The sequence below is a fragment of the Nocardia aurea genome, from assembly GCF_003123685.1.
GTDB classification, from domain to species: Bacteria; Actinomycetota; Actinomycetes; order Mycobacteriales; family Mycobacteriaceae; genus Nocardia; species Nocardia aurea.
In genome coordinates this window covers 692059-806576 of sequence record NZ_QCYJ01000084.1, presented here as the reverse complement: position 1 = coordinate 806576, position 114518 = coordinate 692059, and the positions used below count along the sequence as shown (strand labels likewise).

The window sequence follows — 114518 nt, the reverse complement described above, 5'->3', positions numbered from 1 at the left end:
CGTCATCCACTGCGCCGTCACCGCGCAGCGGATGCTCGGCGGACAGATCGAAGAACTCGCGATTCCGGCGCACCCGCTCGACATCCTGGCCCAGCAGACCGTCGCGGCCTGCGCGCTGGAACCGATCGATGTCGACGCGTGGTTCGACACCGTGCGCGGCACCGGCAGTTACGCCGCCCTGCCGCGCTCGGCCTACGAATCGGTGCTCGACCTGCTCGCCGGGCGCTATCCGTCCGACGAATTCGCCGAATTGCGGCCGCGGCTGGTCTGGGACCGGGACGCGGGCACCCTCACCGGACGGCCCGGAGCCCAGCGGCTGGCCGTGACCTCGGGCGGCGCCATCCCGGATCGCGGCATGTTCGCGGTGTACATGGTGGGTGAGAAGAATTCGCGGGTGGGCGAACTCGACGAGGAGATGGTCTACGAATCCAGGGTCGGCGACGTTTTCGCGCTCGGCGCGACCAGCTGGCGAATCGAGGAGATCACCTTCGACCGGGTCCTGGTGACACCGGCCTTCGGGCAACCGGGACGGCTGCCGTTCTGGCACGGCGACGGCCTGGGCAGACCCGCCGAACTCGGTGCGGCGCTCGGGGAATTCGTGCGCAAGGCCGGGAAGGCGAACGTCCCCGGCCGCGGAACGGCCTCCGCCCCCGACACTTCCGCGTCACCCGCCGACGGATTCGACGCACTCCGTTCGAGCGGGGCGATATCCGCCACGCTGCTGAATATCGCGCGGTCGGCGGGCCTCGATGTCAACGCCACGACCAATCTCGCCGCCCTGCTGGACGAACAGCGCACCGCGACGGGCACGCTGCCCACAGACAAGACGCTGGTGGTGGAGCGTTTCCGGGACGAACTGGGCGATTGGCGGCTGGTGCTGCACTCCCCGTACGGGCTGCCGGTGCACGCGCCGTGGGCGTTGGCGGTGGGCTCGCGGCTGCGGGAACGTTTCGGTGTCGATGTCGCGCCGAACGCCTCCGACGACGGCATCGTGGTGCGTCTACCCGACACCACCGACGAGCCGCCGGGCGCCGATCTGTTCGTCTTCGAACCCGACGAGATCGACGAGATCGTCACCGAACAGGTCGGCGGCTCCTCGCTTTTCGCGTCCCGATTCCGTGAATGCGCCGCCAGGGCGCTACTGCTGCCCCGGCGCGATCCCGGTAAACGCGCACCGCTGTGGCAGCAGCGGCAGCGGTCGGCGCAACTGCTCGACGTCGCGCGCAAATTCCCCGACTTCCCCATCCTGCTGGAGACCGTGCGCGAATGTCTGCGCGACGTGTACGACCTGCCCGCGCTGCGTGATCTGCTCGGCCGGGTCGCCAGGCGTCAGCTGCGGTTGATCGAGGTCGAGACCGCGACGCCGTCGCCGTTCGCGAGTTCGCTGCTGTTCGACTACATCGGGCAGTTCATGTACGAGGGCGACAGTCCGCTTGCCGAGCGGCGCGCCGCCGCGCTGTCGCTGGATTCGAGCCTGCTCGCCGAACTGCTCGGCCGGGTCGAGCTGCGCGAATTGCTCGACGCGGAGATTCTGGAGCAGACCGAGCGGGAACTACAACGGCTCACCCCCGAGCGCGGCGCCAGGGACGCCGAAGGTCTGGCGGATCTGCTGCGGCTGCTCGGGCCGCTGACCGCGGACGAGGCGGGGCAGCGCTGCGTCCGCGCCGGAGACCGGCGCGAGGACGAGGCGAACGAGACCGGCGCCGACGACGATTCGGCGGCCGCGCCGGACCACCACGCGTGGTTCGCGGAATTGCGGACGAGCAAACGCGCGCTGGAGGTCGGTTTCGCGGGCCGCACCTGGTGGGTCGCGGTCGAGGACGCGGCGCGACTGCGCGACGCCCTGGGTGTTCCGCTTCCCATCGGCACGCCCGCTGCGTTCATCGAACCGGTCGCCGACCCGCTCGGCGACCTGGTCGGGCGCTATGCCCGCACCCACGCGCCGTTCGGCACCGAGGCCGTCGCCCGGCGATTCGGCATCGGCACCGCGGTCGCCGCCACCGCGCTGCACCGGCTGGTCGCCGAGAAACGTGTCGTGGAAGGCGAGTTCACGCCCGCGGCGACCGGTTCGGAATGGTGCGACACCCAGGTGCTGCGCCGTTTGCGGCGACGCTCGCTCGCCGCGGCGCGGCACGAGGTGGAACCGGTCACCACCGCCGCCTTCGGACGTTTCCTCCCGTCCTGGCAACATGTCGGCACCGGGGAACTGCGCGGGGTCGACGGCGTCGCCACGGTGGTGGAACAGCTCGCGGGCGTGCCGATTCCGGCCTCGGCCTGGGAATCGCTGATCCTGCCCGCCCGCGTCGGCGACTACTCGCCCGCGATGCTCGACGAACTCACCGCCACCGGCGAGGTCATCTGGTCCGGGCACGGGGCCATCACCGCGAAGGACGGCTGGATCGCGCTGCACCCGGCCGAACACGCGCCCTTCACCCTCGCACCGCCGGACGAGATCGAACTCTCCGAAACCCACCTGCGGCTGCTGACCACCCTCGGGGCGACGTTCGCGATACCGCCGCCGGTCGAATCGGACGGCGACCACCCGGCTCCGCGCCTACCGCCGGTCCTGCACGGCGGCGGCGCGTATTTCTTCCGCCAGCTCTCCGACGCCACCGGACTGCTCGACGACACCGCGGTCTCGACCGCGCTGTGGGAGCTGGTGTGGGCGGGCGTCGTCTCGGGCGACACCTTCGCGCCGGTGCGGGCGCTGCTCTCCGGCACCACCCGCACCACCACCGCCCATCGCACCCCGCGCCGCGCCCCGCGTGGCCGCGCCTACCTGCCGCGCCCGAGCATGCCGGCCAGGACCGGGCCGCCCGCGGTCGCGGGACGCTGGTCGCTGCTGCCGGAGCGGGTGTCCGACAACACCGTTCGCGCGCACGCGACGGCCGACACCCTGCTGGAACGCTACGGCGTACTGACCCGTGGCTCGGTCCAGAACGAAGGGGTGCCCGGCGGTTTCGCGCTGATGTATCGGGTCCTCACCGAATTCGAGGACCGTGGGCGGTGCCGTCGCGGCTATTTCGTCGACTCGCTGGGCGGCGCGCAATTCTCCACCACCGATGTGGTCGATCGGCTGCGCTCCTTCGACACCGACCGCGTCCGGCCGGGTTCCCGGCGCACCGCGACGGTGGCGGCACTGGCCGCGTGCGATCCCGCCAACCCGTACGGCGCGGCGCTGCCGTGGCCCCAAGGCGACGGCGAGGGCGGGCACCGGCCCGGACGCAAGGCCGGAGCGATCGTGGTGCTCCTCGACGGCGAAGCGGTGCTGTACCTGGAGCGCGGCGGTAAGACGCTGCTCACCTTCACCGAGGACCCGGACGCGCGCCGCGCCGCCGCGTCCGCCCTGGCCGATCTGGTGCGGACCCGTCGGGTCGACGCGCTGGTGATCGATCGGGTCGACGGAGATTCGGTGCACGGCAACACCTTCGCCGAATTCCTGACCGGCGCGGGTTTCTCGGCCACCCCGCGCGGTCTGCGACTGCGAGGGCATTCGTGATCCGGATACGGTCGTGCCATGCCCGAAGGTGACACGGTATTCCTGACCGCGGCCAGACTGCGGCGGGCCCTGGTCGGTAAGACGCTGGTCCGCAGCGATTTCCGGGTGCCGCGCTACGCGACGGTCGACCTGGTGGGCGAACGCGTCGACGAAGTGGGCAGTTACGGAAAGCACCTGTTCATCCGGACGCCGCGGGTGAGCATCCACACCCATCTGAAGATGGAAGGCATCTGGCGGACCTACTGTGTCGGCGAACGCTGGACCCGTCCCCGGGTGACCGCGCGGCTGGTTCTCGCCACCGACGACACCGAAGCCGTCGGCTTCTCCCTCGGCAAGGTCGAGGCCGTGCCGCGCGCTCAGGAGCATCTGGTGATCGACCATCTCGGCCCGGATCTGCTCGGCCCCAACTGGGATCCGGCCGTCGCGGTCGAGCGGCTACAGCGCACTCCGGATCAGGCGATCGGCGTCGCCCTGCTCGACCAGCGCAATCTGGCGGGCATAGGCAATGTCTTCCGCAGCGAAGTCTGTTTCCTGCGCCGGGTCCATCCCGCGACGCCCGTGCGCGATGTCCCCGATCTGCTCGCCCTGGTCAACGAGGCCCACCGCATCCTGTCCGAGGCCGCGCACTCGCCGCCGCGCCGGGAACTCGTCTACGGCCGTCAGCGTCGGCCGTGCCAGCGGTGCGGCACAGCCATCACCGTCCGGCCGCTGGCCGACACCACCCCGGCCTCCGATCGCATCACCCAGCACGAACGCGGGATCTACTTCTGCCCCCGGTGCCAGCCGCCCCCCGGGTGACCGCCGTACTCACCGCTCGAGCAGACTCCGCAGCGCGTCGAGATCGCGGCGCACCCATCCGGCGTCGGTCTCGAACTCGTCGTCGGTCACTCCGGCGCGACGGAACAGGGTCAGCACGACGGTGGTCCCCTCCTCGTTGCCGATCGCGCGCAGCGGGATGTGCAGGGCCGAACCGTCGGGGAATCGCACCCGGTGGTCGGCGATGCCGAAGTCGTTGGGCGGGCTGAAGCGGACGTAGGCGCTGCCCTGGGGAGCGTCGGCGAGCCATTCGCCCGGTTCGGCTCCCTGGTCCTCGCCTCCGGGCGCGAGTCCGCCCGCCAGGCCGGTGGCCCAGGACGGGTAGTTCGCCGGATCGCCGAGGAAGGCGGCGACCGTCGCGAACGGCTGTTCGATATTCACGCTGACATGGCGCACGGGTCTGGTCACCATTCGACCCTACGACGACGGACTCCCGCTCAGCCCTTGACGGCACCTCACCCGACCCATAACTTACAAATTGGAAGTTAGGTGAGGGAGTGTGGCTGTGAGCGATTCGAACGATCCGCGACGGTACGTGGTGATCGGCGGCGGACTGGCGGGGCTCGCGTCGGCGGTGTGGCTGGCCGAGGCGGGTAAGCAGGTCACCCTGCTGGAGCGACGCGGCCGACTCGGCGGACGCGCCCACGCCATGAAAGCCGAAGCGGCCGAGGATCTTCCCGACAACGGTCAACACGTGATCGCCAGCGGCTACCACCACCTGTTCCGGTATCTGACCAGCGTCGGCACCCGACGCTTCGTCGCCTTTCCCGATGGCGGCACCCTGCGCTGGCCGGACGGCCGCTCGGCGACCATGCGGACCACCGGCCTCGGCGCTTGGCGCACACTCGCCGGACCGCATCCCGACGCGACGGCACTGGACCGGGTCCGCACCGCCCTCGCCACCGCGCGGCTCGGCTGGCAGTGCCTGCGGCAACCCGCCGATCTCGCCGACCTCACCACCGCGCAGTGGTTCGACCGCGTCGGCATGCCCGCCACCGCGCGCGAGGCCGTCTGGGATTGGCTGGCGCTCGGGATCGCGGCCGAGCCGGTGCACCAGGAATCGGCCAAGGTGTTCGCCGATGTGCTCGCGACCGGAATCCGACTGGGAATCAAGGATCGCAAAGGTGTCAATATCGGCTACCCCACCACCGATCTCGACACCCTCTATGTCACCGGCGCGCTCGAGGTCTTCGCGCGACACGGGGTCGAGGTGCGCCACCGGGCGGTGGCGCGTCGCGTCCACATCGCCGACGGGAAGGTGACCGGGGTCGCGCTCGCCGACGGTTCCGTCGTCCCCGCCGACGCGGTGATCTGCGCGGTGCCCAACGCGAATATCGGCGGCCTGCTCGACGAACTGCCCGAACACCCCGAGATCTACGCCGCCGCCGACAAACTCGGCTATACCCCCATCGTCAGCACCAACCTCTACCTGGACGGGCCGCTCGGCACCGAGAGCGAATTCGAGGCGCTGATCGGCGGCACCGGCGTCATCGACGAGGTTTTCGACCGGCAGCTGATGACCGGCCGCAGCACCGAACGGGCCTGGCTGTACTGCCTGACCACCAGCGGCGCCTACGAGCAGATCCACAAATCGCACGAGGAGATCGTCGCCGAACAACTGGCCATGCTGCGCCGCTACTACCCCGCCGCCGCGACGCTGAAAGTGGTTCAGGCGCAGGTCGTCCGGATGCCGAAGGCCACCTTCTCCCAGGTGCTCGGCACCCACGGCCTGCGCCCGGCCCAGCGCACCTCGGTACCGACCCTCGCGTTGGCCGGTGACTGGACCGCCACCGACTGGTCGGCGACCATGGAGAGCGCGGTGCAGAGTGCCGCGCGGGCGGTGGATCTGCTGCTCGCGCTACCGTCTGAGTCGTGAGCATCGAGCGTCGCCCCGCCGCACCGCCGCGGACGAGTCCGGCGCCCGTCGATCCACCTCGCGCCGACGCCGATTCGGCGTCGACACCGCGGCGGCGCATGTCCGCCGCCGATCGCCGCGCCCAACTCCTCGACATCGCCCGCGACATCGTCGCCGCCGAAGGTTTCGCCGCGGTGACGATCGAGCGGGTGGCACGGTCGGCGCCCGTCGCGCGAGCCCTCGTCTACCAGCAGTTCGTCGACCTCTCCGGGCTGATGACGGCGCTGCTGGAACGCGAGAGCGAGATCGCGCTCGCGGGGATCAGCACCATCGACCCGCTGGGTGTCGACGATGACGCCGCGAGGTCGAGTACCGACGACCGCGTCGGTACCGGCACCGAACACGGCGCGGGCGACGACCTCGGCGGCCCGACGAGCGCGGGCGACCTCGGCGGCCCGATGGCGAGCGCAGGCAGCACCCCTACATCGGCCGGGCGCGACGACGTCGACCGGGTCGGGCGGGCGATACTCGCCTACCTACACGCCTCGCCGACCAGCTGGCAGATCATGCTCAGCCCACCCGACGGCGGACCGCCCGGCCTGCGCGAGCGGCTCGACATGGGACGCGCCTACGCCAGGGCGATCGGCGCGGGCCACCTGTCCCGCTACGCGGGGGTCACGGTCGATCCGGACGGCCCGACCCAACGCCTGCTGCTGGCCGCCATCGAGGAGATCGCCCGACTACACCTGGCCGACCGGCAGAACTATCCCGACGAACTCGTGCTGAGCTACCTGCGTTCCCTGGTGGACTGGGCCACGGCGATGGAATCTCCGCGCGACCCGACCTGAGAGCAAGCACGGCGCTCGCGAGGCCGTGAATCCGCTCAGCTGTCCAGCGGTACCGGTTCGAGGAGTTGGGGCCGGGGTTCGGGGGCGGCGGCGCGCAGGGCGTCGGCGGAACGGTCGTCGGGCTGGTTCTGCGAGTGGATCTCCGCATCGACCCTGGCCTGATAGGTCTCGACCTCGCGTTCGATATCGGATTCGTCCCAGCCGAGCAGGGGGGCGACCAGTTGGGCGACCTGCTCGGCGCAGTTGGCGCCGCGGTGGGCGTATTCGATGGAGATCCTGGTGCGGCGGGCGAGGATATCGTCGAGGTGCAACGCGCCTTCGGCCGCCACCGCGTAGACCGCCTCCACCTGGAGGTAGGCCGGTGCGTCGGTGATCGGTTGCAGCAGTTCGGGTTTGCCGTCGGCCATGGCGATCACCTCGTCGGCGAGGGAACCGTAGCGATCGAGCAGATGTTTCACCCGGTAGGGATGGACACCGTAGGTCTCGGCCAGATGCAGGGTCTGGTTGACCAGGGCGAAATAGCCGTCGGCGCCCAGCAGCGGCACCTTTTCGGTGATGGAGGGCGAGACGCGCGCCGGAATGTCCTGTGCCGCTTCGTCCACCGCGTCGTAGGCCATCACCCGATAGGTCGTGTACTTGCCACCCGCGATGGCGACCAAACCGGGCGCGACCCGCGCCACCGCGTGTTCGCGTGACAGTTTGGAAGTGGAATCGCTCTCCCCCGCCAGCAACGGCCGCAGACCCGCGTAGACACCGTCGATATCGGCGTGGGTGAGCGGGGTGACCAACACCTCGTTCACCCGGTTGAGCAGGTAGGCGATATCGGCGTTGGTGGCGGCCGGGTGGGCCAGGTCGAGATTCCAATCCGTGTCGGTGGTGCCGACGATCCAGTGCGCGCCCCACGGGATGACGAACAGCACCGAGGTCGCGGTACGCAGGATCATCGCGGCGTCGCTGACGATACGGTCGCGCGGCACCACGATGTGCACGCCCTTGGACGCGCGGACGTGGAACCTGCCCCTGCTGCGCGCCAGCGACTGCACCTCGTCGGTCCAGACGCCCGTCGCGTTGATGACCACGTGCGCGCGCACCTCACCGGCGCGGCCGTCCTCGCTGTCGCGGACCCGCACACCCGTGACCCGGTCGGCTTCGCGCAGGAAGCCGACGACCTGGGTGGAGGTGCGGATCACCGCGCCGTAGTGCGCGGCGGTGCGCGCGACCGTCATGGTGTGCCGCGCGTCGTCCACGACGGTGTCGTAGTAGGTGACGCCGCCGATCAGCGAATCGCTCTTGAGCCCCGGAGCCAGCCGCAGCGCGCCATGGCGGGACAGATGATGCTGTCCCGGAACCGATTTCGACCCACCCATAGTGTCGTAGAGCACCAGGCCCGAGGCGACGTAGGGCCGCTCCCAGAACCGGCGGGTCAGCGGATAGAGGAAGCGCAGCGGTTTCACCAGGTGCGGGGCCAGCGTCGACAACGCCAGTTCGCGCTCGCGCAACGCCTCGCGCACCAGTCCGAATTCCAGCTGTTCCAGATAGCGCAGACCGCCGTGGAACATCTTCGATGAACGACTCGACGTGCCGGAGGCCAGATCGCGGGCCTCGACCAGGGCCACCTTCAGGCCGCGGGTCGCGGCGTCGAGCGCGATGCCGGCACCGACCACGCCGCCGCCGACCACCACCACGTCGAAATGATCCTTGCCGAACCGCTCCCACGCCGTACGGCGCTGCTCGGGCCCGAGAAACTGTGAATCCGGCTTCGTGGTCATGCTCGCCTCCTCGCGCCGACGGCGCAATCGCCGGCTGTCGATGTTGGTGTGGCACGCGCGGTCGGGCTGTTGCACTTCCAGGCTATGCGACTGGGCACACGTCCAGCGGCGGGCCTGACCCGTGTCGCCGAGGGCTACCCACCGGTATCCGAATCCACCCTAGTGCGGGTGACGCGTACGCGCGCGGCGTGCGGAAACCACGGCGGACGCTCCCGACGACCGCCCGGCGGGCGCCGTCACCGACCGGGTACGACCGCCGCATTCGGACATGACACGCCCAGGGTTTAGTAGCCTGCTCGAATGCGTCGCTATGTGGCCGCCATCGATCAGGGCACGACCTCCAGTAGGTGCATCGTCTTCGACCGGCACGGCCGCGTCGTCGGGGTGGCCAAGCGGGAGCACGAACAGATCTTCCCTCGGCCCGGCTGGGTCGAGCACGATCCCGAGACCATCAGGCGCGATACCGAGTACGTCCTCGGCGCGGTACTCGAACAACTCGATCTCACCGCCGCCGATATCGCCGCGGTCGGGGTCACCAACCAGCGTGAGACCACCGTGGTGTGGGACCGCGCCACCGGCGAACCCATCCACAATGCCATCGTCTGGCAGGACACCCGCACCGATCGACTCGTCACCGAATTGGGCGGTGACCTCGGCCCCACCCGCTACCAGGACCGCACCGGCCTGCCGCTGTCGACCTATTTCGCCGGACCGAAACTGCGCTGGATCCTGGACCGGGTCGACGGAGCGCGGGAGCGCGCCGAGGCGGGCGAACTGTGTTTCGGCACCATCGACAGCTGGCTGCTGTGGAATCTCACCGGCAAGCACGTCACCGATGTGACCAATGCCTCGCGCACCATGCTCATGGATCTGCGCACACTGCGATGGGATCCGCAGATCTGCGCGGAATTCGTTGTGCCGGAAGCGATTCTGCCCGAAATCCGCAGTTCGTCGGAGGTCTACGGGGAGATCACCTCCGGTCCGCTGACAGGTGTTCCGATCGCGGGAATCCTCGGCGACCAGCAGGCCGCCACCTTCGGCCAGGCCTGCCTGTCCCCCGGCGAGGCCAAGAACACTTACGGCACAGGCAATTTCATGTTGCTCAACACCGGGACCACCCCGGTCCTCAGCAAACACGGACTGCTCACCACCGTCTGCTATCGCCTCGGCGATCAGCCCGCCGTCTACGCTCTGGAGGGGTCGATCGCGGTGACCGGCTCGCTGGTGCAGTGGTTGCGCGACAATCTCGGCCTCATCTCGAGCGCCGAGGAGATCGAACCGCTGGCCCGCAGCGTCGAGGACAACGGCGGCGCGTACATCGTCCCCGCCTTCTCCGGCCTGTTCGCGCCGCGTTGGCGACCGGACGCCCGCGGTGTCGTCGCCGGACTCACCCGATTCGTCACCAAGGCCCACCTGGCGCGCGCGGTGCTCGAATCCACGGCCTTCCAGACCAGGGAGGTGGTCGACGCGATGCGCGCCGACGCCGAATCCGAGCGTCTCGGACTGGAATTGACGACGCTCAAGGTCGACGGTGGCATGGTCGGCAACGATCTGCTCATGCAGTTCCAGTCCGACATCCTCGATGTCCCCGTGGTGCGCCCGGTGGTCAACGAGACGACCGCGCTCGGCGCCGCGTACGCCGCGGGCCTCGCCGTCGGCTACTGGCCGAGCACCGACGACATCGTGGCGAACTGGACCGCGGACACCACCTGGCGGCCGACCATGTCGGCCGAGGTCCGCGAGGCCCACCTGACGGCGTGGAACAAGGCGGTCGAGCGCACCTACAACTGGGTGGACTGACCGGAAACCACCCGCGCGCGGGCGTGCGCCCGCGCCAGCCGATCGACGGCCCGTTCCAGGACGGGCGCGTCGGAGGTGGTGAAACACATCCGCATCGAGTGCGTGTAGGCGCTGTCGACGGTGAAGGCCGCCCCGGGAACGTAGGCGACACCTTCCTCGAGCGCGCGCGCCAACAGCGCCGAGGTGTCGGTGCCGTCGGTGAACGAGGCCCAGACGAACATGCCGCCCGAGGCGTCGGTACAGGAGAGGCTGTCGCCGAAGGTCGCACGGACAGCGCGGACCAGCGCCTCGGCACGGGTCCGGTAGGTCGCGCGGACCGTGTCGACGTGTGCGGTGAGCCACGCGTCGTCGGCGAGAAGTTCGGCCGCGATCTGCTGGGTGAGCGCCGAACCGCACAGGTCCGCACCCTGTTTGAGGAGTTCGACGGCGCGGCAGACACTTTCGGGCGCTGTCATCCAGCCCACGCGCAGAGTCGGCGCGATGATCTTGGAAGCGCTGGAGAGGCGAATCACCGTGCGGGAGTGGGCCGCCACCGGCTCGGGGGGCGCGGCGTCGAACCACAGTTCGCCGTAGGGGTCGTCCTCGATCACCCAGAACCCGTACGCGTCGGCGAGTTCGGCGAGCTCCCGGCGACGGTGTGAGCTCATGGTGACACCGCCCGGATTGTGGAAATTGCTGACCGTGTGCACCACGGCCGGACGCTCGCCGCGGGCGAGCAGTTCGCGCAGCACGTCGACGCGCATCCCCTCGGCGTCCAGCGGCACCGCGACCAGACGCGCGCCCGCGGCCCGGAAGACTTGCAGCGCACCGACATAGGCCGGATCCTCGACGACCACCAGCGCGCCGGGATCGAGCAGAACCTCGGCGAGCAGCGAAAGCGCCTGCTGAGAGCCGTGTGTCACGAAGACCTCGTCGAGCGCGACCGCGCGGCCGATCCGCGACGACTCGCGCTCGGCCAGCACGGCCCGCAGCGGTGCCCACCCCGGCGATTCGGTGTATTGCAGCACCGCGGTGTCGGTCAGCGCTTTCGCGGCGGCCTCGGCGATCCGCGCGCTCGGCATCAGCGCGGCGTCGGGCAGCCCGCCCGCGAGGCTGATGATCTCGGCGCGCGAGGTCAGTTTCAGCAGGTCGCGAATCGCCGAACTCCGCAACCCGTCCAGTTTCGCGGACAGCGACGGTCGATTCGACGACATGGGAAACCTCCGGGGGACGCCACGGTTCTGGTCATGTCCACCATCGCACAGCGTGACCAGAATATGAAATTCCATTCCCGAAATATGGGATTCGCAGGCTGGGTGCGCTGTCTACCAGCTACGGAACGAAGACGGGCTGCCACCGCGACGTAATGCGCGATGACAGCCCGTCACGGGAGAACGACCGGTCAGCCGCGCTCCCGGATGGCGAAGATCAGGATCCTGCCGTCACGGTCGACGGTGCTGACCGTCTGGCGGTACACCGTGGTCGTGCCGTCGGGCCGGTGTTCGGTCAGATCGACGTCGAAGGTGTCCGAGGCCACCTCGGTGATGCGCAGGCAGTGCGTCGTGCCCGCCGGGATCTGCTCGGTGATCGCGCCCTGGATGATGTCGGCCGACGAGATGTTCTCGGCGTCGGGGGCGACGTACCTGCGCACGCCCGCACCGCTGCGCTCGACGTAGAACGCGTGCTGGAACCCCAGGATCGCCGACGGTCCGCTCGACGTGTCACCGGGGCCGTTGCCGACCGACACCCTGCCGTCGCGGCTGGCCGGGCAACTCAAGGCCGCCGCCGTGGACGGCGGCGACACCGTGGCGGACGCCTCGTCCGCACCGCCGCCCCTGCCCATCGCGACGATCGCCACGATCAGACCGATCAGCACGACGGCGGCAACGGCGACGCCGACCACCACGCCCCGCCCCTTGCCCGCGGACTTGGTGGTCTCGGGCACGGCCCTGGTCGGCGCGAGCCGCTTGGCGATCGGATCGTCGGCCCAGGACAGGCCGGACTCGGCCCCGCGCGGCTCCTTCGGTGGCCTGGGCACCTCGCCGGAATCGGTCGGGCTCCACCAGTTCTCCGGTTCCGGCGCGGAGGCGGGGTTCCGGTGGCGTGTGGTGGCGTCGGGATCGCGATCGGGCGGCGGGGCGACCGGTGCGGGGAAGTCCGTCGTATCGGGAGCGCGATAGCGTGCGTCGGTCGGCGGGCCCGCGGGTTCGGCGGCCGGTCGCCAGCCCAGTTCCGGATGATCACCCGGCGGCCGCGGAACCGACCAGGTGGGAACGGATTCGACGGTCGGCGGACCGCCGTCACGCAGCGGCGGACCGAAACCACCGGTCGGAGGGCCACCGTCACGTAACGGTGGACCGAAATCGCCGGTCGGCGGACCACCCTCGCGCAGCGGCGGACCGAAACCACCGGTCGGAGGGCCACCCTCGCGCAGCGGCGGACCGAAACCACCGGTCGGAGGGCCACCGTCACGCAGCGGTGGACCGAAATCTCCCGTCGGCGGACCGAATCCGCCGGTCGGAGCCTCTCCGCCCTGCGGCGGCCGCCCGAAATCGGTGAGGGGAGGGCCGAAGTCGCCAGTCGGCGGACCACCGTCATGCGGCGGACCACCCACCGGAGGGCCGAAACCGCCCACCGGAGGGCCGAATTCCGACCGGCGCCTGCCGGATTCGTCGTCCTTCGCGTCGCCCTCGGAGACCACGACCCATCCTTTCCCCGTGACATACGAGTGGGGCGGTCGCGAACGACCGCCCCACCGTCGAATCAGCTCATGTCAGTACTGGACCGAGCCACCCCACTGGGTGGTGACGCCGGCGACATTGACCGTCTGCGGGGTGACATCACCCGGTGCGATGATCGCGGGAAGTTTAACCTGCGCGGCGGCTTCCAGCGCGGCGGTTCCGCCCGGCTGCGCGGCGATCCACTGCTCGACGGCCGCCTTGGCCAGATTCACCTGGGTGGTGTCGAGCACCGTGGTGGACTTGTTGTCCGCGAGACCTTCACCACCGGTGTAGCTGGTGATCTGAATGGTGTTGGCGCTGACGAATTCCACCGAGACACCGGCTTCGCCCGCACCGGTCGGCGTGCGGTATCCGACGGTGCCGACGTAACCGGCCGCATTGTTGAAGTGGTGGGTATTGGCCACGAAACCCGGCAGCAGGGTGCCGCCGTCGATGTTGGCGCCGACTTCGGTACGCGGACCGGTCATCTCGACGACCGGCGCGGCGGGCGCCGAATCGATACGCGGGGCCTCCCAGCGCGGCGGCTGCTGGATGAGCGTGTCGCTCTCCGGCTGCGCGGCCGGGGTGTCGGTGCCCGAACGGGGCGCGGTCCCGGGGGTGCCCGGCTGCGTCGCACCGGGCACGGCCGGGGTGGCCTCGGTGCCGGGAGCCTTGGGATCCTCGGCGGTCGCGGGCTGCGCGGGCTGACCCGGTACCGGAAGCGGCGCGACACGCGGGGTGGTGACACCCGGCTGCGTCGGAGCCGCGAGTTTCGGATCCTTCTTCGGATCGGGCATGACCTGATCCGGATCCGGGGTGGTGATACCCGGCTGGCTCGGCGTCGGCTTCGATTCCGGTTTGGCCGGATCGGGTTTCGCGGTCCCCGGCGCGGATTCGGTCGGCGTCTCCGGTGGCGTCTCGGTACCCGGCTGGGCCGGGGCGGGAGTGGTCGGCGTGGTCGGATCGTTCGGAACCGCCCCCGCGGGCGCCGCGAGAAGAGTAGCCACGGCTGCCGCGGCGGCCAGCGGCAACGACGTCCCCGCCATCGTTCGCTGCGCCCGACTCGGCTTACGATGTTTCACTTTTCGCAATTCCCCTTTTCGGGTGCGACCGCACGCGGGCGCACTCAGTTGTCCCTGACGAGACACGCGGCCGTCGTAGCACGACCCTCGGGCTGTTCGCCGTTCCCGTTTGGAAAGAAGCTTCCCCCCACGACAGAACCAGCGACCGCCGCCCGATCGCATCCCTGCCCGGAGTCAACCATATGTTCGGCCGACAGGCAACGCGATGAATCCCAGCCGGTAACAAGCACACTCGGAGCATCGCTACCGAGGGGTCGGCCCCGCGTCAATCCAAGTCGTCATGACGCATCAACTGGCGCGCCGCCTCGATCACCGAACCCGACAGCGACGGATACACCGAGAACGTCTGGGCCAGGTCGTTGACGGTGAGGTTGTTCTGCACCGCGAGCGCGATCGGCAGGATCAACTCCGAGGCGATGGGCGCGACGACGACGCCGCCGATCACCACACCCGTCGCCGGACGACAGAAGATCTTGACGAAACCCCTGCGCAGCCCCGACATCTTCGCGCGCGGATTGGTGTTCAACGGCAGCATCACCGTGCGCGCCGGGGTCTCACCGTTGTCGATGGCGGTCTGGCTCACGCCGACCGTCGCGATCTCCGGACGGGTGAACACCGCGGAGGAGACCGTCTTCAGCCGGATCGGGCTGACGCCCTCGCCCAGCGCGTGATACATCGCGATCCGACCCTGCATCGCGGCCACCGAAGCCAGCGGCAACAGGCCCGTGCAGTCGCCCGCGGCGTAGATACCGGGCACCGAGGTACGCGACACCCGGTCGACCCGCAGATAGCCGCCGCGATCCAATTCGATACCGACCTGGTCCAAGCCGAGATCGTCGGTATTGGGCGTGGAACCGACGGTCATCAGGGCGTGCGTGCCCTTCACGGTGCGACCGTCGGAGAGTTTCACCACAATGCCGTCGGCGGTGCGCACGACCGCGTCCGCCCGCGCGTGTTTGACCAATTCCACACCGCGCTCGGCCAGTGCCTCCTCCAACACCAGAGCCGCGTCCGCGTCCTCACCGGGCAGCACCCGGTCGCGACTGGAGACCAATTTCACCCGCACGCCCAATTCCGTATAGGCGGAGACGAATTCGGCGCCGGTGACGCCGGAACCGACCACCACCAACGTTTCCGGAAGTTCGCGCAGGTCGTAGAGCTGGCGCCAGTTCAGGATCCGCTCACCGTCCGGTTCGGCGCCCGGCAGCACCCGGGGACTGGCACCGGTGGCGATCAACACCACCTCGGCCTCGAGCACCCGCTCGCCGCCCTCGCCACGCGACACGAACACCCGGTGCGTCGTCGACAGTCCGACGGCGGGCTCGGTCATCCGCGCGCGACCGGAGACAACTCTCACACCCGCCGATTGCAATTTGGACCGGATATCGGAGGACTGCGCCAGCGCGAGCGCCTTCACCCGCGAGTTCACCTCCGGCAACTCCACGGCGGCCTGACTCGGATCCAAGGTGATGCCCAGGTCCTTGGCGCGGCGCAGATCGGTGCGCACCCCGGTCGAAGCGATGAACGTCTTCGACGGAACGCAATCCCACAGCACGCACGCACCGCCGATGCCATCGCGGTCGACGAGCGTCACATCGGCGCCGTGCTTGGCCGCGACCAGCGCCGCTTCGTAACCGGCGGGACCGCCACCGATGATGGCAATGCGGGTCATGAACACCTCCGCTTGGGCTGTCGACCGGGATCTCCGGCGCACAGACAACGTTATCGGGCGAGCACCCGGCAACCATTGCCGACTCGACCTCATGAGACGCGCGCGACCATCGAACGCGGCAACAGATGACACTCGCACAGGGCACTCTGGGCGGGATATGAGCGATCCGCCAATCTTATTGGCTACCCTTTCACCGTGCCGATCTACGCCGCCTACGGGTCGAACATGGACTCGTCCCAGATGCTCGAGCGCTGTCCGCACTCCCCCATGTCCGGAACGGGCTGGTTGGAGGGCTGGCGACTCACCTTCGCCGGCGACGACATCGGGTGGGAAGGACCGCTGGCGACGGTCGTCGAGGAACCAGGATCCCGGGTTTTCGTCGTGCTCTACGACGTCTCGCCGGAGGACGAGGACAGGCTGGACCGTTGGGAAGGTTCGGACTTCGGAATCCACAAGAAGATCCGGCTACGCGTCACCCCGAGCCCGGGCAGCGGGACCGAACCGCGCCTGGCGTGGTTGTACGTCCTCGACGCCTACGAAGGCGGGCTACCCTCCGCCCGGTACATCGGCGTGATGGCCGACGCGGCCGAAAAAGCAGGCGCGCCAGCGGAGTACGTGCACGCGCTGCGAACCAGGAACAGCCGCAACGTAGGCCCGGGAAACTTCAGCTGAAATTTTGGCGGCCGGGGCCGCGGGTTCGCGGCCCCGTTTGTCTCGCGTCCGAGCGGTCGAGACTGGCGACTGCGTCGCATGCGCTTCGACCGCTCGGACGCGAGACGGCCGCGAACGGTCGCTCGTATGACTCGCTCCGGGCGGGGGACGGGTGGGGCGGGCCCGCTCCCGGGGTGCTGTTCAGGTGTTGTTCAGCCCGCTTGCAGGATGATGTTGCTCAGGGCTCGGACGCCGACGGCGAGGGCGCGTTCGTCGAGGTCGAAGGTGGCCTGGTGCAGGTCGAGTTGTTCGCCCTCGCCGGACCAGACGCCGAGACGGGCCATGGCGCCCGGCACCTCTTCGAGGTACCAGGAGAAATCCTCGCCGCCGCCGGATTGGGGGGTGTCGGCGAGGGCGTCGGGGCCGAGGGCGCGGATGGCGTCCTCGAACATCCGGGTGGAGTGCTCGTCGTTGACCACCGGGGGAACGCCACGGCGGTAGTTGAGCTGGTAGCGCACGCCGGTGGGGGCGAGCAGGCCGTCGACGATCTCGTTGACCATCGGCTCCAGCAGCGACCACGTGGCGTGATCTCCGGTGCGGACGGTGCCGGTGAGCATGCCGGTCTGCGGGATGGCGTTGGGGGCTTTACCCGCTGAGACCGCGCCCCAGACCATCACGGTGCTGGTGCGGGGGTCTATGCGGCGGCTCAGCAGGCCGGGCAGGCCGGTGATGACGGTGCCGATGGCGTAGACCAGGTCGCTGGTCAGGTGCGGGCGCGAGGTGTGGCCGCCGGGGGAATCGAGTACCAACTCCACGGTGTCGGCGGCGGAGGTGATCGCGCCGACCCGGATGCCGACCCTGCCGACCTCGAGACGAGGATCACAGTGCAGGGCGAAGATCCGGTCGACGCCTTCCATCGCGCCCGCCGCGACCATGTCGATGGCTCCGCCGGGCATGACCTCCTCGGCGGGCTGGAAGACGAACCGGACGCCGACCGGCAGATCGATCTCGGCCAACGCGAGCGCGGTGCCGAGCAGGATCGCGGTGTGGGCGTCGTGACCGCAGGCGTGCGAGACGCCGGGCACCGTCGACGCGAAGCCGAGGCCGGTGAACTCCTGGAGCGGTAGCGCGTCCATATCGGCGCGCAGACCGATGCGCGGGGCGTCGACGGGGCCGATGTCACAGATCAGACCGGTGCCGCCCGGCATTTTCTGGGGTGTCAACCCGGCCTTGGTCAGCCACGTCGAGATGAACTCGGTCGTGGCGAATTCGGTGCGGGACAGTTCGGGATTGGCGTGGATGTGCCGCCGCCACTGGATCAGATCGACCGTGTGCTCGGCCAGCCACGCGTCGACCACCTCCGACCCGCTCATATCCGCCACTCCCGCGCCCCCCGGGCCCTCCGTGGTCGCACACGCGCTCCCCTCCGCATGCGCCGACGATCGGCCGGTTGTGCTCACCGAACTTCCTCCTGTCGTCGAACCAGACGTTCCAACAACCTGTCTCTCTGTACTTCATCGCGCGCGATCGCGATAGCGGTACGCGCGAGCGCGAGCGCGCCATCGGTGACCGCGCGATCCGCCGAGGCGTTGATACTGGCCGCGGCGAAGCCTGGCTGATGTGTCACCGCCCCACCGGCATCGATGCCGATCACCGGATGGATGCCGGGGATGACGTTGGTGACATTGCCCATATCGGTACTGCCCAGCGGGCGCCGCGCCTCGAGTTCCGGTGCGATCGGCACCCGACCCAGTTCGGCGATCTGCTCACGATAGGCACACAGTAGTGCCGCATCGGGCGTCAGCTCGGTATATGTCGGGGCGAGCGTCCGGATTTCGTGGGTGCAGCCGGTTGCCAGTGCGCCCGCCTCGAAACAAGCCGATGCGCGTCGCATCAGTTCATCGAGGGATGCGGAATCCGCTGCGCGTAGGTAGTACAGCAGTTCCGCACGTCCAGGCACGATATTGGGGGCTACGCCACCGTCGCCGACTATACCGTGAAGTTGCTGGCCAGGCTGGATATGTTGACGTAGCAAGCCCAGAGCTACCTGCGCGATGGTGACCGCGTCCCCCGCGTTGCGGCCCAGTTCGGGCGACGCGCTGGCATGGGCTTCGCGGCCGTGGAAGACCACCCCGATATCGGCGAGAGCCAGCGATCTGGCGCCCGCGATGTCGACCGGACCGGGGTGAACCATCATCGCCATCGCCACGTCGTCGAAGACGCCGCGCTCCAGCATCAGCACTTTGCCGCCGCCGCTCTCCTCGGCGGGCGTGCCGAGCACGATCACCGTGATACCGAGTTCGTCGGCCACCTCGGCGAGGCCCAGACCCGCCCCCACCGCCGACGCGGCGATGATGTTGTGCCCGCAGGCGTGGCCGATCTCGGGCAGCGCGTCGTATTCGGCGCAGAGGCCGATCGTCAGATCGCCGCTGCCGTAGGTCGCGCGGAAGGCTGTCGGCAGATCGGCGACGCCGAGGTCGACCTGGAAACCGCGCTCGATCAGCGGGGCCACCGTCTTGGCGACACTGCGCGTCTCCTCGAACGCCAACTCCGGCTCGGCGTGGATGGCGTGCGACAGCTCGACCAGACGTCCGGTGGCGGCGGCGATCGCGGCGTCCGATGCGTTCGAAGCACTCGTCGCCGCCCCGGTCCCGTCGGCGCGCTCGGCCACAGCCCTGTCCGCGCGCGCGAGATCGGCGCGCGTCTCCTCGTGCCCGCTACGCGGTGGTGGCATGCGACACAGTCTCGCACTACGGGTCGCGCCGGGTTGACGCTGCGCCCGTCTCGTCGCGTTTGACCCGTGTCGACCCGCTACCGGTCTACCCCGCGGCGAAGGCCAGGTTCTCCCCGGTGTTGGGCACGGCGAGCCCGGCCAATGACCCGGCGTGCAGCGCGCGCTTGATCACCGGCAGATTCGGCTTGCGGTTGCTCGCGAGTGCCGCCGCGCGCGCGACCGCGGTCTCCAGCAACACCTCGGGCGCGGCGAGGTCGTCGACGATGCCCGCGGCCGCGGCCTGATCGGCGGGGTAGCGATGCCCGGTGGTCATCGCCTGCACGCAGACCTGGTTGCTCAGCCGGTTGGTCAGCAGCGCGTTCATCCCGACGGTGAAGGGCATGCCGAGATGCACCTCGGGCAGGCACCAGAAACCGCGATCGGCGCGCATCACCCGGAAATCGTGCGAGGTGGCCAGCATCGCGCCCGCCCCGAAGGCGTGACCGTTGATCGCGGCCACGGTCGGCAGCGCGAAAGTGAGCAATCGGGCGAAGATGCCGTGCACGCGGTCGAGGTAGCCGTGCATGTGGTCGAGGTTGCCGAAGAGCCAATCGGTATCGAGGCCGTTGCTGTAGAACTTGCCGGTGGCGACGGTGACCAGCGCCGCGGGCCCCTCGCTCGCCTCGACCTCGTCGAGCAGCCCGTGGAACTCATCGATCCAATCGGGGTGGAAGCGGTTCTCGCTGTCGGTCTGTCCCTCGTTCCCGAGGTACAGGACGAACACATCTGCCTCGCGCTCCAGATACGGCATGCGGCGCAGCCTATCGGGGTGCCGCGGCGAGTCCTACTCGCGGGTAGCCGGTCCGCGCGACACGATGCGGCCCGTCCGCGCGCCGGGACGCTCCCGGTGGCGGTGACTACGTCGCTCGCGTTCGGGGGCCGTCGAATAGAGTGAGTTCATGCTTGCCGAACAGGCCGCCCAGGCGATCGCCGAACATACCGGAGTCGAACGCCACCGGGTCGCGGTGGTTCTCGGGTCGGGCTGGCAGGACGCCGCCGCGGAGATCGGAACGCCACGTGCCTCGGTCGCCATGCCGGAACTGCCCGGATTCGGAGTGCCGAGCGCACAGGGACACGTCGGCATGGTGCATTCGCTCGCCGTCGACAACACGCCCGTGCTGCTGCTCATGGGACGCCAGCACCTGTACGAGGGTTACGCACCCGCGCAGGTCGTGCACCCCGTCACGGCGGCCATCGCCGCGGGCGCGGACACCGTGGTGCTCACCAACGCCGCGGGCGGAATCCGCGACGGCCTCCGGGTCGGCGAACCGGTCCTGATCGGCGATCACCTCAATCTCACCGGACGGACACCGCTCGAGGGCGCCTCTTTCGTCGACCTGGTCGACGCGTGGGACCCCGAACTGCGGGCGCTGGCACGCGAGATGGACCCCGACCTGACCGAAGGCGTCTACGCGGGCCTGACCGGTCCGCAGTACGAGACACCCGCCGAGATACGGATGTTGCGCACCATGGGCGCGGATTTGGTCGGCATGTCGACGGTGCTGGAGGCCATCGCGTGCCGGGCGCTGGGAGCCCGCGTGCTCGGCATCTCCCTCGTCACCAATCTGGCCGCGGGCGTGACCGGTGAGCACCTGTCGCACGCCGAGGTGCTCGCCGAAGGGCACGCGGCGGCCCCGCGCCTGGGCAAACTGCTGCGCGGCATCCTCGAGCAACTGTGACGGTGAGCGTGACGACGTCGGCGAGGATCGACTGATGTTGCGTTTCGGCACGGCGGGCCTGCGCGGTCCGCTCCGGGACGGCCCCGACGGCATGAACGTCGACACCGTCGCCAGGGCGACCGCCGGGTTGGCCGACTGGCTGCGCGGACGGTGCCTCGGAGGCGGGATCGTGGTCGTCGGCCGCGACGCGCGTCACGGTTCCGCCGAATTCGCGCAGGTCACCGCCGAGGTTTTCGCCGCCGCCGGTTTCACGGTGCTGATGCTGCCGCGCCCGCTGCCGACACCGCTGGTGGCATTCGCGGTGCGGGAGTCACGGGCGGTCGCGGGTGTGCAGATCACCGCGTCGCACAATCCGGCGACCGACAACGGCTACAAGGTCTTCCTCGACGGCGGCGCGCAGTTGATCCCGCCCGCCGACGCCGAGATCGAGGCGGCGATCGACGCGGTGCGCGAGCCGATCCCGCGCGCGGATCCCGTCTCGGGCTCGACGGACACGCGTGTGCGCGCCGCGCTCGGTGACGATCCGGGCGAGGAGGTCGTGCGGCGCTATCTCGCGCGCGCCGCGCAGGTGCCCGCCACGATCGGCGGACCGGGCGAGCGCGCCGACATCAGAATCGCGTTGACCGCGTTGCACGGTGTCGGCGGCGCGACCGCGGTCGCCGCGCTCGGTGCGGCCGGATTCACCGATGTGCACGTCGTGCCGGAGCAATTCGAACCCGACCCGGACTTCCCGACCGTCGCCTTTCCGAACCCGGAGGAGCCGGGCGCGGCCGATCTGCTGCTCGCCCTCGCCGCGCGTGTCGACGCCGACGTGGCGATCGCACTCGACCCCGACGCCGACCGCTGCGCGGTGGGTATCCGCGGACCGCGCGGTTGGCGGATGCTGCGCGGCGACGAGACCGGCGTGCTGCTCGGCGACGACGTGTTGCGCACCGCGCCACCCGGCTCCCTGGTGGCGACCACCATCGTCTCCTCGCGACTGCTCTCGGAACTGGCCGAGGCCAGGGGCGGCCGCTATGCGGAGACGCTGACCGGTTTCAAATGGCTGGCTCGCGCGGGTGACGGACTCGTCTACGCCTACGAGGAGGCCATCGGCCACTGCGTCGACCCGGCGGCGGTGCGCGACAAGGACGGAATCACCGCCGCCGTGCTCACCGCCGACCTGGTGGCCCGCCTCGGGGCCGTGGGACGCACCCTGACCGACGAACTGGACGACTACGCCGTCGAATTCGGCGTGCACGCCGGCGATCAGGTCTCGCTGCGACTGCCCGACATCTCGGCGGCGGCCGCCGTGGTCGACCGTCTGCGCGCAGCCCCTCCCGACGAGATCGCGGGCGAGCCGGTGAAATACACCGACCAACTCCGGGTGCGTGGCCGGATGCGGACCGACGCGTTGATCTTCGACGGCAGTGGCATCCGGGTCGTGATCCGGCCGTCGGGGACCGAGCCGAAACTCAAATGCTATCTGGAAGTGGTCGAACCGGTGTCCGGGCGAGCGGGGCTGGGAGCGGCGCGAGATCGTGCGGACGCGCGCCTTTCGCGACTGCGGGAATTCTGCGAAAGTCTCTGACACCCGGCCGTCGGCGCGCGCCCCCGGGAAGTTCGGAACGACTCGGCTCAGCGTGGACCGAACTGCCGATCACCCGCGTCACCGAGGCCGGGAACGATATAGGCGTTCTCGTTCAGGCCCGCGTCGACAACGGCGGTGACCAGCCGTACCGGCATCCCCGAATCGGCGAGCGCGGCAATGCCTTCGGGGGCGGCGACCACGCAGACCGCGGTGATGTCGGTGGCGCCGCGGGCGACGAGCAGTTCGAGGGTGTGGCGCATGGAACCGCCGGTGGCCAGCATCGGATCCAGTACGTAGACCGGGATCTCGGCGAGATCGGCGGGCAGCGATTCCATGTAGGGAACGGGTTGGTGACTGTCCTCGTCACGGGCGATGCCGACGAATCCGACCCTGGAGTCGGGGATCAGCGCCGACGCCGCGTCGATCATGCCGAGCCCCGCGCGCAGCACCGGCACCAGCAGCGGCGGCGCGGCCAGGCGCACGCCCTCGGCGACGGCGACGGGTGTGGTGACGTCGAAGCGGGTGACCGGAGCCTCACGCAATGCCTCGTAGATCAGGATTCCGGTGAGATCGCGCAGTGCCGCGCGGAACCCGGGATTGGGTGTACGCGCGTCGCGCATGGTCGTGAGCAGGGCGGCGGCGAGTGGGTGGTCCACGGTGTGCGTGCGCATGAGGGAACGATAAGGTCGTCGGCAGCGGGGTGGAGTACATCGCGAGGAGTGCACCGCGACACGGCGATACAACGACATAGGGATCGGCGCGCATCCGGTCCGATCGCCGACCCGAAATTTTCCGAACGAGCGGGAACCGATCGGGAACGCAGCGCGTCGAACTAGGTGAATGACGTACTCTGCCTGGGAACAACGGATGGGGGAAGCACTATGCGAAAGATGTCGGCGGACGCCGAAGGCATTGCGGCTTATAGCGCGACCGCCGAGGTGATGTCGGGTGAGATGGCGGGGGCCGCGGCCAGTGCGGCGGCCGCGAACCCGGCGCTGCTCGGACCGATCATGGGCCTCATCGGCGGTGATTTCATGACCGCCTACGCGGCCGCCCACGCGGGGCATATCGCCTCCATCGGCCAGCTCTCGGCGGTGCTGTCGAGCCTGGGCGGCGCCACGGCGGGTGCGGCGACCGTGCTCACCGAAACGGACCTGAACAACGCCGCCGCGCTGAAGACAACAGATCTGGACGGATGAGCCGGTGATAGATATCAACGTGCTGGCCAAGCCGCTGTTGGATCTGCTCTCCAGCTTCGGCTCCGGCGTACTGCCGACGGGCGGGCCATCGGACGCGCTGAACTCCACCTCGACGGTGCTGGATCAGCTACATCAGTTGAGCCGCAACAGCATCAACCAGATGAACGTCGCCTGGGACGGCGTCGCCGCCGACGCCGCGACGTCGAAGGCGCTGCGGGTGCAGACCTCGACCGCGACCATCTCCGACCGCGGCACGGAGATGGCCACCGTGGTCGATCAGGCCGCCGCGCAGGTCGAGACGGGCCAGAAGGATCTCAACGGCATCGTCCAGTCCTTCCTCACCCAGGCGTCGAGCCTCGGCCCCGCCATCGCGACCCCGCAGGGTTTCACGGTGCTGGTCGGCTCCGCGATCGACCACCTGAATCAGGGGCTGAGCGTGGTCAACCGCACTCAGACCGAACTCAACACCCAGACCCAGTCGATGAACTCGCTGACACCGCCGCCGTCGACCTCCCTGGCCTCGATGCCGAGCAATCTGACCTCCGGTCTCACCTCCGGTGTGAACTCGGGCGTCAGCGGGCTGCTCGGTCTCGCGAGCGGCGCGGGCAGCATGGTGAGCACCGTCGGCCAGTCCCTGAACACCGCCTCGTCGGCGAAGACAACGCCCGCCGCGAGCAAATCCAGCACCGGCACCTCGGCCACGCCGAGCAATACCGACACGGCCAAATCGACGTCGTCCGACGGCACCGGCGTGAAGATCACCCTGCCCGACGGCAGCACGGTCGAAGCGCCGAACGAGAAGGCGGCGACGGCGGTCAAATCGGCGCTCGGCGCGGTCGGCACCCCGTACGTCTGGGGCGGTAACAGCCCCGGATCGGGTATCGACTGCAGCGGCCTGACGAAATACGCCTACGGCGAGGCGGGCGTCGAACTGCCGCGTCTGGCCCAGGAACAGCACATCGGACACCCGCAGGTGTCACCCGGCGATCTGATGCCGGGCGATCTGGCCGTGTGGGACGGCCACGTCGCCATGGTGGTCGGCAACGGGCAACTCGTCGAGGCCGGCGACCCGGTCTCGGTCAGTTCGATTCGAACGGAGAACATTGGTATGGAGTTCTACGGCTTCTACAGGCCCACCGAATGAGTACGCCGGTGGATCCGCAGCAGTCGCAGCCGGTGCCGAATGTCACGGTCGCGGGCAGCACCAACAGGTCGGGCACCATCGCGGTGCGGGCGACCGATCAGGGCATGCCCGTCGAGATCAAATTCGAGCGCAGTGAATACCGTTACGGCGCACAGGCTCTCGCCGGCGAGATCCTGCGCCTGACGCAGCGGTCCACCGTCGCCGCGCGGGCCAGGCGCCGCGAGGTGCTCACCGAGGCCGGAATGCCCGCCGACATCCTGGACCGGCTCGGGTTGCCGACCAGACAGCAGGCGGTGGACGAACTGGATCGCATCGACGACGCCGACACCGGGCCGACGAGCTGGATGAGGCCGGTATGACCGAGCCGGAGGCAGGGGCGGTCCGTCCGGAATCGAGTGGCAGGCGGGCACGGGTATGAGTGCGGAAATGGACGCGCTGGTCGCGAACGCGACATCGAAACTGGAGGCGCTCGAGGCCGCGCTGTACGGCCTCAAGCAGGTACGCGGCCAGTTCACCACCGACGACGGGGCGGTCAGCGTCGAGGTGAACAGCGACGGCGCGCTGGTCGGACTCTCGCTGTCGGAGGCCGTCACATCGATGGCTCCCAGCGATGTCGGTCAGCTGATCATCTGGGCCTGTAGGCAGGCTTCCGAGGACGCGGGCGCACAGCGCTCGAAGGTCGTTGCGACACTGAACGAGTCGTTCGCACCCGCCACATCCGACGCGAACGGCAGCGTTGGGGGCGGGCCGGATAGTGCCTGACACGGAAGGTCGATAGGCTTCCGCACATGGCTTCTGGAGACATCGTCCCGATCGAGCTCGGCCTGACCGACGGCGATCTCGTCACACTGTGGGCACCGCGCTGGCGGGACGGCGACGACGAGTGGGAGGCGTTCCTCGGACACGAGGATGCGCTGTACGGTTTCGAGTCCGTGGCGGAGCTCGCCGCGTTCATACGAACCGACTCCGATAACGACCTCGTCGATCATCCGGCCTGGAAGATCGTGGTGGCGTTGTCGGCGGCCGAACTGGAGCCGGAGGACAATCATTCCTTCGACCTCGTCGCGGTTCCCGAACTTGCCGCAGGTGACCCGGAGGTGGAATCCATCGCCGAACTCGAGGACACCCTCGAGATGGTTCGCAATATCGGCGAGGTCTGCGAGCTGGAGGTCGTCACCAAATTCTTCAGCTCCCACCCGGTGCTCGGCGCACTGCCCGCCGGCGTGAGTTCCTTCGTCGGTCGTGACGGCGAGGAATTGTGGATCCAGATCGGCGCGGCCATCGCCAAGGACTGGGACGCAGTACTGGACGCCATCGACTCGGTGGTCTCCACCCCCGAGGTCGACGCGGCGGCCGTCTCGGTCGCCGAGGCGGAACTGCTGGCGGCCGAGGAGAACGTCATCGATGCCGACGACGCGGCCGACAGCGAGGAGGACGAGGAATTCGAGTCGGTCGACCTCGACGCGGATGACGACGAGGACGAGGACGAGACGTTCTGGAACGAGGTCGGCATCGACCCGGTGAAGATCATCACCTCCGACGGCGAACTCTTCACGCTGCGCTGTTACCTCGACGACGAGCCGATCTTCCTCGGCAAGGACGGCGCGATCTCGACCTTCGGTTCGGAGCGGGCGCTGGCGCGCTACCTGGCCGACGATCACGAACACGATCTGTCCAGGGTCAGCACCTACAGCGATGTGCAGACCGCGGCGGTCGACGGCTCGCTCGAGATCGAGGTCACCGACGAGAACGTCTACGTGCTGCACGGTCTGGCCGACGATCTGTCGCAGGGTCCGGAAGCGGTGGATATCGACCAGCTCGACCTGGCGGTCGAACTGTTCACCGACGCGGCCGACTACGCCGAGGACGATGCCGTCGAACAGGCGCTGGCCCAGTCCACCCCGCTCGGCTGGTATGTCTCCTACCTGCTCAATCCCGACCCGACCCGGCTCGCCCCGAATCCCCCGTTCACCGCGGAGGCGCAGAACTGGCGCGAGTTGGAACGCAATTTCGAGGCGCGGATCGTCCAGAAGTAAGGGCGGCGGAACACGAATCGTGCGGCACCGATTCCGCTCGGTGCCCGCACGATCATTTCAGCCGGATCCACACCTGTTCGGCGCGGCCGAGCAGTCGGCCGTCGGCACCGTAGACCGCCGACGACGCGAACGCCTTGCGTCCCTGCTCACCGTGGAGTTCACCGACCGCGACACACTCTTCGCCCACCTCGGGCAGGTCGGGCACGATCGCGGTCATCCTGCCGAGTACGGCGGGGCGTTCGACCATATCCGGCAGCGACCAGCCGCCGGGGCAGTCCAGCGCCGCCCACACGATCGCGGTGCCGATCGACAGCGACGCGTCCGGAATCCACTGCGAGGCCACCAGGCCCTCCCCGACCGATCCCGGTTCGATCCGCAGACCGTCGGGGCGGGCGCTGCCGCACACGAAACAGCTCGAGAAGGTCTCGTTGCAGCGATACGACCTCGACGCCTCGCCGGCCGTCGCGAACGGCACGGCCCGCGGCGCCTCGTGCTCGAATACGCCGACACTCGATTCGGCGACCACGACATCGCCGTGCAGCAGCGCCCCGTCCCGCACCAGCAGCGGGGTATCCAGCGGAGGCGGACTCCGCAGCACCACGGTGACGGTCGCCGCCTCGTGCTGATCGGCCAGCAACCCGCCCAGGTAGCCGCCGTTGGCGGAATCCGGCGGCCCGTTGAAACGGCGAGGAACCTGCAGCACTGTCATGTCGGGCACGCTAGCGAATGCCCGCTCGCAGCCGTATAGGGCGGGGTATCCCGTCGGCCCACAGCGCCGCGGCGGAATCGCGCGGTTCTCCCGGTCGGGTCCACGAGTCGGCCGAGTCCCGCAAGCCGATCGGTCCCGCAGCCCATCACTCACCAGCCGGTCGGTCCTGCGGGGCGGGTAGGTCCCACAAGCCAATCGGTCCCACACACCGATCGGTCCCACACACCGATCGAACCCACACACCAATCCAGACCCACACACCAATCCAGACCCACAAGCCGGTCCAGACCCAAAGCCCGATCAGACCCACAAGCCCGGTCAGACCCACGAGGCAGTCGCACCCACAAGCCCGGTCAGACCCACGAGGCAGTCGCACCCACGAGCCGGTCAGTCCCACGAGGTCGGTCCGACAGGCCCGGTCAGGCCCGCGAGCCGATCGAGGGCAAGGCGAACCACACCGAGACCTGGGGCGTCGTGCGGGCTACCTCGCCGACGGGTAGTGCTGGTCCAACCACTCGTCGAAGGTCGGCCCGGCCAGTGTCGTGCCCGGTCCGGGCAGCAACGCGCCTTCGGCCTGGAGTCGCTGGTCGGGGTCGTTCGGGTCGGAGACCTCGGTCACCCGTGTCGGGGCACCGCGTCGTGCCGCGAGTTTCGTGACGGCGGCGGCGAGGTTCAGTGCCTCGGGGCCCGCGACCTCGACGCGGTCGGCACCGGATTCGTCGACCGCCAGGTCGGCCAGGTGTTCCGCGACGGTGCGGGCGGCGACCAGTTGGATGCGGACTTCCGGCACGTGGGCGGTGTCGCCGCTGGTCGTCCAGTCCAGCATCATCTCGGTGAATTCGTGGAATTGCGCGGCGCGCAGGACGCGCACCGGAACCGGTCCCGCCAGATAGCCGTGTTCGTGGGCGAGTTTGCCCGCGTAGTGACCGCTGGTGAACGGGTCGATGCCGATGATCGACACCAGAACGATCCGGCGCACCCCCGCCTCGGCGGCGGCGCGTCGCACGTTCGTGGCGACGGTGCCGAAGAACTCCCGCACCGCCTCGGTTTCGGTGGTGGCGGCGTTCACCGCGTCGACCACCACCTCCGCACCGATCAGCGCCTGCTCGAGCCCTCGACCGGTATGGACGTCGACACCCGACGAACGGGTGACGGCCACGACGTCGTGTCCCCTGTTCTTCAGCACGTCGACGACCTCGCGGCCGATCCGCCCACTCGCTCCGACAATCGCGATCCGCATTGTGTTCTCCTCCGACTCGATCCGGTTCATCGAGTAGACGAGGCGGCGCCACACGGTGTGACATGTCGGAATCGGCAGCGCGCCACCGCACCGGATCCGGCTCACGGACCGTGCGATGGCGCGCCGATCCGGCTCAGCCGAGCAGTACGGCGTATCCCGGTTTGATGATGTCGTCGATGATCCGCAGCCGTTCCGGGAACGGGATGAACGAGGATTTCATCGCGTTGATGGTGAAACGTTCCAGATCGCTCCAGCCGTAACCGAATGTCTCGACCAGTTTGAGCATCTCGTTGCTCATCGTGGTGTCGCTCATCAATCGGTTGTCGGTGTTGACGGTGACGCGGAAACGCAGCCGGGCGAGCAGGTCGAACGGATGTTTGTCCAGGGACGGCACCGCCCCGGTCTGCACATTCGACGACGGGCACAATTCGAGCGGGATCCGCGTATCCCGCACATAGTTCGCCACCCGCCCCAATTTCGCGTCCTCGATCGCGCCGGGCACCTGGATGTCGTCGGTGATCCGCACACCGTGACCGAGACGGTCGCAGCCGCAGAAAGCCAGCGCCTCGTGGATAGACGGTAATCCGAAGGCCTCACCGGCGTGAATCGTGAAATGCGCGCTGTTGGCCCGCATGTATTCGAAGGCGTCCAGATGACGGCTGGGCGGATAGCCCGCCTCGGCGCCGGCGATATCGAATCCGCCCACACCGCGATCGCGCCAGCGCACCGTGAGTTCGGCGATCTCCCGTGACCGCGCCGCGTGGCGCATGGCGGTCAGCAGACAGGTCACCACGATCGGGTGACCGGCGGCCGCGGCGGCGGCCTCACCTTCGCGGAATCCGGCGAGGGTGTGCTCGACGACTTCGTCCAGGCTGAGCCCGCGTTCCAGATGCTGTTCGGGCGCGAAACGCACTTCGGCGTAGACGACGCCGTCGGCGGCGAGATCCTCCGCGCATTCCTTGGCGACCCGGCGCAGGCCTTCCGGGGTCTGCATCACCGCGACGGTGTGGGCGAAGGTCTCCAGATAGCGTTCCAGCGAACCGCTGTCGGCGGCGTTGCGGAACCATTCGCCGAGGGATTGCTCGTCGGAGGCGGGTAGGTCCTGGTAACCGCAATCGGCGGCGAGCTCCAGCACGGTCGCGGGCCGCAGACCACCGTCGAGGTGATCGTGCAGCAGTGCCTTGGGAGCTTGGCGGATCGAGGCAAGGGTCAAAGGCATCGGTCCTGTCATGAATCCACGTTAGCCGCCCCCGACGGCGCGGGCAGCGCAGTTGGCACAGACGTCACACCGTGGGCGGCTGTGATTACGCTCGCGGTCGTTTCGGCGTTCGACGCGCCGAGACGCCGCTCACGCCACCGGTGACGCCGCGGCCTCGCTCAGGAGTTGCCGATCCGGTCGAGTACCAGCGGAACCCGCGCGGGTGCTTCGGTCCCGATCGCGTAGGCGTCCGCCAGCGCGGCGACGGCGCCGGGGAAGGTTTCGGGAGTATCGGTGTGCAGGGTGAGCAGCGGCTGCCCCGCCGACACCGGATCGCCGGGTTTGGCGTGCATTTCCACCCCCGCGCCGAATTGCACCGGTTCGCCCTGTCTGACGCGTCCCGCACCGAGACGCCACGCGGCGATGCCCACACCCATGGCGTCGAGCCGGGTCAGCACGCCGTCGCGCTCGGCCCGCAGGGTCTCGGTGTGCCTGGCCTTCGGCAGCGCCGCGTCCGGATCGCCGCCCTGGGCGCGGACCATCGCGCGCCAGTGATCCATCGCGCGTCCGTCGGCGAGGACGTCGGCCGGGTCGATATCGATACCAGCGGCCGCGACCATCTCCCTGGCCAGCGTCACCGTCAGTTCGACCACGTCGGCCGGGCCACCGCCCGCGAGTACCCGCACCGATTCGGCGACCTCGAGCGCGTTACCGGCGGTATTCCCGAGCGGGGTGTCCATCGCGGTGAGCAGCGCGACGGTGCGCACCCCGGAATCGGTGCCGAGTCCGACCATGGCGCTCGCCAGTTCGCGCGCGCCGTCGAGGGTTTTCAGGAAGGCGCCCGAGCCGACCTTGACGTCGAGGACCAGGGCCGCGGTGCCTTCGGCGATCTTCTTGCTCATGATCGAACTCGCGATCAACGGAATGGATTCGACGGTGCCGGTGACATCGCGCAACGCGTAGAGGCGTTTATCGGCGGGCGCGAGATCGGCGCCCGCCGCGCACACCACGGCGCCGATGGCGGGGTCGGTGAGGATTTCGCGCATTCGCGCCACCGACACATCGGCGCGCCAGCCTGGAATGGATTCCAGTTTGTCCAGGGTGCCGCCGGTGTGACCGAGCCCGCGCCCGGACAATTGCGGTACCGCCGCGCCGCAGGCCGCGACCAGTGGCGCCAGCGGCAGGGTGATCTTGTCGCCGACGCCGCCGGTCGAGTGTTTGTCCACCGTCGGGCGTGGCAGGTCGGTGAAATCCATCCTGCTGCCCGAGGCGATCATCGCCGCGGTCCAGCGGGCGGTCTCGTGCCTGGTCATTCCCCGCCATACGATCGCCATCGCCAGCGCCGACATCTGCTCGTCGGCGACCTCGCCCCTGGTGAAGGCGTCGACCACCCAGTCGATCTGCGCGGCCGACAGTTCACCGCCGTCGCGTTTGGTCGTGATGATGGAAACCGCGTCCAGTGCCGTCACATCGAAAGTCTGGCACGGGATTCGTCCTCCCCGGTGGTCGAAGCCGACCGGATTCGGGACAGGCGACCGCTCCTGGTGCGACCGAAGCCGCCCGACCGAAGGTCAGCGCTGTCCGGCGTCCAGATCGTCGGGGCCGAAAGCGTCGGGCAACAACTGTCGCAGCGGTACCGGGCCGTCCCGATGATCGACCAGGAGTTCGGGTCCGCCGTGTTCGTACAGCAGTTGCCGACAGCGACCGCACGGCATCAGGATTTCGCCACGAGAATCGCTCACGGAGACGGCGGTCAGACGCCCGCCACCGGTCACGAATAAGTTACCGACGAGTACACATTCGGCACACAGGCCTAATCCATATGAGACATTTTCCACATTGCACCCGCTCACAATTCGACCATCGACACTGAGAGCCGCGGCGCCGACCGGAAACCGCGAGTACGGTGCATACGCTTTGCGCATGACTTCAATAGCATTGGCGCGCAATACATTCCAGTCGATTTCCGACATACGGACCCTCCCCTGTGACCAGCCGAATACGGGCGCGAGAGGACTGCGGCGCACCCCATTACACATCAAGAAAGGTAAGCCTAAGTCCGTCCAATGTAGCGCAACGCACGGCACGCCGAATTAGTTCCGTCAATGCCAGGGGATTAGAGTTCAGAACAGATCGGTTCAGGTTCCCGGCGGCGGGCCGGAGTGTAGCCACCTGGGCATTCACCCCCCAACGCAGCTTGCGTTAGGACTTGCAACCGGGTCCATCAACGACGTTGGAGGCGACCGCACTCTATGACCACGATTGAAGCTCCGGCCCAGCCGAAGCGGAAGACGCTGTACCGAGGCGACCCCGGCATGTGGTCGTGGGCGCTGCACCGGATCACCGGGGTCACCCTCTTCTTCTTCCTGTTCGTGCACGTGCTCGACACCGCGCTGGTGCGCGTCAGCCCGAACGCGTACAACGAGGCCATCGAGACCTACAAGACCCCGATCGTCGCGTTGATGGAAATGGGCCTGGTCGTGTGCGTGCTCTTCCACGCGTTCAACGGCGTCCGGGTGATCCTCGTCGACTTCTGGGCCAAGGGTCCCAAGTACCAGCGCGTGATGCTCTGGATCATTCTCGCGATCGTCGTGGTGCTGGCCGCGCCCGCGATCGGCCGCATGTTCTTCTACCTGTTCACGGAGCACTGATTTCTATGAGCGCACCTGTACTCGGTAAGTCCTACGACCGGCCCGCGAGCCTGGACCTGCCCCGCTCCCCGCGCGCCCGCGCGAACAACAACTTCGAGAAGTACGCGTGGCTTTTCATGCGCTTCTCCGGCCTGCTGCTGATCGTGCTCGTGCTCGGCCACATGACGATCATGCTGCTGCTCGACGGCGGCGTGAAACGACTCAACTTCGCCTTCGTGGCGGGGCGCTGGTCGAGCCCGTTCTGGCAGATCTGGGACCTCACCATGCTGTGGCTGGCCCAATTGCACGGCGGCAACGGCCTGCGCACCGTCATCGCGGACTACTCGCGCAAGGATTCGACGCGGTTCTGGCTCAACACCGCCCTGGCGATCTCGATGATCCTGATCATGGGCGTCGGCACCTACGTCATCTTCACCTTCGACCCCAACATCAGTTAGGAACAGGCCACCTCACATGAGTGACTCCAGGATCCAGGAGCATCGCTATGACGTCGTGATCGTCGGCGCCGGTGGCGCCGGCATGCGCGCGGCGATCGAGGCGGGTCCGCGTACTCGGACGGCGGTGCTGACCAAGCTGTACCCGACCCGCAGCCACACCGGCGCGGCGCAGGGCGGCATGTGCGCGGCGTTGGCGAACGTCGAAGAGGACAACTGGGAATGGCACACCTTCGACACCGTCAAGGGTGGTGACTACCTCGTCGATCAGGACGCCGCCGAGATCATGGCCAAGGAGGCCATCGACGCGGTGATGGACCTCGAGAAGATGGGTCTGCCGTTCAACCGGACCCCCGAGGGCAAGATCGACCAGCGTCGTTTCGGCGGCCACACCCGCGATCACGGCAAGGCCCCGGTCCGGCGCGCGTGTTACGCCGCCGACCGCACCGGCCACATGATCCTGCAGACGCTGTACCAGAACTGCGTCAAGCACGACGTGGAGTTCTACAACGAGTTCTACGTGCTCGACCTGGTCATGAGCGAGACCGACCGCGGCCCCGTGGCGACCGGCGTCGTCGCCTACGAACTGGCCACCGGCGACATCCACGTCTTCCACGCCAAGGCGATCATCTTCGCCACCGGCGGCTCCGGGCGCATGTACAAGACCACCTCGAACGCGCACACGCTGACCGGTGACGGTATGGCGATCGTGTTCCGCAAGGGCCTGCCGCTCGAGGACATGGAATTCCACCAGTTCCATCCGACGGGCCTGGCCGGACTCGGCATCCTCATCTCCGAGGCCGTGCGCGGCGAGGGCGGCATCCTTCGCAACGAATCCGGCGAACGTTTCATGGAGCGCTACGCCCCCACCATCAAGGACCTCGCGCCGCGCGATATCGTCGCCCGCTCGATGGTGCTCGAGGTGCTCGAAGGCCGCGGCGCGGGGCCGAACAAGGATTACGTCTACATCGACGTGACCCACCTCGGCGCGGACGTGCTCGAGGAGAAACTGCCCGACATCACCGAATTCGCCCGTACCTACCTCGGCGTCGACCCGGTGCACGAGCTGGTGCCGGTCATGCCGACCTGCCACTACGTGATGGGCGGAATCCCGACCCGGATCCGCGGCGAGGTGCTGCGCAACAACACCGACGTCGTGCCCGGCCTGTACGCCGCGGGCGAATGCGCGTGCGTCTCGGTGCACGGCTCCAACCGTCTCGGCACCAACTCGCTGCTCGACATCAACGTCTTCGGTCGGCGCGCCGGTATCGCCGCGGCGGAATACGCCCTGCGCACCGAATTCGTCGAGATGCCGGAGACGCCCGCGAAGATGGTGCAGGACTGGCTGGAGTTGATCCTGTCCGATCACGGCACCGAGCGCGTCGCCGATATCAGGACCGAACTGCAGTACACGATGGATATGAACGCCGCCGTGTTCCGTACCGAGGACACCCTCAAGACGGCCCTGACCGATGTGCACGCGCTCAAGGAGCGGTACGCGCGGATCACCGTGCAGGACAAGGGCAAGCGCTACAACAGCGATCTGCTCGAGGCGGTCGAGCTGGGCTTCCTGCTCGAACTGGCCGAGGTCACCGTCGTCGGCGCGCTCAACCGCAAGGAATCGCGCGGCGGCCATGCCCGCGAGGACTACCCGGACCGCGACGACGTGAACTTCATGCGGCACACGATGGCCTACAAGGAGGGTGCGGATCTGATCTCCGACATCCGCCTCGATTTCAAGCCGGTGGTGCAGACCCGTTACGAGCCGATGGAGCGTAAGTACTGATGACTGCTGTAGCCGAGGCACCCTCCTCGCAGAAACCGGCTCCGGTCCCCGACGGATCGGTCATGGTCACCGTCAAGGTGGCGCGGTTCAACCCTGAGGACGACAAAGGCGCGCACTGGGATTCGTTCCAGGTGCCGGTGTTGTCGACCGACCGGTTCCTCAACGTGCTCATCTACATCAAGTCCTACCTGGACGGCACGCTGACCTTCCGTCGTTCCTGTGCGCACGGCGTCTGCGGTTCGGACGCGATGCGGATCAACGGCGTGAACCGGCTGGCCTGCAAGGTCCTGATGAAGGACATGCTGCCCAAGAACGGCAAAACCCTCACCATCACCGTCGAGCCCATCCGCGGACTGCCCGTGGAGAAGGACCTCGTGGTGAACATGGAGCCGTTCTTCGACGCGTTCCGCGCCGTGAAGCCCTACCTGATGACCTCGGGTAATGAGCCCACCCGTGAACGTATCCAGAGCCAGGCCGACCGCGCCCGGTTCGACGACACCACCAAGTGCATCCTGTGCGCCTGCTGCACCACCTCCTGCCCCGTGTACTGGAGCGACGGCAGCTACTTCGGCCCGGCCGCGATCGTGAACGCGCACCGCTTCATCTTCGACAGCCGTGACGAGGGCGCCCGCGAACGCCTCGACATCCTCAACGACGTCGAAGGCGTGTGGCGCTGCCGCACCACCTTCAACTGCACCGACGCGTGCCCCCGAGGCATCGAGGTCACCAAGGCCATCCAGGAAGTCAAGCGCGCACTGCTGTTCGCCCGCTGACCCCACGAAGGCGCCGCGCAGGCCGTCCCACCGAAAGGTGCGGGCGGCCTTCGCTTTTGGACGATGTCGCGGTCAGTGGGTGGCGCGGGCGTGCACGTCGCGGATGGCCTCGACGATCGCGTCGGGAGCGTCGAGTTGCACGGTGCTGTGCTTGGCATCGGGCAGCGGCCGGTATTCGCCGTCGGTGACCGAATCGGCCATGGCGGTGTAGAGCCGCTCCTTGCTCGCGTTCAGTTGCCCCAGCATCGTCTTCGACAGCGAAAGCCGTTGGCCGGAATCGGCGCCCAGCGCCGCCATGGCGATCAGGGGGATGTCGGGGAAGGGCGGACCGGCCTTCAGTTCGTCGCGCAGCGCGGTCGTATTGCCGCGTTCCTTCGTCCCGTTCACCATCCATTCCCGGCTGACGTGGCCCGCGACGAGCGGCTTGCGGATCTCGGCGGGCCAGTCCGCGAACATCTTCCGGTAGAAGGGCCGCGACAGCGCGCGCAGCAGGGTGGTCTGGAATCTGCCCGGGACGGTGTCGGGGGTCTGGTCCAAATGCAGGTCGGCGGGCATGTGGGTATCCCAGTCCTCGGAGAACGATTCGAGGGCGACCAGACCCGCCACGTCACCGGGGAACATCTGCGCGAAGCGGCGCGCGTACGCTCCGCCCAGCGAATGCGCCACCAGGACATAGGGTCCCGCGATACCCGCGGTCGAGAGCAGGGAATGCAGTTCTGCCGCGACCTCGCTCGCGGTGCGGGGCAGATCGACGCGATCGCTCCAGCCGGTGCCGCCGCGGTCGTAGAGGACCGAGGTCGTGAACGCGGCGACCGCCTCGTGGATCTTCAGATAGTCGAGACCGACCGAACTCGCACCGGGCAGGAACACCACGGCGGGACCGCCTTCGCCGGACGAGTGCAGGAACAACTGATGTCCCGCCACCCGGTGGTGACCGCCGATCGGAGGTGCGCCGCCGTCGCGACCGTCCGTAGCCCGCTGGTTCATCAACCGCCTTCCGTGAGATCTCCGCACAAAGTATGCGCAGGGCGGGACGGCGGGCGAACATCGGCCCGTACGCCTCGCGCGATCGCGGGCGCGGACCGTCGGCTCAATCGCCGCCGTGCGGCAGCGGCGCGGCCCGTGCCCAGTCCTGCCCCGCCACCACCACGTGATCGAGGAAACGCAGCCCGACGGTGCGCGCGGCCTCCACCAGCAGACTGGTGGCGCGGCGATCGTCGAGGCTGGGCGCGGGGTCGCCGGAGGGGTGGTTGTGCACGATCGCGAAGGCACGTCCGTCGTGGCGCAGCACGGTGTTCAGGATCTCGCGCACCGGGACGGCCACGTGATCGATCGCGCCCTCGGCGACGAAAACCTTCTGTCTGAGCCGGTGCTGGGTATCGCAGACGAGCACGAGTAGCCGTTCCACCCGTTCACCGGCGAACAGTGGGCCCGCGACGCCGACCACATCGGCGGCGCTCTCCAGGCGCGGCGCGAGGTCGATACTGTGGCGCACCCTGGTACCGAGTTGGAAGGCGGCCGCGATCGCCGCGGCCTTGGCGGGTCCAACACCGGCCCGCCTGGCCAATTCCTCGGGCCTGGCGGCGGCGAGTCCGGCGATTCCGCCGTGCTCGGCCAGCAACTCGGCGGCCATGTCCAACGCGCTCTCCCCGCGCCTGCCGTGCCCGAGCAGCAGGGCGAGGAGTTCGCTGTCGCTCAGTACCCGCGGGCCGAGGGTGAGCAGTCGCTCCCTCGGCCGCTGGCCGAAAGGCAGATTCGCGATCGGTACCGACATGCGCAGCCCCCTCGAATGCGTTGGTGGGCTCGAATCATGCCAGCGGGCACCGACAGACTAACCGCCTGCCACGGTGACGATCTCCGCTCCCGACAGTGCGCTCAGCGCCCCCGAGGCCAACCGTTCCAGATGATGGAGTTGGCGCTCGTGCACCACGATCCGACGCAGCGCCTCGTTGACGGTGGCATTGCTGTTGGATGTCCCCATTATGGCGGCGGCAGCGGCCAACAATTTCTGGTCGAGATCGACCCGCACGCATTCCATGCGCCCTCCTTCGTGCTGTCGTCATCTTGCGGCATCCGGCCCGCTCATACGTGGCAAATGGCTCAGACAGTGGGCGTCGGCGACGCACGGCGGCCACGCAACCTTCGCAAATTCCGAACCCCGTCGGATATCGCGTCCGGGTGTTCCTGGTCGGAGACTCGACGACGAACCGGCCGGATTCGCAACCGTGTGCGGGCCCACGTCTCGGATCGGGCACGATGAATCACAATCAGCTAGGCAATCTGCGCAGTCGCGCGTGGGTTCGTTGTCGGATCGGCCACGCGGTGCTTGCATCGAGATATGTTCACCGAGGCCCAGCTGTATTCGCCGGTGACGCGGACCGGTGACGGCGATGTGACGGTGCACCTGAGCACCGAGCATCCCGGCGTGCACGATCCGGCGTACCGCGCACGCCGCAACGCGATCGCGGCGTGCGCGCTGGAATACACCCCGGGCGCGCCCACCCCGAGAATCGCCTACACCGAGGCCGAGGAACAGGTGTGGCGGACGGTCTCGATCGAACTCGCGCGCAAACATCGCGGCCTCGCGTCCGCGGAGGTGCTCGCGGCGGCCCGGCGTCTCGCGCTGCCCACCGACCACATACCGCAACTGGACGAGATCTCCGCCGCGCTGACGCCGCTGACCGGTTTTCGCTACGTGCCCGCCGCGGGGCTGGTGCCGTTGCGCGAGTTCTTCGGCTCCTTCGCCGACCGGATCTTCCATTCGACCCAGTACATCCGCCATCACTCGGCCCCGCTCTACACCCCGGAACCCGATGCGATCCACGAGATCATCGGCCATGCCACCCAGCTCGCCAGTCCCCGCTTCGCCGCGATCTACGAAGCGGCCGGCGCGGCGGTCGCCCGGTTGCGGACCGACGCGGCGCTGAAATTCCTCGCCGATGTCTTCTGGTTCTCCCTCGAATTCGGCGTGCTGCGCGAGCACGGCGAAATCCGCTGCTACGGAGCGGGACTGCTCTCCTCCTACGGGGAGATCGACGAATTCCGCAGGGCCGAACTGCGTCCGCTCGACGTGTTCGCCATGGGCACCGGCGTCTACGACATCACGCATTATCAACCGATTCTGTTCTGCGCGGAATCGATGTCGGAGATCGAGGATGTCATCGGCGCGTTCTTCGAGTCCATGGACGACGAAACTCCGCTGCGCGCCCGCCACCTGCCCACTCACGCCAATGTCCCAGTTGCGCAATAACTTACGTCGAGCCCTGCGCTATCCCTCGTGATGACAACCGACCGGTCGGCTGTTACGGTCTTTCGCGTCCGACACAGCCTACGGGACGAGAACGAAATGACAGTTGATACAACCGATTCGACGCAGGAAGAAGCGGCCACACCGCTGTGGCTGCAAGGCCGGAACGCCGTGGTCGCGGCGGCCGCACCCGAGGACTGGCGCGAAGAGGCGCCGGACTACCACCTGACCGAAATCACCGTGCCGCGTGAGCGCACCACCGATCACGCGCCGGGTTCGCTCGAGGCGATCGTCGAAGATCTGGTCCGGGTGTTCGAGATGGAGATCTCGCACAAGAAGGATCCGGCGACCTGGGTGTCGCTGGTGGCCGAGCACTACCGCGGGCGCGTGAACGGCGGCCAGTGGCAGGACGCCGAGGAATTCGCCAGGATCGGCAGCTACAACATCCTGATCGGCGACAATCCCTACTACGACGGCGCGAACGAGTCCTTCGAGAGTTCGCACCACATCTTCCACACCGCCATGCCCGGCGGGTTCTTCTGGGAGGTGCTGGAAGTGATGGCGGGCCCGCCGAACGTCACCTTCCGCTGGCGGCACTGGGGCAAGTACGAAGGCCCGTACCGCGAACATCAGCCCACCGGCGAGCTGATCGAGATGTTCGGCGTCACCATCGCCAGGGTCAGCGAGGACCTGCGCATTCTCGAACTCGAGCACTTCTACGACAACAGCACGCTGCTCGGCCCGCTGGCCCACGGCTGCCCGGTCACCGGCCCGAAGGCCGAGTAGTTCGAGAGCGGGCGCGAGCCCCCTTCCCGGAGTTCAGTTTTCGCCGCGCAGGGGAAAGCCCGCTTCCATGAACGTCAGCGCTCGGCTGATGTTCTCCGGGTTCATCGGAACCATTTTGGTGATGGCGAGAATGCATCCCGCGACGGCGCCCGCCGTGACGCGCACCTCGAAATCGGCTTCGTCACGATGGAGATGTTCGGCGAGCAGGCCGCAGATGAGATCGATGTTGCGCTCGAACTCCCTGGTGACGGCCGCGCGCAGATCCGGGACGTGGTACAGCAGCGCCTGGCGTTCCTGTTCGAACGCCAGCTCCTCACCGGACAGATTCGAGAAGACCGTGACCACCGCCTCGCGGAACGCCGTCAGCGGTGGGGCGTCGCGCGGTTGCCTGCGGATCGCCTCGATCAACAGTGGATCGAGGTCGTCGGTGACCACCAACTGTTCCTTGGACGGGAAGTAGCGGAAGAAAGTGCTCGGCGAGACCTCCGCCACCTGCGCGATCTGTTCGACGGTCGTCTCGTTGTAGCCCTGCTCACGGAAGAGTCGGAACGCCTCCGACCTGATCGAGCGACGAGTGCGTTCCTTCTTCCGCTCGCGCAGGCCCTGCGTCTCCGGCAGGGCCTGCGCCGCGGTCCCGTCACCGGGTGAGTCAACCGACATGTGTCGATTCTGGCGTATCGACGGCAACCTTCGCTTCCGTTAGCGTCGCACGGCCTCTGGGCAGCACCCGGATCGCCAGCGGTACCGCCACCGCGCAGATCGCGGCGCACACCCACAGCATGGCGTCCATGCCGCCGACGAAGGCCGCTTGCACCTGCTCCAGCACCGCCGGATCACCCGACGCCTTCGCCGCCGCCACACCGGAATTCACGCTGTCGCGAATCGGATCGACGTCCAGCGTGCCCAATTCGTGGCGGTAGACGGTCGCCGACACGGTGCCGAGCAACGCCACCGCGATGGTGCCCGCCGCCTGGCGCATGGCCTGCAACAGCGCCGAGCCCATCCCGGCGCGCGCCACCTCCAGGTCATCGATGGCGACGGCCATGCCGACCGGCATCGCGATACCCATGCCCGCGCCGGTGAGCGCGATCCACAGCGCGCCGTACCAGTACGGGCTGCCCGCGGTGGTCAGCGCGCCGAGGCCGAGACCGATCGCGAGCGTCACCAGGCCCGAGGTGACAAGCGGACCCGCCCCCAGCCTCGGCAGCAGCCTGTCACACAGGCGCGTGCCGACGACCAGCCCACCGATCAGCGGCAGCAGTCGCACGCCGCTGCCGAGCGCGTCGGTGCCGAGGACCGACTGGTAGTACTGCGGCACGGTGAAGAACAAGCCGAACATGCCGAAGGTGATCAGGACGGTGAACACCGCGCCCCAGCGGAAGCCGGGTGCGCGGAACAGCGCCAGATCGACGAGCGGGAACGCCGCGCGGCGCTGCCACAGCAGGAACGCCCCGAGCGCCGCGACCCCCGCGGCGAGGACGGCCAACGCCGCGACATCGCCCCAGCCCCTGTCCCCGAATCGGATGAATCCGTAGGTGAGGCCGAGCATTCCGGCCATCGACAGCAGCGCGCCGATCGGATCGAGTGGACGCCGATCCGGGTTGCGCGATTCCGGGACGAGCGCGGCGACCGCGAGCGCGCCGACGACCACCATCGGGACGTTGATCAGGAATACCGAACCCCACCAGAAGTTGTCGATCAACCATCCGCCGAGGATCGGGCCCAGCGGCAGTCCGATCGCGGTCGATGTCACCCAGATCGACATGGCCCGCGCCCGCTCCCCGGAATCGGGGAACAGCACCGGAAGCACCGCCATGGACAGCGGCATCATGGCCGCCGCCGCGATGCCGAGCACCACGCGAGCCGCGATGAGCTGACCTGATGACGTGGCGAACGCGCACGCCAGCGAGGCCACCCCGAACAGGATCAGCGCCGCGAGCAGGATCTTCTTGCGTCCGTACCGGTCACCCAGCGCCCCCGCGGGCAGCATGACGGCCGCCAGCGCGAGCGTGTAGGCGGAGCTGAACCATTGCAGCGCACCGTTGTTCGCGTTCAGGTCGACCGCGAGCGTCGGCAGCGCGACCGTCAGAACCGTCATGTCGAGTCCGATGGTGAGCATCGCCAGCGCGAGTGCGCCGAGCGCCAGCCAGCGCCGAGCGGAATCCGTCTTCATATCGCACCCTTTTCCGATGGTTACTATATTTTGATAGTAACTCTCATTTGAGATAGTATGTCAATATGTGCCCGCGAACTCTCTCGCACCCCTCGATCGCGCCCCGCCGGGCGTGACCGTGCGCACCGGCATCGGACGAGGGCGACCGATAGGCTCTGAGCCGATGAAATTTCGGGATTTTCGCCTCCTCGCCACCCTCTGCCTCGGTTCCGCGCTACTCGCGGTGGCGGTGCCGGGGTTCGCCTCGATCGCGTCGTCGCACGCCCAGCCGTCGAGCAGTACGACGAGCACGCCGTTCACCACGCCCAATACCGATACCTGCCCGCAGAAGACACGCCCGCCCGCTCCCATCGACGAATCCGAAGTGCCCGCGCCGGGAAAACCGACGCCGAGCGCGCTCGCTGTCCCTGCCACCCCCATCGGCGGTGCTCGGATGGGTGAATGCGGCGTCGTGCTGCCCAAGGGCGCACCCGTTGCGCCGGAAGAGATTTCGGCGACCTCGTGGATGGTTTCCGATCTCGACACCGGCGAAGTGCTCGCCGCCAAGGATCCGCACGGCCGCTATCGGCCCGCGAGCACCATCAAGGTGCTGCTGGCGACCGTGGCACTGCGCACACTCGACCTGAACAAGACCGTGATCGGTACCCAGGCCGACGCCGACGTCGACGGCACCAGGGTCGGCATCGGACCCGGTGGCCGCTACACCAATCTCCAGCTGATGCAGGCGCTCATCATGGCGTCGGGCAACGACGCCGCCCATGCCGTCGCGGCCCAGCTCGGCGGCGACGAAGCGGCCGTGACGAAGATGAACAATCTCGCGAAATCGCTGTCCGCCTTGGATACTCGTGCCGCTACACCGTCCGGACTCGACGGTCCTGGGATGAGTACCTCGGCCTACGACCTGTCGGCACTGTTCCGCGAGGCCATGTCCATCCCCCTGTTCGCCGAACTGATCCACACCGAACAGGTCGACTTCCCCGGATTCCCCAAGGATCCGAAGAATCCCGACGACACCGACCACCCCGGCTTCCCCATCGGCAACGACAACCAGCTGCTCTACAACTACGACGGCGCACTCGGCGGCAAGACCGGTTTCACCGACGACGCGCGCCAGACCTTCGTGGCCGCGGCCCAGCGCGGCGGCCGCCGACTGACGGTGACCCTGCTCCAGGCCGACGTGAAACCGATCCGCCCGTGGGAGCAGGCCGCACGCCTGCTCGACTACGGTTTCGCGCTCCCGAGCGGCGCCCGGGTCGGCACGCTCCCCTCCCCCGAACGCATCGTGCCCAAGGACGCCCCTCCCCTCGCCACCCCGCCGCCGCCGCCGCCGTCCTCCGACGACGCCGTGACGCAGGCCGAACCCCACGGCGAAGCCCACCGGTCGACCACGAAGACACTGCTGCTGGTCGGCGGCGTCGTCCTGGTCCTGGCCCTACTCGTCGGCGCCCGCCGCACCAGCCGCCCCCGACGCGACCGCTACCGCCGCTGAGCACAGAGCCGCCCCCGACGCGACCGCCGCCGACCACACGCCCTGCCCCGGCACCACCCGTGCCGCCACCGAGCGCACAGCCGCACCGGCACGGCCGCGTACGGCCGCTGAGCACAGAGCCGCCCCGTGCGACAGCAACCACACTGAGCGCACGAACCGCTCTCGGCACGACCGGTGGCGGGACCGAGCACAGCGGCACCGGCAGACCGGGCACCGCCACCGAGCACCTGAAGGAGCGCGAGTCGGCCTCGGAAGGGCACATCCCCGAGACCTTCAGCGTCGCCCGGAGAACCGGCGCACCTGGCTCAACGCCAAGGCCGCGAGCGCACCCGCGCCGAAGGCGACCGCGGTCCCGGGGGACGCGCCCGGACCGCTCACACGCGGTCTGATGACGGCGGGCGCGGGCACGGGGGTTTCGGCTTCGTGGAGGTTGTCGCGGGCGGTGGCGGCCCACGCGGTCGCGAACAGGATGATGCGGTAGGTGACGTAGCTGAAGACCATCAGGCCGATGATCGAGCCGAAGGTGGCGCCCGCCGGACTGCGCAGCACGATCTGGAGGTAGATCGAGGCGACGAATTTGAACGCCTCGAAGGCCACCGCCGCGAGCAGGGCCGCCCGCGCCGCGCTCTTGAGCGTGACGGGTTCGCGCGGCAGCCTGGCGATGATCCAGGCGAACACCGCCCAGGTCGCCAGCAGGGCGAGCACGATGGAGGCGAGAGCGAGCAGGAAACGCGCGCCGGGCAGATCCGCGAGGCCGAGTGATCGCAGCACTTCCGAGCCGAGTGTGCTCGACCCGAGCGCGGAGAGCCCGAACGAGATGACGAAGGCGAGCCCGAGTCCTACCAGCGCGCCCAGATCCGAGAGTTTGCTCATGAACCAGTTGGGTTCCTGCGTCTTCTGGTCCCACTGTTCGGTGAGGGCGGCCCGCAGATTCGCCATCCAGCCCAGTCCGGCGTAGGCGGCGCCGAGCAGACCGAGCAGGCCGACGGTGCCGCGCGATTTGATGGCCTGATCGATCAGCTCGTTGATCTGCTCGCCGAGCGAACCCGGAATGTTCTCGACGATCTTCTCCTGCATCTCCACGAGCAGGCTCGGGTGGCTGGACAGGATGAAACCCGCGACCGCGAACGCGACCATCAGCAGCGGGAACAGCGACAGCACCGTGAAATACGTGATGCCTGCCGCGTAGTAGTCACCACGCTGACGCTGATAGCGCCCGCCCGCCCGGATCATGTGATCGAGCCACGGACGCGCCTGGACGCGACGCTCCACCCAGGCCTTGCTTTTGTCGATCACCTGCACTGTCCAGCCCCTTCGAACCGAAACCTCGCGGGTACCGCCGCGTCAGCGAGCCAGGAAGCCGACCCGTTCGTAGACCTGCGCGAGGGTGTTGCTCGCGATCTCCCTCGCCCGCTCGGCGCCCCCGGCGAGGATGCGATCGAGTTCGCCCTGATCCGCCAGATACTCTTCCACCTTCGCACGCAACGGCGTGACAAATTCGACCAGCGCGTCGGCGACGTCGGATTTCAGGTCGCCGTAACCCTTTCCGGCGTAATCCTGTTCCAGCGTGACGATCGGCGCACCGGTCAACGAGCCGAGGATCACCAGCAGATTGCTGACGCCCGGTTTGGCCTCCGGGTCGTAGCGGATCTCGCGCTCGGTGTCGGTGACGGCGGATCGGATCTTCTTCGCCGTCACCTTGGGGTCGTCGAGCAGGTTGATCAGTCCCGCGTCCGTCGACGCGGATTTGCTCATCTTCGCCGTCGGATCCTGTAGGTCGTAGATCTTGGCCGTGCCCTTGACGATATGGGCCTCCGGCACCACGAACGTCTTCTTGAAGCGGGTGTTGAAGCGCTGGGCCAGATTTCGGGTGAGTTCGAGGTGCTGGCGCTGGTCCTCGCCGACGGGCACCTGATGCGGGCGGTAGAGCAGGATGTCGGCGGCCATCAGCACCGGATAGGTGAACAGGCCGACGGTCGCGTTGTCCGCGCCCTGTTTGACCGACTTGTCCTTGAACTGCGTCATCCGGCTCGCCTCGCCGAAACCGGTGATACAGCTGAGCACCCAGGACAGCTCGGCGTGCTCGGGCACCTGGCTCTGCACGAACAGCGTCGATTTCTTCGGGTCGATGCCGAGCGCGAGCAACTGGGCCGCCGATGCCTTGGTACGCGCCCTGAGCTGCTTGGGATCCTGCGGCACCGTGATGGCGTGCATATCCGGGATGAAGTACAGCGCGTCGTAATCGTCCTGCATCGTCACCCAGTACTGCAGCGCGCCGAGATAGTTACCGAGGTGGAACGATTCGCTGGTCGGCTGGATCCCGGACAGGACACGCTGCTTGCGTTCTGCGGCCGGGGTGTGCGCAGGACTGGACATACCGCCAATCCTTCCATGCCGCTCAAGCGGAATTTCGCGCCGCCCGGGTGCGCGGCTCCACACCGGGCATACTCGGACGCCCGGTGCGCGCGAGTTCGTGTTCGCGGCGCGAGACCAGCGTGTAGGCGGGCGCGCTCGGCCCGGCCAGCGTGCCGCGCAGCACCGGCGGCACCAGCGGCGGGCGGATGTGCGCGGCCCGGATGCCGGTGGCGAGGATGCGATAGCCGAGTTGATCGGCCGCGCTCCAGCCCATGCCGTACAACTCGCGGATGCGCGGCGGCAGGCTGCCGCGCACCAGCAGATAGAACGCCGAGGTCAGCTGGTGTATCGGCGCCGACTGCCGGTACGCCACCTTCTCGCCCGCGAGGTAGGAGCCGACCAGGCGCGCCTCGTCGGTGAGGAACAGTTCGTCCGAGGCCAGATAACCGTCGAAGTACCGGCGGAAGCCCGCGTAGGTCGCCGGGGCGGCGTCCGCGGGCATGCCGAACAGTTCGGCCCAGCGCACGTAGTCGCGGTAGAGGTCCTCGCGCTCGCCGTCGGTCATGGTCCGCACCAGCAGGTCGTACATCACTTCGGCCGAGTCGAAGGTGAAGGCCATGGTCATGAACATCAGGTGCGGATCGAGCGCGGAGTAGCCGATGCCCGCCGGGTGGCGCGCGCCCGCGTCCTCGGGGAGCGCGCCGGTGACCTTCGCGTGCTTCTTCGTGGTGAACGCCAGCGCCCGGTCGGCTTCCTGCTTGCTGCCGAGGAAGACCGCCTCGAACAGTTTTCCGGTGAGGGCGAGCCGGGTGTACGGGGTCATCCGATGCTCGGTGTTCTCGGCGGTGCCGACGTAGAGCAGCGGATGCACCGCGCCGATGACCAGGGCCCGCTGCCCGTAGGTGAGGCCGACCGCGCGCTTGCTCATGACCCGTCGAGCCATCGAACGTTCGGAGAAATAGCCGGGGTCGGACATGGGAGCCTCCTGGTCACGCGTATCTGGCAATAGAATCCCCCAGATATCCCATTCTGGCAATAGTCTCTGCCAGAATCGGGACCGTGCCAGAATCGAACCGTGACAGCGCAGCGGGCCTACGGCGGCATCTCCGCGGACGAGCGCCGGACCCTGCGGCGCACCGCCCTGCTGGACGCGGCCCTGGCGCTGATCGGCGAGCACGGCCTCGCCAAACTCACCGTGTCCGGGCTGTGCGCGCAGGCGGGACTGAACGAGCGCTACTACTACGAGAGTTTCGACAGCCGCGAGGCCGTGTTGACGGCACTGATCGATCGGATCGCGGAGGAATTGGCCGTCGCGATCATCGAAGCGCTGCACGCGGCTCCCGACGACTCACGCGCCAAGGCCCACGCCGCGATCACGGCGGGCATCCGCGTGCTCACCGACGATCCGCGCAAAGCGAAGGTCGCCGTGATCGCGGGCCAGGCCACCCCCGAACTGCGGGCGAGGACCACCGAGACCGTCCGGATCTTCGCGAGGCTGGTCGCCGCGCAGGGCATCGACTTCTACGGGACGGCCGCCCCCGCGCCGGTGATCGATTTCCGCGCCACCTACCTGGTCGGCGGGCTGGTGCAGACCCTCACCGCCTGGCTCCAAGGCGATCTTCCCATGACCCGCGAGGAGTTGATCGACCACACCACCGACGTCTTCGTCCTGCTCGGCGAGGATCTCGCGGGGCGACCGGGCTGACGGAACCGCCGCCGAGGACGTCCTCGGCGGCGGCTTTCCCGAACGGCGGTTTTCCCGAGCGGCGGCTCAGTCGAGGCTGAGCGGCGCGATCCGGGGCGGAGCGGGTTTGCCCTGGAAGATCACGCGGAAGGCGACCTCGCGTCTGGCCCAGTAGTCGGCGCAGTCACGCATCGCGGTGGTGAACCATTCCCGCTCGCGCGGTGCGTCGGCGAGCAGTTCGTCCGAGGTGCGGAGCACCACGATGTAGCCGGGCGCCTTGCCGATGAAATCGTCCAGGTCACGCAGACATTCGTCGAAGGCGTCCTTGTTGGCGCCGAAGTAGTACGGGAACTGGAACGCGGCGGCGAATTCGTCGAACAGTCCGGTGAGACCGCGCATCTTCGCGGAGCGCAACTCCCGCACCTGATAGCCGCTGGGCGCGCGAGAACGCAGACTGCTCAACTCGGCCGCGTCGACGCTGAGCGCGCCGAGCGCCGGACCGCTCGCCTTGGAGACGGCCGCGACCATCGGCGCCGCGCCGAGCGCGACGGGACGGGCAAGGAACTGCGACAACGGAACCGGTTTGTTCATCAGCGCATCCTCGTGAAAGTCGTGTAGTGGTCACCGGTGTACCAAGCGGATCCGTCGCTGCCGGTGACGATGCGTTCGGCGTCGCGGGATCTGTTGCGTTGCTTGGGGTTCACATCCCATTCCCGATAGCTGACGGCGCGGCCGTCGGCATCGGCGCGCGGCAGGTCGCCGCCGCGATTCATCCATTGCTCGCCGCCCTTGGTACCCGGCGCGTTCGCCGAATCCGGCCAGCGTCCCGCGTCGATCTCGACCAGGGTCTCGTACGCGCGCTCCGGAACGCCCGCCACTCGCGCGGGGGCGGCGGACGAGGCGGGTGAGGCCACGGGAGAGGCGGCGGCGCGGGTGGTCGTCGGGGACAGCGAGGCGACGGCGGTGTTCCTCGCGGTCGAATCGGTACCGCCGGTCTCGCCGCCGCGCCCGGCCAGCACGGCGACGAGCGCCACCACCGCCAGCGCGACGAGCGCGCTCAGCAGGCGCATCACCTTGGGGTCGAGTTTCATCGGTACTGCACCGTCACCGGGGCGTGATCGGACCAGCGCAGGGCGTAGGTCGGCGCGCGTTCCACGATCGCCTGTTTGGCCCGTGCCGCCACCTCACCGCGCGCCAGGTGGTAATCGATCCTCCAGCCGACGTCGTTGTCGTAGGCGCGACCGCGGTAGGTCCACCAGCTGTAGGGACCCGGCACGCCGGGGTGCAGGGCACGCACCGTGTCGACGTAGCCCGCCGCGAGTATCCCGTCGATCCAGGCGCGCTCGCCCGGCAGGAAACCCGAATTCTTCACATTGCCCTTCCAGTTCTTGATGTCGAGTTCGGTATGGGCGACGTTCCAGTCGCCGCAGATCACGAAATCCTGTGCCCGCGAAGTCAGGTGCTCCCCGAGCTGTCCGAGGAACCGGTACTTCTCGTCCTGCATCGGCGTATCCGCCTCGCCGGTGTGCACGTACACGCTGGCGACGGTCAACTCCTCGAAATCGGCCTCGATGTAGCGGGCCGCGCCGTCGAATTCCGTACTGCCGAAACCGATCCGGACCGCCGACGGTTCGCGCCGCGACAGGATCCCGACCCCGGCCCTGCCCTTGAGACCCGGTTCGGCGTGCGCTAGGTACCAGCCCGCGTCGAGGACCGAGGCGAGCGCGGCGCGCGTCTGGGCGTCGGTGGCGCGGGTCTCCTGGACACAGACGATGTCGGCCTCGGTGGTGGCCAGCCATTCGAGCATCCCTTTGCCGGTCTTGCCCGTAGCAGCGCGGATGCCGTTGACGTTGACGGTCGAGATGATGTAGGGCACGTGACGACGGTACAGCGCCCACCATGCGCCCCACTCCCACAGGACCGTCGCCCGGAGCCCGGCGCCGGACCGGTCGTGGCGGGAAACGCTGTCACAAACAACTGGACGACCGTACAATGCAGGTCAGACATACTCTGCCGGACATCGCAGTCCAGGAAGGGGTGACGACGATGACGTCCGAAGCCTCCAAGCCCCTGGCCCCCGCTACGCGCGCCGTCACCGCGAAACGCGCGACCACGGCGAAACGCTCCGTCCGGAAACCCGACACCAGGCCGAAACCGACAAAAGCCCTGCACATGGGTTCGGGTGACCCGTTGCTCCTGCTGCACGGCTTCATGTTGTCGCCGCACTGCTGGGAGCAGACCGCGGCCCGCCTCGCCGGGCAGTGCGAGGTCTTCGCCCCGGCCTTCGCGGGGCACTGGGGCGCCGAGGCGCCCGACGGCCCGGCGATGAACGTGCACGTCCTGGCCGATCGGGTCGAACGACAGCTCGACGAACTCGGTTGGCGCACTTGTCATATCGCGGGCAATTCGCTCGGCGGCTGGGTGGGTGTCGAATTGGCCAGGCGCGGCCGGGCCCGCACCCTCACCCTGATCGCGCCCGCCGGCGGCTGGAATTCGCCCTCGCTGACCCAGATCCGGGTCGGGATCAAATTCCTGTCGCTGGTGCCGCTGGTCGAATTCGGCAAGCTGATCGGCGATTTCGCCGCCGGGAATCCGGTGGTCCAGGGTTTCGCGAGCCTGCTGCTCGGCCGCAGCGCCGCCTCGGTGTCCCGTCGCGAGGCCACGGCGGCCATCACCGCGGCCCTGCACTGCGACGCGATGATCCCGATGCTTCTCGGCGGTCTGCGCGCGCCCGCGCTGGAGGATCTGTCCACCCTGACCACGCCGGTGCGGCTGCTGCTCGCCGAATACGACCACATCATCCCCAACCGCGTCTACGCTCGCCGTTTCCTGCGGGAACTGCCCGACTCGGCCGACCGCATCCTCGTCAACGGGGTCGGGCACGTCCCGATGCTGGAGGCCCCGGACCGGATGGCCACGCTGATCGCCGAACACGTCTACGCCAGCCGCACCCGGCTACGCGCGGTCTGACCGGTCCGGGTGCGGTGCGCGCCGCACCCGGTTCCCGCGCCTATTGCGCGAGCAGCCCCTTGGCGATGTGGGTCACCTGGATCTCGTTGCTGCCCGCGTAGATCATGAGAGATTTGGCGTCGCGGGCGAGCTGCTCGACCCGGTATTCGGTCATGTAGCCGTTACCACCGAACAACTGGACGGCCTCCATGGCCACTTCCGTCGCGGCCTCGGAGGCGTACAGCTTGATCGCCGACGCTTCGGCCAGGCTCGGCGGTTTACCCGCGCGCCCCCGCTCCAGCACGTTGAAGACCATGTTCTGCACGTTGATCCGCGCGACCTCCATCTTCGCCAGTTTCAACTGGACCAGCTGGAATCGCCCGATCTCCTGTCCCCAGAGTTTGCGGCTCTTCGCGTACTCCAGGCACAGGCGATGGCATTCGTTGATGATGCCGAGCGCCATGAAACCGACGCCGATCCGTTCGGCGGTGAAACTGGAGCGGGCGCTGTCGCGGCCGTCGCCGCCGCGATGTTCCTCGGTCTCACCGAGCAGCCGGTCACGGCCCAGGCGCACATCGTCGAAGAACAGTTCCCCGGTCGGCGAGGAGTGCAGCCCCATCTTCTTGAACGGTTTGCCCTGTGTGAAACCCGTCATCCCGGCGTCGAGGACGAAGGTGAGCACCTTGCGGTCACGTTTGTCGGCGCCGTCGCCCTCGTCGAGTTTGGCGTAGACGACCACGACGTCGGCGAAGGGACCGTTGGTGATGAACGTCTTCTGTCCGTTGAGGATGTAGTCGTCACCGTCGCGCCGGACATAGGATTTCATCCCGCCGAAAGCGTCCGATCCGGAATCCGGTTCGGTGATGGCCCACGCCGCGACCTTGCGCATGGTCACGATATCGGCGAGCCAACGCTGTTTCTGGGCGAGCGTCCCGCGCGACATGATGGTGGTGGCGCCCAGTCCGATCGAGACACCCATCGCGGTCACCAAACCCATACAGACGCCCGACAATTCGCCGATCAACACCGCCATCATGGATTCCTGCCCCGCGAAAGGGCTCGCGCCGGAGGATTTACTCTTCTCCGGCGCGGGCTCACCGGCCGCGACCGCTTCGGCCCTCGCCTGTTCCCGGGCAAGCGATTTCTCGATCGCCTCACCCGCGACGGCGTCGATGCCGAACTGTCCGAACAGTTTCCGGATGATCGGATACGGCGTCATCTCACCGCTGTCGAGCGCGTCGAGATGGGGACGGACCTCCTTGTCGACGAAGGTCCGCACGGCATCGCGGATCATCACATCGGTTTCGGACCATTCGAACATCGTTGTTCTCCTTACCTGATCACGGCAGCCGGGCGGCGATGTCGTCGATGAGCCACGGCCCTTCGGCCTCGATCGTCTTCACGTCGTGCCATCCGGCCAACTCCGAGATGGCGCCGCCCTGGACGGCGAAAACCTTGCCGGTCGTCGTGCACTCGTCCGATGCCAAGTATGCGACCAGCGGGGAGATATTGGCGGGGCTGAAGGCGTCGAATTCGTCCGCGCCGAGTTGTTCGGCCTCGGCGGCCAGCATCGCGCCCATACCGGGGGTGGCCAGGGTGAGCCGGGTGCGCGCGATCGGTGCGATGGCGTTCACCCGCACCCCGTAGCGCCCGAATTCCTCCGCGGCCACCAGGGTCAGCGCGGCGATCGCGGCCTTGGCCGCGCCGTAGTTGGCCTGTCCGGCGTTGGGCAGGGTGGTTCCCGAGGCCGAGGCGGTGTTGATGACCGCCGCACTGGGCCGGTTGCCCGCCTTGCTCCGCTCCTTCCAGTACGCCCCCGCGTGGTGCAGCATCGCGGCGTGCCCCTTCAGGTGGACCGCGATCACCGCGTCCCACTGTGATTCCGTCATTCCGGCGAGGAAGGCGTCGCGCAGGATGCCCGCGTTGTTGACCACCACGTCGAGTCCGCCGAATTCCGAGACCGCCTGTGCGACGAGTTTGCGCGCTCCCTCCCAGCTCGCGACGTCGTCGGTGTTGGCGGCGGCCCGGCCCCCCGCGGCCACGATCTCGTCGACGACCCGCTGGGCCGGACCGGTATCGGCGCCCTCACCCGCGTTGCTGCCGCCGAGGTCGTTGACCACGACGGCCGCGCCCTCCGCGGCGAACAGCAGCGCGTGTTCGCGACCGATGCCGCGACCCGCACCGGTGACGACGGCGACCTTTCCTGCCAATACGCCCATGATCTCTCCTCGTCTGTCCGCGCGGCTCCCACGCGGTGATCACCATCCGCCCACCTGTCGGCGGAGGTGCTGAATTCCTCGGAAACGACCGCCGACGGATCAGTCGGCGATCTCGGCCAGTCCGTCACTGAGGACGACATCGGTCCCGCGCACCGTCTCGAAGGCGTAGGTGGTCTTCCCGTTCTCGGATCCGACCTTCCAGACGCGGGTCTCCAGGTCGTCGCCGGGGAAGACCATCGTGGCGAAACGCACCGCGAAACGCGTCAGTCGACGGGTGTCCGAGCCCGCCACCTCGGTCAGCACCGCCCACGACGCGAACGCCATGGTGCACAGACCGTGCGCGATGATGCCCGGCAGTCCCGCGTCCCTGGCGACCTGCTCGTCCAGGTGCAGCGGCACCGGATCACCCGCCGCGGGCGCGTAGCGGTAGGTCTGGTCCGAGTCGACGTGCTGGGACACCACCGCGACCGGCTCGGTCGACCGCAGCGCCTCGTCGAACTTGTGCGTCGGCGCGGCCGCGCCGACCGACTTGCTCGCGTGGATATCGCGGAAGAAGGCGGTCAGATACTGCTCGTTGACCAATTCCCCGGCGTCGTCACGACATTCGACGAGAATCGAGATGGAGGTCCCGTTGGGTCGACTGGTGTAGCCGATCGCCTTGGCCCGTGACACCAGGCGGTCGCCCGGCTCGATCGCCCGGTGGAAGTGGAAATCCTGCTCGCCGTGCACGACCCGGCCGAAGATATTCGTCGGCGCGACATCGATCACCGGCATCAACATCGCCTCGAAGGCCGGGACGATGGCGAAAACCGGTGACGCGACCGCACCGGCGCGGTGAGCGGGAATCGGATCGTTGGTGGCCGCCGCGTATTCGGCGATCCGCTCGGCGGTGACCTCGAAAGTCTCGTCCTCGCACCAGGTTTCCAGGCCCGCGTCGTCGAAGGCCACCACGCGGGTGCCGGACTGCGCTGTCATCGCTCGCCCCTCGCGATCAGGCCGAGGCCAGCGCGTCGAGCTGTTCCAGCGAGGTGTCCAGCTGTTTGAGTCCGTCCTTCTCCACCGCCTTGCCCAGCGCGCCCTTGATGAGCGCGCCCTCGAAATCACCGGAGACGACGATCGTGCTGCCGCCCTCGCCCTTCGCCCGGATATCGAAGGTGAATTCGGTTTCCACACCGGCCATTCCGGTGCCGCCGAGGGTGAGCCGGTGCGGCCGCGCCACCGACACCACGGTCCATTCGAGTTTGTTCGCCATACCGAGCATGACGATCTTCGCGACGAGTTTCGAGCCCTCGGCCAGCGCGGCGGGCGGTTCTTCGAGGAAACGCTCGTGGATGGTGAACCATTCGGCCCACGTCTGCGGGTCGGAGACGACGGCCCACAGCGCTTCCGGGGTGGCGTTGACGTCCTTGGTGGCCTCGATATGTCCCATATCCGGCTCCTTCTCGGTGAATTTCGTTGCGGTAGGGCGTCTTTCGGCCTTAGAACTCAGCGGTCGGCGCGCCGGTAGGCCGTGACGACGGCGGCGCCGCCGAGCCCGATATTGTGTTGCAGACCCGCGGTCACGTTCTCGACCTGGCGTTTGTCCGCGGTGCCGCGTAACTGCCAGGTGAGTTCGGAGCACTGCGCCAGACCCGTCGCGCCCAGCGGATGTCCCTTGGAGATCAGGCCGCCCGAGGGATTGACCACCCATTTCCCGCCGTAGGTGGTGGCGTCGCTGTCGACCAGCCCCGCGGCCTCGCCCTCCCCGCAGAGGCCGAGGGCCTCGTAGAGCAGCAGTTCGTTGGCGGAGAAGCAGTCGTGCAATTCGATGACCTGGAAATCCTCCGGCCCGAGTCCGGCCTGGTCGTAGACCTTGCGCGCGGCCTGGACATTCATGTCGTAGCCGATCAGATTCTTGGCCGTGCCGTCGAAGGTCGACGCGAAATCGGTGGTCATGGTCTGCCCGACGATTTCCACCGCCTGCGCGGCCAGACCGTGCCTGTCTACGAAATCCTCGCTCGCCAGGACGACCGCGCCGGATCCGTCGGAGGTCGGCGAGCACTGCAATTTGGTGAGCGGGTCGTAGATCATCCGCGAACCCAGGATGTCGTCGAGGGTGTATTCGTCCTGGAACTGCGAATACGGATTGTTCACCGAATGCCTGTGGTTCTTGTAGCCGATCTTGGCGAAATGCTCCGCGGTGGTGCCGTATTGCTTCATGTGCTCGCGCCCCGCGGCGCCGAACATCCACGGGGCGACCGGGAAGAGCACCTCCGAGATCTCGGCGAGCGCCATGACGTGTCGTGCCATCGGCTGTTCGCGATCGTCCCAGGTCGACCCGAGCGAGCCGGGCTGCATCTTCTCGAAACCGAGCGCCAGCGTGCAGTCGGCGAGGCCGCCCCTGATGGCCTGGGCCGCGAGATACAGCGCGGTCGAACCGGTGGAACAGTTGTTGTTCACGTTGAGCACCGGAATGCCGGTCATCCCGAGTTCGTAGACCGCGCGCTGGCCGGAGGTCGACTCACCGTAGACGTATCCGACGTAGGCCTGCTCGACCTCGCGGTAGTCGATTCCGGCGTCGGCGAGCGCGGCGGTGCCCGATTCCCTCGCCATATCGGGATAGTCCCAATCGGTGCCGTCCTCGTTCTTTCGGCGTCCCGGCTTCTCGAATTTCGTCATGCCGACACCAACGACGTAGACCTTGTTCGCCATCGAACTCCCTCAGTTTTCGGACCGCCCGCGCTCGGTGGCTACGTGGCGTATCGCTGTGAACCGAACCGATAACAAACATACAAGCATGTATGTAACTACGCAATACGGCAACGGAAACGGAAAGTGCGGGAATCCTGCTGCCTGTATCGAAAGGCCAGATCTCCTACATACAGTCGATCTCGTATGTGGCGCGCCGCAAGTCCGCTGAACTCGAGGCCACAGAGCTCGAGGCCGCGGTGACCGTCAGTCGAGCGAGTCGACCTTCTTCAGCGCGGCGTTCGCGATCCCCCGCAGATGCACACAGGCACGACGCCAGCGACGGTGCGCCCGCTCGGAATCGGCGTCGATGAAATTCGCCACCAGAATGCCGCGCAGCGCGTCCATCGCGGTGTAGACGAAATCGCGGGCTTCCTTGCGGCGCATCTCGTCCGGCACGAATCTGGCCACCGCCATGAGCACCGCGTTGTTGACGAAGGGTTCGACCTTCTCCATCGCCGAGGCCAGCACCGGGTCGGTCCGGCCCGCCACCCACAATTCGGCCGTGGCGATGAACAGCGGACCCTGGTGCAGTTCCCACAGGAAGGCCAGCGCGGCGTCGACCGGATCGGTGCCGACCACCACCCGATCCATCTCGCGCATCGCGGTTTCGGCGCGCCGCTGCGCGAGATGGCTGATGGCCGCGACCACCAGGTCGGTCTTGGATCCGAAATGGTGGACCTGCGCACCCCGGGTGACTCCGGCCAACTCGGCGACCCTCGGCGTAGTGGTTCCCGCGTACCCGTACTCGACCAGACAGTCGATCGTCGCGTCCAGCAACCGCGTCCGCATCTCGCTGCTGCGCTGTTCCTGGGTACGGCGCTGCGGTTTGGGGGCGTCGGTCCTGGTCATTCGGACGATTCTACACTTACATACAGCCCTGTATGTTCTACCGCGTCAGGCGGGATTCCTGCGGGCCGCCCAGACGGTCAGCGCGAACAGGACGACGCCGAGCACCGCGAGACCCGCGCCCACCGCCGCGGGCGCCGAGTAACCGAGACCGGCGGCGATGACCACGCCGCCGAGCCACGCGCCCGCCGCGTTGGCGATATTGAGGGCCGCGTGATTGAGGGCCGCGGCGAGGGTCTGCGCGTCGGCGGCGACATCCATCAGTCGGGTCTGGAGTCCCGGGGCCAGCGCCGCGCCCGACGCGCCGATGAGGAACGCCCCGATACCCGCGGTGAACGGATTGTGCGCGGCGGCGATGAATCCGGCGAGGATGACGACCATGGCGATCATCGACAGGAAGATCGCGCGATCCACGCCACGATCGGCGAGCACGCCGCCGACGATATTGCCGACCACCATGCCGACGCCGAACAGCATCAGCACGATCGGCACCAGACCCGACGACATGCCCGCGACATCGGTCAGCGTGGTCGTGATGTAGGTGTAGACGGCGAACATCCCGCCGAAGCCGACGGCGCCCACGGCCAGGGTCAGCAGCACCTGCGGCCGTCGCAGCGCGCCGAGTTCGGTCACGGGGTTGGTGATCTTTATTCCGGTGAGTTCCGGAACGAATCGCAGGAGTGCGAGCACGGTGGCGGCGCCGATGAACGCCACCACCACATAGGCGTCGCGCCAGCCCAGATGCTGACCGAGCCACGTCGCAGCGGGAACGCCGACGACATTGGCGGCGCTCAATCCCAGCATAACCGCGGCAACGGCCTTGGCGCGCTGTCCGATCGGGGCCAGTGTGGCCGCGGCCAGCGACGCCACACCGAAGTACGCGCCGTGCGGCAGACCGGAGACGAAACGGGAGATGACAAGTGTCGCGAAATTCGGCGCGAAGACGGTCGCGATATTGCCGACGGTGAAAGCCACCATCAAGAACACGAGCAGCCGCTTGCGCGCGACCCGCGCGCACAGTGCCGCGATCACCGGCGCGCCGACGACGACGCCGAGCGCGTAGGCCGACACCGCGTACCCGGCCGTCGGCTCGGAGACGTGCACGGACTCCGCGATATCGGGCAGCAAACCCATGGTCACGAATTCGGTGGTGCCGATGCCGAAGCCCCCGAGCGCGAGGGCGAGCATGGCCGGGATATGCCAGTCCGTCCGCTCGGCGGGCACGGTCGTCGGCGCGATCACGGGACTGGTCACGCCTTCATGTAACCGGGGGCCGTCCGTGATCTCTTCCCGCGCGGACGTGAGTTCGGCCACCCGCACCGGCCTGACCGGACATTCTCGGACGCGACGGGCAGGTACCTGCCCGCGGCGACCGCGAATGTCCGCGTGGGCCGGAGACAGCTCGGGCACCCACCTGTGGGCGGGTGCCCGTGTCGGCCCGGCGCTGGGAGATCCCAGCGCCGGAAGAGGTGAGCGTGTGAGCTCGCCTCTTTCACTTGGCTCAGCGCAGGGCGCGGGCCAGGTTCTCGTCGAGCGCGCCGAGGAATTCCTCGGTGCTCAGGTAACTCTGGTCGCCGCCGACGAGCGCCGCCAGGTCCTTGGTCATCTGGCCGCCTTCGACGGTCTTGATGACGACGTCCTCGAGGGTCTGGGCGAAACCGATCACCTCGGGGGTGTTGTCCAGCTTGCCGCGATGCTCGAGCCCGCGCGTCCAGGCGAAGATCGACGCGATCGGGTTGGTCGAAGTCGGCTTGCCCTGCTGGTGCTGCCGGTAGTGCCTGGTCACGGTGCCGTGTGCGGCCTCCGCCTCGCAGGTACGGCCGTCCGGGGTGAGCAGCACGGACGTCATCAGGCCGAGCGAACCGAAGCCCTGGGCCACGGTGTCGGACTGGACGTCGCCGTCGTAGTTCTTGCAGGCCCAGACGTAGCCGCCCTCCCATTTCATGGAGGAGGCGACCATGTCGTCGATGAGGCGGTGCTCGTAGGTGAGGCCCGCCGCGTCGAACTGGGTCTTGAACTCGGCGTCGAAGACTTCCTGGAAGGTGTCCTTGAACATGCCGTCGTAGGCCTTGAGGATGGTGTTCTTGGTGGACATGTACACCGGGTAGTTCTGCGCGAGTCCGTAGTTGAACGACGCGCGAGCGAAGTCCTCGATGGACTTGCGGAAGTTGTACATGCCCATCACGACGCCGCCCTCTTCGGGCATCTTCACGACCTCGTGGACGATCGGCTCGCTGCCGTCCTCGGGGGTGAAGGTGAGCGTGACGGTGCCGGCCTCGAAGACCTTGAAGTCGGTGGCGCGGTACTGATCGCCGAACGCGTGGCGGCCGATGATGATCGGCTTGGTCCAACCGGGGACCAGGCGCGGCACGTTCGAGATGATGATCGGCGCGCGGAAGATGGTTCCGCCCAGGATGTTGCGGATGGTGCCGTTGGGCGAGCGCCACATCTTCTTCAGGCCGAATTCCTCGACCCGGGCCTCGTCCGGGGTGATGGTGGCGCATTTGACGCCGACGCCGTGCTCTTTGATGGCGTTCGCGGCGTCGATGGTGACCTGGTCGTCTGTTTTGTCCCGGTACTCGATTCCCAGGTCGTAGTACTCGAGGTTCACGTCGAGATAGGGATGGACCAGCTTGTCCTTGATGAACTGCCAGATGATCCGGGTCATCTCGTCTCCGTCGAGTTCTACGACGGTGCCTTCAACCTTGATCTTGGACATGGATCTTCGTGTCCTCCTAGGATGGTGCCCTCATTGCACGGCCAGGTGAACACGCTTGTGAGCGGACCCCAGCTGTTCCAACAGACAACGTATATGTCCCGTCTTGTCGGCGGGACGAGTGGTGCAAAACAAGACAAGCGTACTGCTGGTGATGTGCTCACCGCGCGGGGAGGTACCACTGTGCGTAACCTCGCAGCGTACCCGGGTAACGGTGTTAGTTGTTACCCGCAGGTAGGTATCGGGTGATCGGGAGCATATCGGCGCAGGTCACGCATAAGGCTGTCAGCTGCCGAAACGGCCACCTGCCGAAACGACGAGGGCCCGCGCACCGCAACCGGCGCGCGGACCCACGATCGGATTCTTTCTCAGACCGCCATCGGCACCTTGACGTCGTCCTCGGCTCCCTCGATCAGATTCTCCGGCTTGTCCCGGATCATCAGCGCGATCACCGGGATCGCGGCGAGGAAGAAGCCCGCGCCCACGTAGAACGCGACGTCGTAGCTGTGGATCGAGGCGCGCGCGGCGAGATCGGACACGGTGGGATTGTCGATCACGTAGTCCTTGGCGACCTGCACGGAGATGGTGGTGAGCAACGCGGTACCCACCGCGCCGCCGACCTGCTGCGCCGCGTTCAGCAGCGCACTGGCGACACCGGAGTCCTGCTCGTCCACCTGATGCAGCGCAACGGCCTGCATACCGACGAACAGCGGGCCCATGCCGAGCGCGATCAGCGACTGGGCGGGCAGCACGCTGAACGCGTAGCCGTCGCCGAAACCGAGCTGGGCCAGCCAGAGCAGACCGATCGTGCCGAGCACGGCGCCCGCCAGCATCAGCGGACGCGGGCCGAGTTTGGGCAGCAGGGTGCTGGTGATACCCGCGGAGATGGCGATGCCGATCGGGAAGGGCAGGAAGGCCACACCCGCCTTCAGCGGCGTGTATCCCAGCGTGTTCTGGAAGTAGAAGCTGAGGAACAGGAACATGGCGAACATCGCGATCGGGACGAGCAGCGCCACGATCAGCGCGCCGCCCCGGTTGATCTCACCCGGAATACGCAACGGCAGCAGCGGATTGGTCGAGCGCCGCTCGACCCCGACGAACACCGCGAGCAGGACGACGCCGACGGCGAGCAGACCCAGCGTGCTGCCCGCGGTCCAGCCGTCCTCGGCGGCGCGGCTGAAGCCGTAGACGATGGCGACCAGACCGAAGGTCACCGAGACGGCGCCCGGCACGTCGTAACCGCCGGTGCGCGGCGCGGGCACGTCCTTGAGCACGAAGGTGAGCGCGCCGATCAGCGCGATGATCGCGATCGGGGCGTTCACCAGCAGGGTCCAGCGCCACGAGGCGTATTCGGTGAGCGCGCCACCGGCGAGCAGGCCGATCGCGGCGCCCGCGGCGGAGATGCCCGCGAAGATCGAGAAGGCCGTCGCGCGCTCCTTCGCCTCGGTGAACGTCACCGAGACCAGTGACAGCGCGGCGGGGGCGAGCAGTGCGGCGAAGGCGCCCTGCAGGCCGCGGCCCACGAACAGCTGTGCCCCGTTCTGCGCGAGTCCGGCCAGCGCCGACGCGGCGGCGAAGCCGATCAGGCCCGCGATGAAGATGTTGCGGCGGCCCAGGTAGTCCGCCATGCGGCCGCCGAGCAGCAGCAAACCGCCGAAGATCAGCGTGTAGGCGGTCATCACCCACTGGGTGTTGCCCTGACTGATCTCGAGATCACGTTGTGCGAATGGCAGGGCGATGGTCACGATGGTGGCGTCGAGAACCACCATGAGCTGTGCCAGCGCGATGACTGCGAGGGCGAGCCAGCGTGCGGAACTCCCCCGTTTCCCCGGTGCGTCGGCCGCCGATGCGGTGTCGGTCATCTCGGTCTCCTCGTTCGAAGTACAGGACTTTCGGATCAAGTCGGCTAATCCTGTCACTGTCAGACATTTGGCGTCAAGAGAAAAATGTCGCAATCAGACATTTGCCTATGGCTGCCAAACGGTAACAGTCGTGGGATAGAATGCGGAAATGCTCGACTCTCCAGCGCCGATCGACGTGGCCGCCGATGCCCGCGCCACCGGCCCGGCTCGTGGCCGCTGCGGCCCGAGCCTGCGCGAGCGCAAGAAGATCCAGACCCGCGCGCGCATCATCGAAGTCGCCCTGAACCTGTGCGACAGCCAGGGCTTCGAGGCGACGACCGTAGAGCAGATCGCACACGCCGCCGACGTCTCGCCACGCACCGTGAACAGGTACTTCGAGACCAAAGAGGACATCATCCTCGGTCCGATCTCCGATTTCGGCGAAGGCGTCGCCACCGCGCTGCGTCAGCAGCCGCGGGCCGACAGCGATCTACGCGCGCTGTGCAACGCCTACCTCGCGATCATCGACAGCGCCGCCGACGGCGGGGACACCACGTCGTTCCGGCAGTTCCAGCAAATGCAGCGCATCGCGCGCAACAGCCCGGCGGTCAACGCCCGCGCCCTGGAATTCGGCGAGACCAAGACCACCGCGATCACCCGGTGCCTGGCCGAACGCACCGGCGACGCCCCCGGCGCGCTGCGCGTGCGCCTGGTCGTGGCCACCTGGCAGATGCTGTGCCATATCGCGATGGCCGATTCCGAGGAACTGGTCGTCAACAGCGACCCGCGGACCGCCGCGCGTGCCGCTCGCGACGCGGTGCTCACCGCGTACAACGAGCTCCAGCGCATCTGCTCGCAGTCGCGCCCGCTCGAATCCGCGTGATATTTCCAACGGAATTCGGGCGTTTCGCACCGTCCGGTTACCATGTTTCTCAGGTCATGAGTGCCAGCGTCAAGCCCCGGCTCGCTGGTCGGCAACCCTCCAGCTGCGGTGGGGTGCTCCGGGTGATGACCGGGCTCCCGAAGGCCGGGAGCAAGCGCGCTGTTCAGGAGGATTCCGAAATGTGTTGTTGTCCGTCGCCCGCGTCGCGATAACCCGTTCGTCCGGCGAACAACCCCTCATTTGGAGAACGATATGAGCGATCCAACGACGTCCCCGATCGATCCGGCCGCCTGGTCCTTCGAGACCAAACAGATCCACGCGGGCCAGGCCCCCGATCAGGCCACCGGCGCACGGGCACTGCCGATCTACCAGACCACTTCGTACGCGTTCCGCGACACCGACCACGCCGCGGCGCTGTTCGGGCTGGCCGAACCGGGCAATATCTACACGCGCATCATGAATCCCACCCAGGACGTGGTGGAACAGCGCATCGCCGCGCTGGAGGGCGGAGTGGCCGCGCTGCTCGTCGCCTCGGGACAGGCGGCGGAGACCTACGCGATCCTGAACCTGGCCTCGGCCGGTGACCACATCGTCTCCAGCCCGCAGCTGTACGGCGGCACCTACAACCTGTTCCACTACTCGCTGCCCAAACTTGGCATCGAGGTCTCCTTCGTCGACGATCAGGACGATCCCGAACAGTGGCGCGCCGCCATCCGGCCCAATACCAAGGCCTTCTTCGGCGAGACCATCGCCAATCCGAGTAGCGCCATCTTCGACATCCGCGGCGTCGCCGACGTGGCCCACGCGGCGGGCATCCCGCTGATCGTCGACAACACCGTCGCCACCCCGTACCTGATCCAGCCGCTGGTCCACGGCGCCGACATCGTCGTGCACTCGGCGACGAAATACCTCGGCGGACACGGCACGGCCATCGGCGGCGTCATCGTGGACGGCGGCACCTTCGACTGGACGGTGGCCGACGCCGCCGGCGCGTCACGCTACCCCGGCTTCACCACGCCGGACCCGAGCTACCACGGCGCGGTCTTCGCCGATCTCGGCGCTCCGGCCTATGCGCTCAAGGCCCGCGTGCAGTTGCTGCGCGATCTCGGCGCGGCGATCTCGCCGTTCAACGCCTTCCTGATCGCCCAGGGACTGGAGACACTGAGCCTGCGGATCGAGCGGCACGTCTCCAACGCGAAGGCCGTCGCCGAATTCCTCGCGAACCACGAGGACGTCGAAGCCGTCTTCTACGCGGGCCTGCCCACCTCGCCGTGGTACCAGCGCGCCGCCGCACTCGCCCCCAAGGGCGCGGGCGCGATCATCGCCTTCGACCTGCGCGGCGGTATCGACGCGGGCAAGAAGTTCGTGGACGCGCTGACCCTGCACAGCCACGTCGCCAATATCGGCGACGTGCGGTCGCTGGTGATCCACCCGGCCTCGACCACGCATTCACAGCTGACACCGGAGGAACAGGCGGCCGCGGGCGTGACGCCCGGGCTGGTCCGCCTCGCCGTCGGCATCGAAGGCATCGAGGACATCCTCGCCGACCTACGCGCCGGTTTCGCGGCGGCGACGTGACCGTGAGCACCGAGCCGAGCACCGCCCGTCCAGTGACCGGTACGACATTGCTGCCACCGCCGGACGGGCGGCTCGGCGTGATCACCATCGGGGATATCCGGCTGGAGAACGGCGCCGTCGTCCGCGATGTGGGTCTCGCGGTGCAGCGCTGGGGCGAACTGTCCCCCGCGCTGGACAATGTCGTCCTGGTCGAACACGCGCTGACCGGTGATTCGCACGTGGTCGGCGCGCCCGACGGCCTGCATACGCAGCCCGGCTGGTGGGACGGCATGGTCGGCCCCGGTGCGCCGATCGACACCGACGAATGGTGTGTCATCGCGACGAACGTGCTCGGCGGCTGCAAGGGCAGCACCGGGCCCGCGTCGCTCGCGCCCGACGGGAAACCGTGGGGCGCGCGGTTTCCGGAGATCTCCATCCGCGATCAGGTGACCGCGGAGATCGCGCTCGCCGATCTGCTCGGCATCGACCGACTCGCCGCGGTGGTCGGCGGGTCGATGGGCGGTATGCGGGTGCTGGAGTGGATGATCACCGCCCCGGAGCGGGTGGCGGCGGCCCTGGTGCTCGCGGTCGGCGCACGCGCCACCGCCGACCAGATCGGCACCCAGACCACCCAGATCGCCGCCATCACCTCCGATCCGGACTGGCAGGGCGGCGATTACCACGGCACCGGTCGCGCCCCGACGAACGGAATGGGTATCGCGCGGCGGATCGCGCACCTGACCTACCGGACCGAAGGCGAATTGGATCACCGCTTCGAGAATCACGCCCAGGACGACGAGGATCCGTGGCGCGGCGGACGTTACGCGGTACAGAGCTACCTGGAACACCAGGCCGAAAAGCTGTGTAGCCGTTTCGATCCCGCCACCTACGTGCTGCTCACCGAGGCGATGAACCGGCACGACGTCGGCCGTGGACGCGGCGGTGTCGCCGCCGCCCTGGCCTCGACGCCGGTACCGTGCGTGGTGGGCGGTGTCGACTCCGATCGGCTCTATCCGCTGCGGACCCAAGAGGAATTGGCCGAACTGCTTCCCGGCTGCGACGGTCTGGAGATCGTGCACTCCCGCGACGGGCACGACGGATTCCTGACCGAAGCGGCGGCGGTGTCGAAACTGTTGATCGAAACCATGCGGCTGGCGCGCGAAAACCGCTGAGGCCCGAACTTTCCCGATCGGTCGGTCATCGAGATGCGCGGTGTCGAGCCGCGAACTACTCGACCGGGCCGACCAGTAATCGGACCACCGCGTCGACGAAACCCTCGATGCGTTCTCGCGGGTATTCGCCGGGATCGTTGACGGCCAGACGGCCGAGCATTTCGGCGATGGTGAGCAGCGAATTGGTCAGCAGCGCCGAGTCGATTCCCGCCAGCCGCGGTTGCAACGCGATACCCATCCGCACCAGGGCCTCGGCCTGATCGAAGACGCTCGCGCGCGAATTCCCCAGCGCCTCACGGTATTCCCCCGGAGCGCGGTCCGGCGCGGCGAGAATGAGCCGCCACCGCGTCGGATTCTCCAGTGCCACACCGACGAAGGATTCGACCGTCGCCGAGGCCGCGACCACCGGATCGGCGCCCATCAGGTCGGTCGGCAGGGTCTGCGCCACCTGCTCCAGCCCCCGCTGCTGCTCTCGATCGAGCAGGGCCGCGACGAGTTCGGCGCGGGTCTTGAAGACGGTGTACAGCACCGGCTTACCGACCCCGGCCTCCTGCGCGACCGCCTCCATGCTGAGTTCGTGTAATTCCAACCGACCGAGCACGGCGTAGGCGGCGTCGAGCAATTGCTCCCTGCGCTCGGCCGGAGGCAGGCGCGGCGCGTAGCGCCTGCGCGGCCGATCGGTCTGCGCCGAGGCTCGCGGCACCCCGCCCGGTGTGGTCACGACCGTCTCACCTCCATCGCTCCATCCTGTCAGCAGCGACGTCGAATAAGGAAAGCGCGGCAAATCCTACGCACCCGTTGTATTGAACTCGCACCATTGCTACGGTTGCGTTGTATTCGATGGGGACGCCGGGAGCCGCGGCCCCTTCCCTCAGCACAGGAGCATGTGATGCATTTCGATCCGACCACGCTGCGCCGCGACGACTACGGCTTCTTCGGCCCCGGTTCCCCGAGTTGGAAGATCTGGACCGCGCCCACCGTGGTGATCGGCTTCCAGCGCGCGGTGGTGCTCGAACACTTCGACCCGTTCCTCACCGCCGCCGTCGCCGACGCACGCGGGATCTACTCCGATCCCCGCGCCCGCCTCGACCACACCTTCTCCTACTTCCTGCTCGTCGCGATCGCCGACGGTCGCACCGCGGTCCGAGCCGCCGACCACCTGATGCGAATCCACGCGCCGATGACCGGCATCGAACCGATCAGCGGCAAGCGCTACAGCGCGAACAGCCCGGAGACCCAGCTGTGGATCCACATCACCGGCTGGCATTCGGTACTCAAGGCATACGAGGTCTTCGGCCCCGGACCGCTCACCCCCGAGGAGGAGACCCGCTACTGGGCCGAATGCGCCGTCGCGGCCGAATTGCAGACCTGCAAACCCGAGGACGTACCGCGCTCGCGCGAGCAGGTGCGCGAGTACTACGCCCGGGTCCGGCCCCGGCTGTGCAGCTCCGAACGCGCCGAAGAGGGAATGCACCACCTCCTGTGGACACCGCGAAGCAACGGTGCGGGCCTGTCGTATTACGTCGGCAGCCGGTTGCTTTCGCTCGCCTCGATCGCACTGCTACCGAAATGGATGCGCACGCTCGGCCACTTCGACCGTCCCGGCATCGTCGACCTCGCCGTCGCCCCGCCCGCCAAATCCCTGGTGTGGGCCTTCAGCCGCTTCGACAAGGCCGGCTTGCTCCGCGCCGCCCCGTTCATCGCGCCCACGGCGGGACGGATTCTCGCCCAGCACATCGAAGGCGCGCCGCCCGCACGGCTGGAAACCATCACGCCCGGTGCGGCGCGGGAGCGGTACGGGATGCGCGGGGTGTCGACCGCGATCTGAAATACGGTGTATCGCGGATCTTTTCGCGATGATCGGGCGGTCTGTACGGTGTCGGCCCGATCGATCCGGACCGACCGGTCAGCCGACGCCGACCGTGCTGATGGTCGCGGCCAGCGTCACGATGGCGGAGCCGAGGAGTCCGAGCGCCGCTACATCGAAGGGCCTGCTGCGCACCGCGAGCAACCCGACCTGCGCGGTCGGCAGGCACAGTCGAAACGCCGCGGCCAGCAATGTGGCGCCGCCGAAGAACAGCGCGCCACGTCGCCACCGATCGGAGGCGACGAAGATGACGGCGAGCAGGATGACCAGGGTCACCACCACCATCGGCAGATGGCAGCGCAGGAACTGCACGCCCGCGCTGGGCCGTCTTCCCGTGGGCGATTCGACATCGGTCACACCCCGATTCTTGCAGACCCGCGCCGGACCGGCACCGAACCCCGGCTCGCGAACGATCCCTCGCGGACAACCGCGCCGACAGACCCGCACGGTTGCGCCGACGAACTACCCGTCCGCACCTCGCGATGTGCGCTCGGTACCGCCGCACCACCGAACCGGGCGGCCGCGTATCCCCCACTGGCCCTTGACCCGCACCGTTCATCCGTACCAAACTGGGCGCGGCATACGGGGCCGCGGATCCGGCGGGAACTCGTTCATCGGGGACGAACATCGGGGGAAGACCATGCGAATTAATCGTGCCGTCATGACCTTCGTGACGCTGGTGGCCGCACTCGGCGGCACCGCGAGCTGTTCCGACAACACCGTCGCTCCGCCCGCCCGGCCGACCGTCGACTCCGTCGCCTCCTCCACCGCCGTCGCACCCCCGCCCCCCGACTTCGGCCCGCTCGGCTACGGCAAGATCCGCCTCGGCATGACCCTCGCCGACGCCCAGGCCACCGGCGAGATCGCGAAAGTCGAGGATATGGGCGGCGACCCGCCCGGCTGCGGCCGCTACACCGCCACCGCGGGGTGGACCGGCTTCTACAACCAGGGCGAGATCGTCGCGATCATGCACAACAAACTGCCCGCCCACACTCCCGAGGGCATCACCGTCGGCTCCACCCTGGACGAGGTCCGCGCCGCCTACCCGACCCTGCAACTCGGCCACAACTGGAGCTCCGCCGACGTCCCCGGCCAACCCGCCCACTACGGCTTCCTCGGCATCCGCTCGGCGAGCCCACCCGAGGCGAAGGTCACCCAGATGCTTCTGTACAACGACCGCGACACCTGCCACAACTAACTGTCGCGGATCGCGCGACGCCGCCGACCAGCGACACGGCAACGCGGATGAACCCGCGCTCGCACCGGCCCGAGAGAGCGGTCCACTCGTCGCGTCGTACCGGTGACTGTCGGTCAGCTCGCCAGAAGTGGTGTGATCGTGTCGACGTCGGTGACCATCGCGTGCCCCTGGAAGGCGAAATCGTCGTAGGCCCGCGCCATGGCCTCCCTATCCTTACCGCCGCAGGCGTCGGCGACCACGACCGGCACGAAACCCAGGTCGGTGGAATGCGTGACGGTAGGCGCGATACCGATCTCCAAGGCCACCCCGCAGATGGCATAGCTACCGATGCCGAGGTCGCGCAGGGTCGCGGCCAGTGGAGTCCCCTCGAACGCCGACATCGAGGTCTTGTCGAACACGATCTCATCGGCCCGGGGCTGGAGTTCGGGAACCAGTTCGAACGGCGGGGTGTCGCGCTGCAGAATGGGCTTCACCTCGTCGACGGACTCGACCTGCTGCCAGTTCATCGCCATGCGCAGGCCGAACACCCCGGTGAGCCGTGGCGGCAGGAAGAAATGGCGCAGGAAGATCACCGGATATCCACCGCGCCGCGCCGCCTCCACCAGCCGCACGACCCGCTCGACGATCTGCGGCCCATCGCTCAGTTGCGACAACACCCCGACCTGCATGTCGTACACCAGCACCGCCATCCGATCCGGCGCGCACACATCCGCGAGTCCTTCGGGTATATCGAGTCCGTTGCCGAACCGCATCCTCGCGCTCCTCGTCGATATCGCCATCCCCGGATGACCGCGTCCACCGCGATCGGGCTCGCCCAACTCTACGTCGAGTGATCATGTGGGACACCGCATCCCTCGCCCACCGACCGACCGACTCACCGGCGTGGCCGAGGATCGATCCAGTAGCCGATCGGTCCCGCCGGACCACGGGCCGATCGGATGGTCGAGGAGATTCGCAACATGGGCCCGTCGATGTGCAGATACCTCAGTTTTCAGGTCAGCGCCTCAGGCGTCGAAAGCGGCAAGCCACTAAACTCGCAACCATGACCGCAGCGCACGACTACGAAGACCTGCATCGCTTGGTCGACCGGCTCACGCCCGACCAAGCGCGGGCGTTGCGAGCGGTCGCACTCCAACTTGTCGTCACCGAGTCCCCCGAACCGACAACTGCGGCGGAACCGGCGGTCGAGCGGCGTCGGCGTCTCTCGTTCGCGGGCGTCATGGACGCCGAACCCGACCTCGCTGCGCGTTCGGAAGATCTTCTGCGTGAAGAACGTGGTAAAACGGGCCGGTGATCGTCTGCGACACAGGCCCGCTCGTTGCCGTCCTCAACAAGAACGACGCAGATCACCAACGCTGCCTAGATCTCTGAAACCCATCTCGGCCCTCTGCTTGTACCGAGCCCGGTGCTCGCGGAGGTCTGCTAGTTTCTGGAGACTCGCGTAGGACCGCAGATCGAAGCCTCGTTCCTGGAGTCCATTGCCTCGAACGAAATCGAGCTCGTCGAGCTCACCCGTACTGATCTACAACGTATGGCCGAGCTGGTACGAAAGTACGCCGACTTCCCATTGAGAGCCGTCGATGCCGCCGTACTCGCGGTGGCGGAACGACTCGGTGTCCGGGAGGTCGCGACGCTTGATCTGCGGCACTTCAGCGCTGTCCGGACTTGCCACTCGACTCCGCTTCGACTTCTGCCGAACTGACCGCCTCGATCGCACGGGTGACCCACCTGGTTCAATAAGCGCCTGTGTTCCGACTGATGTTCCACGAGCCCGCTATTCCGGGGAATACCGGTAATGCGATTCGACTGGTGGCGGGGACCGGGTGTGAGCTGCATCTGGTCGAGCCGTTGGGGTTCGATCTGTCCGAGTCGAAATTGCGGCGGGCGGGGTTGGACTACCACGATCTGGCGTCGGTGACGGTGCACGCGAGTCTCGAGGAGGCGTGGCGGGTGTTGGCGCCGGAGCGGGTGTTCGCGTTCACGACGCAGGCGCGGACGCGGTACACCGATATCGCGTATCGGGAGGGGGATGTGCTGTTGTTCGGGACCGAACCCACCGGGTTGCCTCGGCAGGTGCTGGCCGATCCGCGTATCACCGAGCAGGTGCGGATTCCGATGCTGCCGGGGCGGCGGTCGATGAATCTGTCGAACGCGGCGGCGGTCGCGGTGTACGAGGCGTGGCGACAGCACGGGTTTCCCGGCGGGGTCTAACGGTCGATCTCGAAACGTTTGTGGCGCGAGGTCGCGCCCGCGGCGAGGCGTACCGCGCTCTTGGGGACGCCGTAGTGCTCGGCGAGGAGTTCGACGGCGGCCCTGTTGGCCTTGCCTTCGACGGCGGGAGCGCGGACGTAGAGCTGGAGGGTGCCGTCGTCGAGGGTTTCTACGAGCGGGCCCTTACGGCTGTTCGGTTTGATCGTCGCCTTGATCACCGTCGGCGGCACCGGGTTCTCCTGTCTCGGCAACGGTTTTCGTGGTGTGGGTGCCGGATGTCGCTTTGACGGAATCGGGCGCGGACGACGGCTCGGCTTTCGGCGCCGGACCGCCCCGGCGTACCGGACGACGGCGCACCACACGCGCGATCCCCCACACCACCGCGCCGACGACCACGAGGAATCCGGCCCACGGAATCGCCTTGCCGACGAAGACGACGGCGTCCTGCAACCAGTCGACCAGCGAATTCCAGCCCGAGACGATGCCGTCCCAGAAATTGCCAGGACCGTCGTCGGTCTCGGACTTCTTCTCGGTAGCCGTGATGGCGATGGTGAGGCTGGACAGGCTGACCTGGTCGTCGAGGAGTTTCTTCTGCGCGGTGAGACTGTCGAGTTCGCCCTGCCTGCTCGACAGCGCGCTCTCGGCGGCGAGCAGGTCGGCGGTATTGGTCGCGCCCGCCATGAGGACGCGCAGGCGGTCGACCGAGGACTGCAGGGCCTTGATCTTGGCGTCGAGGTCCTCCCACTGCATGGTCACGTCTTCGCGATTGGTGCTGACGCGGGTGACCTTGCCGAGGCCGCCGAGTCCGTCGATGAACGCGTCGGTCTTGTCGGCGGGCACGCGGACGGTGAGCGACGCGCTGGGATCGCCGTCCTCGGTTCCCGGCGCTTCGGTGCGGTTGTCGATCCGCCCGCCCGCGGCGCGGACCTGGTCGGCGACGGTCGCGGCGGCGGCGATCGGGTCGTCCGCGGTGAGATCGACACGGCCGGTGACGACTTCCTTGCGCGCGACGGTATCGGCGGCCTGCCCTCTGCTGTCGGCGGACTCGCCCGCCTGTTCGCGCAGACCGGGCGGCGAAACGGCGGGCGCCGGCATGGATTTACCGACCGTCGGCGAGGGCGCCGACGATGACGTGTCGTCACTGCCGCAGGCCACGAGCAGCACCGAACCCAGGAGACCGATGCACAGCACCGCAAGCTTTCGCATGGTCGCAGGGTAACCGTTACCCGGACCGTGGCGGCGGGATAACGCAGCCCGAAGTCTCGACGCGGGCGCGGACGGCGCGCAGTCGCGTCTCGATCGGTGGGTGGGAGTCGAGCAGTCGGGCGAGCGGGCCGGGTTCGCGACGAGTCGAGACCCGACGCAACCACAGATCGAGCACGGTGTGGGTCTGTTGCCCGTAGCCGAGGTCGACGGCGACGGCGTCGGCCCTGATCTCCGACCATCGCCGCTGCGCCTGTTTCGCGAACGGTTCGGCCAGCAGCGCCGCCGCCGCGATCACCGCGACCGGGATCGCGAACATCGTCGCCGCACCGATGACGGCCGCCACGAATACCAGTGCCCTGGTCGGGGTCAGGACGGCGAAACAGATGACGTCCATGGCTTTTCGCACGCCGAACAGCCGAAGCAGCGCGACGAATCCGACGATATGCGCGGCCTGGGCGACGAATACCGCGAACAGCCAGGTGATCTTGCGGTATCCGGTCCTGATGAGCGCGACCGGAAGTCCGTACCAGTAGGCGAGCATGTGGGCGCGCTGGCCGCCGCCGAGATGGTGGCCGAGTTCGTGGGCGAGGACGGCTTCCAGTTCACGCGGGCCGAGCGCGGCGATCGCCCATCCGGTGACCGCGACGATGCGCCCCGGCGCGGAGAGCGCGTTGACGTCGCGGGTGTCCTGGACCCACAGCGAATAGTCGCCCGCGTGCACCCGCGCGAGCTGAGCGACGTTGTGCCAGGCCGGGATCAACGCCGCCTGTTCCTCCGGACGCGGTCGGCGCACCCGGAAGATCAGTGGGGCCATATCCGGTGTCGGCGGCGGGATGAGCGGGCCGACGAGCAGCCAGGTGAGCGTCAGTCCGAGCGCGGTCGACGGTCCGCCGAGTGCGCCCGCGCCGTAGACGAGCAGGCAGCTGATCACCATCGACGGCAGTGAAACCGCAAGGGTGACAAGCGCGGTCACGCCTCGGTCCCGGCGCGATACCGGGAGGCGGTGATCCGGTGGGGCTGCGGGCATGGTCATCCGTCGAGTCGGCGGCGTCGTAATGGGGACAATAGTGTGTGGGCCGTTCGGGTGGTCGTCGATGCGCCCACCCGGCGTCGCGGCGGTCGGCTACCGACTCGATCGCGATCGAGCTCGCCGCCTCGGAACCGACCGCGCACCGGTCTACGCCGCACACCCGGTCAGCGGAAGTCGCGCGAGGTGGAATCGACGCGCAGATCCATACGCTCCAGGTGTTCGGCGACGACGCTGACCGCTCCTTCCGCGTTCTGCACCCGACCGCGCACGAGTAGCGCCGCGGCACCCTGGGCCAGTCGCCGATAGCGCGTCCACAGGCCGACCGAGCAGACGATATTCACCATGCCGGTCTCGTCTTCCAGATTCAGGAAGGTGACACCCGCGGCGGTGGCGGGCCGCTGACGATGGGTGACCGCGCCGCCGACGAGCACCTTCGAACCGTCGGGCACGGCGAGCAGGCCGGAGGCCGGGATGACGCCGAGCGCGTCCAGGCGCGCGCGCAGGAATTCCGTCGGATAGCTGCCGGGGGACACTCCGGTCGCCCACACGTCGGCGGCGGCCAGTTCGAGAGCGCTCATACCGGGCAGCGCGGGTGCGGCGGTGGCCGCGCCGGTGCCGGGCAGGCGATCCGGTCGTTCACCGGCGGCTGCGCCCGCGGCCCACAGCGCCTCGCGCCTGGTGGCGCCGATACTGCCGAGAGCGCCCGCGGTGGCGAGCGCTTCGGCCTGCGGGACGGTCAGTTCCACGCGTCCGGTCAGGTCGAGGAAGGAGGTGTAGGGCCCGGCGGCTCGTGCCGCGACGATCTTCTCGGCCAGTTCCTCGCCGATATGGCGCACCGACGACAGTCCGAGCCTGATATTCGTGCCCCGATCCTCCAGCGTCGCCTCGGCACGGCTGACGTTGATATCGGGACCGCGCACCGCGACGCCGTGACGCCGCGCGTCGGCGACCAACGATTGAGGGGAGTAGAAACCCATCGGCTGCGCGCGCAGCAGACCGGCGCAGAACGCGGCCGGATGACGCAGTTTGAACCAGGCCGAATAGAAGACGAGTGCGGCGAAACTCTGTGAATGACTTTCCGGGAAACCGAAATTCGCGAAGGCGTAGAGCTTCTCGTAGATGCGGTCGGCCACGTCGCCGGTGATGCCGTGCACTTCGCGCATGCCGCGATAGAAACGCTCGCGTAGTCGCTCCATCTTCTCCGGTGAGCGTTTGGAGCCCATGGCACGGCGCAGTTGATCGGCCTCGACGGCGGTGAATCCGGCGACGTCGACGGCCATCTGCATGAGTTGTTCCTGGAACAGCGGAACCCCGAGGGTGCGTCGCAGGGATTTCTCCAGCGCCGGATGGTCGAAGCGGATCTCCTCCTGCTCGTTGCGGCGACGGATATAGGGGTGCACCGAGCCGCCCTGGATCGGGCCGGGCCGGATCAGCGCGACCTCGACCACCAGGTCGTAGAAATTCCGGGGTTTCAGGCGGGGCAGCGTGGCCATCTGGGCGCGTGATTCCACCTGGAAGACCCCGACCGAATCGGCGCGCGAGAGCATTTCGTACACCCCGGTCTCCGCCAGGTCCAGCCGGTGCAGTTCGACCGTCTCACCTTTGTGTTCGCGTACCAGGTCGATCATGTAGTGCAGCGCGGAGAGCATGCCGAGTCCGAGCAGATCGAATTTCACCAGACCCACGGCGGCGCAATCGTCCTTGTCCCATTGCAGGACACTGCGGCCGGGCATGCGCGCCCATTCCACCGGGCAGACATCGGCGATCGGACGGTCGCAGATCACCATGCCGCCCGAATGGATACCGAGATGTCGCGGCAGGCCCTCGATATCGGCGGCGAGTTCGAGCACCGGCGTCGGAATATCGATTCCGGTCTCGGCCTGAACGCCGGACCAGCGGCTCACCTGTTTACTCCAGGCGTCCTGCTGACCCGGCGAGAACCCCAACGCGCGTGCGGCATCGCGGACGGCGGATTTGCCGCGATAGGTGATCACATTCGCCACCTGGGCCGCGTATTCGCGACCGTATTTCGCGTAGACGTGCTGGATCGCCTCCTCCCGGCGATCGGATTCGATATCTATGTCGATATCGGGCGGACCGTCGCGCTCGGGCGAGAGGAATCGTTCGAAGAGCAGTTCGTTGGCGACCGGATCGACATTGGTGATGCCGATGGCGTAGCAGACCGCGGAATTGGCCGCCGATCCCCGGCCCTGGCACAGGATGTCGTGGGTCCGGCAGAAGTCGACGATATCGTGCACCACCAGGAAATAGCCGGGAAAGTCGAGTCCGGTGATGATCGCGAGTTCGTGTTCGAGTTGCCGGTAGGCCCCGGGATTGTCGTCGGGCGTGCCGTAGCGGTCCCGCGCGCCCCGCATGGTGAGCGCGCGCAGCCAGGAATTCTCGTCGTGGCCGTCCGGGGTATCGAACGGCGGTAGCCGAGGGGCGATCAATCGCAGGTCGAAGGCGCATTCGCGAGCCAGTTCGGCCGCGTTGGACACCGCGAGCAGACCCGCCCGCCCGGCTCCCGCGCCCAGCAGCCGGGCCATCTCCGCACCGGAACGCAGGTGCGCGCCGCCCGCCGGGGCGAGCCAGCCCGCGATGTCGTCGAGGCTCTGTCTGGCCCGGATCGCGGCCAGCGCCATGGCCCGGCGACGCTGTCCAGGTCCGGCGAAATGCGCGCCGGTGGTCGCCACCACGGGTAGTCCGACCCGATCTGCCAGGGCGATCAGGTGGGCGTTGCGTTCGTCGTCCTCGGGAACGCCGTGATGGGTGAGTTCGACGCCGACCCGGTCACCGCCGAACCGATCGATCAGTTCGCGCAGCGCCGCCTCCGCCCGCACCAGGCCGGTGTCCCCGGCCAGCAGATCCTGTTCGACGGCCTGCCTGAGATGGCCCTTGCGGCAGCCGGTCAGGATATGCCAGTGCCCGTCCGCCGCCGTGGTGAGCGCGTCGAGGTCGTAGCGCAGGATGCCCTTCTCCCCCGCGGCCATGTGCGCGGCCGAGATCTCTCGCGCGAGGCGCCGGTATCCCTCCTGACCTCGGGCGAGTACCAGCAGATGTGGGCCTGCCGGGTCGGGTGATCCGGTGCGCGGCGCGGAATCGGAAGCGAAACCCGCGCCGAGCGACAGTTCCGAGCCGAAGACGGTCGGCATACCCCATTCCGCGGCCGCCTCGGCGAAGCGCACCGTCCCGTAGAAACCGTCGTGGTCGGTGAGGGCGATCGCCTCCAGCCCGAGCCGCACGGCCTCCTCCACCAGTTCTTCCGGCTGGCTCGCGCCGTCGAGGAAGCTGTAGGCCGAGTGGGCGTGCAGTTCGGCGTAGGGCACCGAGGGGCCCCCGACCCGCTCGACCGGCTCGGCCAGGTATTCGCCGCGTTTACGCGACCAGGCCGGGCTGTCGCCGCCGTCACCGGGGTACATCGCCTCCGGATTCGTCCGGCCCGGACGGCCGGACAGCACCCGTTCCATCTCCGCCCACGTGGGCGGCCCGTTACCCCATCCCACCAGCGCATCACCTCCTTTCTATCGAACATACATTCGATAGATGAGATGTCACGCATCGGGCCGCCGAACCGCCGGACTCCGGAAGATATCGCCGGAGTCGCGCGGATCACTCGGCTGTCAGACGTTCCGCCGATCCGGCCAGCAGGGCCTCCTCGACCCGATCCAGCCCGGAACGGATCATCGCGCCGTAGGCGTCCTCGGCCAGGATCCGGAGATGACCGCGCGCGATGGCCAACTGCATGCGCGCGCCGTCGAAATCGCCCACGCGACGATGACTGTCGGCCAGGTTGAGATAGAGCGAGGGCAGGAAGCAGCGCAGTCCGTCATCGAGCGGAATGCCGGGACTGAACACCGCGGTGAGCGCGCGCTGATCCCAGATCAGCGATTCCTCGGCAGTCTTCTGCAACACGGCCAGATGATGCGCCACCACGCAGCGCTGCAACGGATCTCCGGCCGGACCTAGCTCATCCCACAGTGTGCGCAGCGCGTGCCGCCCCGCCTCCGAGTCGCCCCTGCCGAGCCGCACCGCGGCAAAGATGTCCGCCATCCGATCGTCCGCCATGCGCACGAGTATCGCACATATGTTCGATAGATTCGAGGCTTGCCGGAAGGAATCACCGAGCCGTTGCGCGAGGATTGCCAGACCCCGCGAACTTCCCCGGAAAGCCTTACCGCGGAACACCTTCGAAAATACGTTTCACCAGTGACAAGTCGTCCGGCGGAGCGACACGATCCGACTTCGACACCCCGAATCGGCAATCCCGTGGCATCGACGCACCCGCCACGGCGCGCACCACACCGGACCCCGACCGATCCGAGTCGGCGAAGTCCGACGACCGGGGGGCGGACACCACTTGGCAGAGCAACTTACTTTGGAGTAAGTTCAGACCATTCGACCGCGAAGGAGCAGCGATGAACGCCACGCCCGACCGTGACTCAACGGGTGACGCCGCCGCCGTCCCGGCCTCCGATGTGGCCCGCTCCGCCGAGGACGGGCAGATCCGTCGCAATCGCCGCAACCGCGATCTCACCGGTCGCCACGTCGTGATCACCGGCGCCTCCTCCGGTATCGGCAGGGCCGCCGCCCTCGCGGTCGCGGCGAAGGGCGCCACCGTCCTGCTGCTCGCCCGGCGCGGAGAAGAACTCGCGGACGTCGTCGCGGAGATCCGGGCCGCGGGTGGCACCGCCGAGGGCTACCAGTGCGATGTCACCGAATCCGATTCGGTCGACCAGACCGTCAAGGCCATCCTCGACGAGTACGGTCACGTCGACATGCTGGTGAACAACGCGGGCCGTTCCATCCGCCGCGCCATCCACCGCTCCACCGACCGGCTGCACGACTACGAACGCACCATGGCGGTCAACTACTTCGGCGCGCTGCGCATGACCCTGGCACTGCTGCCGCAGATGCGCGAACGCCGATTCGGCCACATCGTGCAGATCAGCAGCGCTGGCGTGCAGGTCGCCACCCCGAGGTTCTCGGCCTACCTCGCGAGCAAGGCGGCGCTGGACAAGTTCACCGAAGTCGCCGCGGTCGAAACCATGGCGGACGGCGTCACTTTCACCACCATCCACATGCCGCTGGTCCGCACCCCGATGATCACGCCGAGCGGCGCTCAGGGACCGTCCGAATCCCCCGAATGGGCCGCGGCGACCATCGTGCGCGCGCTCGCCGAACGTCCCAAGCGCATCGACGTGCCCCTCGGCACCCTCGCCGAATACGGCGCGCTGGTCACCCCCAAGTTCCGCGACCGCATCCTGCACCGCTACTACCGCGCCCTGCCGGACTCGCCCGCGGCCAAGGGCGAACAACTGGAGGACGCGCCGGAGACCGCCGTCCCGGAAACCGCTGTCCCACCCGTCGAGCCGCGATCGCGGTCGGCGGCTCGCCGCGTCACCGGAACCGCGCTGCGCCGCGCCGCGCGCTGGGTGCCGGGGACGCACTGGTGAACCGCGCCCGTCCCCACCCCGCAGGGGGCGGTGGGGACGGGTGCGCATATCGTCACGATCCCGGCCGAACGTCCGTGTTCCCCACGGATTTCGCGGATGTACGGAACCGGCCTCGACAGGAGTCGCTGTTACGCCGGTCCGATCGGCGGTAGCGGTCGCGGATCGTCGGCGACGAGGGCGGTCACGGGTTTGGGCTTCGCGCCGCAACTGGCCTGGCGCGGTTCGAAGTCGACGGTCCGCGTGCCCACCCGCCAGCGACGGCCGTCGCGATGCGTCACGATCGCGGAATCCCCGACCGCGCTGTCGTTCTCGGATCGGACGACGAGATCGTCGACCCCGGCGGCGACGATCGCCCTGACCGCGATCTCGGCCGCCTGCTCGACGGGGTGATAGCAACTGCGGCCGCGGAATCCGGTCGGCGAGACCTCGCCGCGCCGGGCGGCCTCGACCGCGTTCACGGCGGCGGCGGAATCGACACGGCCGTAGGTGTTTCCCGTCGGCAGCAGGACCATGGCGGGGGCGAATCGGTGCCCGCCGGTATGCGAACACTCCCAGACCCGATCCGGGTAGCGCGCGGCGAGAGTCGCCGCGATCGGCCTGCCGAGCAGCGCGCAGCACTGGTCGCGTTTCCCGTGCGCGCACACCAGCGTCAACGGATCACGCACCGCCGCACCGATTCCGGGCGGTGGGCCGTCGACGATCCCGAGATCCAGGTCGAGCAACTGTTTCAGCTCGGTGATCTCGAATCGTTCACACCACGAGCCCTCCGGACGCGAACTCGCGAGCAGCACCGTGCGGGTTCCGGTGAACTCGTGCCGCCCCGGCCGCCTGATGAGAGTCGGACGCACCCGCGCCGCTTTCGTGCGCGCGGCCAGTTCGGCGGTGATCTCGGGACCGAGCACCTCGTCGCCGATCACATCGCGCCCCCACGCGCCGGGATGTTCGATACACAACCAGCCGGTCACCGTGGTCGCCGTGCCCGGCAGCGGAAGATCGACCGCGGCGGCGGCCGAGCAGGTCATACCGTCGAAGCGGGTCGCCAGGTGCGTCATCCGGCGGCCGGTCGCGGGGGTGGTGCGGCGGACATGAGTCTCACCTTAGAACCCTGTTCCGGGCGGGGCACTCCGCGCCGCGATGTCGAATCGACCACAATGCGGACGGCGTCAGGACAGGAACGGAAGGACGACGGCCTCGAACTCGCGGTGACGATCGCGATGGATACTGTGCCCGCAGGTGAACGCGCACACGGTGCAGTCCGGCACCGCGGCCTGCATGATCGCCAGTTTCTCCGGATCGACCATGCCGCCGGGCCCGCCGCGCAGAACCAGGGTGGGCGCGGTGATATCGGAGAGTCGCTCCCACCATTGCGGATCGGGTTTGCGGAACTGTTCGAGGGCGGTCGCCGTCATCGTGCGGTCGAAGGCGAAGACCGCGCGGGGATGACGGATCAGACTCGACGCCGCGTGCCAGAGTTCGGGCACGCTCGGGAATCGGCGGGTCAGGCTCATCTGCTCGTCACCCGAGCGCGCGGGCAGCGGGCATTCCTCCATGACCAGCCTGCGGACCAGATCCGGGCGTTCCTGCGCCACGCGGGACACCGCGTAACCGCCGAGCGAATGCCCGACCAGATCCACCGACGACAGGCCGCAACGCTCGATCAGCTTCAGCAGATCCGCGCCGAACTCGCCGAACAGGTAGGAATCCGCGTGTGAGCTGCGCCCGTGACCGCGCAGGTCGGGGATGATGACGCGCCTGCCGCGCGCGAGCAGGATGCGCGCGAAACGGTCCCAGGTGTGCCCGTCGCCACCCATGCCGTGGACCAGGACGACCGGCACATCCGCCGTATCCGATCGACCGATCGCGGAATCGCGGTAGGCGATCCGCACGTCACCGATCGCCATGCTGGTCACCGACAGATTCACGATATCCGAGGGTACCGGTGGTCGCGATCAGTCGTAGAGCCCCTCCGCCCGCCATATCTCGTCGAGATAGACGAGCAGCAGGACCCTGACCTCGGTATCGGAGCTGTCCAGTTGCACCTGGGCGCGGGCGGCCGACGCGGCGGATTCGGGGCTCCACCAGTGCTCGTCCAGCGGCCACGGACCGGCCCATCCGGTCAGCCGCCACTGTCTGCTGCCCCAGCGCAGCAGCATCGGATCGGCGGAGAACAGGCCGCGGGCGGTGACGCGCACCCGGTGACCGTCGGCGGCTTCCAATTCCACCGTCGGACGGTTGAGCAGCAGGACGGCGGGAGCGGGTTCGGGCAGACGGCCAGGCCAGGGCAACCCCGGATCGGCGGCGGGCACCCGCTCGTCACCCAGCACGACCATCGTGACGCGTTCGACCGGGCCACGACCACCGCTGAGCACCCCGACCTGCACCGCCTCGCCACCGAGCAGACCCTGCACCCGGATCAGGGCACGTCGCGCCCGCTCGTTCTCCTCGCCGACTCCACCCCACAGGCCCAGTTGCAGCGCGCCCGATGCCGCGATCTCGACCGGTTCCAGACGCAGCAGGGTGATCGGCGCGGTCGGTCGGTCGCGCCGGGTCAGCCAGCCGTCCAACTGCCAGCGCACCCGATCCGCCGTACCCGACGGGGTCAGCGGCTCGGCACAGCGCCATATACGCGAGAGATGTTCTCCCGCTGCCGTTTCCGCGTAGACCGAGAGCCGGGTGCACGAGACCGAGGCGGCGGCGAGCGCGGTGTGCAGCGCGGTCGCGAGCATGCGTCCGGCGAAAGCGGCCGCGTCGACCCGGTCGATCGGCGGATCGCAGCGATATTCCACCGTCAGTTCCGGTGGCGGCCGACGTGCCGACGGCGGCCGTTCCGGCACGGCCCGCGCGAGGCGGTGCGCGAGCACGGCGTCGACCCCGAAGCGGGAGGCGACCTCGACCGGGCTCAGCGCGGCGAAATCGCCGATGCGACGCAGGCCGAGGCGGTGCAGCAGATCGACGAGGTCGGCGCGTTCCGGAGCGGACAGACTCGGTTCGGCGGCCAGTTCGGTGATCGGCAGCGGCGCCAGGAATCCGGCGCCCTCCCCCGGCGGCACCAGCACACCGCGTTTGGCCGCGAGTACCGCCGTCGACAGTTCGTCGGCGATACCGATCTGCGCCTCGACGCCGAGCGCGGACACCGCGTCGACGAGACGTTCGGCCGCCGCCTCCTCGGAGCCGAAGAACCGCGCGGCCCCGCGGGCACCGAGCACCAGCAGTCCCGAGCGCAGCACCTCGACTCCCGGCACGGTCGCGTCCACCGTCGAGACCACCGGTTCGAACAGGCGCGCGTCCCGATCCGGGTCGTCCTGCACGAGGAACAGATCGGGGCAGCGCGACTGGGCCTCGCGCCGTCGCAATCCCCGGCGCACCCCCTCGAACCTCGCCACCGCCGAACACGCGACCACCCGGTTCCCGAACAGCACCGCGACCGGCCGCGTCGCGGGCAGGTCCGCCGCCGCGGCCGCCGCGACCGCGGGCCAGTCCTGACACCACACGGCGAGCACCCGCGACCGTCCCGGCCGAATCACGGTGCGACACCGGCGACCGACGCGCGGTCGACGGTCGCGCGGGCGAACGCGCGCGCGACCCCGGCGACTTCGATCACGAGGCCGCGCCTCGGGCGGCGACCGGAGCCTCCCCCGCGCCCGTCGCGACACTTCGCGTGACCCATTCGACACGGCCGCCGTTCGGGCACAGGTCGATGCGGCCGCGCCGGGGCGGACCCGACTTGGCGCGGATATCGACGTCGAGGCCGATCGAACGGAGTCGTCCGTGGCCCGCACCGAGCCCGGCGTAGCCGCAGACGCGGGCGCTGATGCGCAGGGAGGGGTTGGGCCAGTGGCCGTCGGCGACCACGAGGGTGGCGCCGTGACTGCGGGCGCGGGCGGCGATCACTCGGGACCGGGACGGCGCGACCGAGGTGTCGCCGAGGCCGAGCACCACCAGATCCAGTCCGTCGAGCAACACCGCGGCCACCTCGACGGGGTCGGGTCCGGGGTCGGCCACCACGGCCAGACGTGCCAATTCCGCACCCATTTCCGCCGCGGCGAGCAGCCCGAACCGGGGCATCCCCACCACCGCGGCATGTCCGCCGTGTTCGGTCACCGCGGCGAGCAGACCGGCCAGCAACGACCGCGCTCCCGTATACGCCACGACAGATCCCTTCGCGAGACCGTCTGCGGGCAACAATTCCGCAAGGGCACTCGGCACCGGGAGCGACTCTCTGCGGAGTTCGGTCTCGCGGGGAATCCGCCCGACCTCGGACTGGCCGCGGCCCGGGATCGCGGCCATCCTCCTGCGGAGTTCCTCCAGCTTCTTCTGGTGTTTCTCATCCCCCACCCGCACGTCCGAACCCATCACAACCACCTACTTCCCACGATGGACTCCGAGGCGAAGCGAGCGGGCCGACCCTCGATTCTCGATCAAGAAACGAGGGTCAGCACCGATACAGCTATCGATCACTATCGAATATACGTTCGATAGTGATCAAGTAGAAACCCGCCCCCGTGATCCGTCAAGGGTGGCGCGCCGGACGCCGTTCTCCTCTTCCTCGCGGGCCGTCTCCAACCCCAGCCGTCCCAGAAAGTTTCCCGAGAATTTGCCAGCCCGGGTCCACCCGAGGGCGAGCGAGGAGCGATCACGCGCGTAGGGTCGGCATTACCACGGAAGGGGCATCGACGCCCGGAGCCGCTCTCGCCGTCCGCTCGAATCAGGTCGCCTAGCACGAGATTCGGATACCCTGCACCCATGATCGATCGCCACCGTCCCATCGTCGGCCCGCAGTACTTGGTCGCAGGCCGATACCGCCTGCAGTCGAAACTGGGCGGCGGCGGTATGGGCGCGGTGTGGCTGGCGCACGATCGCCTGCTCGATCGGGAGGTCGCCATCAAACAGGTGCTGACCACCGCCGGACTGCCCGAGGCGGAAGCCGAGAAGGTACGCGGCCAGATCCTGCACGAGGGGCGGGTCGCGGCGAAACTGTCCCACGACCACGCGATCGCGGTCTACGACGTGGCCCTGGAAGCGGGCGAACCGTGGCTGGTCATGGAACACCTACCCTCACGCAGCGTGGCCAGGGCGCTCGGAATGGTGGAAACACTGCCCGTGGTGGAGGTGGCGCAGATCGGCGCGCAGGTCGCCGACGCGCTGGCCGCCGCGCATTCGGTCGGCATCGTGCACCGCGACATCAAACCGGGCAATATCCTGGTCGCCGATCGCGGCCCCTCGGTCGGCATCGCCAAACTCAGCGACTTCGGCATCTCGCGCGGTGCGGGCGATCTCACCGAAGAGCCCGAGGGCATCATCACCGGCACCCCCGCCTACCTGCCGCCCGAGGTGGCCCGTGGCGCGCAGCCGACCGAGGCCAGCGACGTGTTCTCCCTCGGCGCGACCCTCTACACCGCGATCGAGGGTCAACCGCCGTTCGGCCTCGACGAGGACAGCGACGTCCTGGTCGAACGTGCCGCGATGGCCCAGATCATTCCGCCGACCCGCAGCGGCGTCCTCACCAACGCCCTGCTGCACATGCTCGAACCCGCACCGCAGCGCAGACCGACGATGGCCGAGGCCAGGGACGAAATCCTCACCGCCGCTTTCGGTCCCGGCACCGACTCCTACATTCTCGGCGCCCCGGTGCGCACCGAGGACGGCACCATCCCGTCCTGGGCGGCCCGCAGTTCCGCCTCCGGCCTGCGCAGTCCGCACGCCATGCCGTTGCCGCGTCCGCAGCACCAGGCACCCGTCCGGGCCGCAGGCAACGCCGCGCCCGTCGGCCAACGGGCCCAAGGCAATCCGCCGAGCAACGCGCCGCTCGCCATCGCCGTAGGACTGCTGATCGGGCTGGTCATCCTCATCGCGATCCTCGTCGCGGTGATGTAGTTCCGTTCAGTCGATCCGCCTGCGATGCGCCCAGCGGGTCAGCGCGTTCCGATTGGACTGCTGGGTCTTGCGCAGCACATTGGAGGCGTGGGTCTCCACGGTCTTCACCGAGATGAACAGGGTCTCGGCGATTTCGCGATAGGTATAGCCGCGGGCGAGCAGGCGCAGCACCTCGAGTTCACGCGGCGTCAGCGAGTCCAGTTCCGGATCGAGCGGCGGTTCCGGCACCGGTGACCGGCCCGTGAACGAATCGAGGACGAATCCGGCCAGGCGCGGACTGAACACCGCGTCGCCGCCCGCGACCCGCCGGATGCCGTCGGCCAGTTCGGATCCCGAGATCGTCTTGGTGACATAGCCGCGCGCTCCCGCGCGAATCACCGCGATCACATCCTCCGCGGCATCGGACACGCTCAGCGCCAGACATACCGGACCGTCATCGATCCCGGTCAGCACCGCGACACCGCCGCCATCGGGCATATGCACATCCAGCAGCACCACATCCGGGCGAGCCGAGGCGATTCCGGCGATGGCCTCGGCCACCCCACCGGCTTCGCCGACCACCTCCATATCGGGTTCGCGACTCAACTCCGCCCGCACACCCGACCGGAATACGGCGTGATCATCGACGAGAAAAACCCGCACGCTCACCTGCTCCGCTCCTCCGCCGTTCCGCGTCCGCCGCCGGTCGATCCGACGGCGCCGTCGTGAACCGGCGGTCGCATGCCGGGCGAAATTCTGGGCGCACCCGGCGCGTCACCGAAATCCGCGCGGAATCGGTTGCCCGGAAGCCACCTTAACCGCGAAGCCCGACGGGAGGAGGTCACCGACCGTCCGGCACGTGGCCGACGGCTCACGCGCCCTGGCCGGTCGATTGCGCGATCCGCTCCGTCACAGCGCTTCCGGCGTCGGGGATATCGTCCACCCGATCGTCGTCCGCTCCGGAATCGGTGCGCGGCATGATGATCCGCACTTCGGTGCCGCGACCGGGGTTCGACAGGATCTCGACCTGTCCGCCGCGCCGCTCGATCCTGCCGCGGATGGATTTCGCCAGGCCCTGACGATCCGGTGGGACGGCGTCGAGGTCGAACCCCGCGCCGCGGTCGCGCACGAAGACGCTCACCTGATGCGGTTCGGCCTCCGCGAACAGGTCGATCGCCGGGACGCCCGCGTGTTTGGCCGCGTTCACCAGCGCCTCCCGGCTCGCGCCGAGCAAGGCGGTGAAATGCTCCTTGGGCAGGCCGCTGCCGGTGTCACCGAGATCCATCGAGACATCGCCGACGGTCACCGTGGTGACCTGGACGCCGTGCTGATCCTCCACCTCCCCCGCGATGGTGCGCAGCGCGGCCGCCAGACTCGACTGGGCAGGCCCCGAATCCTCGAACAGCCAGCGGCGCAATTCGCGTTCCTGGCTGCGGGCCAGCCTGGTCACCTCTTGGGGATCGTCGGCCTGGCGCTGGATGAGAGCCAAGGTCTGGAGAACCGAATCGTGCAGGTGGGAGGCGATCTCCTCGCGTTCCTCGTTACGAATGCGGGCGGCGCGTTCGTCGTTCAGAGCGCGCATCATGCGCAGCCACAGCGGCACCGTCAGCAACCCGGCGCCGATCAGCGTGACCGCGACCGCGATCAGCGCCGACCCGAGCGAACTCAGATCGATCCTGGCGAGCACCACCACGCCGAGCCCGAGGATCACCATGGTCGCGCCCGCGACGATGCGGGCCCAGGTCACCACCGACGGCCGGGCGGGCAGACCGAGCAGTGAACGTGGACCGTCGGTGTCGTACTCGCGCCACACCAGCGCCGCGCCGATCGTCACCACCACGATCGGGACGATGATCTTCGCCGCGACCGTGCCGTTCATCAGCCACGACACCACGATCGACAAGCCGAGCCCGAGCAGCGCGAGACCGACAGACTGCCTGCGTTCGGCGCCGGACGGCTTCGCCGAATCCGCGCCGCCGGGGGTGAAGACCCACAGCAACCCGTACGCGGCGATACCGGCGCCCGCCAGCGCGGACAGCAGCACGAACGCCATCCGCACCTTGAAGACGTCGAGCCCGAGATGGTCGGCGAGTCCACCGGCGACGCCGGCGACGATGCGCCCGCCCGAACGCCGGACCAGCCGCACCTGCGGATTCGGCCCCAGATCCAGCACCGGCGCGGGTCCGAACCCCCGCCCCGGCGCGAACCCGAACCCGAGGGCCGGATCGGGTCGATACCCCGCCTGCCTGCGGGCAGCGTCGAACGCTGGATCAGTCGGGTACATATTCCGATACTGGCACGCCCCGCGGGCCGAGGGCATCAGGAATCACCCTGATCCACGCACCGGCACCGTCGCGGGGCCGCGTTCCGGTTCGAGCGTCGCCCGGGGTGGCGAGCGCGCCTACTGGTCCTGGAGCAGTCCGAGCAGATTGCCGTCCGGGTCGAGGACCGTGGCAACCCGGCGACCGCCGCCGACCTCGCGCACGGGGTCCTGCACCTTGGCCCCCGCGGCCGTCACCTCGGCCAATTTCGCCTCGATATCCGATACCTCCCAGTAGGCGGTCGGCGCGGTCGGGCTCTGCGGCCCCCCGGCCGGCACCAGGCCGATGTGCTGCCCCGCGGCCTCGTACCCGACGTAGTACGACTCGTCGGTCTGCGGCGCCGTACCGAGCAGCGCGGTATAGACCTGCTTGGCCGCCGCCAGATCGGAAACCGGATGCAACACGGTCTTGATGCCCTTGGTGGTGGAGTCGGTCATGGTCACTCCTGACGTCGTGGACGTGATCGGAATCGTCCGATTCGGGAACTAGGCGAACTCCGGAACGCCCCCGATATCCGTGGGCCGTTCACCTCGACAACGCTAATTCCTCCTCGGTCACCGATGCTTCTCGATTCCTGATCGGTCCGATCACCGCGCCCGCACCCTCGTGACCACCGGTCGACACGTCCGCGCGGGATTCCCGAACCGACGCCCTCCGGTTGTCCGGTCCGGAAGGAAAAGGGCGGATGACCAGCAGGTCGGGGAAACGCTCAGTGATCACTCAGTGACCTCCAAGGCACGCCGGATATACCTGATATCGAGAGCGCGTTTGTCCATGAGCCACCGGACCGGAGAACTCGAACTATGGCTTCTGCCAGTGGTTTTCCGCTCCGAATCGGAAATGGGAGGCGGTCGTGGCGTACCGCCGGACATACGTTTTCTCACGGACGGGCTCATCGGTTCCGAGCAGGTCCGAACGGGATACAGGGGAGGAATCTTGTCGTACACGTTCGCACGCGTCATCGCCGCCGGGCTGGCGCCGATCGCCCTCGCGGTGGGCGGGGTCGGGACGGGTACCGCCGACGCCTACGCATTCGCGGCACACGAGAACAACTACGCCACACCGACCGGCTTCGCGTTCACCGTCGGCCACACCGATCTCGTGGCCGATCCGGTGGCTCCGCAGAACGGGCTGCCGACCACCCGCGAAGTGTTCCTGGACAACACCTCCTACGGACACGTCGACGACCCGGGTACCGCGGTACTGAAGACCGGATACCTGGTCAGCTGCGCGGTCGGCATCGATCTGACCTTCGGGGCGGAGGCGGGCGCGGGGTTCGACGCCGGAGTCACGCTCGGCGTCGGCGCCAGCCCCGACTCCCTGACACCGGGCCTGGACGCGACCATCGGCCCGTCGATCCACGCGTCCGTAGGTCTCGACCTGGACATCACCCCCGGTGTCATCCAGGACATCGAGATCGGCAGCAAGGACCTGGTCGGTGGCACGACGGGTTACGTGATGAGCCACGATTTCCACCTGATGGTGGAAGGCTGCGGCGGGCCGTTGACGATCCGCCCCTACACCAAGATCGAGGTCGACTCACCGGAGACCTCGGCCAACGGGGCGGTCTACGGGGACATCATCGTCCTGTAGGCACCGGAAGCGCTCGGGCGATGCGGAGTATCCGCACCGCCCGCACGCGCACCCGATGTCGACGGATCATCTGTCGGTTCCGGGATCGGGTGAACTTTCAGGGTTCACCCCGATGTGCTGAACCACCTGTGCGGCCGACCATGGAAGCATGACGAAAACGAGCTTCGGCGATCAGCTTCAGCAGATGTGGCAGTCGCGGCCCGTCCGGTTGCCGCGTCAGGGGCCGGTCGCGGGGGTCGCGGCCGGTTTCGGTCGGCGCTACCAGGTCGATCCGGTCCTCGTTCGGGTCGCCTTCGTGGTGTCGGCGCTGTTCGGCGGGGCCGGGATCGTCCTCTACCTCGTGGGGTGGCTGCTGTTCAGCCAGGCGGGTGACCAGACGTCCGCGGCGGAATCGCTGTTCGGCAAGGGGCACAGCTCGCAGTCGCCGACCAAGACGATCGTGCTGATGGTGGCGCTGGCCATCGCGGTGAGCACCATGGGGCCGGTGGGGATGGGGATGGCCGGTTCCGGCGTCATCAGCCTCGCGCTCATGCTGGCGGGCTGGTGGATGCTGTTCATGCGCACCCCGCAACCGCCGCCGGGTACCAGCCAGCTCGACGACTACGAGTTCGACGCCGGGCTCAGCGCCACCGGATATCCCGGCGCGGTCTTCCCCAGCGGCACGACCGGCAGCTTCTACGCACCGGAAGCCCCCATGACCGGCATGTACACGCCGTACACGAAACTTCCGGAGGCGTACGTGCCGGAGGCACCGGCGGCGTACGACCCGGCCACCGCACAGCGGGCGGACGACAGCGCGGTCCGGCTCGACAAGGCCGAGACCGGCGAGAACCGCACCGGCGTCACGGTCGAACACGAAGGCGAAGCCGACCGACCGGAAGTGCGCGACGCCACGGGCCACGACGGCGAGACCGACGGCGACGTTCCCGGTCGCCACCTCGAGGTGGACAACGCGACCGTTCGGCTCGACAAGTCCTCGCCCGGAATCGACGCGCGATCGAACGCGCCCGCCGAGAACCCCGCCGTTGTGGCGCCGAGCGGGGAGTCCACCGACGGCACGGCGACGGCCGACAGGCGCCCGACCCCGATCGCGGCGGCGACACCCGCCGGTATCCCCCGGCCCGGTTCACCTCGGACCCTCACCCCCGGACCTCGAACGATCATCGGCGGCCCGGTTCCCCCGTCCTGGGATCCGCTCGGCGTCGCGCCGCTGGCCTGGGATCTTCCCGATCCCACCCCGGCGAACAAGGTCGTCGCGCCCGCCCCGCGACGGCCCCGCTCCCGGCTGACGCCGGTGGTGATCGGCCTGGCCATCCTGGCCGCGGCCGGTGCGGGCGCCGCGGCGGCGTCCGGCGTCGAATGGATGACACCCGCGCGGATCGGCGCGGTGGCGCTCGCGGTGGTCGGTCTCGGACTCGTGCTCGGCGCGTTCCTGCGCCGCGGTTACGGTCTGCTCGTCGTGACCGCGCCGCTGGCCGCGTTCGTGCTGCTCGCCTCGCTGGTCGGTCCGATGGAATTCGACCGGGCCACCATGGGTGATCGCACCTGGGCTCCCACCGCGACGGCCGATCTGAAACCCGAGTATCACCTGTCGATGGGTTCGGGGACGCTCGATCTGCGCGGGCTGGATCTCACCGAGAACCGCACGGTGGACCTGTCGGTGCAGATGGGCGAGGCGCGCGTACTCGTCCCGGCCGGAATGACGGTGCGCACCGAATGCACCGTCGCCATGGGTGACCAGTCGTGCCCCACCGGTGTCACCGGCCCGAATACGCCGGGAGCGCCGGTACTCGATCTGAATGTCGATGTCCGTATGGGAGAAGTGGTGGTGGAACGTGGCTGATCAGAACGCTTCGGACAAGACCGGGGGTCGCGGCCCGTCCGCCTCGCTGCTGATCGTCGGACTGCTCGCACTGGCGTTGAGCGTCTTCGCCCTCGTCGGACCCTCCACCGTCTCGGCCGCGGGGGCCATCTCCTTCGGCTGGATCATCGTGATCGCCGCCATCGTGGTCGGCGTCGTGCTGGTGATCTCACCGCGCGTACATCGCTGAACGAATCACCACATGACGCAATGACCCGCCCGCCCCGGACGGGTCATTGTTCGTTCTACTTCGAGGAGAACCACATGGCCGCACCGCATTTCGATCATCCCACCACGAACGAGGAACGCCGGACGGTCCCGAGCGAGCCGACCGCGGCCACACTGCGGTTCGCGTTCGGCGGCATGCTGCTCGGACACCTGGTACTCGGCCATGCCCGCGCGGAAACCGCGGCGGAATAGCCCGGTTCCCGAATCCACACGGGGGCAGGACTATTCGGCCGCCGTGACCGTCACTCCCACTCGATCGTCCCCGGCGGCTTGCTGGTCACATCGAGCACGACCCGGTTGACCTCCGACACCTCGTTGGTGATGCGGGTCGAAATGCGTTCCAGCACTTCGTAGGGCAGCCGGGTCCAGTCCGCGGTCATGGCGTCCTCGCTGGATACCGGACGCAGCACGATCGGATGTCCGTAGGTGCGTCCGTCGCCCTGCACGCCCACGCTGCGAACGTCGGCGAGCAGTACCACCGGGCACTGCCAGATCTGACGGTCCAGATCGGCCGCCGTCAATTCCTCGCGCGCGATGGCGTCGGCTTGGCGCAGGGTGTCGAGCCGATCGGCGGTCACCTCGCCGACGATGCGGATCGCCAGGCCCGGACCGGGGAAGGGCTGGCGCGCGACGATTTCCTCGGGCAGACCGAGTTCGCGACCGACCGCGCGGACCTCGTCCTTGAACAGCAGCCGAAGCGGTTCGACGAGATCGAATTCCAGATCGTCGGGCAAGCCGCCGACATTGTGGTGCGACTTGATATTCGCGGTGCCGGTGCCGCCGCCGGATTCGACCACGTCGGGATACAGCGTGCCCTGCACCAGGAATTCGACCTCGGGAGCCGACCCGCCGGTGCCCTGTTCGGCGACGACCTCGCTCACCGCGTCCTCGAAGGACCGGATGAACTCACGGCCGATGATCTTGCGCTTCTCCTCGGGATCGCTGACCCCCTTCAGCTCACCGAGGAATTTCTCCACCGCGTCGACGGTGACCAGCCGAGCGCCCGTGGCGGCGACGAAATCCTGCTGGACCTGTTCGCGCTCCCCCGCCCTCAACAGTCCGTGGTCGACGAAGACACAGGTCAGACGATCGCCGATGGCGCGCTGCACCAGGGCGGCGGCGACGGCGCTGTCCACGCCGCCGGAGAGCCCGCAGATGGCGTGTCCGTCACCGATCTGTTCGCGCACCGCCTCGACCAGCGATTCGGCGATATTGGCCGGGGTCCACGTAGCGGGAATTCCGGCGATCTCGTGCAGGAAGCGGCTGAGCACCAGCTGACCGTGCGGGGAATGCAGCACCTCGGGGTGGTACTGCACGCCTGCCAGGCGTCGCGCGCGATCCTCGAACGCCGCGACCGGCGCGCCCACCGTGGTGCCGGTGACCTCGAAACCCTCCGGCGCGTCGGTGACGGCGTCGCCGTGACTCATCCACACCGGCGCGATGGTGGGCAGACCGCCGTGCAGCACGCCGCCGTCGATATTGAGTTCGGTCCGTCCGTATTCGCGAGTGCCGGTATGGGCGACGGTGCCGCCCAGTGCCTGCGCCATCGCCTGGAATCCGTAGCAGATGCCGAAGACCGGCACGTCCAGATCGAACAGCCGCGCGTCCAGTTGCGGCGCGCCCTCGGCGTACACGCTGGACGGGCCACCGGACAGGATCACCGCGAGCGGCTGCTTGGCGGCGATCTCCTCGACGGTCGTGGTGTGTGGGATCACCTCGGAGAAGACACTCGATTCACGAACCCGCCGGGCGATCAGCTGGGCGTATTGGGCGCCGAAGTCGACGACGAGGACCGGTCTCTGGGATTCTGCCACCGCCATAGTCTAGTGAGCGGGCGCGGCGAGCCGACCACGGGCACGGCGGCGTCATTCCGACACGCTCGGAGGAAACCCGACGAAACTCCGTCGCCGCGCCAAATCTCGCCGCACACCACCGCCGTGCTGGTTATCCTCGTGTTCGTGCCATTCGCCCCAGCGATAGATGCCGACATCCACTACGAGGACAGCGGCGGGGACGGCCCGGTAGTCCTATTGGCGCACGAATTCCTCATGGACCGCACCATGTTCGCGTCGCAGATGGCCGCGCTGGCACCGGAATTCCGCATCGTGTCGTGGGACGCGCGCGGACACGGCCGCACCAGGGACCAGGGCCTGCCCTTCACCTATTGGACCGCCGCGCGCGACGCGCTCACCGTGCTCGACCACCTCGGCGCGGAGCGTGCCGTCTTCGGCGGCACCGCGCAGGGCGGCATCACCGCGCTGCGGACGGCGCTGATCGCACCCGAACGCGTGTCGGCACTGATCCTCATCAGCACCGAAGCGCACGGGCCGACCCCGGAACAGTCCACCGAAACCCAGAAATTCCTGGACAAGTGGTACGACGACAGCTCACGTCGAGGCGCGGCGAATCAGTTGGCGCACTGGCTGATCGGCGACGACGACTGGTACCGGGCCATCTGGACCAAACGCTGGCTGGTCCGCGACCGCGACGGTATCGAGGTCGCCGCGACCTGCCTGCTCGGTCGCGAATCGGTGGTCGGACGACTGCCCGAAATCACCTGTCCCGCACTGGTTATCCATGCCACCGACAGCGGCATCCCCGACCATCGGGCCAAACGCCTCGCCCGGGACCTGACCGCGGCCACCTACGTCGAGATCGCGGGCGCTCGGCTGGCGGTGACCATGACCCACCCGGAACCGGTGAACCACGCGATCAAACAATTCCTGCGCGGTTCCGTCGCGACGGGCCACGCGCGGTGAGCGAGCGCTCACCGCGCCGAGGCCGAAACCTCACCTACAGATGCCGAAATCACGCGCCGACGCCGAGATTCTCACGCGCGGACGCTGACGATTTCACGCGCGGACGCTGAGACCGACCCGCTGGAATTCCTTCAGATCCGAATATCCGGCCTTGGCCATGGAACGCCGCAGACCACCGACCAGGTTCAACGAACCGAACGGGTCGTCGGACGGGCCGAACAGGACACGCTCGAGGGTCGGGCGCACCGGCTCGCCGATGGACTCGCCACCCAGATCCCACGGATCGTCGACATGCAGCATCGAACCGCGCGGCACCGAGGGGTGCGCGGCGGCCGAGGGCCAGTACCAGCCACGGCCCGGCGCCTCGGCGGCGGCGGCCAGCGGCACACCGAGCATGGCGGCGTCCGCGCCGCACGCGATCGCCTTGGCCAACTGCCCGGAGGTGGCGACATCACCATCGGCGATGACGTGCACGTAGCGTCCACCGGTCTCGTCGAGATAATCGCGGCGCGCCGCGGCGGCGTCGGCGATGGCGGTGGCCATCGGCACCCCGATACCGAGCACCTCGCCGGTGGTCGTGGCACCGGGATAGGAGCCGTAACCGACGATGACACCCGCCGCACCGGTGCGCATCAGATGCAGCGCGGTGCGGTGATCGCTCACGCCACCCGCGACCACCGGCACATCGAGTTCGGCGATGAAGGTCTTGAGATTGAGCGGCTCACCGTCACCGACATGTTCGGCGGAGATGATCGTGCCGTGCACGACCAGCAGATCGACACCGGCCTGCACCAGCGACGGCGTCAGCGAACGCGCGTTCTGCGGACTCACCCGCACCGCCACCGTCACCCCGGCCGCCCGCACCTCCGCGACCGCCGCGGCGAGCAGATCCGGCTGCATCGGCGCGGCGTGCAACTCCTGCAACAACGCGACCGCGCGCTCGTAGCCGCCCTTGCCGACGAGTTCGAGCAACTGTTCGATCTTCGCCTCGACATCGGCGTGCCTGGCCCACAGACCCTCGCCGTTGATCACGCCGAGACCGCCGAGACGGCCCAGTTCGATCGCGAACCGCGGCGAAACCAGCGCGTCGGTCGGGTGCGAGAGGAACGGGATCTCGAAACGGTAGGCATCGAGCTGCCAGGCCAGCGACACCTGCTTCGACGAGCGGGTACGCCGCGAGGGGACGATGTCCACATCGTCCAGTTCATAGGTACGCCGGGCGGTTCGGCCCATGCCGATCTCGACCATGTCGCGCAACTGTCCTCCTGTGATTTGGCGGCCCGGGGGCCGCGGGTTCGCGGCCCCTTTCGTCTCGCGTCCGAGTGGTCGAGACTCGCGACTGCGTCGCATGCGTTTCGACCACTCGGACCGAGACGGCCGCGAACGGGTCGCTCGTAAGACTCGCTCCGGGCGGGGCCGGGGGGTGGGGATCGGTCCGGGTGGGTCCAGTTTCTCGGATCCGCCCGTGTCGGCCTGTCCGGGGTGGTTTTCCGCTGGTCCGTCCGGTTCGGCCGAATCCAGCCGACGGTGCGGCGGGGCGGTCGGGGCAGCCGGAGGTTTCCGGGTGGACAAGCGGGAGTGATCGCATCGGTCGAACGATCGGGGGGTGGCGGGCCGGGCGGGACGAGTGTGACACGACTGGGCGGTACCGAGGCGTGCGACTCATCCCGCGAGGCAGCTCAATCATGCACCGAACGGACGGGCCTGTACACGGATGGTCGGTCGGGTGGCGGATCGGCGCGCCGGGTGGTGCGCCGATATCCGCCGTCCGATCAGCCGCGGCCCGTGTAGTTGGGGGCCTCGACGGTCATCGTGATGTCGTGGGGATGGCTTTCCTTCAGACCGGCCGCGGTGATCTGGACGAACTGGGCTTCTTGCAGGTGGGCGATCGACTGCGAACCGGTGTAGCCCATCGCCGCGCGCAGGCCGCCGGTGAGCTGGTGGATCACCTGGTTGACGGGGCCGCGGAACGGGACCCGGCCTTCGATGCCCTCGGGAACCAGTTTGTCCTCGGCCAGCACGTCGTCCTGGAAGTACCGATCCTTGGAGTAGGACTTGGCCTGACCACGGCCCTGCATGGCGCCGAGCGAACCCATCCCTCGATAGCTCTTGAACTGCTTGCCGCCGACGAGGATCAACTCACCGGGGGATTCGGCGGTGCCCGCGAGCAGCGAGCCGAGCATCACGGTGGACGCGCCCGCGGCGATGGCCTTGGCGATATCGCCGGAGAACTGGATACCGCCGTCGGCGATGACCGGAACGCCGTGCGGCTTGCAGGCGGCGACAGCCTCGAGGATCGCGGTGATCTGCGGCGCGCCGACACCGGCGACGACGCGGGTGGTGCAGATGGAGCCTGGGCCGACACCGACCTTCACCGCGTCGGCGCCCGCCTCGACCAGCGCGAGCGCGCCGGCCCGGGTCGCCACGTTGCCGCCGACGATCTGGATGCGGTCGCCGACCTCGGCCTTGACCTTGGTCACCATCTGGAGCACGCCGGCCTGGTGTCCGTGGGCGGTGTCGACGATCAGGACGTCGACGCCGGCGTCGGACAATGTCATGGCACGCGACCAGGAATCCTCGCCGACGCCGATCGCGGCGCCGACCAGCAGCCTGCCGTCGCGGTCCTTGGTGGCGTTCGGGTACTGATCGGTCTTGACGAAGTCCTTGACGGTGATCAGACCGCGCAGCCTGCCGTCACCGTCGACGATCGGCAGTTTCTCCACCTTGTGACGGCGCAGCAGCCCGAGAGCGGCCTCGGCGGTCACACCCTCGCGCGCGGTGATCAGCGGCGCTTTGGTCATCACATCGGCGACGCGACGGTTCACGTCGACCTCGAAGCGCATGTCGCGGTTGGTGATAATGCCCACAAGCGCGCCGGTCTCGTCGACCACGGGAAGGCCGGAGATGCGGAAGCGGGCGCACATCGCGTCCACCTCGGCGAGCGTGTCGGACGGACGACAGGTCACCGGGTCGGTGACCATTCCCGCCTCGGACCGCTTGACCGTCTCGACCTGGGCGGCCTGATCGGAAGCGGCCAGATTGCGGTGCAGCACACCCATACCGCCCGCGCGCGCCATGGAAATGGCCATCCTGGCCTCGGTGACGGTATCCATCGCCGAACTCACCAGCGGGGTGCGCAGCCTGATCTCTCTGGTGAGCTGGCTGGAGGTCTCGACCGAGCTGGGGATGAGATCCGATGCGGCAGGCAGCAGCAGCACGTCGTCGAACGTGAGGCCGAGCATGGCGATCTTGTTCGGATCGTCGCCACCCGTATGGGGGCGGACTGCGATTCGTTCGCCCGTTACGGGATTACTCATTCGGATCGACCCCTCCTGGACATCGAAAGCGACAGACGCCGAAAGGCCCGGCGTCGCGCACAATTTCTGGGATGAACGGTGACGGCGACGACCGGTGTGTCGGGAACCGGAGGGCGCCTGAACCCATGGTATCTGCCCCGCTAACTCTCCAGTGACCGCGCCTCGATGCCGTCGCGCGGATACCGCGAACACACACCTCGCGCGAAACTTGCTGGCCGCATCGCTGGCGCAGAGCCCCCTGTTCTGCGTACCGTGGGTGTGTGCGTGACCATCTACCACCTGGCTTGCCGCCGGATCCTTTCGCCGGAGACCCCTCCGACCCGTCCGCCGCGCTCGATGCCATCGAGCCCGGTGAACCGCTGGATCCCCACGAGCGCCTCGCGGTCGAGGAGGATCTCGCCGATCTCGCTGTCTACGAGGCGCTACTAGCGCACCGCGGGATCCGCGGACTCGTGGTGAGCTGCGAGGACTGTAGGCAGGATCACTACCACGATTGGGACATGCTCCGCGCCAACCTGCTCCAACTGTTGGTCGACGGAACGGTCCGACCGCACGAGCCCGCTTACGACCCGACGCCGGAAGCGTATGTCACCTGGGATTACTGCCGGGGATACGCGGACGCCTCGATGAACGAGGCTTTCCACGGCGACGGATTCGACGGGTTCGACTGACTATCCCGTCGCCCGGTCGCAGTCTCTGACACCGGGACCTCATCGCGGACCCGGCCTCGTACCGTGTCCGCGAAGTCACGCACGCTACCCCGGTCCGTTCCTCGCCCGCGACGCACAGCGATGCAGGGAACGGACCTTCTGATACGAAATACGAAAAGAACCGATCACCCACGGGTGATCGGTTCTTTTTTCGAAGCGTGCGTGTTCCCCGGAAGATAGCTGCCGTTCTCGGAACGACGCGGAGAACGAAAATCCTGGACTACCTCGATCGAGGAATCCGGGGTGACAGCGAGATCAGCTCGGACGGCCCGGCAGCGTGAAGGGCAGGGTCGGAATCGTGATACCCGGGTTCGGGGTCTGATTCGAGGGCTGGGTGGGGATTCCCGCGCCACCGGTGGGAACCTGCTGGGTGGGGGGTTCCTGGGTGGGCTGTGTCGGCGGCTGGGTCGGCGGTTCCTGCGTCGGCGGGGCCTGGGTCGGTGGCTCCTGCGTCGGAGGAACCTGGGTCACCGGGGGGACCGTGGTCACCGGCGGCGGCTCCTGCTGAGTCGGCCCGGTGGGGTTGGTCCCCGTCGGTGGCTTGGGCGCCGATGTATCCACCGGCGCCTGCAGGATGGTGTTGTTCGGCGTGGTCTGGCTCGCGGGCTGCTGACCCGTCTGCCCGGGAGTTGCCTGCTGCCCGGGGGCCGTCGGCGCCGTGGTTCCCGAACCGGCGGTGGGCTTCGGCTCGCTCGGCTTGGTCATCGCCTCGACCTGGGCCGCCACGTCGGGCCAATCCTTGCGCAACGATTCCAGCAGCTGCGCCCACTGTGCTTGCAGCTGAGCGCGTTTCACCGGATCGCTCACCTGGTCGACATTGGCCTGCGCGGCTTCGAGCTGCGCCTTCGCCGAAGACGGATTGCGTTGCGAGAGAAGCTCTTCGGCCTGCTCCAGCTGACTGTCGGCGCGATTCACCACGGTGGACTGCGCCTGTTCGCTGAACACGACCTCTTTGACCCGCCACAGTGGGTTACCCGGCTCCGCGTTGTACGAGAACGCCGTGAGTCCACCGATGACCAGAGCCAAACCGGCCGCGGTGGTCAAGAGGGGACGAACCAGCCGTAAACGGCCGTTGGTCTGGGCGCCGACCCGCACTTTGCGCGCGCCGATCTCCTGGTTGACCGCCGCCGCGACGGTATCCAGATCCGGGGTGCTCGGTAGCGGGGGCACCACGATCTCCGCCCGCCAATCCGCGAGCAGCGCCGCCAGCTGGAACTCCTCCGTGCTGTCGGTCTGCACCGGCCCGCCGTGGGATAGGGCGTCGATCAGCGCGTCGTCCCGACGGACGGCGGCGATATCCACCGGTCCGGACTCTTCGGAAGCCCCGGCGTAGGGACCGCTGTTCCGCGATCCACGTCGCGCCTTCCAGTCGCCCCGACCGCGCTCGCCATCCCTAGCCATACATTTCACCTGCCCTCGCCACTTGTGACTTCAGTTTCGCGAGTGCCCTGTGCTGGGCAACCCGTATAGCGCCCGCCGTACTGCCCACGGCGACCGCGGTTTCTTCCGCTGACAAACCCATGACCAAACGCAGGATCAGAATTTCTCGATGCTTCTCGGGAAGCGTCGCGAGCAAGCGGTTCATCTGCCTGCTCGTCTCGGATTCGAGAGCTCGTTGTTCCGGCCCTTGGTCGGTGGATATGACATCTGGTACTTCGGCCATCGCCTCCGCCTTGTTACGTGCGGCGTTTCGATGGGCGTCTGCGACCTTGTGCGAAGCGATTCCGTATACGAAGGCCATGAAGGGCCTGCCCTGATCCTGATATCTGGGCAAGGCTGTCATCACGGCCAGACATACCTCCTGCGCAACGTCGTCGGCGGAGAGCTGCCCGCGCTCCGCTGCGCCGATCCGCGCGCGGCAGTAACGAACTACCAACGGGCGGACCAGCTCTAGTACCTGAGCTAGAGCGGATCTGTCGCCCTGCGCAGCGGCAGTGACGGCGAGGTCCAACTCTTCGCCCGTGTTCGTCATCGTCAGAGAGATTCCTGGCGTTACAAGTGGCACCGGCCCGATGACCTGTGCTTCCGCGGAGTTGCGGAACGGGACTAACAATAGCGATACATCCCACACCGCTGGGCAACACGGTCCGGTTGTCGCTACAACCCCACCGATGGGTTCAGGCGACGCCGGGAGGCCGAAAGTGACCGCCACGCCTGGCAATCGCCGTGCCGTACCGTGCGGCTTCCTCGGCGGCGGACGCGTCCGACAGGCCGGTACGCAGCATCGCGCACGCCCAGCCGAGCGGAAGCAACTCGTGTTCGCGGCACCGCGTGGCGACCTCGTCGGCGGCCTCGGCCGCGGCGGCGAGATCGCCCCGCGTCATCGCCGCCGCCGCGACGAGCAGCAGCGACTTGACCCGGTGCCGTATCGAGGGGCACCGCTCCGCCGCCGCGAGCCCCGCCGCGGCGTGCGCGCTCGCCGGTTCCGGTCGCCCCTGGGCCAGCGCGGTCTCGGCACTCACCCAGTGCCAGCGGATCATCGCCCTGGGGTGCGCCGCGTCGAGCGAGTTCGCGGCACGGCCGAGCAGCCTGGTGGCCAGATCCGTTCGGCCGGTGCCGAGCGCGTCGGCGGCCAACCCGGTGAGCGCGTCGCACAGCGCGGCCGCTCGATCGGGCACGGCGAAATCCGCGGCGGTCGGCGAGGCGGTAGGCCCGAGTACGCCACGCTTCCCACTCGAGACAGTGGACGGCGCCGTATCGACCGGATTCGAACCGCTGACCAGCGGTTCCGCGGACAGGTGAGCGAGGGCGCGGCCGTCGGCCATCGACGCTCTCGCATGCCAGCCCAGTTGACGCAGTAGCGATCCCTCGGTGCTCGCGACCAATGACAGCACGGTCGGATCGGAGGTCGTGCCGCGTATGCTCCGCAGTTGCGCGCGAGCCGCGGCGTAGCGGCCCTGACCGCCGAGTACCACCGCCCTGAGCCAGGAGTCGACCGGTCCGGAGACCGTCGGCAACTCGGTAGCGGCGAGGCCCGGTAGCTCTCCGAAAGCCGCCGCAGCGAGGACTTCAGATCGGATATCCATGAGCGGAGCTGGAGCGAACACGGCCGCACTCTATCCCGTGACCCGCGCGCGCCGCGGCGGCGCGAAACGGGACCGCGACCACACCGCTCGATGAGCAACCGTTCAGCACTTCCAGCCCGAAGCATGTGTTTCCATCAGGTAAATCTCCTACAGAGATTGCCGGATCACCATCGATGCGAATTCACATGCGTTTCGCGTAATTAACCTGCGCGCCCCGCTTCGGCCATCTCGGGCGCGGCAACCGAAGGGCCTCGAGGTGCTCGACACCCCTGCCGATACCGCGCCGCTACCGCGTCAGCAACCGGCGAGTTCCGCGGATAATTGGCTTCTACCAGGGAGAATGCGGCTCGGTCGAGGCCAGAGCCGGTCCAGCCGCCTACGGGCCAATCGAACAGTATCACCGGAGTCATCGTAAAAAGTAAACAGCGAGTAGGTTAAATCTCGCGGTTGAAGATTTGGGAAACCGGTGCGTCGAACTATTGACGGAATTTCGCAGCTGGACCTAACGTAACTCATCGCCACGGTCGGCGCCGCGCGAAATTGCAGCGACCGAGTAGGGCGAAGTCCTCGGGCCGGACGCCAACCCGGCCAGGGTCCGAGAAATTTTGCAGAACAAACTGCTCGACAACGCTGACGAGCTCGCATCACGAGGAGTTCACCATGCCCATGCCGACCCACCTCCCCGGACCGAACGCTGATGTTTGGGATTGGCAGATGCGAGGCTCATGCCGCGGGCAGGATTCCGCGGTGTTCTTCCACCCCGACGGCGAGCGCGGACGCGCTCGGACCGCGAGAGAGATGCGCGCCAAGGAAATCTGCCGCAGCTGCCCGGTCCTCATGCAGTGCCGTAGTCACGCGCTGAAAGTCAGCGAGCCCTATGGAATCTGGGGCGGCATGTCGGAGACCGAACGCGAGATGCACGCCAGGCGCAATCGTCGCCGCATGGCGGTGTAGCCGACGCCCGCGGGCGGTGCGAAACCCCTTTCGCCGAATCCGCCCCATCCGAACCGTGCGGTGCGCCGAATGCCTAGCAAACAACCGGCCACTGAACAACACACGCACGATCACCGGCCGAACCCCTGACGGTCCATTCGCGCCAGGAGTTCGATTCCGGCGACAGGCGCGCAGGCTCACCGCGGTCACCACCGTCGGCCCGCCGCCGCGGCGGCCAGAAGCCGTCAGCCACCGGACCGGCGTGTCGTGCAGCGCATCGGCAAGTCATCGCGTGTCATCCGCAAAACGCCGTTGTGTGCTCCACCTGTGTCATCGGTGCCGAGAACGTCGCCGAATCCCCGTGTCCACGCCACGGACGGTTTGCCATACCCACCGAAAGGGAGGCGATAGCGGCCCGCTACGGTAGTGACCGATGACACAGAATGGAGCGTTGTGACAACGCGGCAGCCGGCCGCAGAGGGCGACTCGTTCCGTAGAGAAGCCATCCCACCCAGTGTGGATTCTGCGATGTCGGCACGCGCGGCCGAAAGTATCGAGCTCGCCGCCCTTTTGCATCGTTGCGGCCTGTCCGATCAGAAAGCTTTCGCCGAACTGTACGACCGGACGTGCGCGCGCGTCTTCGGTCTGGTGCTCCGGGTGCTACACGATCCGGGGTACGCGGAGGAGACCACCCAGGAGGTCTATCTCCAGATCTGGCGTACCGCATCCAGTTACGACCCCGCTAAGGGCTCCGCGGTGACGTGGCTGATGACTCTTGCCCACCGGCGCGCTGTCGACCGGGTCCGTGCCGAGCAGGCCCACACCCAACGCGAGGTCGCCTACGGGGTACGGGTTCTCGGCAACGAATTCGACGAGGTCACCGAAGAGGTCGAGCGCAGGCTCGAACAACAGGCCGTCATCGAAGGCCTCGGTTCATTGACCGAGACCCAACGAGAGGCCATCTCGCTCGCTTACTACGGCGGGCGAACCTACGCCGAAGTAGCGACATATCTGGGTGTGGGATTACCGACCGTTAAGTCCCGAATTCGGGATGGACTGACACGACTGAAGAAAAGTTTGGGGGTGACGTGAGATGAACGAAGTCCGGATCGATCTCGCGCACGCCGTCGCGCTCGGATCGATCGACGACGAAGACCATCACGCGGTACAAGAATTGCTCGACAACGAGGACCCCGCCCTACGCGCGGCGTTCCTCGCGGAAGTGCGGCAGACGAAAGACGCGCTGTCCGCACTCGCCGAGATAGCGTCGACCCAGCCACCGGTCGCCCTGCGCGACCGTTTGCTGGCTGCCATCGCCGACGAACAGCCCTAGACCCGGTCCGCGTCCCGCGCGCAGACCACACGCCGCGCACCGACCACCCGTCCCACCGGGAGGTCGCCGTGCCGCCCACAGCAAACGCGCTGCCGCATCGGCATAGAGCGACGAAGGCCCCCGGATCACCAGGATCCGGGGGCCTTGCCTGTTATGCGGTGCGAGGCTCAGTGGCTGTGGCCGTGATGACCGTGGTCATCGGCCGCGGGAGCCGGCTTCTCCGCGATGGCGCTCTCGGTGGTGAGCACCATGCGCGCGACCGACGCCGCGTTGACGACGGCCGAGCGAGTCACCTTGACCGGGTCGACGACACCGTCGGTGAGCAGATCGCCGTAGGTGAGGGTGGCGGCGTTGAAACCTTCCTTGCCCTCGGCGACCTTGCTGACCACAACGGCGCCGTCGAGGCCCGCGTTGGTGGCGATCCAGTAGAGCGGGGCGCTCAGCGCGGTCCGCACCACCTCGACGCCGACGGCCTGATCGCCTGACAGCGAATCACGCAGTTCGACGAGCGCGGCGGCGGCGTGCACGAGCGCGGTGCCACCGCCGGGCACGATGCCCTCGTCGACGGCGGCCTTGGCCGCGCTGACCGCGTCCTCGACCCGGTACTTGCGCTCCTTGAGCGCCGTCTCGGTGGCCGCGCCGACCTTGATCACCGCGACGCCGCCCGAAAGCTTGGCGAGCCGCTCCTCGAGCTTCTCCCGATCCCAATCGGATTCGGTCGCCTCGATCTCGCGACGCAGCTGCGTGCTGCGCGCCGCGATGTCCTCGGCGGTGCCGGCACCGTCGACGATCGTGGTCTCGTCCTTGGTGACCACGACACGCCGGGCCTGGCCCAGCACGTCGAGACCGGCCTCGCGCAGCGTGATCCCCAGATCCGGGTTGATCACGGTGCCCGCGGTGACGACGGCGAGGTCGTCGAGGAACGCCTTGCGGCGGTCACCGAAGAACGGCGCCTTGACCGCGACGGCCTTGATCGTCTTGCGGATCGAGTTGACGACCAGGGTCGAGAGTGCCTCGCCCTCGACGTCCTCGGCCAGGATCAGCACGGCCTTGCCGGATTCCGCGATCTTCTCCAGCAGCGGCAGCAGATCGGGCAGCGAACTGACCTTCTCGCGGTGCAGCAGGATGTAGGCATCCTCGAGCACGGCCTGCTGGCTGTCACCGTCGGTGACGAAGTACGGCGACAGGTAGCCCTTGTCGAACTGCACGCCCTCGGTGACGACGAGTTCGGTCTGCAACGTCGAGGACTCCTCGACGGTGACGACGCCGTCCTTGCCGACGGTGGTCAGCGCCTTGCCGACCATCGCGCCGATTTCCTCGTCGCGCGAGGAGACGGTGGCGACCTGCGCGATGGCCTCCTCGCCGGAGACCGGCGTGGCCAGCGCGAGCAGTGCCTCGGAGACCGCGTCGGCGGCCTTGGCGATACCGACACCGAGGGTGATCGGATTCGCGCCTGCGGCAACGTTCTTCAGGCCGGCGCGGATCAGCGCCTGGGCCAGCACGGTGGCGGTGGTCGTACCGTCGCCCGCGACATCGTTGGTCTTGGTGGCGACACTCTTGACGAGCTGCGCGCCCATGTTCTCGAACGGATCCTCGAGCTCGATCTCGCGCGCGATGGTGACACCGTCGTTGGTGACGGTCGGGCCACCGAAGGCCTTCGCGAGCACCACGTGCCTACCGCGCGGGCCGAGGGTTACCTTGACGGCGTCGGCGAGTTTGTCGACACCGCGTTCCAGAGCCCGGCGAGCCTTCTCGTCGAACTCGATCTGCTTTGCCATATGTCCTTTTCCTTGGATAGGCCTCGAACAGCACTGCCCCGGCCCCGCTGCACGGGAACCGGGGCAGTGTCGTTACGACTCGATCCCGGCCGGGTGGCCGGGAACGCGGTCACTTGCTGACGACAGCCAGCACGTCGCGCGCGGAGAGGATCAGGTATTCCTCGCCCTGGTACTTGATCTCGGTGCCGCCGTACTTGCTGTAGATGACGGTGTCGCCCTCTTGGACATCCAGCGGAATACGCTTCTCGCCTTCTTCGGCCCAGCGGCCGGGTCCTACTGCGACGACGGTGCCTTCCTGCGGCTTCTCCTTCGCCGTGTCCGGGATGACCAGGCCGGAGGCCGTCGTCGTCTCGGCCTCGTTGGCCTGGACGAGGATCTTGTCCTCGAGCGGCTTGATGTTCACGCTCGCCACGTTGAGCCCTCCACTTTCGGGGATATACGGTCGTCCGGAACTGTTGTCCCGAACCATCGGTGTCGTGTTGTCTCGGCCGGCCCGCGGGTTCTCACCTACGTCCGAACGATCTGACCCTGCGCATAGCCCCGTCGTCGCGGGTGCCGGGACCCCTGCTCAGTGGTCAAAGGCTTGGCACCCATCCATCACGCGGTGCCGACTAGCACTCTATACATGAGAGTGCCAGCGCTCAAGGGTGGGCTGTGCCAATGCCCGTTCTACCCGTCCTCGGCGCGCCGCGGCGGCTCCGGAACAGCGTTGAGGAAACGTGTCGACAAACACTGAACAGGGCAGGTTGCCCTTCGGCCTGTGGGCTTCCCATTACTTCGCCGAATCTGTAACGTTCGGATAACAGATTGTGACAGTATTGACGACGGTCGCCGTACGCCCGTCCGATTCGTCACGAACCGACGTCGCAGGGGACGCGGCCAGCGTGACGCAACACAGTTGGGCATCACATCTGTCACAGCAGCACCACCGGCTTCACCAGAGAGCAACTCCACACGTGATCACAGGCCGTTCCCAGCGACCCCACCGGACAACGGGTCGGCCGATTCGTGCGCCCGGATCGTTCGTCACCCGCGTAGCGGCCCGGCAGGTTATTCGCGAGCGTCGCCAGGACCGTGACCATTCGCCCCGCGACCATCCGTCCGGAGGGAGGTGAAACATATGCGAACGTCGCTCGGCATCTCCGCCGGGAACGAGGTCGTCTGCTCGGCGCTCGTCGCCACTGCCCCGAACGGGGCACAGAGTTTCGACTACCGTGTCGTCTCCGCCGACGCGGCCCACTCCGATCTGGGGGATCTCGTAGCCTCCTCGATCGAACTGATGACCACCCAGCTGCCCGCCAGTCAGCAGATGGGTTACGACGTCGCCTTTCCCGTCGGCGCGCGATTCACCGGAACGCATCCCACCGGCCTCGACGCCGTGCCGACCAGTGTCGCCGTCGCCTACCGCAGCAAGGAACAGGCCCAGCTCATCCGGGCCGCCACCGGCAAACAGCGTGATCTGCGACTGATCCCCGAATGCGATGCGGCACTGACCTATCTGCGACACACCGGACTGCTCGACCGCTACGGGACCGTCGCCGTCGTCGACCTCGGCGCCTCCGGTCTCACCATCACCGTCGCCGAACAGGCCGACGGCACGGTCCTGCGTTCCGAGCGCACCTCGGCGATCTGCGGCAACGCCATCGATGACCTGATCTACCACCACCTGGTCGATCTGCACTATGCCCGGCGCGGCACCAGGCCCAATCGCGGCATGCTGACAAACCGCGGGCGCGCGGCCAAGGAACACCTGTCGATCGCGGCCGCGGTCACCATCGATCATGTCGCCGGACGCCCGCTCAAACTGACGAGAGCCGATTTCGAGGAACTGATCGCCGACCTGCTGCGTGACACAGCGGCTTTCGCCGCCGGAGTCTTCGCGCGCACGCCCACCGCCCCCGAGGCCGTCGTGGTGATCGGCGGCGGCGCCAACATCCCCTCGGTCGTGTCCACCCTCGCCGACCGGCTCGACCTGCCGGTGCACACGGTGAACGACCCGGAATCCGTCATCGCCAAAGGCGCGGCACTGGTGGCCGATTCGGCCCAGCCGTCGTCCTTCCCGGTCGCCGCGCTCGGCACCGACGCACCGGCGGGCACCTTCACCAAGGTCGTCGGAATCCTCGCGGGCGCGATCGTCGTCGTCGGACTCGTGATCGGCTACGGCATCAAGACTTTCGCGCCGACCGCCGACGACGAGGTCTCCCCCGCGGGCACCACGAGCAGCGCCCAGCAGATCCCACCGCCGCCGCTCACCCTGTCTCCGTCGACCGGAGCGGGCACCGTCACCGGCCGGGACAGCACGACGCGGCCGAGCGGCGGTACCGGCCCCTCCGGCACGCAGGAGCCGACGCAATCGCCGACCGGGGTCTACCCGACCTCGCCCCCGTCGACCCAGCCGACGCTGCGACCCGACCCGAACCTGCCGTCGATACCGTTCCCCGAACTGCTCGCTCCCGGTCTCGAGGAGGGTGCCGCGGACCCGGTACTGCCGCAGCACAACAATTTCGAGACCCACACCGAACCGCCCGCGACCGGTACCGCGCCGTCACCGACGCAGACCCCGGCCCAGTCGCATATTCCGCTGCCGCCGCCGCTGCTCTCGGATTCGGGTTCGTCCGCGCTCGGCACGGACGGCCCGTAAACCCTTCCGGAAGAACCTGTTTCCGTCGAAACGAGTGTCGTCGCGCTCCTCGCGCGAAATCGAGCAGGGGCGACGTTATTTTCGGGGGCACGCCGATCCGTAACGGCCGATCGCCGCGTCGCGATTCGACCGACAACGGCCAGGCAAGGGGGAACACGTGACTGCCGTACCTCGCTCGGCGCGACAGCGGCGCGCGCACATCTGGTGGTTATGCGTGCGCGGTACCCTCGCCTCGGCGGCGGCGCTGTCGCTCGCACTGTTCGGACTGACGCTGGAGCTGGAGCCGGTGAAAGAGCCGATGCGCCCGCTGCCGCCTATATCGACACCGATGACCTCGTCCGGCCCGACGCCACCGTCCTCGACCCCGGGGCGATAGCGATCCGGGTCAGACCTGGCTGGTCGACACCGGAAGGCCGGGATCGGTGGCGACGGTCAGTTCCGACGGAGTCGCGCCGCCCGCGATGACGTGCGCGCCCAGCGCGGCGATCATCACACCGTTGTCGGTGCACAGTCGCGGTTTCGGCACGCGCAAGGTGATTCCGGCCGCGGCGCAGCGTTCTTCGGCCAGCGAACGGATACGCGAATTGGCCGTGGCGCCGCCGCCGAGCACGAGGGTATCGACGCCGACGTCGGCGGCGGCCCTGATCGCCTTCATGGTCAGCACGTCGGCGACCGATTCCTGGAACGAGGCCGCGATATCGGGAATCGGCAGTTGGTCGGGGGTGATTCCCTGACGCTGCGCCGCCTCGACATGTCTGGCGACCGCGGTCTTGAGGCCGGAGAAGGAGAAGTCGTAGCGCGGATCGCGCGGTCCGGTCATCCCGCGCGGAAACGCGATCGCCGCCGGATTGCCTTCCTGGGCCGCCGCGTCGAGCGCGGGTCCGCCCGGATAGCCGAGGCCGAGCAGTCTCGCCACCTTGTCGAAGGCCTCACCCGCGGCATCATCGACGGTGCTGCCGAGTTCGACGATCGGTTCGCCCAGATCCGCCACCTGCAACAGGTGGGTGTGACCACCGGAGACGAGCAGCGCGACGCAGGGCGGCATCGGCCCGTGTTCGAGCGTGTCCACCGCGACATGCCCGCCGAGATGGTTCAGCGCGTAGAACGGCACATCCCACGCCGCCGCATAGGCTTTCGCGGCGGCGACGCCGACCAGCAGCGCGCCCGCGAGCCCGGGGCCGATGGTGACCGCGAGCGCGTCCGGCTTGACCACACCCGCGGCCGAGAGCGCCCGCCGCATGGCGGGGACGATGGCTTCCAGATGCGCGCGCGAGGCGATCTCGGGCACGACACCGCCGAAGCGGGCGTGCTGGTCGACGCTGGAGGCGACCTCGTCGGCCAGCAGTTCACAGGTGCCGTCACCGTTCCAGCGGACGATCCCGACTCCGGTTTCGTCGCAGGAACTCTCGATACCCATGACGATCACGACAGCACCTCGTCCGCCTGCGCGCCGCGCCACGCCTGTCCCTGCGCGCTCAGCTCCGGTCTGCGCATGGTGTAGGCGTCGGCGCCGCTGGGGTGGTAGTAGTTCTTGCGCAATCCGATGATGTGGAAACCGTGTTTGGCGTACATCGCGATCGCGGGCTGATTGTCGGTGCGCACCTCGAGGAAAACGGGTCCGCCGCGTTTGCCCGCCTCGGCCAGCAGCGCCTCCAGCAGCAGTGTGCCGACGCCGCCGCGATGGCAGATCGGGTCGACACCGATGGTGTGCACTTCGGCCTCGGGGTGTTCCGCGTCACCCAGCAGAGCGATTCCCGCGTAACCCACCATGCGCCCCCGCTCGTCGCGGGCCGCGATATAGCGATTGTGCCCGGCCGCGAGTTCGGAACGGAAGGCCACCGCCTGCCAGGGATCGTCCTCGGGGAACAGCAGTTGCTCCAACGCGACGCAGCGATCGATATCGGCGATGGTCATCGGCTCGATCCGGACGGTGCTCTCGCGGACCCGCTCCGGCTCGGACGCCTGTTCGGGTGTCTGCCGCTCCGGTTCCACCGGCCTCACGCTCCCGTCCGGTCGAGGGTGCGGAAACTGTTCTCGACCGCGTCGGGCCTGCGCAGATACAGCGGGGTCAACGATTGCGGCACCGCTCGGGCGAGCACCTCGGGCGCGGCGACGCGCACCAGTCCGGCGGGCGACGGCGTCTCGACCGGCAGTACCGGCAGATCGAAGAAATCCACGTGCGAGGCCGATCCGGCGATGACCTCCGCCTGCGCCGAATCCAGGTCACCGGGTTTGATCACCTCGGGTCCGGCCACCCGGACGCCGTCGCGATAGCGGGCCCAGTACACCTCACGCCTGCGCGCGTCGGTCACGACGAGCAGTTCCCGGTCCGGCGTCAGATCCGGCGCGGCGTCGGCGGCGATGGCGTCGAGGCTGCACACCCCGTAGACCGGGATGCCGAGCGCGTCCCCGAAAGCCGCCGCGGTCGCCATACCGACCCGGAGTCCGGTGAACGGACCGGGGCCGACGCCCACCACCACCGCGGCGATATCGGTTCTGGAACGGCCTGCCTCGGTGAGGCATTCGAGGATCTGCGGGGTCAGCACTTCCGCGTGCGCCCTGGGATCGACTCGGACACGCGAGGCGAGGGTCCGCAGGTCCATCGTGGTCGTCGCACCCGGCGTGCCCTGCTCCAGTTCCACCAATCCCGCTGTAACGGCGGGTGTCGCGGTGTCGACAGCTAGTACAAGCATGATTGGCCCAACGATACCGGGTGGTACCCGGGCGCGGTACGGAGCTACCCGACAGCAACGAACGGCTGGTCATCGCACGTTTCGCACGTCCCGGCGACTGTGATCGACGCTACTGGACCCATTCCCAGTCGGCTGTGCGCACATCGGAATCCGGTTCCCGCGACAGCCGGACCCGCAGATGCCGGTCGGCCAGATGCTCGACCACCCCGAGTCCCCACTCGACGACGACCACCGCGTGCTGTAGATCGGTGTCGAGATCCAGGGCGTCCAACTCGTCCAGATCCCCGCCGAGCCGATACGCGTCGACGTGCACCAACGGCAGCGACCTCGCTCCCGCGCCCGCCCGATGCTGTCTGGCGATGATGAACGTGGGCGAACTCACTCGCCCCTGCACGCCGAGTCCGGCCGCGATACCTCGCGTCAGCGCCGTCTTGCCCGCGCCGAGCGGTCCGTCGAGCACCACCAGATCACCCGCCGCCAATTCGGCCGACAGTTCCCGGCCGAGCGCCTCGGTGTCCTCCACCGTCGGCAGCACCCGCCGTCGTCGTGCCACCGCCGTCCTCCGATCCATCCGCCGACCCCGCACGAGCGTACCGGCCCGGGCTTCACCGCCTTCGCGCACCGGCGGGGTTGTTCCGGCGAGAGAACGCACGCTCAGCCCCCGGCCACCTCCGGCGCCGTTTCCGACCGCGCGATGCCCTGCGCCAAAGCGCGGCGCAGCAACTGATCGAGCCCGTCGTTGACGCTGTCCGGGAATTGCAGATGCGGCATATGCGCCGCGCCCTCGATGCGGATCAGGACGCTGCCGGGAAGTTCGCGGTGCAGCGCGCGGGAGTTGCGGAACGGGATGACCAGATCACGCCCACCGCCGATGACCAGCACCGGCAGTTCGGACAGCACCGGGAGCGCGCTCGATTCGTCGTGCAGTTCGATCGCTTTCAGGAATTTCACGATCGTCTCGACGGGCGTTCTGTCGATCATGGCCGTGGCGAAACGCGACAGCGTCGGGCTCACCGGGCCGTGGAAGGAACTCACGTGCAGGATCGGCGCGATGACGTGCCGGACCGTGCTGCGTCCGGCCTGGACCAGAGCGGGCGCGGTGTGCACGGCCAGTCGGAAGCCGTCGATCGCCGGATTTCGCAGCAGTTGGGTGACACCGGCCGCGGTGACCTCGGCCGCGGTAGTGGAGATGAGCCCTACGCCGATCACCCTGTCGGAGAACAATGTCGGGAACTGCGCCGCGGCGGCGAGTACCGCCATCCCGCCGAGCGAATGTCCGACTACCACCACCGGCCCGGTGGGTGCGGCGTGTTCGAGCACACACGCCACATCCCGTCCGAGCTGGTCGACGGTGCACCGATCGGTGGCGGGCGTACCCGAACGCCCGTGACCGCGCAGATCGAAGAAGACCATGCGAACCCCCGCGCCCCAACGTTTTTCCAGATCGCGGCGCTGGAAGTGGAACGACTCCATGCTGTTGCAGAATCCGTGCACGAAGAGCACGGTGACCGGCGCGTCCTGCGGACCGCATTCGCGCGTAGCCAGCCGGACACCGTCCTCGGTGACCACCGCGCCCGCGCGGTCACGCTCCAACAGCGTGAAATCCTCGCCGCGATACTCGTCGCTTCCGGTCGGCGCCAGCACCCGAGCCCCGACCCGGCGCAACGCGTGCGCGCCCGCGAGCGCCCCGACCACGCCTGCGGTCGCCATCCCCCCGCGCAATATGCGATTCGAACGTCGCGATCCCATCGCAAACCCTCTCAGCTGACGGCGTACCCACGAGTCGGCCGCACGCGGCGAACACGCACGGTAACGGCCACCATAACCGCCCTCCGACCGTGGCGTCGCTCGAGTTCAGCCGCCCACATGACGACGAATAACCCGTCCTTTCGGCGCGCAAACGACTTCGTAGTGAATGGTGTCGAGCAGATCTGCCCAATCCTGCGCGGCGGGCTCGCCCCGGCCGCCGCCGAAGAGCACCGCCGTATCACCCTCGACGACGTCGGCCGGATTGTCACCGAGGTCGACCACGAACTGGTCCATGCAGACCCGGCCGACGCTGCGATGCCGCGCACCGCCGAGGAAAACCTCGAAACGCCCGCTCAACGGCCGGAACACGCCGTCGGCATAACCGGCCGGGACGAGTGCGACGGTGGTGTCGCGCGGCGCGATCCACTGGTGCCCGTAGGACACGCCCTCCCCCGCCGCGACCCGCTTCACCAGCGCGACCCGCGCCTGGAACGTCATCGCGGGGCGCAACCCGAAATCGGGCAGGCCGGGAACCGGAGACAGCCCGTACACCGCGATACCGGGGCGCACCATGTCGAAGGCCAGGTCGGGGCGGGTCAGCGTCGCCGCCGAATTCGCCAGATGGGTCGATTCCGGGGGCAGGCCGAGCGCCTTCGCGGCGGCGATCGCCTCGAGGAAACGTTCCCGCTGGATATCCAGGAAAGGATGTTCCGGCTCGTCGGCGTGGGCGAGATGGGAGAAGATCGCCCGGAACCGCACCACGCCCTCGTCGACGAGTACGCGCAGTGCCGCGAGGACCGCCGGGTACTCGTCCGGCGCGATGCCGTTGCGGTTCAGCCCGGTATCGACTTTGAGGGTGACGGTGGCGGTGCGCCGCAGTCCGCGCGCGGTCGCCGCGACGGCACGCAGATGCGCCAGCGACGACACCCCTATCTCGATATCGGCGGTGACGGCGGCGCCGTAGTCGGCGTCGGCGTTGTTGAGCCAACACAGAATCGGCGCGGTGATGCCCGCGGCGCGCAATCGCACCGCCTCGGCCACCGTCGTCACACCGAGTTCGGCCGCCCCCGCCGCCAATGCCGTGCGCGCCACCTCGATCGCACCGTGGTTGTATCCGTCGCCCTTCACCACGACCATCACCGCGGCGTCACCGGCGTACTGGCGCAGGATCCGCACATTGTGGGCAATGGCATCCAGGTCGATGACGGTTTCCACTTGGGCGTTCACGGATACCGATCCTGCCATCCCCCGCGGTATTCGCCCCCCGGCCACGCCTCCGCGCACCCGCTCGGTGGGCTGTCACGGGTCCGCGAACAGGGGCGCGGCGTACAGGTGATGTGTCGCACGGCACGAGTACTTCCTCGTCCGCATCGACCGTTCAGTACCGCCCCGGGGGCGCGGCGCGCAACGTGCCGATCGCGCAGCGCAGGTGGTCGAGCAGCGGGGCTGCCGAGATCGGGGCGGCGGCATCGCCCGCATTGGCGGCCAGGTTGGCGGCGAGACTGTGCGCGCGGGCGCCCGCCGCCGCGCACCAGAGCGGGTCGCGGCCCGCGGCGAGCAGCGCGCCGATGATGCCGGACAGCACGTCGCCCGCACCCGCGGTGGCGGCCCAGGAACCGCCCGCCTCGTTCACGAGAACCGGGCGGCCGGGCGCGGCGACGACGGTCGCGCGGCCTTTCAACAGCACTGTCAGTTCCCAGGATTCGGCGAGTTCGCGCACCGCGGCCACCCGGTCCGAGCCGACATCGCGGCCGGTCAGACGCGCGAATTCGCCGGCGTGCGGGGTGAGAACGGTCGGCGCGGCGCGGCCGCGGACCAGCGCGGGGTCCGCCGCGAGCAGGGTGAGTCCGTCGGCGTCGACGACGACCGGCAGTTCGGTCGCGAGAATTTCGGCGAGACGATCGCGCGCGTCGGAATCCGTGCCGGATCCCGGTCCGAAGATCCAGGACTGTACCCGCCCGGTCGCCGAAATCGATTCGGCGGCCACCACTTCCGGGAAACGCGCCAGCACAGCGCCCGCACCGGTCCCCGCGTAGCGGACCATGCCCGAGGTGGCGGCCACCGCCGCGCCCGTGCACAACACGGCCGCGCCGGGATAGGTCGCACTACCCGCGCAGACACCGGTGACACCCTGCGAATACTTGTCGTCGGTCGGTCCCGGCACCGGCCATTCGGCACCGACGGCACCGGGGTCGAGCGCCGCGATCCCCGGCTCCGGCAACCGCAAACCGATGGGCACCAATTCGATTCGTCCGCAATACGGCGCGGCGAGCGCGTGCACCGGCTTGAGCGCACCGAAGGCAACGGTGACATCGGCGCGCACAGCGGGACCGCTCACCGCACCGGTATCCGGGTCGACACCGCTGGGCAGATCCACCGCGACGATCGGGGCGGCGCTGCCCGCGAAGAGTTCCGCCGCACGCCGACGCAGCGGACCACGACCGGAGATGCCGACGATCCCGTCGACCAGCAGATCGGGCGCGCCGATCTCGTCACCGATCCGCCCACCCGTCGCACGCAACGCGGCGAGCCCTTCCGCGTGCGCGCGTTCGGGATTCAACAGCACCGCGGTCACCGTGACGCCGCGCCGCCGCAACATCGACCCCGCCCACAGCGCGTCGCCCCCGTTGTCCCCCGATCCGACGAGCAGGGTCACCGAACGTCCCGCCACACCTCCGGTGCGCGAGCGCAGTTCCGCCGCGATCACCCGCGCCAACCCGTAGGCCGCCCGCCGCATCGGCACGCCGTCGGGTACCCGGGTGAACAGTTCCGCTTCTGCCGCCCGCACCTCGTAGACGGTGAAATATCCCCGCTGCGTGGACATACCCGTATCGCCTCCACTGCGTCGAACCGGCACGACTCCCTGGCCGCCCCGACCCTACCCGCCATCGGACGCGCCACCGGGCACCGCGCGACCGGCGACTACGCTTGGCCGTCATGTCGATCGGTAGCCACGCGAAATCCGCCCGGGTCGTGACCGGGTTCGTCCTGGCCGCCGCGGTCCTGCTGACGAGTTGCGGTTCCGGCGACTCCGATTCGGCCGCCACATCCACCGCGAAAACGCCTGCGGCGACCACGACACCCGCGAACACCGGGTCGCCGGAACGCGCGGCGGTCACGGTGACCGTGGACGATATGAAATTCGCCCCGGAGAACGTCACCGTCAAGCTGGGCGAGACCGTGACCTGGAAATTCTCCGACCGCGTCCCGCATTCGGTGCAGGGCATCGGCGACAAGGCGATGGGGATCAACAGCCCCATCTACACCACCGGCCAGTGGAGCTACACCTTCACCGCCCTCGGCACCTACCGCTATCTCTGCTCGCTGCATCCGCAGATGCGCGGCACGGTCACCGTCGAGTAGGTCCCGCCTACTCGACCGTCACGGATTTCGCCAGATTCCTCGGCTTGTCCACGTCGTATCCACGGGCCTGCGCCACCTCGGCGGCGAAGATCTGCAAGGGAACCGTCGACAGCAACGGCTGGAAAAGCGTGGGCGCCGAAGGAATTTCGATGAGGTCGTCGGCGAACGGGCGCACCGTGTCGTCGCCCTCCTCGGCGATCACGATGGTGCGGGCGCCGCGCGCCTGGATCTCACGGATATTGCTCAGCAGTTTCGAGTGCAGCACGGCGCGCCCCTTCGGGGACGGCATCACCACGATGACCGGGAGCCCGTCCTCGATCAGCGCGATCGGACCGTGCTTGAGCTCACCCGCCGCGAACCCCTCCGCGTGCATGTAGGCGAGTTCCTTGAGTTTGAGCGCGCCCTCCAACGCCACCGGGTAACCGACATGGCGGCCGAGGAACAGCACGGTCGGCACATGAGCCAGCTGCCGTGCGAGCGCCCGCACCTGCGGACCGGTCTCCAGCACCCGCTCCACCAGCTTCGGCATGGCCTCGAGTTCGGCGAACTCCCTGGCCACCTCGTCCGGGTACTTGGTGCCCCTCGCCTGCGCCAGCGCCAGGCCGACCAGGTAGTTGGCCGTCACCTGGGCCAGGAACGCCTTGGTCGAAGCGACGCCGATCTCCGGGCCGGTCCTGGTGTAGAGCACCGCGTCGGATTCGCGGGGAATCTGCGCGCCGTTGGTATTGCAGATCGCGAGGACGCGCGCCTTCTGCTCCTTGGCGTGGCGGACCGCTTCCAGCGTGTCGGCGGTCTCACCCGACTGGGAGATCGCCACCACCAGCGTCGACCGGTCGAGCACCGGGTCACGGTAGCGGAACTCACT

General features: G+C 68.2%; 110 protein-coding genes and 1 riboswitch (2 of these 111 only partly in view). Of the genes, 44 read left to right on the top strand and 66 right to left on the bottom strand.

Features of this window, described 5'->3' with window-relative positions; genetic code table 11:
• Together DAT37_RS16630 and DAT37_RS16625 are read left to right on the top strand one after the other, a co-directional pair.
• Positions 1–3499 carry the 3' portion of an ATP-dependent helicase gene (locus DAT37_RS16630; protein WP_198654282.1) on the top strand. It extends 1247 nt beyond the left edge of the window, so the window shows 3499 of its 4746 coding nt (coding positions 1248–4746); the start codon falls outside the window, past its left edge; its stop codon occupies positions 3497–3499.
• Positions 3500–3517: 18 nt separating this feature from the next.
• Positions 3518–4297 carry a DNA-formamidopyrimidine glycosylase family protein gene (locus DAT37_RS16625; RefSeq protein ID WP_109525573.1) on the top strand — a complete coding sequence of 260 codons (780 nt, stop codon included), beginning with the start codon at positions 3518–3520 and terminating at the stop codon, positions 4295–4297.
• Between the two features lie 9 nt (positions 4298–4306).
• Here the strand turns inward: DAT37_RS16625 and DAT37_RS16620 are convergent, their stop codons facing one another.
• Complete coding sequence (locus DAT37_RS16620) at positions 4307–4726, bottom strand: SRPBCC family protein (protein ID WP_198654281.1); 420 nt, start codon at positions 4724–4726, stop codon at positions 4307–4309.
• A gap of 94 nt (positions 4727–4820) precedes the next feature.
• On the opposite strand from DAT37_RS16620, the gene DAT37_RS16615 reads away from it, so the two are divergent.
• Together DAT37_RS16615 and DAT37_RS16610 are read left to right on the top strand one after the other, a co-directional pair.
• Positions 4821–6191 carry a hydroxysqualene dehydroxylase gene (locus tag DAT37_RS16615; RefSeq protein ID WP_109525572.1) on the top strand — a complete coding sequence of 457 codons (1371 nt, stop codon included), beginning with the start codon at positions 4821–4823 and terminating at the stop codon, positions 6189–6191.
• Positions 6188–7018 (top strand): TetR/AcrR family transcriptional regulator, encoded by an 831-nt coding sequence (locus tag DAT37_RS16610; RefSeq protein ID WP_232839780.1) that lies wholly within the window; start codon positions 6188–6190, stop codon positions 7016–7018. Before DAT37_RS16615 ends, DAT37_RS16610 begins: the two co-directional genes overlap by 4 nt.
• Positions 7019–7053: 35 nt before the next feature.
• Here the strand turns inward: DAT37_RS16610 and DAT37_RS16605 are convergent, their stop codons facing one another.
• Positions 7054–8787: a glycerol-3-phosphate dehydrogenase/oxidase gene (locus tag DAT37_RS16605; protein ID WP_109525694.1), complete on the bottom strand. Its 1734-nt coding sequence runs from the start codon at positions 8785–8787 to the stop codon at positions 7054–7056.
• A gap of 300 nt (positions 8788–9087) precedes the next feature.
• Here DAT37_RS16605 and glpK point away from each other — a divergent pair, with 300 nt between their 5' ends.
• Complete coding sequence (glpK, locus tag DAT37_RS16600) at positions 9088–10587, top strand: glycerol kinase GlpK (protein WP_109525571.1); 1500 nt, start codon at positions 9088–9090, stop codon at positions 10585–10587.
• Here the strand turns inward: glpK and DAT37_RS16595 are convergent.
• From DAT37_RS16595 to DAT37_RS16580, 4 genes are all read right to left on the bottom strand, one after another.
• Entirely contained in the window at positions 10569–11780 is a 1212-nt protein-coding gene (locus DAT37_RS16595; protein ID WP_109525570.1) for an aminotransferase-like domain-containing protein, read from the bottom strand. The two genes, glpK and DAT37_RS16595, sit on opposite strands and share 19 nt — an antisense overlap.
• 188 nt (positions 11781–11968) lie before the next feature.
• Positions 11969–13267: a hypothetical protein gene (locus DAT37_RS16590; RefSeq protein ID WP_232839779.1), complete on the bottom strand. Its 1299-nt coding sequence runs from the start codon at positions 13265–13267 to the stop codon at positions 11969–11971.
• Positions 13268–13339: 72 nt separating this feature from the next.
• Entirely contained in the window at positions 13340–14332 is a 993-nt protein-coding gene (locus DAT37_RS16585) for a hypothetical protein (protein ID WP_232839778.1), read from the bottom strand.
• Positions 14333–14633: 301 nt separating this feature from the next.
• Positions 14634–16040 carry an NAD(P)H-quinone dehydrogenase gene (locus tag DAT37_RS16580; RefSeq protein ID WP_109525691.1) on the bottom strand — a complete coding sequence of 469 codons (1407 nt, stop codon included), beginning with the start codon at positions 16038–16040 and terminating at the stop codon, positions 14634–14636.
• 195 nt (positions 16041–16235) lie between these two features.
• Here DAT37_RS16580 and DAT37_RS16575 point away from each other — a divergent pair, with 195 nt between their 5' ends.
• On the top strand, positions 16236–16712 hold the full coding sequence (locus tag DAT37_RS16575) for a gamma-glutamylcyclotransferase (protein WP_109525569.1): 477 nt from the start codon (positions 16236–16238) through the stop codon (positions 16710–16712).
• Between the two features lie 191 nt (positions 16713–16903).
• Here the strand turns inward: DAT37_RS16575 and DAT37_RS16570 are convergent, their stop codons facing one another.
• The 3 genes from DAT37_RS16570 to DAT37_RS16560 all read right to left on the bottom strand — a co-directional run bounded on the left by DAT37_RS16570 (position 16904) and on the right by DAT37_RS16560 (position 20215).
• Entirely contained in the window at positions 16904–18064 is a 1161-nt protein-coding gene (locus tag DAT37_RS16570; protein WP_109525690.1) for a M20 family metallopeptidase, read from the bottom strand.
• Positions 18065–18147: 83 nt separating this feature from the next.
• Positions 18148–19425: a M20 family metallopeptidase gene (locus tag DAT37_RS16565; protein ID WP_109525568.1), complete on the bottom strand. Its 1278-nt coding sequence runs from the start codon at positions 19423–19425 to the stop codon at positions 18148–18150.
• Between the two features lie 85 nt (positions 19426–19510).
• A complete protein-coding gene (locus DAT37_RS16560) occupies positions 19511–20215 on the bottom strand; it encodes an enoyl-CoA hydratase/isomerase family protein (RefSeq protein WP_109525567.1) in 705 nt (234 codons plus the stop codon).
• Positions 20216–20363: 148 nt separating this feature from the next.
• Between DAT37_RS16560 and DAT37_RS16555 the strand changes: the two genes are divergently transcribed.
• Together DAT37_RS16555 and DAT37_RS16550 are read left to right on the top strand one after the other, a co-directional pair.
• A complete protein-coding gene (locus tag DAT37_RS16555) occupies positions 20364–21143 on the top strand; it encodes a purine-nucleoside phosphorylase (RefSeq protein WP_109525566.1) in 780 nt (259 codons plus the stop codon).
• A gap of 34 nt (positions 21144–21177) precedes the next feature.
• Positions 21178–22713: a phospho-sugar mutase gene (locus DAT37_RS16550; protein ID WP_109525565.1), complete on the top strand. Its 1536-nt coding sequence runs from the start codon at positions 21178–21180 to the stop codon at positions 22711–22713.
• Between the two features lie 47 nt (positions 22714–22760).
• Here DAT37_RS16550 and upp read toward each other — a convergent pair whose 3' ends face one another.
• Complete coding sequence (gene upp / locus DAT37_RS16545) at positions 22761–23384, bottom strand: uracil phosphoribosyltransferase (RefSeq protein WP_109525564.1); 624 nt, start codon at positions 23382–23384, stop codon at positions 22761–22763.
• A gap of 219 nt (positions 23385–23603) precedes the next feature.
• Between upp and DAT37_RS16540 the strand changes: the two genes are divergently transcribed.
• From DAT37_RS16540 to DAT37_RS16520, 5 genes are read left to right on the top strand one after another with little or no spacing between them, the layout of a single operon-like run.
• A complete protein-coding gene (locus DAT37_RS16540) occupies positions 23604–23912 on the top strand; it encodes a hypothetical protein (RefSeq protein ID WP_332873328.1) in 309 nt (102 codons plus the stop codon).
• A 4-nt stretch (positions 23913–23916) separates the two neighbouring features.
• Positions 23917–25056 (top strand): NlpC/P60 family protein, encoded by a 1140-nt coding sequence (locus tag DAT37_RS16535; RefSeq protein ID WP_109525562.1) that lies wholly within the window; start codon positions 23917–23919, stop codon positions 25054–25056.
• Positions 25053–25415 (top strand): hypothetical protein, encoded by a 363-nt coding sequence (locus tag DAT37_RS16530; RefSeq protein ID WP_109525561.1) that lies wholly within the window; start codon positions 25053–25055, stop codon positions 25413–25415. The genes DAT37_RS16535 and DAT37_RS16530 overlap by 4 nt, the downstream gene beginning before the upstream one ends.
• Before the next feature lie 55 nt (positions 25416–25470).
• Complete coding sequence (locus DAT37_RS16525) at positions 25471–25818, top strand: YbaB/EbfC family nucleoid-associated protein (RefSeq protein WP_109525560.1); 348 nt, start codon at positions 25471–25473, stop codon at positions 25816–25818.
• Positions 25819–25844: 26 nt separating this feature from the next.
• Positions 25845–27092 (top strand): primosomal protein, encoded by a 1248-nt coding sequence (locus tag DAT37_RS16520; RefSeq protein WP_109525559.1) that lies wholly within the window; start codon positions 25845–25847, stop codon positions 27090–27092.
• Between the two features lie 52 nt (positions 27093–27144).
• Here the strand turns inward: DAT37_RS16520 and DAT37_RS16515 are convergent, their stop codons facing one another.
• From DAT37_RS16515 to DAT37_RS16495, 5 genes are all read right to left on the bottom strand, one after another.
• On the bottom strand, positions 27145–27801 hold the full coding sequence (locus tag DAT37_RS16515; protein WP_109525558.1) for a hypothetical protein: 657 nt from the start codon (positions 27799–27801) through the stop codon (positions 27145–27147).
• 481 nt (positions 27802–28282) lie between these two features.
• Positions 28283–29041: an SDR family oxidoreductase gene (locus tag DAT37_RS16510; protein WP_232839777.1), complete on the bottom strand. Its 759-nt coding sequence runs from the start codon at positions 29039–29041 to the stop codon at positions 28283–28285.
• 133 nt (positions 29042–29174) lie between these two features.
• Positions 29175–30272: an adenosine deaminase gene (locus DAT37_RS16505; RefSeq protein ID WP_109525557.1), complete on the bottom strand. Its 1098-nt coding sequence runs from the start codon at positions 30270–30272 to the stop codon at positions 29175–29177.
• Between the two features lie 146 nt (positions 30273–30418).
• The gene (locus DAT37_RS16500; RefSeq protein WP_109525556.1) at positions 30419–31708 is read right to left on the bottom strand and encodes a thymidine phosphorylase; all 1290 of its coding nucleotides are present in this window, start codon (positions 31706–31708) and stop codon (positions 30419–30421) included.
• Between the two features lie 102 nt (positions 31709–31810).
• The gene (locus tag DAT37_RS16495; RefSeq protein WP_109525555.1) at positions 31811–32212 is read right to left on the bottom strand and encodes a cytidine deaminase; all 402 of its coding nucleotides are present in this window, start codon (positions 32210–32212) and stop codon (positions 31811–31813) included.
• A 279-nt stretch (positions 32213–32491) separates the two neighbouring features.
• Here DAT37_RS16495 and sdhC point away from each other — a divergent pair, with 279 nt between their 5' ends.
• Genes sdhC through DAT37_RS16475 form a run of 4 tightly spaced genes read left to right on the top strand, consistent with a single transcriptional unit; the run spans position 32492 to position 35883 of the window.
• Positions 32492–32890, top strand: coding sequence for a succinate dehydrogenase, cytochrome b556 subunit (sdhC, locus tag DAT37_RS16490; RefSeq protein ID WP_109525554.1), 399 nt, complete (start codon positions 32492–32494; stop codon positions 32888–32890).
• Positions 32891–32895: 5 nt separating this feature from the next.
• Positions 32896–33327 carry a succinate dehydrogenase hydrophobic membrane anchor subunit gene (locus DAT37_RS16485; protein WP_109525553.1) on the top strand — a complete coding sequence of 144 codons (432 nt, stop codon included), beginning with the start codon at positions 32896–32898 and terminating at the stop codon, positions 33325–33327.
• Positions 33328–33343: 16 nt separating this feature from the next.
• Positions 33344–35110 carry a succinate dehydrogenase flavoprotein subunit gene (gene sdhA, locus DAT37_RS16480; RefSeq protein ID WP_109525552.1) on the top strand — a complete coding sequence of 589 codons (1767 nt, stop codon included), beginning with the start codon at positions 33344–33346 and terminating at the stop codon, positions 35108–35110.
• Entirely contained in the window at positions 35110–35883 is a 774-nt protein-coding gene (locus DAT37_RS16475) for a succinate dehydrogenase iron-sulfur subunit (protein ID WP_109525551.1), read from the top strand. The genes sdhA and DAT37_RS16475 overlap by 1 nt, the downstream gene beginning before the upstream one ends.
• A 72-nt stretch (positions 35884–35955) precedes the next feature.
• On the opposite strand, the gene DAT37_RS16470 is transcribed toward DAT37_RS16475, so the two are convergent.
• The 3 genes from DAT37_RS16470 to DAT37_RS16460 all read right to left on the bottom strand — a co-directional run bounded on the left by DAT37_RS16470 (position 35956) and on the right by DAT37_RS16460 (position 37921).
• The gene (locus DAT37_RS16470) at positions 35956–36870 is read right to left on the bottom strand and encodes an alpha/beta fold hydrolase (RefSeq protein WP_109525550.1); all 915 of its coding nucleotides are present in this window, start codon (positions 36868–36870) and stop codon (positions 35956–35958) included.
• A gap of 103 nt (positions 36871–36973) precedes the next feature.
• On the bottom strand, positions 36974–37657 hold the full coding sequence (locus tag DAT37_RS16465) for a JAB domain-containing protein (protein ID WP_109525549.1): 684 nt from the start codon (positions 37655–37657) through the stop codon (positions 36974–36976).
• Positions 37658–37714: 57 nt separating this feature from the next.
• The gene (locus DAT37_RS16460; RefSeq protein ID WP_109525548.1) at positions 37715–37921 is read right to left on the bottom strand and encodes a type II toxin-antitoxin system VapB family antitoxin; all 207 of its coding nucleotides are present in this window, start codon (positions 37919–37921) and stop codon (positions 37715–37717) included.
• 300 nt (positions 37922–38221) lie between these two features.
• On the opposite strand from DAT37_RS16460, the gene DAT37_RS16455 reads away from it, so the two are divergent.
• Positions 38222–39133 carry a phenylalanine 4-monooxygenase gene (locus DAT37_RS16455; protein ID WP_109525547.1) on the top strand — a complete coding sequence of 304 codons (912 nt, stop codon included), beginning with the start codon at positions 38222–38224 and terminating at the stop codon, positions 39131–39133.
• A 96-nt stretch (positions 39134–39229) separates the two neighbouring features.
• Complete coding sequence (locus DAT37_RS16450) at positions 39230–39916, top strand: nuclear transport factor 2 family protein (protein ID WP_109525546.1); 687 nt, start codon at positions 39230–39232, stop codon at positions 39914–39916.
• Positions 39917–39949: 33 nt separating this feature from the next.
• On the opposite strand, the gene DAT37_RS16445 is transcribed toward DAT37_RS16450, so the two are convergent.
• Positions 39950–40576, bottom strand: coding sequence for a TetR family transcriptional regulator (locus DAT37_RS16445; RefSeq protein ID WP_109525545.1), 627 nt, complete (start codon positions 40574–40576; stop codon positions 39950–39952).
• Entirely contained in the window at positions 40566–42089 is a 1524-nt protein-coding gene (locus DAT37_RS16440; protein WP_109525544.1) for an MFS transporter, read from the bottom strand. The genes DAT37_RS16445 and DAT37_RS16440 overlap by 11 nt, the downstream gene beginning before the upstream one ends.
• Positions 42090–42252: 163 nt before the next feature.
• Here DAT37_RS16440 and DAT37_RS16435 point away from each other — a divergent pair, with 163 nt between their 5' ends.
• Positions 42253–43578: a D-alanyl-D-alanine carboxypeptidase family protein gene (locus DAT37_RS16435; RefSeq protein ID WP_109525543.1), complete on the top strand. Its 1326-nt coding sequence runs from the start codon at positions 42253–42255 to the stop codon at positions 43576–43578.
• 273 nt (positions 43579–43851) lie between these two features.
• Here the strand turns inward: DAT37_RS16435 and yhjD are convergent, their stop codons facing one another.
• Genes yhjD through DAT37_RS16420 form a run of 3 tightly spaced genes read right to left on the bottom strand, consistent with a single transcriptional unit; the run spans position 43852 to position 46909 of the window.
• Positions 43852–44880, bottom strand: a complete 1029-nt coding sequence (gene yhjD / locus DAT37_RS16430; RefSeq protein ID WP_198654280.1) for an inner membrane protein YhjD — start codon at positions 44878–44880, stop codon at positions 43852–43854.
• Between the two features lie 42 nt (positions 44881–44922).
• Complete coding sequence (gene trpS, locus DAT37_RS16425; protein WP_109525542.1) at positions 44923–45954, bottom strand: tryptophan--tRNA ligase; 1032 nt, start codon at positions 45952–45954, stop codon at positions 44923–44925.
• 22 nt (positions 45955–45976) lie between these two features.
• A complete protein-coding gene (locus DAT37_RS16420; protein WP_109525541.1) occupies positions 45977–46909 on the bottom strand; it encodes an oxygenase MpaB family protein in 933 nt (310 codons plus the stop codon).
• A 99-nt stretch (positions 46910–47008) separates the two neighbouring features.
• On the opposite strand from DAT37_RS16420, the gene DAT37_RS16415 reads away from it, so the two are divergent.
• Entirely contained in the window at positions 47009–47638 is a 630-nt protein-coding gene (locus DAT37_RS16415) for a TetR/AcrR family transcriptional regulator (RefSeq protein ID WP_109525540.1), read from the top strand.
• 66 nt (positions 47639–47704) lie between these two features.
• Here the strand turns inward: DAT37_RS16415 and DAT37_RS16410 are convergent, their stop codons facing one another.
• From DAT37_RS16410 to DAT37_RS16400, 3 genes are read right to left on the bottom strand one after another with little or no spacing between them, the layout of a single operon-like run.
• Entirely contained in the window at positions 47705–48208 is a 504-nt protein-coding gene (locus tag DAT37_RS16410) for a barstar family protein (protein WP_109525539.1), read from the bottom strand.
• Positions 48208–48708 carry a ribonuclease domain-containing protein gene (locus DAT37_RS16405; protein WP_109525538.1) on the bottom strand — a complete coding sequence of 167 codons (501 nt, stop codon included), beginning with the start codon at positions 48706–48708 and terminating at the stop codon, positions 48208–48210. Before DAT37_RS16405 ends, DAT37_RS16410 begins: the two co-directional genes overlap by 1 nt.
• Positions 48705–49493 (bottom strand): exodeoxyribonuclease III, encoded by a 789-nt coding sequence (locus tag DAT37_RS16400; protein WP_109525537.1) that lies wholly within the window; start codon positions 49491–49493, stop codon positions 48705–48707. Before DAT37_RS16400 ends, DAT37_RS16405 begins: the two co-directional genes overlap by 4 nt.
• A 170-nt stretch (positions 49494–49663) precedes the next feature.
• On the opposite strand from DAT37_RS16400, the gene DAT37_RS16395 reads away from it, so the two are divergent.
• Entirely contained in the window at positions 49664–50587 is a 924-nt protein-coding gene (locus DAT37_RS16395; RefSeq protein WP_109525536.1) for an alpha/beta fold hydrolase, read from the top strand.
• A 40-nt stretch (positions 50588–50627) separates the two neighbouring features.
• Here DAT37_RS16395 and DAT37_RS16390 read toward each other — a convergent pair whose 3' ends face one another.
• From DAT37_RS16390 to DAT37_RS16350, 9 genes are all read right to left on the bottom strand, one after another.
• A complete protein-coding gene (locus DAT37_RS16390; RefSeq protein ID WP_109525535.1) occupies positions 50628–51887 on the bottom strand; it encodes an acyl-CoA dehydrogenase family protein in 1260 nt (419 codons plus the stop codon).
• Between the two features lie 19 nt (positions 51888–51906).
• Entirely contained in the window at positions 51907–52785 is an 879-nt protein-coding gene (locus DAT37_RS16385) for an SDR family oxidoreductase (RefSeq protein WP_109525534.1), read from the bottom strand.
• Between the two features lie 99 nt (positions 52786–52884).
• On the bottom strand, positions 52885–53760 hold the full coding sequence (locus DAT37_RS16380) for a MaoC/PaaZ C-terminal domain-containing protein (protein ID WP_109525533.1): 876 nt from the start codon (positions 53758–53760) through the stop codon (positions 52885–52887).
• 16 nt (positions 53761–53776) lie between these two features.
• Entirely contained in the window at positions 53777–54214 is a 438-nt protein-coding gene (locus DAT37_RS16375) for a type II toxin-antitoxin system Rv0910 family toxin (RefSeq protein ID WP_109525532.1), read from the bottom strand.
• Between the two features lie 56 nt (positions 54215–54270).
• Positions 54271–55476, bottom strand: a complete 1206-nt coding sequence (locus DAT37_RS16370; RefSeq protein ID WP_109525531.1) for a lipid-transfer protein — start codon at positions 55474–55476, stop codon at positions 54271–54273.
• Between the two features lie 243 nt (positions 55477–55719).
• Entirely contained in the window at positions 55720–56364 is a 645-nt protein-coding gene (locus DAT37_RS16365; protein ID WP_109525530.1) for a TetR/AcrR family transcriptional regulator, read from the bottom strand.
• Positions 56365–56409: 45 nt separating this feature from the next.
• Positions 56410–57603: an MFS transporter gene (locus DAT37_RS16360; RefSeq protein WP_232839796.1), complete on the bottom strand. Its 1194-nt coding sequence runs from the start codon at positions 57601–57603 to the stop codon at positions 56410–56412.
• A 259-nt stretch (positions 57604–57862) separates the two neighbouring features.
• Positions 57863–59080, bottom strand: a complete 1218-nt coding sequence (locus DAT37_RS16355; protein WP_109525529.1) for an NADP-dependent isocitrate dehydrogenase — start codon at positions 59078–59080, stop codon at positions 57863–57865.
• A gap of 365 nt (positions 59081–59445) precedes the next feature.
• The gene (locus DAT37_RS16350; RefSeq protein ID WP_109525528.1) at positions 59446–60939 is read right to left on the bottom strand and encodes an MFS transporter; all 1494 of its coding nucleotides are present in this window, start codon (positions 60937–60939) and stop codon (positions 59446–59448) included.
• Positions 60940–61087: 148 nt separating this feature from the next.
• On the opposite strand from DAT37_RS16350, the gene DAT37_RS16345 reads away from it, so the two are divergent.
• The 3 genes from DAT37_RS16345 to metX all read left to right on the top strand — a co-directional run bounded on the left by DAT37_RS16345 (position 61088) and on the right by metX (position 64530).
• Positions 61088–61801, top strand: a complete 714-nt coding sequence (locus DAT37_RS16345; RefSeq protein ID WP_109525527.1) for a TetR/AcrR family transcriptional regulator — start codon at positions 61088–61090, stop codon at positions 61799–61801.
• Positions 61802–61853: 52 nt separating this feature from the next.
• A riboswitch (SAM riboswitch) is annotated at positions 61854–61964 on the top strand.
• A gap of 89 nt (positions 61965–62053) precedes the next feature.
• A complete protein-coding gene (locus tag DAT37_RS16340; protein WP_109525526.1) occupies positions 62054–63379 on the top strand; it encodes a bifunctional o-acetylhomoserine/o-acetylserine sulfhydrylase in 1326 nt (441 codons plus the stop codon).
• Complete coding sequence (gene metX / locus DAT37_RS16335) at positions 63376–64530, top strand: homoserine O-acetyltransferase MetX (RefSeq protein ID WP_109525525.1); 1155 nt, start codon at positions 63376–63378, stop codon at positions 64528–64530. Before DAT37_RS16340 ends, metX begins: the two co-directional genes overlap by 4 nt.
• 55 nt (positions 64531–64585) lie before the next feature.
• Here metX and DAT37_RS16330 read toward each other — a convergent pair whose 3' ends face one another.
• Positions 64586–65251: a TetR/AcrR family transcriptional regulator gene (locus tag DAT37_RS16330; RefSeq protein ID WP_232839776.1), complete on the bottom strand. Its 666-nt coding sequence runs from the start codon at positions 65249–65251 to the stop codon at positions 64586–64588.
• A gap of 168 nt (positions 65252–65419) precedes the next feature.
• Here DAT37_RS16330 and DAT37_RS16325 point away from each other — a divergent pair, with 168 nt between their 5' ends.
• Entirely contained in the window at positions 65420–66358 is a 939-nt protein-coding gene (locus DAT37_RS16325; protein WP_109525685.1) for an oxygenase MpaB family protein, read from the top strand.
• 78 nt (positions 66359–66436) lie between these two features.
• Here the strand turns inward: DAT37_RS16325 and DAT37_RS16320 are convergent, their stop codons facing one another.
• On the bottom strand, positions 66437–66682 hold the full coding sequence (locus DAT37_RS16320) for a DUF3017 domain-containing protein (RefSeq protein WP_109525684.1): 246 nt from the start codon (positions 66680–66682) through the stop codon (positions 66437–66439).
• A 376-nt stretch (positions 66683–67058) separates the two neighbouring features.
• Between DAT37_RS16320 and DAT37_RS16315 the strand changes: the two genes are divergently transcribed.
• On the top strand, positions 67059–67595 hold the full coding sequence (locus DAT37_RS16315; RefSeq protein WP_109525524.1) for a hypothetical protein: 537 nt from the start codon (positions 67059–67061) through the stop codon (positions 67593–67595).
• 113 nt (positions 67596–67708) lie between these two features.
• Here DAT37_RS16315 and DAT37_RS16310 read toward each other — a convergent pair whose 3' ends face one another.
• Positions 67709–68347 carry a cysteine hydrolase family protein gene (locus tag DAT37_RS16310; protein WP_109525523.1) on the bottom strand — a complete coding sequence of 213 codons (639 nt, stop codon included), beginning with the start codon at positions 68345–68347 and terminating at the stop codon, positions 67709–67711.
• Between the two features lie 290 nt (positions 68348–68637).
• Between DAT37_RS16310 and DAT37_RS16305 the strand changes: the two genes are divergently transcribed.
• The 3 genes from DAT37_RS16305 to DAT37_RS16295 all read left to right on the top strand — a co-directional run bounded on the left by DAT37_RS16305 (position 68638) and on the right by DAT37_RS16295 (position 69806).
• On the top strand, positions 68638–68889 hold the full coding sequence (locus DAT37_RS16305; RefSeq protein WP_109525522.1) for a hypothetical protein: 252 nt from the start codon (positions 68638–68640) through the stop codon (positions 68887–68889).
• Between the two features lie 135 nt (positions 68890–69024).
• On the top strand, positions 69025–69297 hold the full coding sequence (locus DAT37_RS45495) for a PIN domain-containing protein (protein WP_332873334.1): 273 nt from the start codon (positions 69025–69027) through the stop codon (positions 69295–69297).
• Positions 69298–69341: 44 nt separating this feature from the next.
• Entirely contained in the window at positions 69342–69806 is a 465-nt protein-coding gene (locus tag DAT37_RS16295) for a tRNA (cytidine(34)-2'-O)-methyltransferase (RefSeq protein WP_109525521.1), read from the top strand.
• Here the strand turns inward: DAT37_RS16295 and DAT37_RS16290 are convergent.
• The 5 genes from DAT37_RS16290 to DAT37_RS16270 all read right to left on the bottom strand — a co-directional run bounded on the left by DAT37_RS16290 (position 69803) and on the right by DAT37_RS16270 (position 76107).
• On the bottom strand, positions 69803–70036 hold the full coding sequence (locus DAT37_RS16290; protein WP_232839775.1) for a DUF167 domain-containing protein: 234 nt from the start codon (positions 70034–70036) through the stop codon (positions 69803–69805). The two genes, DAT37_RS16295 and DAT37_RS16290, sit on opposite strands and share 4 nt — an antisense overlap.
• Positions 69990–71012: a DUF4349 domain-containing protein gene (locus DAT37_RS16285; RefSeq protein WP_109525520.1), complete on the bottom strand. Its 1023-nt coding sequence runs from the start codon at positions 71010–71012 to the stop codon at positions 69990–69992. Before DAT37_RS16285 ends, DAT37_RS16290 begins: the two co-directional genes overlap by 47 nt.
• A gap of 16 nt (positions 71013–71028) precedes the next feature.
• Positions 71029–71985, bottom strand: a complete 957-nt coding sequence (locus DAT37_RS16280; protein WP_157978510.1) for a M48 family metalloprotease — start codon at positions 71983–71985, stop codon at positions 71029–71031.
• Positions 71986–72206: 221 nt separating this feature from the next.
• Positions 72207–75545 carry an error-prone DNA polymerase gene (locus DAT37_RS16275; RefSeq protein WP_109525518.1) on the bottom strand — a complete coding sequence of 1113 codons (3339 nt, stop codon included), beginning with the start codon at positions 75543–75545 and terminating at the stop codon, positions 72207–72209.
• Between the two features lie 106 nt (positions 75546–75651).
• Complete coding sequence (locus tag DAT37_RS16270) at positions 75652–76107, bottom strand: hypothetical protein (protein ID WP_109525517.1); 456 nt, start codon at positions 76105–76107, stop codon at positions 75652–75654.
• 350 nt (positions 76108–76457) lie between these two features.
• Between DAT37_RS16270 and DAT37_RS16260 the strand changes: the two genes are divergently transcribed.
• On the top strand, positions 76458–77495 hold the full coding sequence (locus DAT37_RS16260; protein ID WP_109525515.1) for an SDR family NAD(P)-dependent oxidoreductase: 1038 nt from the start codon (positions 76458–76460) through the stop codon (positions 77493–77495).
• Between the two features lie 128 nt (positions 77496–77623).
• Here the strand turns inward: DAT37_RS16260 and DAT37_RS16255 are convergent, their stop codons facing one another.
• From DAT37_RS16255 to DAT37_RS16240, 4 genes are all read right to left on the bottom strand, one after another.
• Positions 77624–78547: a sucrase ferredoxin gene (locus DAT37_RS16255; RefSeq protein WP_232839774.1), complete on the bottom strand. Its 924-nt coding sequence runs from the start codon at positions 78545–78547 to the stop codon at positions 77624–77626.
• 111 nt (positions 78548–78658) lie between these two features.
• On the bottom strand, positions 78659–79417 hold the full coding sequence (locus DAT37_RS16250) for an alpha/beta fold hydrolase (protein WP_232839773.1): 759 nt from the start codon (positions 79415–79417) through the stop codon (positions 78659–78661).
• 27 nt (positions 79418–79444) lie between these two features.
• The gene (locus DAT37_RS16245; RefSeq protein WP_408637408.1) at positions 79445–81019 is read right to left on the bottom strand and encodes a DNA polymerase Y family protein; all 1575 of its coding nucleotides are present in this window, start codon (positions 81017–81019) and stop codon (positions 79445–79447) included.
• Positions 81020–81092: 73 nt separating this feature from the next.
• Complete coding sequence (locus tag DAT37_RS16240; protein ID WP_109525514.1) at positions 81093–81848, bottom strand: hypothetical protein; 756 nt, start codon at positions 81846–81848, stop codon at positions 81093–81095.
• A gap of 390 nt (positions 81849–82238) precedes the next feature.
• Here DAT37_RS16240 and DAT37_RS16235 point away from each other — a divergent pair, with 390 nt between their 5' ends.
• Positions 82239–83369, top strand: a complete 1131-nt coding sequence (locus DAT37_RS16235) for a serine/threonine-protein kinase (RefSeq protein ID WP_109525513.1) — start codon at positions 82239–82241, stop codon at positions 83367–83369.
• A gap of 6 nt (positions 83370–83375) precedes the next feature.
• Here DAT37_RS16235 and DAT37_RS16230 read toward each other — a convergent pair whose 3' ends face one another.
• The 3 genes from DAT37_RS16230 to DAT37_RS16220 all read right to left on the bottom strand — a co-directional run bounded on the left by DAT37_RS16230 (position 83376) and on the right by DAT37_RS16220 (position 86106).
• The gene (locus DAT37_RS16230; RefSeq protein WP_109525679.1) at positions 83376–84011 is read right to left on the bottom strand and encodes a response regulator; all 636 of its coding nucleotides are present in this window, start codon (positions 84009–84011) and stop codon (positions 83376–83378) included.
• Positions 84012–84219: 208 nt separating this feature from the next.
• On the bottom strand, positions 84220–85632 hold the full coding sequence (locus DAT37_RS16225; RefSeq protein ID WP_109525512.1) for an ATP-binding protein: 1413 nt from the start codon (positions 85630–85632) through the stop codon (positions 84220–84222).
• 117 nt (positions 85633–85749) lie between these two features.
• Positions 85750–86106 (bottom strand): VOC family protein, encoded by a 357-nt coding sequence (locus DAT37_RS16220; RefSeq protein ID WP_109525678.1) that lies wholly within the window; start codon positions 86104–86106, stop codon positions 85750–85752.
• Between the two features lie 499 nt (positions 86107–86605).
• Between DAT37_RS16220 and DAT37_RS16215 the strand changes: the two genes are divergently transcribed.
• The 4 genes from DAT37_RS16215 (at position 86606) to DAT37_RS16200 (ending at position 89543) form a co-directional block, all read left to right on the top strand.
• A complete protein-coding gene (locus tag DAT37_RS16215; protein ID WP_157978509.1) occupies positions 86606–87262 on the top strand; it encodes an MspA family porin in 657 nt (218 codons plus the stop codon).
• A gap of 148 nt (positions 87263–87410) precedes the next feature.
• Positions 87411–89105 (top strand): PspC domain-containing protein, encoded by a 1695-nt coding sequence (locus DAT37_RS16210; protein WP_109525510.1) that lies wholly within the window; start codon positions 87411–87413, stop codon positions 89103–89105.
• Entirely contained in the window at positions 89098–89313 is a 216-nt protein-coding gene (locus tag DAT37_RS16205; protein WP_109525509.1) for a hypothetical protein, read from the top strand. The genes DAT37_RS16210 and DAT37_RS16205 overlap by 8 nt, the downstream gene beginning before the upstream one ends.
• A gap of 74 nt (positions 89314–89387) precedes the next feature.
• Complete coding sequence (locus tag DAT37_RS16200; protein ID WP_157978508.1) at positions 89388–89543, top strand: hypothetical protein; 156 nt, start codon at positions 89388–89390, stop codon at positions 89541–89543.
• Positions 89544–89593: 50 nt separating this feature from the next.
• On the opposite strand, the gene guaA is transcribed toward DAT37_RS16200, so the two are convergent.
• A complete protein-coding gene (guaA, locus tag DAT37_RS16195; RefSeq protein ID WP_109525507.1) occupies positions 89594–91171 on the bottom strand; it encodes a glutamine-hydrolyzing GMP synthase in 1578 nt (525 codons plus the stop codon).
• A gap of 138 nt (positions 91172–91309) precedes the next feature.
• Here guaA and DAT37_RS16190 point away from each other — a divergent pair, with 138 nt between their 5' ends.
• Complete coding sequence (locus tag DAT37_RS16190; RefSeq protein WP_109525677.1) at positions 91310–92110, top strand: alpha/beta fold hydrolase; 801 nt, start codon at positions 91310–91312, stop codon at positions 92108–92110.
• Positions 92111–92203: 93 nt separating this feature from the next.
• Here the strand turns inward: DAT37_RS16190 and DAT37_RS16185 are convergent, their stop codons facing one another.
• Positions 92204–93367 carry a GuaB3 family IMP dehydrogenase-related protein gene (locus DAT37_RS16185; RefSeq protein ID WP_109525506.1) on the bottom strand — a complete coding sequence of 388 codons (1164 nt, stop codon included), beginning with the start codon at positions 93365–93367 and terminating at the stop codon, positions 92204–92206.
• A gap of 515 nt (positions 93368–93882) precedes the next feature.
• A complete protein-coding gene (gene guaB, locus DAT37_RS16180) occupies positions 93883–95427 on the bottom strand; it encodes an IMP dehydrogenase (protein WP_109525505.1) in 1545 nt (514 codons plus the stop codon).
• 260 nt (positions 95428–95687) lie between these two features.
• Here guaB and DAT37_RS16175 point away from each other — a divergent pair, with 260 nt between their 5' ends.
• Positions 95688–96098, top strand: a complete 411-nt coding sequence (locus DAT37_RS16175) for a DUF5319 domain-containing protein (protein WP_040704598.1) — start codon at positions 95688–95690, stop codon at positions 96096–96098.
• Between the two features lie 294 nt (positions 96099–96392).
• On the opposite strand, the gene DAT37_RS16170 is transcribed toward DAT37_RS16175, so the two are convergent.
• The 3 genes from DAT37_RS16170 to DAT37_RS16160 all read right to left on the bottom strand — a co-directional run bounded on the left by DAT37_RS16170 (position 96393) and on the right by DAT37_RS16160 (position 99184).
• Positions 96393–97538, bottom strand: coding sequence for an anti-sigma-D factor RsdA (locus DAT37_RS16170; RefSeq protein ID WP_109525504.1), 1146 nt, complete (start codon positions 97536–97538; stop codon positions 96393–96395).
• A complete protein-coding gene (locus DAT37_RS16165) occupies positions 97531–98109 on the bottom strand; it encodes a sigma-70 family RNA polymerase sigma factor (RefSeq protein WP_109525503.1) in 579 nt (192 codons plus the stop codon). The genes DAT37_RS16170 and DAT37_RS16165 overlap by 8 nt, the downstream gene beginning before the upstream one ends.
• Positions 98110–98254: 145 nt before the next feature.
• Positions 98255–99184, bottom strand: a complete 930-nt coding sequence (locus DAT37_RS16160) for a hypothetical protein (protein ID WP_109525502.1) — start codon at positions 99182–99184, stop codon at positions 98255–98257.
• 639 nt (positions 99185–99823) lie between these two features.
• Here DAT37_RS16160 and DAT37_RS16155 point away from each other — a divergent pair.
• The 3 genes from DAT37_RS16155 to DAT37_RS16145 all read left to right on the top strand — a co-directional run bounded on the left by DAT37_RS16155 (position 99824) and on the right by DAT37_RS16145 (position 101429).
• Positions 99824–100117, top strand: coding sequence for a WhiB family transcriptional regulator (locus tag DAT37_RS16155; protein ID WP_040704593.1), 294 nt, complete (start codon positions 99824–99826; stop codon positions 100115–100117).
• 507 nt (positions 100118–100624) lie between these two features.
• Positions 100625–101188 carry a sigma-70 family RNA polymerase sigma factor gene (locus DAT37_RS16150; RefSeq protein WP_198654279.1) on the top strand — a complete coding sequence of 188 codons (564 nt, stop codon included), beginning with the start codon at positions 100625–100627 and terminating at the stop codon, positions 101186–101188.
• A gap of 1 nt (position 101189) precedes the next feature.
• Positions 101190–101429, top strand: coding sequence for an RskA family anti-sigma factor (locus DAT37_RS16145; protein ID WP_109525500.1), 240 nt, complete (start codon positions 101190–101192; stop codon positions 101427–101429).
• A 167-nt stretch (positions 101430–101596) separates the two neighbouring features.
• Here DAT37_RS16145 and groL read toward each other — a convergent pair whose 3' ends face one another.
• Entirely contained in the window at positions 101597–103207 is a 1611-nt protein-coding gene (gene groL, locus DAT37_RS16140) for a chaperonin GroEL (RefSeq protein WP_109525499.1), read from the bottom strand.
• 109 nt (positions 103208–103316) lie between these two features.
• Positions 103317–103619 carry a co-chaperone GroES gene (gene groES, locus DAT37_RS16135; RefSeq protein ID WP_109525498.1) on the bottom strand — a complete coding sequence of 101 codons (303 nt, stop codon included), beginning with the start codon at positions 103617–103619 and terminating at the stop codon, positions 103317–103319.
• A gap of 708 nt (positions 103620–104327) precedes the next feature.
• Here groES and DAT37_RS16125 point away from each other — a divergent pair.
• Together DAT37_RS16125 and DAT37_RS44125 are read left to right on the top strand one after the other, a co-directional pair.
• Complete coding sequence (locus DAT37_RS16125) at positions 104328–105848, top strand: Hsp70 family protein (RefSeq protein ID WP_109525496.1); 1521 nt, start codon at positions 104328–104330, stop codon at positions 105846–105848.
• A 157-nt stretch (positions 105849–106005) separates the two neighbouring features.
• A complete protein-coding gene (locus tag DAT37_RS44125; RefSeq protein ID WP_157978507.1) occupies positions 106006–106224 on the top strand; it encodes a hypothetical protein in 219 nt (72 codons plus the stop codon).
• A 9-nt stretch (positions 106225–106233) separates the two neighbouring features.
• On the opposite strand, the gene tsaD is transcribed toward DAT37_RS44125, so the two are convergent.
• The 7 genes from tsaD to DAT37_RS16090 all read right to left on the bottom strand — a co-directional run bounded on the left by tsaD (position 106234) and on the right by DAT37_RS16090 (position 113114).
• Positions 106234–107274 carry a tRNA (adenosine(37)-N6)-threonylcarbamoyltransferase complex transferase subunit TsaD gene (gene tsaD, locus DAT37_RS16120; RefSeq protein ID WP_109525495.1) on the bottom strand — a complete coding sequence of 347 codons (1041 nt, stop codon included), beginning with the start codon at positions 107272–107274 and terminating at the stop codon, positions 106234–106236.
• Entirely contained in the window at positions 107271–107762 is a 492-nt protein-coding gene (rimI, locus tag DAT37_RS16115) for a ribosomal protein S18-alanine N-acetyltransferase (RefSeq protein ID WP_109525676.1), read from the bottom strand. The genes tsaD and rimI overlap by 4 nt, the downstream gene beginning before the upstream one ends.
• A gap of 83 nt (positions 107763–107845) precedes the next feature.
• Entirely contained in the window at positions 107846–108541 is a 696-nt protein-coding gene (tsaB, locus tag DAT37_RS16110; RefSeq protein WP_109525494.1) for a tRNA (adenosine(37)-N6)-threonylcarbamoyltransferase complex dimerization subunit type 1 TsaB, read from the bottom strand.
• A gap of 109 nt (positions 108542–108650) precedes the next feature.
• A complete protein-coding gene (gene tsaE / locus DAT37_RS16105) occupies positions 108651–109112 on the bottom strand; it encodes a tRNA (adenosine(37)-N6)-threonylcarbamoyltransferase complex ATPase subunit type 1 TsaE (protein WP_109525493.1) in 462 nt (153 codons plus the stop codon).
• Positions 109113–109195: 83 nt separating this feature from the next.
• Entirely contained in the window at positions 109196–110251 is a 1056-nt protein-coding gene (locus tag DAT37_RS16100; protein WP_408637407.1) for an alpha/beta fold hydrolase, read from the bottom strand.
• 144 nt (positions 110252–110395) lie between these two features.
• The gene (gene alr / locus DAT37_RS16095; protein ID WP_109525491.1) at positions 110396–111535 is read right to left on the bottom strand and encodes an alanine racemase; all 1140 of its coding nucleotides are present in this window, start codon (positions 111533–111535) and stop codon (positions 110396–110398) included.
• A 133-nt stretch (positions 111536–111668) separates the two neighbouring features.
• Positions 111669–113114, bottom strand: coding sequence for an NAD(P)H-hydrate dehydratase (locus DAT37_RS16090; RefSeq protein WP_109525490.1), 1446 nt, complete (start codon positions 113112–113114; stop codon positions 111669–111671).
• A 113-nt stretch (positions 113115–113227) separates the two neighbouring features.
• Here DAT37_RS16090 and DAT37_RS16085 point away from each other — a divergent pair, with 113 nt between their 5' ends.
• Complete coding sequence (locus DAT37_RS16085; protein ID WP_109525489.1) at positions 113228–113653, top strand: cupredoxin domain-containing protein; 426 nt, start codon at positions 113228–113230, stop codon at positions 113651–113653.
• A gap of 7 nt (positions 113654–113660) precedes the next feature.
• On the opposite strand, the gene glmS is transcribed toward DAT37_RS16085, so the two are convergent.
• On the bottom strand, positions 113661–114518 hold the end of the coding sequence (gene glmS, locus DAT37_RS16080; protein WP_109525488.1) for a glutamine--fructose-6-phosphate transaminase (isomerizing). The gene runs 1023 nt beyond the window's last position; the window shows 858 of its 1881 coding nt (coding positions 1024–1881); the start codon falls outside the window, past its right edge; its stop codon occupies positions 113661–113663.

What these genes read in the sequence shown, in the direction of transcription:
- DAT37_RS16145 (WP_109525500.1), top strand. Translation starts at nt 101,190, where the DNA reads ATGAACGAAGTCCGGATCGATCTCGCGCACGCCGTCGCGCTCGGATCG.
- DAT37_RS16460 (WP_109525548.1), bottom strand. Translation starts at nt 37,921, where the DNA reads ATGGAATGCGTGCGGGTCGATCTCGACCAGAAATTGTTGGCCGCTGCC.
- DAT37_RS16550 (WP_109525565.1), top strand. Translation starts at nt 21,178, where the DNA reads ATGTTGCGTTTCGGCACGGCGGGCCTGCGCGGTCCGCTCCGGGACGGC.
- DAT37_RS16340 (WP_109525526.1), top strand. Translation starts at nt 62,054, where the DNA reads ATGAGCGATCCAACGACGTCCCCGATCGATCCGGCCGCCTGGTCCTTC.
- DAT37_RS16225 (WP_109525512.1), bottom strand. Translation starts at nt 85,632, where the DNA reads ATGTACCCGACTGATCCAGCGTTCGACGCTGCCCGCAGGCAGGCGGGG.
- DAT37_RS16540 (WP_332873328.1), top strand. Translation starts at nt 23,604, where the DNA reads ATGTCGGCGGACGCCGAAGGCATTGCGGCTTATAGCGCGACCGCCGAG.
- DAT37_RS16385 (WP_109525534.1), bottom strand. Translation starts at nt 52,785, where the DNA reads ATGGGCGTATTGGCAGGAAAGGTCGCCGTCGTCACCGGTGCGGGTCGC.
- DAT37_RS16270 (WP_109525517.1), bottom strand. Translation starts at nt 76,107, where the DNA reads ATGGCGGACGATCGGATGGCGGACATCTTTGCCGCGGTGCGGCTCGGC.
- DAT37_RS16305 (WP_109525522.1), top strand. Translation starts at nt 68,638, where the DNA reads ATGACCGCAGCGCACGACTACGAAGACCTGCATCGCTTGGTCGACCGG.
- alr (WP_109525491.1), bottom strand. Translation starts at nt 111,535, where the DNA reads ATGGCAGGATCGGTATCCGTGAACGCCCAAGTGGAAACCGTCATCGAC.
- DAT37_RS16445 (WP_109525545.1), bottom strand. Translation starts at nt 40,576, where the DNA reads ATGTCGGTTGACTCACCCGGTGACGGGACCGCGGCGCAGGCCCTGCCG.
- DAT37_RS16395 (WP_109525536.1), top strand. Translation starts at nt 49,664, where the DNA reads ATGACGTCCGAAGCCTCCAAGCCCCTGGCCCCCGCTACGCGCGCCGTC.
- DAT37_RS16475 (WP_109525551.1), top strand. Translation starts at nt 35,110, where the DNA reads ATGACTGCTGTAGCCGAGGCACCCTCCTCGCAGAAACCGGCTCCGGTC.
- DAT37_RS16285 (WP_109525520.1), bottom strand. Translation starts at nt 71,012, where the DNA reads ATGCGAAAGCTTGCGGTGCTGTGCATCGGTCTCCTGGGTTCGGTGCTG.
- DAT37_RS16155 (WP_040704593.1), top strand. Translation starts at nt 99,824, where the DNA reads ATGCCCATGCCGACCCACCTCCCCGGACCGAACGCTGATGTTTGGGAT.
- DAT37_RS16465 (WP_109525549.1), bottom strand. Translation starts at nt 37,657, where the DNA reads ATGTCGGTACCGATCGCGAATCTGCCTTTCGGCCAGCGGCCGAGGGAG.
- DAT37_RS16085 (WP_109525489.1), top strand. Translation starts at nt 113,228, where the DNA reads ATGTCGATCGGTAGCCACGCGAAATCCGCCCGGGTCGTGACCGGGTTC.
- DAT37_RS16570 (WP_109525690.1), bottom strand. Translation starts at nt 18,064, where the DNA reads ATGAGCGGGTCGGAGGTGGTCGACGCGTGGCTGGCCGAGCACACGGTC.
- glpK (WP_109525571.1), top strand. Translation starts at nt 9,088, where the DNA reads ATGCGTCGCTATGTGGCCGCCATCGATCAGGGCACGACCTCCAGTAGG.
- upp (WP_109525564.1), bottom strand. Translation starts at nt 23,384, where the DNA reads ATGCGCACGCACACCGTGGACCACCCACTCGCCGCCGCCCTGCTCACG.
- DAT37_RS16255 (WP_232839774.1), bottom strand. Translation starts at nt 78,547, where the DNA reads ATGACGCACCTGGCGACCCGCTTCGACGGTATGACCTGCTCGGCCGCC.
- tsaB (WP_109525494.1), bottom strand. Translation starts at nt 108,541, where the DNA reads ATGCTTGTACTAGCTGTCGACACCGCGACACCCGCCGTTACAGCGGGA.
- DAT37_RS16510 (WP_232839777.1), bottom strand. Translation starts at nt 29,041, where the DNA reads ATGCGGATCGCGATTGTCGGAGCGAGTGGGCGGATCGGCCGCGAGGTC.
- DAT37_RS16470 (WP_109525550.1), bottom strand. Translation starts at nt 36,870, where the DNA reads ATGAACCAGCGGGCTACGGACGGTCGCGACGGCGGCGCACCTCCGATC.
- DAT37_RS16165 (WP_109525503.1), bottom strand. Translation starts at nt 98,109, where the DNA reads ATGACGAACACGGGCGAAGAGTTGGACCTCGCCGTCACTGCCGCTGCG.
- DAT37_RS16450 (WP_109525546.1), top strand. Translation starts at nt 39,230, where the DNA reads ATGACAGTTGATACAACCGATTCGACGCAGGAAGAAGCGGCCACACCG.
- DAT37_RS16495 (WP_109525555.1), bottom strand. Translation starts at nt 32,212, where the DNA reads ATGTCGGAAATCGACTGGAATGTATTGCGCGCCAATGCTATTGAAGTC.
- DAT37_RS16310 (WP_109525523.1), bottom strand. Translation starts at nt 68,347, where the DNA reads ATGCGGTTCGGCAACGGACTCGATATACCCGAAGGACTCGCGGATGTG.
- DAT37_RS16580 (WP_109525691.1), bottom strand. Translation starts at nt 16,040, where the DNA reads ATGACCCGCATTGCCATCATCGGTGGCGGTCCCGCCGGTTACGAAGCG.
- DAT37_RS16370 (WP_109525531.1), bottom strand. Translation starts at nt 55,476, where the DNA reads ATGGCGAACAAGGTCTACGTCGTTGGTGTCGGCATGACGAAATTCGAG.
- DAT37_RS16585 (WP_232839778.1), bottom strand. Translation starts at nt 14,332, where the DNA reads ATGGCGGGGACGTCGTTGCCGCTGGCCGCCGCGGCAGCCGTGGCTACT.
- DAT37_RS16440 (WP_109525544.1), bottom strand. Translation starts at nt 42,089, where the DNA reads ATGAAGACGGATTCCGCTCGGCGCTGGCTGGCGCTCGGCGCACTCGCG.
- DAT37_RS16260 (WP_109525515.1), top strand. Translation starts at nt 76,458, where the DNA reads ATGAACGCCACGCCCGACCGTGACTCAACGGGTGACGCCGCCGCCGTC.
- DAT37_RS16560 (WP_109525567.1), bottom strand. Translation starts at nt 20,215, where the DNA reads ATGCCGTATCTGGAGCGCGAGGCAGATGTGTTCGTCCTGTACCTCGGG.
- trpS (WP_109525542.1), bottom strand. Translation starts at nt 45,954, where the DNA reads ATGTCCAGTCCTGCGCACACCCCGGCCGCAGAACGCAAGCAGCGTGTC.
- DAT37_RS16505 (WP_109525557.1), bottom strand. Translation starts at nt 30,272, where the DNA reads ATGACAGGACCGATGCCTTTGACCCTTGCCTCGATCCGCCAAGCTCCC.
- DAT37_RS16390 (WP_109525535.1), bottom strand. Translation starts at nt 51,887, where the DNA reads ATGTTCGAATGGTCCGAAACCGATGTGATGATCCGCGATGCCGTGCGG.
- DAT37_RS16525 (WP_109525560.1), top strand. Translation starts at nt 25,471, where the DNA reads ATGAGTGCGGAAATGGACGCGCTGGTCGCGAACGCGACATCGAAACTG.
- DAT37_RS16315 (WP_109525524.1), top strand. Translation starts at nt 67,059, where the DNA reads ATGACCTTCGTGACGCTGGTGGCCGCACTCGGCGGCACCGCGAGCTGT.
- DAT37_RS16625 (WP_109525573.1), top strand. Translation starts at nt 3,518, where the DNA reads ATGCCCGAAGGTGACACGGTATTCCTGACCGCGGCCAGACTGCGGCGG.
- DAT37_RS16240 (WP_109525514.1), bottom strand. Translation starts at nt 81,848, where the DNA reads ATGGGTTCGGACGTGCGGGTGGGGGATGAGAAACACCAGAAGAAGCTG.
- DAT37_RS16235 (WP_109525513.1), top strand. Translation starts at nt 82,239, where the DNA reads ATGATCGATCGCCACCGTCCCATCGTCGGCCCGCAGTACTTGGTCGCA.
- sdhC (WP_109525554.1), top strand. Translation starts at nt 32,492, where the DNA reads ATGACCACGATTGAAGCTCCGGCCCAGCCGAAGCGGAAGACGCTGTAC.
- DAT37_RS16435 (WP_109525543.1), top strand. Translation starts at nt 42,253, where the DNA reads ATGAAATTTCGGGATTTTCGCCTCCTCGCCACCCTCTGCCTCGGTTCC.
- DAT37_RS16210 (WP_109525510.1), top strand. Translation starts at nt 87,411, where the DNA reads ATGACGAAAACGAGCTTCGGCGATCAGCTTCAGCAGATGTGGCAGTCG.
- DAT37_RS16380 (WP_109525533.1), bottom strand. Translation starts at nt 53,760, where the DNA reads ATGACAGCGCAGTCCGGCACCCGCGTGGTGGCCTTCGACGACGCGGGC.
- DAT37_RS16410 (WP_109525539.1), bottom strand. Translation starts at nt 48,208, where the DNA reads ATGAACAAACCGGTTCCGTTGTCGCAGTTCCTTGCCCGTCCCGTCGCG.
- groL (WP_109525499.1), bottom strand. Translation starts at nt 103,207, where the DNA reads ATGGCAAAGCAGATCGAGTTCGACGAGAAGGCTCGCCGGGCTCTGGAA.
- DAT37_RS16620 (WP_198654281.1), bottom strand. Translation starts at nt 4,726, where the DNA reads ATGGTGACCAGACCCGTGCGCCATGTCAGCGTGAATATCGAACAGCCG.
- DAT37_RS16350 (WP_109525528.1), bottom strand. Translation starts at nt 60,939, where the DNA reads ATGACCGACACCGCATCGGCGGCCGACGCACCGGGGAAACGGGGGAGT.
- DAT37_RS16530 (WP_109525561.1), top strand. Translation starts at nt 25,053, where the DNA reads ATGAGTACGCCGGTGGATCCGCAGCAGTCGCAGCCGGTGCCGAATGTC.
- DAT37_RS16420 (WP_109525541.1), bottom strand. Translation starts at nt 46,909, where the DNA reads ATGTCCGACCCCGGCTATTTCTCCGAACGTTCGATGGCTCGACGGGTC.
- DAT37_RS16565 (WP_109525568.1), bottom strand. Translation starts at nt 19,425, where the DNA reads ATGCCACCACCGCGTAGCGGGCACGAGGAGACGCGCGCCGATCTCGCG.
- DAT37_RS16455 (WP_109525547.1), top strand. Translation starts at nt 38,222, where the DNA reads ATGTTCACCGAGGCCCAGCTGTATTCGCCGGTGACGCGGACCGGTGAC.
- DAT37_RS16170 (WP_109525504.1), bottom strand. Translation starts at nt 97,538, where the DNA reads ATGGCTAGGGATGGCGAGCGCGGTCGGGGCGACTGGAAGGCGCGACGT.
- rimI (WP_109525676.1), bottom strand. Translation starts at nt 107,762, where the DNA reads ATGACCATCGCCGATATCGATCGCTGCGTCGCGTTGGAGCAACTGCTG.
- DAT37_RS16595 (WP_109525570.1), bottom strand. Translation starts at nt 11,780, where the DNA reads ATGTCGTCGAATCGACCGTCGCTGTCCGCGAAACTGGACGGGTTGCGG.
- DAT37_RS16150 (WP_198654279.1), top strand. Translation starts at nt 100,625, where the DNA reads ATGTCGGCACGCGCGGCCGAAAGTATCGAGCTCGCCGCCCTTTTGCAT.
- DAT37_RS16090 (WP_109525490.1), bottom strand. Translation starts at nt 113,114, where the DNA reads ATGTCCACGCAGCGGGGATATTTCACCGTCTACGAGGTGCGGGCGGCA.
- DAT37_RS16555 (WP_109525566.1), top strand. Translation starts at nt 20,364, where the DNA reads ATGCTTGCCGAACAGGCCGCCCAGGCGATCGCCGAACATACCGGAGTC.
- DAT37_RS16375 (WP_109525532.1), bottom strand. Translation starts at nt 54,214, where the DNA reads ATGGGACATATCGAGGCCACCAAGGACGTCAACGCCACCCCGGAAGCG.
- DAT37_RS16220 (WP_109525678.1), bottom strand. Translation starts at nt 86,106, where the DNA reads ATGACCGACTCCACCACCAAGGGCATCAAGACCGTGTTGCATCCGGTT.
- DAT37_RS16365 (WP_109525530.1), bottom strand. Translation starts at nt 56,364, where the DNA reads ATGACCAGGACCGACGCCCCCAAACCGCAGCGCCGTACCCAGGAACAG.
- DAT37_RS16515 (WP_109525558.1), bottom strand. Translation starts at nt 27,801, where the DNA reads ATGACAGTGCTGCAGGTTCCTCGCCGTTTCAACGGGCCGCCGGATTCC.
- DAT37_RS16325 (WP_109525685.1), top strand. Translation starts at nt 65,420, where the DNA reads ATGCATTTCGATCCGACCACGCTGCGCCGCGACGACTACGGCTTCTTC.
- guaA (WP_109525507.1), bottom strand. Translation starts at nt 91,171, where the DNA reads ATGGCGGTGGCAGAATCCCAGAGACCGGTCCTCGTCGTCGACTTCGGC.
- DAT37_RS16125 (WP_109525496.1), top strand. Translation starts at nt 104,328, where the DNA reads ATGCGAACGTCGCTCGGCATCTCCGCCGGGAACGAGGTCGTCTGCTCG.
- DAT37_RS16605 (WP_109525694.1), bottom strand. Translation starts at nt 8,787, where the DNA reads ATGACCACGAAGCCGGATTCACAGTTTCTCGGGCCCGAGCAGCGCCGT.
- DAT37_RS16200 (WP_157978508.1), top strand. Translation starts at nt 89,388, where the DNA reads ATGGCCGCACCGCATTTCGATCATCCCACCACGAACGAGGAACGCCGG.
- tsaE (WP_109525493.1), bottom strand. Translation starts at nt 109,112, where the DNA reads ATGGATCGGAGGACGGCGGTGGCACGACGACGGCGGGTGCTGCCGACG.
- sdhA (WP_109525552.1), top strand. Translation starts at nt 33,344, where the DNA reads ATGAGTGACTCCAGGATCCAGGAGCATCGCTATGACGTCGTGATCGTC.
- DAT37_RS16345 (WP_109525527.1), top strand. Translation starts at nt 61,088, where the DNA reads ATGCTCGACTCTCCAGCGCCGATCGACGTGGCCGCCGATGCCCGCGCC.
- DAT37_RS16320 (WP_109525684.1), bottom strand. Translation starts at nt 66,682, where the DNA reads ATGGTGGTGGTGACCCTGGTCATCCTGCTCGCCGTCATCTTCGTCGCC.
- DAT37_RS16485 (WP_109525553.1), top strand. Translation starts at nt 32,896, where the DNA reads ATGAGCGCACCTGTACTCGGTAAGTCCTACGACCGGCCCGCGAGCCTG.
- DAT37_RS16405 (WP_109525538.1), bottom strand. Translation starts at nt 48,708, where the DNA reads ATGAAACTCGACCCCAAGGTGATGCGCCTGCTGAGCGCGCTCGTCGCG.
- DAT37_RS16100 (WP_408637407.1), bottom strand. Translation starts at nt 110,251, where the DNA reads ATGGCGACCGCAGGCGTGGTCGGGGCGCTCGCGGGCGCGCACGCGTTG.
- DAT37_RS16355 (WP_109525529.1), bottom strand. Translation starts at nt 59,080, where the DNA reads ATGTCCAAGATCAAGGTTGAAGGCACCGTCGTAGAACTCGACGGAGAC.
- guaB (WP_109525505.1), bottom strand. Translation starts at nt 95,427, where the DNA reads ATGAGTAATCCCGTAACGGGCGAACGAATCGCAGTCCGCCCCCATACG.
- DAT37_RS16520 (WP_109525559.1), top strand. Translation starts at nt 25,845, where the DNA reads ATGGCTTCTGGAGACATCGTCCCGATCGAGCTCGGCCTGACCGACGGC.